General features: G+C 67.3%; 82 protein-coding genes and 17 pseudogenes (1 of these 99 only partly in view). 50 read left to right on the top strand and 49 right to left on the bottom strand.

What is annotated here, in order from left to right:
- Nucleotides 1–188 (top strand): annotated as a pseudogene (locus tag ABZ478_RS20260) (hypothetical protein); the annotation flags it as partial.
- A gap of 24 nt (nt 189–212) precedes the next feature.
- On the opposite strand, the pseudogene ABZ478_RS20255 reads toward ABZ478_RS20260, so the two are convergent.
- Nucleotides 213–356: pseudogene (locus ABZ478_RS20255) on the bottom strand (IS5/IS1182 family transposase); the annotation flags it as partial.
- Nucleotides 357–1,615: 1,259 nt separating this feature from the next.
- Nucleotides 1,616–1,795 (bottom strand): annotated as a pseudogene (locus ABZ478_RS20250) (transposase); the annotation flags it as partial.
- Nucleotides 1,796–1,994: 199 nt separating this feature from the next.
- Here ABZ478_RS20250 and ABZ478_RS20245 point away from each other — a divergent pair.
- Nucleotides 1,995–2,453: a hypothetical protein gene (locus tag ABZ478_RS20245; protein ID WP_359551242.1), complete on the top strand. Its 459-nt coding sequence runs from the start codon at nt 1,995–1,997 to the stop codon at nt 2,451–2,453.
- Nucleotides 2,454–2,598: 145 nt separating this feature from the next.
- Here the strand turns inward: ABZ478_RS20245 and ABZ478_RS20240 are convergent, their stop codons facing one another.
- Both ABZ478_RS20240 and ABZ478_RS20235 read right to left on the bottom strand, forming a co-directional pair.
- On the bottom strand, nt 2,599–3,834 hold the full coding sequence (locus tag ABZ478_RS20240) for a ParB/RepB/Spo0J family partition protein (protein WP_359551240.1): 1,236 nt from the start codon (nt 3,832–3,834) through the stop codon (nt 2,599–2,601).
- On the bottom strand, nt 3,831–5,093 hold the full coding sequence (locus ABZ478_RS20235) for an AAA family ATPase (RefSeq protein ID WP_359551238.1): 1,263 nt from the start codon (nt 5,091–5,093) through the stop codon (nt 3,831–3,833). Before ABZ478_RS20235 ends, ABZ478_RS20240 begins: the two co-directional genes overlap by 4 nt.
- A gap of 369 nt (nt 5,094–5,462) precedes the next feature.
- Here ABZ478_RS20235 and ABZ478_RS20230 point away from each other — a divergent pair, with 369 nt between their 5' ends.
- Both ABZ478_RS20230 and ABZ478_RS20225 read left to right on the top strand, forming a co-directional pair.
- The gene (locus ABZ478_RS20230) at nt 5,463–5,597 is read left to right on the top strand and encodes a hypothetical protein (RefSeq protein ID WP_359551236.1); all 135 of its coding nucleotides are present in this window, start codon (nt 5,463–5,465) and stop codon (nt 5,595–5,597) included.
- A 313-nt stretch (nt 5,598–5,910) separates the two neighbouring features.
- On the top strand, nt 5,911–6,318 hold the full coding sequence (locus tag ABZ478_RS20225; protein WP_359551234.1) for a WhiB family transcriptional regulator: 408 nt from the start codon (nt 5,911–5,913) through the stop codon (nt 6,316–6,318).
- A 91-nt stretch (nt 6,319–6,409) separates the two neighbouring features.
- Here ABZ478_RS20225 and ABZ478_RS20220 read toward each other — a convergent pair whose 3' ends face one another.
- Both ABZ478_RS20220 and ABZ478_RS20215 read right to left on the bottom strand, forming a co-directional pair.
- A complete protein-coding gene (locus ABZ478_RS20220; protein ID WP_359551232.1) occupies nt 6,410–7,081 on the bottom strand; it encodes a nucleotidyl transferase AbiEii/AbiGii toxin family protein in 672 nt (223 codons plus the stop codon).
- Nucleotides 7,078–7,443: a hypothetical protein gene (locus tag ABZ478_RS20215; RefSeq protein ID WP_359551229.1), complete on the bottom strand. Its 366-nt coding sequence runs from the start codon at nt 7,441–7,443 to the stop codon at nt 7,078–7,080. The genes ABZ478_RS20220 and ABZ478_RS20215 overlap by 4 nt, the downstream gene beginning before the upstream one ends.
- 404 nt (nt 7,444–7,847) lie before the next feature.
- On the opposite strand from ABZ478_RS20215, the gene ABZ478_RS20210 reads away from it, so the two are divergent.
- The 5 genes from ABZ478_RS20210 to ABZ478_RS20190 are packed head-to-tail and all read left to right on the top strand — an operon-like array spanning nt 7,848 to nt 13,303.
- Nucleotides 7,848–8,864, top strand: a complete 1,017-nt coding sequence (locus ABZ478_RS20210; protein WP_359551226.1) for a GlxA family transcriptional regulator — start codon at nt 7,848–7,850, stop codon at nt 8,862–8,864.
- On the top strand, nt 8,861–10,639 hold the full coding sequence (locus ABZ478_RS20205) for a thiamine pyrophosphate-binding protein (protein WP_359551223.1): 1,779 nt from the start codon (nt 8,861–8,863) through the stop codon (nt 10,637–10,639). The genes ABZ478_RS20210 and ABZ478_RS20205 overlap by 4 nt, the downstream gene beginning before the upstream one ends.
- A complete protein-coding gene (locus ABZ478_RS20200; RefSeq protein WP_359551220.1) occupies nt 10,611–11,264 on the top strand; it encodes an SRPBCC family protein in 654 nt (217 codons plus the stop codon). The genes ABZ478_RS20205 and ABZ478_RS20200 overlap by 29 nt, the downstream gene beginning before the upstream one ends.
- A complete protein-coding gene (locus ABZ478_RS20195; RefSeq protein WP_359551218.1) occupies nt 11,261–12,280 on the top strand; it encodes a ketoacyl-ACP synthase III family protein in 1,020 nt (339 codons plus the stop codon). The genes ABZ478_RS20200 and ABZ478_RS20195 overlap by 4 nt, the downstream gene beginning before the upstream one ends.
- A 3-nt stretch (nt 12,281–12,283) precedes the next feature.
- The gene (locus ABZ478_RS20190; RefSeq protein WP_359551215.1) at nt 12,284–13,303 is read left to right on the top strand and encodes a histidinol-phosphate transaminase; all 1,020 of its coding nucleotides are present in this window, start codon (nt 12,284–12,286) and stop codon (nt 13,301–13,303) included.
- Between the two features lie 56 nt (nt 13,304–13,359).
- On the opposite strand, the gene ABZ478_RS20185 is transcribed toward ABZ478_RS20190, so the two are convergent.
- On the bottom strand, nt 13,360–13,602 hold the full coding sequence (locus ABZ478_RS20185; RefSeq protein ID WP_359551263.1) for a hypothetical protein: 243 nt from the start codon (nt 13,600–13,602) through the stop codon (nt 13,360–13,362).
- A 14-nt stretch (nt 13,603–13,616) separates the two neighbouring features.
- Here ABZ478_RS20185 and ABZ478_RS20180 point away from each other — a divergent pair.
- Nucleotides 13,617–13,712: pseudogene (locus ABZ478_RS20180) on the top strand (IS5/IS1182 family transposase); the annotation flags it as partial.
- 15 nt (nt 13,713–13,727) lie between these two features.
- Here the strand turns inward: ABZ478_RS20180 and ABZ478_RS20175 are convergent.
- Nucleotides 13,728–14,084, bottom strand: a complete 357-nt coding sequence (locus tag ABZ478_RS20175; protein WP_359551213.1) for a DUF6233 domain-containing protein — start codon at nt 14,082–14,084, stop codon at nt 13,728–13,730.
- Between the two features lie 78 nt (nt 14,085–14,162).
- On the opposite strand from ABZ478_RS20175, the gene ABZ478_RS20170 reads away from it, so the two are divergent.
- Complete coding sequence (locus ABZ478_RS20170; protein WP_359551211.1) at nt 14,163–14,381, top strand: hypothetical protein; 219 nt, start codon at nt 14,163–14,165, stop codon at nt 14,379–14,381.
- A gap of 197 nt (nt 14,382–14,578) precedes the next feature.
- On the opposite strand, the gene ABZ478_RS20165 is transcribed toward ABZ478_RS20170, so the two are convergent.
- Nucleotides 14,579–14,821, bottom strand: a complete 243-nt coding sequence (locus tag ABZ478_RS20165; protein WP_359551209.1) for a hypothetical protein — start codon at nt 14,819–14,821, stop codon at nt 14,579–14,581.
- A gap of 150 nt (nt 14,822–14,971) precedes the next feature.
- On the opposite strand from ABZ478_RS20165, the gene ABZ478_RS20160 reads away from it, so the two are divergent.
- Nucleotides 14,972–15,640 carry an HNH endonuclease family protein gene (locus tag ABZ478_RS20160; RefSeq protein ID WP_359551261.1) on the top strand — a complete coding sequence of 223 codons (669 nt, stop codon included), beginning with the start codon at nt 14,972–14,974 and terminating at the stop codon, nt 15,638–15,640.
- Nucleotides 15,641–15,792: 152 nt separating this feature from the next.
- On the opposite strand, the gene ABZ478_RS20155 is transcribed toward ABZ478_RS20160, so the two are convergent.
- From ABZ478_RS20155 to ABZ478_RS20145, 3 genes are all read right to left on the bottom strand, one after another.
- Nucleotides 15,793–16,296 (bottom strand): hypothetical protein, encoded by a 504-nt coding sequence (locus tag ABZ478_RS20155; protein ID WP_359551206.1) that lies wholly within the window; start codon nt 16,294–16,296, stop codon nt 15,793–15,795.
- 113 nt (nt 16,297–16,409) lie between these two features.
- Nucleotides 16,410–17,045 carry a hypothetical protein gene (locus ABZ478_RS20150; RefSeq protein ID WP_359551204.1) on the bottom strand — a complete coding sequence of 212 codons (636 nt, stop codon included), beginning with the start codon at nt 17,043–17,045 and terminating at the stop codon, nt 16,410–16,412.
- Nucleotides 17,015–17,500, bottom strand: coding sequence for a hypothetical protein (locus ABZ478_RS20145; protein WP_359551201.1), 486 nt, complete (start codon nt 17,498–17,500; stop codon nt 17,015–17,017). The genes ABZ478_RS20150 and ABZ478_RS20145 overlap by 31 nt, the downstream gene beginning before the upstream one ends.
- A gap of 311 nt (nt 17,501–17,811) precedes the next feature.
- On the opposite strand from ABZ478_RS20145, the pseudogene ABZ478_RS20140 reads away from it, so the two are divergent.
- Both ABZ478_RS20140 and ABZ478_RS20135 read left to right on the top strand, forming a co-directional pair.
- Nucleotides 17,812–17,911: pseudogene (locus ABZ478_RS20140) on the top strand.
- 429 nt (nt 17,912–18,340) lie between these two features.
- Nucleotides 18,341–18,799: a lamin tail domain-containing protein gene (locus ABZ478_RS20135; protein ID WP_359551198.1), complete on the top strand. Its 459-nt coding sequence runs from the start codon at nt 18,341–18,343 to the stop codon at nt 18,797–18,799.
- 129 nt (nt 18,800–18,928) lie between these two features.
- Here the strand turns inward: ABZ478_RS20135 and ABZ478_RS20130 are convergent, their stop codons facing one another.
- Nucleotides 18,929–19,246, bottom strand: coding sequence for a hypothetical protein (locus tag ABZ478_RS20130; RefSeq protein WP_359551197.1), 318 nt, complete (start codon nt 19,244–19,246; stop codon nt 18,929–18,931).
- Between the two features lie 75 nt (nt 19,247–19,321).
- Nucleotides 19,322–19,603, bottom strand: a complete 282-nt coding sequence (locus tag ABZ478_RS20125; protein WP_359551195.1) for an ANTAR domain-containing protein — start codon at nt 19,601–19,603, stop codon at nt 19,322–19,324.
- A 59-nt stretch (nt 19,604–19,662) separates the two neighbouring features.
- On the opposite strand from ABZ478_RS20125, the gene ABZ478_RS20120 reads away from it, so the two are divergent.
- On the top strand, nt 19,663–20,064 hold the full coding sequence (locus tag ABZ478_RS20120; RefSeq protein ID WP_359551193.1) for an ATP-binding protein: 402 nt from the start codon (nt 19,663–19,665) through the stop codon (nt 20,062–20,064).
- Nucleotides 20,065–20,354: 290 nt separating this feature from the next.
- Here ABZ478_RS20120 and ABZ478_RS20115 read toward each other — a convergent pair.
- Nucleotides 20,355–21,016: pseudogene (locus ABZ478_RS20115) on the bottom strand (GAP family protein).
- 479 nt (nt 21,017–21,495) lie between these two features.
- On the opposite strand from ABZ478_RS20115, the gene ABZ478_RS20110 reads away from it, so the two are divergent.
- The 3 genes from ABZ478_RS20110 (at nt 21,496) to ABZ478_RS20100 (ending at nt 23,239) form a co-directional block, all read left to right on the top strand.
- Nucleotides 21,496–21,708 carry a hypothetical protein gene (locus tag ABZ478_RS20110; protein WP_359551190.1) on the top strand — a complete coding sequence of 71 codons (213 nt, stop codon included), beginning with the start codon at nt 21,496–21,498 and terminating at the stop codon, nt 21,706–21,708.
- Between the two features lie 251 nt (nt 21,709–21,959).
- A complete protein-coding gene (locus ABZ478_RS20105) occupies nt 21,960–22,163 on the top strand; it encodes a cold-shock protein (protein WP_093471257.1) in 204 nt (67 codons plus the stop codon).
- A gap of 140 nt (nt 22,164–22,303) precedes the next feature.
- The gene (locus tag ABZ478_RS20100; RefSeq protein WP_359551259.1) at nt 22,304–23,239 is read left to right on the top strand and encodes an aldo/keto reductase; all 936 of its coding nucleotides are present in this window, start codon (nt 22,304–22,306) and stop codon (nt 23,237–23,239) included.
- 203 nt (nt 23,240–23,442) lie between these two features.
- On the opposite strand, the pseudogene ABZ478_RS20095 reads toward ABZ478_RS20100, so the two are convergent.
- The 4 genes and pseudogenes from ABZ478_RS20095 to ABZ478_RS20080 form a co-directional block, all read right to left on the bottom strand.
- Nucleotides 23,443–23,628: pseudogene (locus ABZ478_RS20095) on the bottom strand (hypothetical protein); the annotation flags it as partial.
- Nucleotides 23,629–24,182: 554 nt separating this feature from the next.
- Nucleotides 24,183–24,434, bottom strand: coding sequence for a hypothetical protein (locus ABZ478_RS20090; protein ID WP_359551187.1), 252 nt, complete (start codon nt 24,432–24,434; stop codon nt 24,183–24,185).
- 89 nt (nt 24,435–24,523) lie between these two features.
- Nucleotides 24,524–24,742, bottom strand: a pseudogene (locus ABZ478_RS20085) (2-phosphosulfolactate phosphatase); the annotation flags it as partial.
- Between the two features lie 537 nt (nt 24,743–25,279).
- The gene (locus tag ABZ478_RS20080; RefSeq protein ID WP_359551185.1) at nt 25,280–25,726 is read right to left on the bottom strand and encodes a peptidase inhibitor family I36 protein; all 447 of its coding nucleotides are present in this window, start codon (nt 25,724–25,726) and stop codon (nt 25,280–25,282) included.
- A gap of 1,206 nt (nt 25,727–26,932) precedes the next feature.
- Between ABZ478_RS20080 and ABZ478_RS20075 the strand changes: the two genes are divergently transcribed.
- Both ABZ478_RS20075 and ABZ478_RS20070 read left to right on the top strand, forming a co-directional pair.
- Nucleotides 26,933–27,175, top strand: coding sequence for a hypothetical protein (locus ABZ478_RS20075; RefSeq protein WP_359551182.1), 243 nt, complete (start codon nt 26,933–26,935; stop codon nt 27,173–27,175).
- 249 nt (nt 27,176–27,424) lie between these two features.
- Complete coding sequence (locus tag ABZ478_RS20070; RefSeq protein ID WP_359551180.1) at nt 27,425–27,583, top strand: hypothetical protein; 159 nt, start codon at nt 27,425–27,427, stop codon at nt 27,581–27,583.
- A gap of 1,177 nt (nt 27,584–28,760) precedes the next feature.
- On the opposite strand, the gene ABZ478_RS20065 is transcribed toward ABZ478_RS20070, so the two are convergent.
- On the bottom strand, nt 28,761–29,363 hold the full coding sequence (locus ABZ478_RS20065) for a hypothetical protein (RefSeq protein WP_359551178.1): 603 nt from the start codon (nt 29,361–29,363) through the stop codon (nt 28,761–28,763).
- A gap of 1,553 nt (nt 29,364–30,916) precedes the next feature.
- On the opposite strand from ABZ478_RS20065, the pseudogene ABZ478_RS20060 reads away from it, so the two are divergent.
- Nucleotides 30,917–31,508: pseudogene (locus ABZ478_RS20060) on the top strand (IS3 family transposase); the annotation flags it as partial.
- A gap of 537 nt (nt 31,509–32,045) precedes the next feature.
- On the opposite strand, the gene ABZ478_RS20055 reads toward ABZ478_RS20060, so the two are convergent.
- Nucleotides 32,046–34,769 carry a helix-turn-helix transcriptional regulator gene (locus ABZ478_RS20055; protein ID WP_359551175.1) on the bottom strand — a complete coding sequence of 908 codons (2,724 nt, stop codon included), beginning with the start codon at nt 34,767–34,769 and terminating at the stop codon, nt 32,046–32,048.
- Nucleotides 34,770–37,038: 2,269 nt separating this feature from the next.
- Here ABZ478_RS20055 and ABZ478_RS20050 point away from each other — a divergent pair.
- The 3 genes from ABZ478_RS20050 to ABZ478_RS20040 are packed head-to-tail and all read left to right on the top strand — an operon-like array spanning nt 37,039 to nt 40,069.
- Complete coding sequence (locus ABZ478_RS20050) at nt 37,039–38,151, top strand: bifunctional DNA primase/polymerase (RefSeq protein WP_359551172.1); 1,113 nt, start codon at nt 37,039–37,041, stop codon at nt 38,149–38,151.
- Nucleotides 38,148–39,671, top strand: coding sequence for a phage/plasmid primase, P4 family (locus ABZ478_RS20045; RefSeq protein WP_359551169.1), 1,524 nt, complete (start codon nt 38,148–38,150; stop codon nt 39,669–39,671). Before ABZ478_RS20050 ends, ABZ478_RS20045 begins: the two co-directional genes overlap by 4 nt.
- Complete coding sequence (locus tag ABZ478_RS20040) at nt 39,668–40,069, top strand: DUF6009 family protein (RefSeq protein ID WP_359551166.1); 402 nt, start codon at nt 39,668–39,670, stop codon at nt 40,067–40,069. The genes ABZ478_RS20045 and ABZ478_RS20040 overlap by 4 nt, the downstream gene beginning before the upstream one ends.
- 243 nt (nt 40,070–40,312) lie before the next feature.
- Here ABZ478_RS20040 and ABZ478_RS20035 read toward each other — a convergent pair whose 3' ends face one another.
- Nucleotides 40,313–40,657: a hypothetical protein gene (locus tag ABZ478_RS20035; protein WP_359551163.1), complete on the bottom strand. Its 345-nt coding sequence runs from the start codon at nt 40,655–40,657 to the stop codon at nt 40,313–40,315.
- A gap of 214 nt (nt 40,658–40,871) precedes the next feature.
- Here ABZ478_RS20035 and ABZ478_RS20030 point away from each other — a divergent pair.
- A pseudogene (locus tag ABZ478_RS20030) lies at nt 40,872–41,374 on the top strand (IS701 family transposase); the annotation flags it as partial.
- A gap of 716 nt (nt 41,375–42,090) precedes the next feature.
- Nucleotides 42,091–42,345: a hypothetical protein gene (locus ABZ478_RS20025; RefSeq protein ID WP_359551257.1), complete on the top strand. Its 255-nt coding sequence runs from the start codon at nt 42,091–42,093 to the stop codon at nt 42,343–42,345.
- On the opposite strand, the gene ABZ478_RS20020 is transcribed toward ABZ478_RS20025, so the two are convergent.
- The 4 genes from ABZ478_RS20020 to ABZ478_RS20005 form a co-directional block, all read right to left on the bottom strand.
- The gene (locus ABZ478_RS20020) at nt 42,325–43,293 is read right to left on the bottom strand and encodes a hypothetical protein (protein ID WP_359551160.1); all 969 of its coding nucleotides are present in this window, start codon (nt 43,291–43,293) and stop codon (nt 42,325–42,327) included. The two genes, ABZ478_RS20025 and ABZ478_RS20020, sit on opposite strands and share 21 nt — an antisense overlap.
- Nucleotides 43,294–43,773: 480 nt before the next feature.
- Complete coding sequence (locus tag ABZ478_RS20015) at nt 43,774–44,325, bottom strand: IS110 family transposase (RefSeq protein WP_359551158.1); 552 nt, start codon at nt 44,323–44,325, stop codon at nt 43,774–43,776.
- A 57-nt stretch (nt 44,326–44,382) separates the two neighbouring features.
- A complete protein-coding gene (locus tag ABZ478_RS20010) occupies nt 44,383–44,697 on the bottom strand; it encodes a hypothetical protein (RefSeq protein ID WP_359551155.1) in 315 nt (104 codons plus the stop codon).
- Between the two features lie 230 nt (nt 44,698–44,927).
- Nucleotides 44,928–45,602, bottom strand: coding sequence for a BlaI/MecI/CopY family transcriptional regulator (locus ABZ478_RS20005; RefSeq protein WP_359551153.1), 675 nt, complete (start codon nt 45,600–45,602; stop codon nt 44,928–44,930).
- 228 nt (nt 45,603–45,830) lie between these two features.
- Between ABZ478_RS20005 and ABZ478_RS20000 the strand changes: the two are divergent.
- Nucleotides 45,831–46,098, top strand: a pseudogene (locus ABZ478_RS20000) (WhiB family transcriptional regulator).
- Nucleotides 46,099–46,493: 395 nt separating this feature from the next.
- On the opposite strand, the gene ABZ478_RS19995 reads toward ABZ478_RS20000, so the two are convergent.
- Both ABZ478_RS19995 and ABZ478_RS19990 read right to left on the bottom strand, forming a co-directional pair.
- The gene (locus tag ABZ478_RS19995) at nt 46,494–46,850 is read right to left on the bottom strand and encodes a transposase (protein ID WP_359551151.1); all 357 of its coding nucleotides are present in this window, start codon (nt 46,848–46,850) and stop codon (nt 46,494–46,496) included.
- On the bottom strand, nt 46,802–47,287 hold the full coding sequence (locus ABZ478_RS19990; protein ID WP_359551148.1) for a transposase family protein: 486 nt from the start codon (nt 47,285–47,287) through the stop codon (nt 46,802–46,804). Before ABZ478_RS19990 ends, ABZ478_RS19995 begins: the two co-directional genes overlap by 49 nt.
- A 3-nt stretch (nt 47,288–47,290) precedes the next feature.
- Here ABZ478_RS19990 and ABZ478_RS19985 point away from each other — a divergent pair.
- The 6 genes and pseudogenes from ABZ478_RS19985 to ABZ478_RS19960 form a co-directional block, all read left to right on the top strand.
- Nucleotides 47,291–47,625 (top strand): annotated as a pseudogene (locus tag ABZ478_RS19985) (transposase); the annotation flags it as partial.
- A gap of 855 nt (nt 47,626–48,480) precedes the next feature.
- Nucleotides 48,481–49,809: a HAMP domain-containing sensor histidine kinase gene (locus tag ABZ478_RS19980; RefSeq protein ID WP_359551146.1), complete on the top strand. Its 1,329-nt coding sequence runs from the start codon at nt 48,481–48,483 to the stop codon at nt 49,807–49,809.
- Nucleotides 49,742–50,281: a roadblock/LC7 domain-containing protein gene (locus ABZ478_RS19975; protein ID WP_359551143.1), complete on the top strand. Its 540-nt coding sequence runs from the start codon at nt 49,742–49,744 to the stop codon at nt 50,279–50,281. The genes ABZ478_RS19980 and ABZ478_RS19975 overlap by 68 nt, the downstream gene beginning before the upstream one ends.
- A gap of 25 nt (nt 50,282–50,306) precedes the next feature.
- Entirely contained in the window at nt 50,307–50,654 is a 348-nt protein-coding gene (locus tag ABZ478_RS19970; protein WP_359551141.1) for a DUF742 domain-containing protein, read from the top strand.
- Nucleotides 50,629–51,219: an ATP/GTP-binding protein gene (locus ABZ478_RS19965; RefSeq protein ID WP_359551139.1), complete on the top strand. Its 591-nt coding sequence runs from the start codon at nt 50,629–50,631 to the stop codon at nt 51,217–51,219. The genes ABZ478_RS19970 and ABZ478_RS19965 overlap by 26 nt, the downstream gene beginning before the upstream one ends.
- A 25-nt stretch (nt 51,220–51,244) precedes the next feature.
- Nucleotides 51,245–51,799: a GAF domain-containing protein gene (locus tag ABZ478_RS19960; protein ID WP_359551137.1), complete on the top strand. Its 555-nt coding sequence runs from the start codon at nt 51,245–51,247 to the stop codon at nt 51,797–51,799.
- Here the strand turns inward: ABZ478_RS19960 and ABZ478_RS19955 are convergent.
- From ABZ478_RS19955 to ABZ478_RS19945, 3 genes and pseudogenes are all read right to left on the bottom strand, one after another.
- Nucleotides 51,769–53,010, bottom strand: coding sequence for an acyl-CoA dehydrogenase family protein (locus ABZ478_RS19955; RefSeq protein ID WP_359551135.1), 1,242 nt, complete (start codon nt 53,008–53,010; stop codon nt 51,769–51,771). The two genes, ABZ478_RS19960 and ABZ478_RS19955, sit on opposite strands and share 31 nt — an antisense overlap.
- A 929-nt stretch (nt 53,011–53,939) precedes the next feature.
- Nucleotides 53,940–54,805 (bottom strand): annotated as a pseudogene (locus ABZ478_RS19950) (IS481 family transposase).
- Nucleotides 54,806–54,964: 159 nt separating this feature from the next.
- Nucleotides 54,965–56,341 carry a hypothetical protein gene (locus ABZ478_RS19945; protein ID WP_359551134.1) on the bottom strand — a complete coding sequence of 459 codons (1,377 nt, stop codon included), beginning with the start codon at nt 56,339–56,341 and terminating at the stop codon, nt 54,965–54,967.
- A 482-nt stretch (nt 56,342–56,823) separates the two neighbouring features.
- Between ABZ478_RS19945 and ABZ478_RS19940 the strand changes: the two genes are divergently transcribed.
- On the top strand, nt 56,824–58,332 hold the full coding sequence (locus ABZ478_RS19940; protein ID WP_359551132.1) for a right-handed parallel beta-helix repeat-containing protein: 1,509 nt from the start codon (nt 56,824–56,826) through the stop codon (nt 58,330–58,332).
- A 204-nt stretch (nt 58,333–58,536) separates the two neighbouring features.
- On the top strand, nt 58,537–59,610 hold the full coding sequence (locus tag ABZ478_RS19935; RefSeq protein WP_359551129.1) for a substrate-binding domain-containing protein: 1,074 nt from the start codon (nt 58,537–58,539) through the stop codon (nt 59,608–59,610).
- Nucleotides 59,611–60,140: 530 nt separating this feature from the next.
- Here the strand turns inward: ABZ478_RS19935 and ABZ478_RS19930 are convergent.
- From ABZ478_RS19930 to ABZ478_RS19905, 6 genes and pseudogenes are all read right to left on the bottom strand, one after another.
- On the bottom strand, nt 60,141–61,292 hold the full coding sequence (locus ABZ478_RS19930; protein WP_359551128.1) for an RICIN domain-containing protein: 1,152 nt from the start codon (nt 61,290–61,292) through the stop codon (nt 60,141–60,143).
- A 697-nt stretch (nt 61,293–61,989) separates the two neighbouring features.
- Nucleotides 61,990–62,452: pseudogene (locus ABZ478_RS19925) on the bottom strand (ISAzo13 family transposase); the annotation flags it as partial.
- A gap of 79 nt (nt 62,453–62,531) precedes the next feature.
- Nucleotides 62,532–64,025 carry a hypothetical protein gene (locus ABZ478_RS19920; protein ID WP_359551126.1) on the bottom strand — a complete coding sequence of 498 codons (1,494 nt, stop codon included), beginning with the start codon at nt 64,023–64,025 and terminating at the stop codon, nt 62,532–62,534.
- A 340-nt stretch (nt 64,026–64,365) separates the two neighbouring features.
- Nucleotides 64,366–65,175 carry a DUF2264 domain-containing protein gene (locus ABZ478_RS19915; RefSeq protein WP_359551123.1) on the bottom strand — a complete coding sequence of 270 codons (810 nt, stop codon included), beginning with the start codon at nt 65,173–65,175 and terminating at the stop codon, nt 64,366–64,368.
- On the bottom strand, nt 65,160–65,351 hold the full coding sequence (locus ABZ478_RS19910) for a hypothetical protein (protein ID WP_359551121.1): 192 nt from the start codon (nt 65,349–65,351) through the stop codon (nt 65,160–65,162). The genes ABZ478_RS19915 and ABZ478_RS19910 overlap by 16 nt, the downstream gene beginning before the upstream one ends.
- Before the next feature lie 1,667 nt (nt 65,352–67,018).
- Nucleotides 67,019–67,168: a hypothetical protein gene (locus ABZ478_RS19905; RefSeq protein WP_359551120.1), complete on the bottom strand. Its 150-nt coding sequence runs from the start codon at nt 67,166–67,168 to the stop codon at nt 67,019–67,021.
- Between the two features lie 121 nt (nt 67,169–67,289).
- Between ABZ478_RS19905 and ABZ478_RS19900 the strand changes: the two genes are divergently transcribed.
- The 3 genes from ABZ478_RS19900 to ABZ478_RS19890 are packed head-to-tail and all read left to right on the top strand — an operon-like array spanning nt 67,290 to nt 70,425.
- On the top strand, nt 67,290–68,441 hold the full coding sequence (locus ABZ478_RS19900) for a Gfo/Idh/MocA family oxidoreductase (RefSeq protein ID WP_359551118.1): 1,152 nt from the start codon (nt 67,290–67,292) through the stop codon (nt 68,439–68,441).
- Nucleotides 68,438–69,592: a dihydrodipicolinate synthase family protein gene (locus ABZ478_RS19895; RefSeq protein ID WP_359551116.1), complete on the top strand. Its 1,155-nt coding sequence runs from the start codon at nt 68,438–68,440 to the stop codon at nt 69,590–69,592. The genes ABZ478_RS19900 and ABZ478_RS19895 overlap by 4 nt, the downstream gene beginning before the upstream one ends.
- 32 nt (nt 69,593–69,624) lie before the next feature.
- On the top strand, nt 69,625–70,425 hold the full coding sequence (locus ABZ478_RS19890; protein WP_359551255.1) for a sugar phosphate isomerase/epimerase family protein: 801 nt from the start codon (nt 69,625–69,627) through the stop codon (nt 70,423–70,425).
- Nucleotides 70,426–70,515: 90 nt separating this feature from the next.
- On the opposite strand, the gene ABZ478_RS19885 is transcribed toward ABZ478_RS19890, so the two are convergent.
- The 4 genes and pseudogenes from ABZ478_RS19885 to ABZ478_RS19870 all read right to left on the bottom strand — a co-directional run bounded on the left by ABZ478_RS19885 (nt 70,516) and on the right by ABZ478_RS19870 (nt 73,128).
- Nucleotides 70,516–70,692: a hypothetical protein gene (locus ABZ478_RS19885; RefSeq protein WP_359551115.1), complete on the bottom strand. Its 177-nt coding sequence runs from the start codon at nt 70,690–70,692 to the stop codon at nt 70,516–70,518.
- A gap of 128 nt (nt 70,693–70,820) precedes the next feature.
- Complete coding sequence (locus ABZ478_RS19880; protein ID WP_359551112.1) at nt 70,821–71,273, bottom strand: winged helix-turn-helix domain-containing protein; 453 nt, start codon at nt 71,271–71,273, stop codon at nt 70,821–70,823.
- A gap of 124 nt (nt 71,274–71,397) precedes the next feature.
- Nucleotides 71,398–71,610: pseudogene (locus ABZ478_RS19875) on the bottom strand (transposase family protein); the annotation flags it as partial.
- 693 nt (nt 71,611–72,303) lie between these two features.
- Nucleotides 72,304–73,128 (bottom strand): M12 family metallo-peptidase, encoded by an 825-nt coding sequence (locus ABZ478_RS19870; RefSeq protein ID WP_359551109.1) that lies wholly within the window; start codon nt 73,126–73,128, stop codon nt 72,304–72,306.
- Between the two features lie 594 nt (nt 73,129–73,722).
- Here ABZ478_RS19870 and ABZ478_RS19865 point away from each other — a divergent pair.
- Nucleotides 73,723–74,791 (top strand): annotated as a pseudogene (locus tag ABZ478_RS19865) (transposase); the annotation flags it as partial.
- A gap of 192 nt (nt 74,792–74,983) precedes the next feature.
- On the opposite strand, the gene ABZ478_RS19860 reads toward ABZ478_RS19865, so the two are convergent.
- Nucleotides 74,984–76,300: an aspartate aminotransferase family protein gene (locus tag ABZ478_RS19860; protein ID WP_359551108.1), complete on the bottom strand. Its 1,317-nt coding sequence runs from the start codon at nt 76,298–76,300 to the stop codon at nt 74,984–74,986.
- Nucleotides 76,301–76,406: 106 nt separating this feature from the next.
- Between ABZ478_RS19860 and ABZ478_RS19855 the strand changes: the two genes are divergently transcribed.
- A complete protein-coding gene (locus ABZ478_RS19855; protein WP_359551106.1) occupies nt 76,407–77,153 on the top strand; it encodes an SDR family oxidoreductase in 747 nt (248 codons plus the stop codon).
- Between the two features lie 49 nt (nt 77,154–77,202).
- Here the strand turns inward: ABZ478_RS19855 and ABZ478_RS19850 are convergent, their stop codons facing one another.
- Complete coding sequence (locus ABZ478_RS19850; RefSeq protein ID WP_359551103.1) at nt 77,203–78,048, bottom strand: phytanoyl-CoA dioxygenase family protein; 846 nt, start codon at nt 78,046–78,048, stop codon at nt 77,203–77,205.
- Nucleotides 78,049–78,427: 379 nt separating this feature from the next.
- Between ABZ478_RS19850 and ABZ478_RS19845 the strand changes: the two genes are divergently transcribed.
- The 4 genes from ABZ478_RS19845 to ABZ478_RS19830 are packed head-to-tail and all read left to right on the top strand — an operon-like array spanning nt 78,428 to nt 82,085.
- Nucleotides 78,428–79,378 carry a sugar isomerase gene (locus ABZ478_RS19845; RefSeq protein WP_359551101.1) on the top strand — a complete coding sequence of 317 codons (951 nt, stop codon included), beginning with the start codon at nt 78,428–78,430 and terminating at the stop codon, nt 79,376–79,378.
- Complete coding sequence (locus ABZ478_RS19840) at nt 79,371–80,336, top strand: ROK family protein (protein ID WP_359551098.1); 966 nt, start codon at nt 79,371–79,373, stop codon at nt 80,334–80,336. Before ABZ478_RS19845 ends, ABZ478_RS19840 begins: the two co-directional genes overlap by 8 nt.
- The gene (locus tag ABZ478_RS19835; RefSeq protein WP_359551095.1) at nt 80,333–81,265 is read left to right on the top strand and encodes a 1-phosphofructokinase family hexose kinase; all 933 of its coding nucleotides are present in this window, start codon (nt 80,333–80,335) and stop codon (nt 81,263–81,265) included. Before ABZ478_RS19840 ends, ABZ478_RS19835 begins: the two co-directional genes overlap by 4 nt.
- Complete coding sequence (locus ABZ478_RS19830; protein ID WP_359551093.1) at nt 81,246–82,085, top strand: class II fructose-bisphosphate aldolase; 840 nt, start codon at nt 81,246–81,248, stop codon at nt 82,083–82,085. The genes ABZ478_RS19835 and ABZ478_RS19830 overlap by 20 nt, the downstream gene beginning before the upstream one ends.
- A gap of 154 nt (nt 82,086–82,239) precedes the next feature.
- On the opposite strand, the gene ABZ478_RS19825 is transcribed toward ABZ478_RS19830, so the two are convergent.
- From ABZ478_RS19825 to ABZ478_RS19815, 3 genes are all read right to left on the bottom strand, one after another.
- Complete coding sequence (locus tag ABZ478_RS19825; protein WP_359551090.1) at nt 82,240–83,013, bottom strand: DeoR/GlpR family DNA-binding transcription regulator; 774 nt, start codon at nt 83,011–83,013, stop codon at nt 82,240–82,242.
- 226 nt (nt 83,014–83,239) lie between these two features.
- Nucleotides 83,240–84,427: a Gfo/Idh/MocA family oxidoreductase gene (locus tag ABZ478_RS19820; protein ID WP_359551088.1), complete on the bottom strand. Its 1,188-nt coding sequence runs from the start codon at nt 84,425–84,427 to the stop codon at nt 83,240–83,242.
- Between the two features lie 116 nt (nt 84,428–84,543).
- Nucleotides 84,544–84,714 (bottom strand): hypothetical protein, encoded by a 171-nt coding sequence (locus ABZ478_RS19815; protein ID WP_359551086.1) that lies wholly within the window; start codon nt 84,712–84,714, stop codon nt 84,544–84,546.
- A 440-nt stretch (nt 84,715–85,154) separates the two neighbouring features.
- On the opposite strand from ABZ478_RS19815, the gene ABZ478_RS19810 reads away from it, so the two are divergent.
- Nucleotides 85,155–85,355, top strand: a complete 201-nt coding sequence (locus tag ABZ478_RS19810; protein ID WP_359551083.1) for a DUF1737 domain-containing protein — start codon at nt 85,155–85,157, stop codon at nt 85,353–85,355.
- 319 nt (nt 85,356–85,674) lie between these two features.
- On the opposite strand, the gene ABZ478_RS19805 is transcribed toward ABZ478_RS19810, so the two are convergent.
- Entirely contained in the window at nt 85,675–85,902 is a 228-nt protein-coding gene (locus ABZ478_RS19805; protein ID WP_359551081.1) for a hypothetical protein, read from the bottom strand.
- 453 nt (nt 85,903–86,355) lie between these two features.
- On the opposite strand from ABZ478_RS19805, the gene ABZ478_RS19800 reads away from it, so the two are divergent.
- From ABZ478_RS19800 to ABZ478_RS19785, 4 genes are read left to right on the top strand one after another with little or no spacing between them, the layout of a single operon-like run.
- Entirely contained in the window at nt 86,356–87,552 is a 1,197-nt protein-coding gene (locus tag ABZ478_RS19800) for a Gfo/Idh/MocA family oxidoreductase (protein WP_359551078.1), read from the top strand.
- 17 nt (nt 87,553–87,569) lie between these two features.
- The gene (locus tag ABZ478_RS19795; protein WP_359551076.1) at nt 87,570–88,376 is read left to right on the top strand and encodes a glucose 1-dehydrogenase; all 807 of its coding nucleotides are present in this window, start codon (nt 87,570–87,572) and stop codon (nt 88,374–88,376) included.
- Nucleotides 88,377–88,422: 46 nt separating this feature from the next.
- Nucleotides 88,423–89,502, top strand: coding sequence for a glycosyltransferase family 4 protein (locus tag ABZ478_RS19790; RefSeq protein WP_359551074.1), 1,080 nt, complete (start codon nt 88,423–88,425; stop codon nt 89,500–89,502).
- On the top strand, nt 89,486–90,493 hold the full coding sequence (locus tag ABZ478_RS19785; RefSeq protein WP_359551072.1) for a DMT family transporter: 1,008 nt from the start codon (nt 89,486–89,488) through the stop codon (nt 90,491–90,493). The genes ABZ478_RS19790 and ABZ478_RS19785 overlap by 17 nt, the downstream gene beginning before the upstream one ends.
- A gap of 142 nt (nt 90,494–90,635) precedes the next feature.
- Here the strand turns inward: ABZ478_RS19785 and ABZ478_RS19780 are convergent.
- Nucleotides 90,636–90,994: pseudogene (locus ABZ478_RS19780) on the bottom strand (transposase); the annotation flags it as partial.
- A gap of 416 nt (nt 90,995–91,410) precedes the next feature.
- On the opposite strand from ABZ478_RS19780, the gene ABZ478_RS19775 reads away from it, so the two are divergent.
- Nucleotides 91,411–92,466, top strand: a complete 1,056-nt coding sequence (locus ABZ478_RS19775) for a substrate-binding domain-containing protein (RefSeq protein WP_359551069.1) — start codon at nt 91,411–91,413, stop codon at nt 92,464–92,466.
- Between the two features lie 88 nt (nt 92,467–92,554).
- Here ABZ478_RS19775 and ABZ478_RS19770 read toward each other — a convergent pair whose 3' ends face one another.
- Nucleotides 92,555–93,593: the 3' portion of a DUF2264 domain-containing protein gene (locus ABZ478_RS19770; RefSeq protein WP_359551067.1), read on the bottom strand. It continues 893 nt past the right edge of the window; the window shows 1,039 of its 1,932 coding nt (coding positions 894–1,932); its start codon lies off the right edge, out of view; the stop codon is at nt 92,555–92,557.

The following is a 93,593-nucleotide window of genomic DNA, read 5'->3' as shown; positions in this document are numbered from 1 at the left end:
CGACTCACCGGCGAGAACACCATCTCCTGGCGCGACCCGACATCAACAAACCAAGCCCGCATCACGGGATGAAACAACGGGCGAAAACGACCTCTAAGAGCATTGACGAGATGCGCGAGGTGCTTGTGAAAGTGCTGACCTTCGGACGAAGGAATGCTCGACCTCGGCTCACGGGCTTCTCGGCCTGACCTGCCGAGCGAGTCGGCGGCCGATCAGCCGCCGCGAGTGACGAAGCCGAGGAAGTGCTCGGCCTTGCGCCCGTAGCGGCGATTGAGGCGCCGGCAGTCGGCTAACCAGGACACGGTTCTCTCCACGATCCATCGGTGGCGGCAAAGCCTTTGTCAGGACTCGACGCCAGTCGGTCGACATCCCCAGAGATGGGCTCGCACCGTTGGCATCGTCATCGGTGCTGAGACTGTATGCAGTCGGCCCCTCATCGGCTCGCATGATTTTCAACCTAAGGGGCTCCCTCGCGGCACACCGAAGTGCCCAGAACCGGGTACATGCGCACTCAGGCGGGCGACGGCACCGCGGTCGTGCTCTCCAGCCTCCGGTCATGTGACGGCGCCCTGCATTGGGCACCCGTGGACACAAGCACTGGCCCCCCGTTCAACACCCTCACAGGCGAGGAGAACGGGGCCAGCGCTTGCCTCAGTCACTCCGGGGTCCTGTTGGAGCATGCCTCGAGGCTCCCCGATGAGCAGCTCCAGTTTTCGGGGGCGCGGGATGCCAGCGCTGATGTCAGGCTCGTGGCAGGATGCTGATTTTGATGGTTTCGGCTTCGCCTTGGCTGGCTAGTGCGTCACGGATGCGTTCTGCCGAGACTGACCACAGTCGCTCGTGGGACGCTGCTCGCCGTAACCGACTCCCTCGGACCCTATTACGGCGTAATGGCTTAGAGCCTCGCCGATTCGTCCCGGTGTGCTGGGGAGGGCTGCTTGGCTATCCCCTTCCGCGCGCTCTGGCGCTTCATCGCTTCCAGGGCCGTCTCCTGCTGTCTTGCAGCCCGTTGACCGCCGCCTGCGGATGCGTGATCGGCGCCATACCGATCAGAGCCTGAACTCGCGGTGTCGTCTACTGAGGCTGACTGTTGTCACTTACGGGTGACCGACTGCCGGCCGCCGTCTCACTCGATCCATTACCGCGTAATAGCGGTAGGTACCGAAGGACGCCCACTCCTGCCAAGTCGACCAACGATGACTGGCGGGTTGGGCGCCGAGGTGGATCTCGGGCGCGACCAGAGCTGCTCGAGCAACACCGCTTCATCGTCAGCGAAGACGCTGAGGTTGCTGTATCGAGCGAGAGGCCGACGAGCGGAGCTATTACCGCGTAAAACCTCACCGGGCTGAGGCCCGCGTTGGTCGTGACTACCGCAAGCACTCCACGTGGCGGCCCACTTCTCTAGGGGCGGCCTCAACGGCTTTACCGCCTTCTGTGTCTCCGAGAGCTGGAACACTCGGCGACAGTGCGAGAAGCCAGGAACGCGCGGTTTGCATGTCAGAGATCGAAGAGGCCAGACGAACGTGCCCGGCTGCTCTTCGGTACGTCCCCTCAGCCTGGTCTTCAGCCTCCCGTACTGATGACTCTCAGCACGAGCCTCTATCCCCGAGACCGCCTTCCACGATCCGTACCGCTCTGGCAGATCAGGCCACTGCGCGCCCCTGCGTATCCCGTGACGCCCGCCGTATATGACTTGGCGGGTATCCCGCCACCGGCCGCAACGCCCGTTGCTCACCGGTAGAAGCGGCTTCAGCCGCTCCCACTGGGCATCCGTCAAGTCACCCCCGTCTCCCACACTCCTAGGGCCTGTTGCGAGAGTGGACTTCTGCAAGAATCACCCCTCCTTGCGTGAACGCGGTTCTGGGCGGCGGCCGGCGCCGCCACGCAGCGACTTTCGGACATGGAGCAATCAGATGGGGTACGGGGGCTCCCTTGTTGTCGTCCACCATCGGCACCCGCTGGGTGAGGTGGCGGGCTTCACTGGCGGGGTGCACATGGAGCTGCTCCAGGAGCGCGCTGATGACTGGCGGCTCTGGTCGGTGGAAGGGCAGAGCTCACTCGATGAGGAGAGTCTCATCCCACTGGTTGACGTCACTGGGCACCCGGTCCTTGCCGGATTCGTCATGGACAGCGACTGCCTTGTCCTGGAAGGCCGGACCAGGGACCAGGAAACCTGGCGCGCATGTCTCGATCGGGCAGCTGCGTCCGCCTACATGGCGGAGGACGGCCAGTCCGTCGACGACTGCGTCTTGGGGCCGGAAGAGGCCGCGGAGCGTGCTGTGGCCTGGGCACGGGCGGCTGGCCTGAATCCCGTTCCCAAGGCGATCGCCGATGTCCTGTCGAAGCGGTCCGGCCCGTTCGTGGAGGATCTGTTCCAGGAGTTCCTGGACGGCTTGGGCATGGAGCTTTCCCGCGTCCAACCGAACCAGAACCAGGATGACGTGCGTACTTGAGTGGAGCGACGGCACCGCTGTCTTGCTCTCCAGCCTCATCCGGTCGTGTGACTGCGCCGTGTTACGGGCACCCCGTGGAGACAAGCAGACGGCCCCGTTCTCCCACCACTACGGGTGAGGAGAACGGGGCCAGTGCTTGCCTCAGTTACTGCGAGGTCTTGCTAGCGGATGCCTCGAGGTGTTCTCGGAGGAGCAGTTCCAGTTCCTCCGGGCAGCGCTTGGCTGCCTCCTTGAGCATGCTGCCCAGCAGCTCCAGCGCCTTCCCTGGCCCCGCCTTGTCCCAGCACCGAGTGGTCATTTGCCGCGTCGCCCGGATGAAGTGCTCGACCTCCATCTTGGTGCCCAGGTGCATGGCGATGTACGTGGGATCGTCATAGGGAAGAGTGCGGGGCTTTCGCCGCATCGCGACGTCCGCCGGCTCCTCCTGCTCCCGAGGCTCAGGGATACCAGCGCTGGCGTCAGGCTCGTCGCCGGATGCGGATTCCGACGGTTCCAGCTTCACCTTGGCCGGTTGCTGCATCACGGATGATGTGTTTTGCCGAGGCTCACCGTCAGCACGCGTGGGATGCTGCTCACCGTCACTGACTCCCCCGGGCTCTATTACGGCGTAATGGCTTTGGACCTCGCCGACCGTGCCCGGCGCAGTGGGGGAGGGCTGCTTGGCTGATCTTTTCCGCGTGCTCTGTCGCTTCAACTCTTCCAGAGCCGCTTCCTGCTGCTCCGGCGGCTTGTTGCCCACCGCTCGTAGAAGCGTGATGGGCTCCGTACCGATCAGAGCCTGCAGTTCCGGTTTCAAGTTCAGAAGCGCGAGACGCTGGGAGACCCAGCCTTGCGACTTGTGCAGGCGCTTCGCCAGAGCGGCCTGCGACCCGTGAATGGCCATCAGGCGCTCAAGAGCGCGAGCCTCGTCGAGTTCAGCGAGGTCGTGGCGGTGGATGTTCGCAACCAGAGCCGATTCCAGCAGCGATTCGGAGTCCTGGCCCTGCTCATCGTCGACCCAGACGCTCAGATGCGTCAGGCCGGCTTCACGAGCGGCGGCCAGGCGGCTGCTGCCGTCGATGACCACGTGGGTGGCGTGAGGATCCAGGTCCTTGTCGCGAGCCGGGTTGGCCCTCACGTAGGCGTCCCGGTTCATGACCGTAATGGCCTGCTTCTGTCCGTGCTCCACGAGGCTGCCCGCCAGCTCGGCGAGGTCGCCGAGGCTGGAGCGGGGGTTATCGGGGTTGGGGCTGATCCGCTCCACAGGCAGCTTGGTGGGTGGTGCGACGCCTTCGGTGGGCACCCCGGTGGCCGCGGCGACTGCCTGGCGGCGCGCGCTGACGGGGGCTGCGGTGCGGCTGCCGAACCGGCCGGCTCCCAGAGCGCTGGCCTTGTTGGTCATGAGATCTCCCGTGCGAGTGCGCGCATGCCGACCGACTGCTGGCAGCGGGGCGCATAGGAGAGCAGAGGCCGCTTCACGCGGACGGCTTCCTTCTGCTCTTTCAAGTCTCCGATGAGGCCGACGACCCGGGGGTCCTTTATGTCGACCCAGCCCTGGAGAGAGGAAGTGGCGATGAATCCGCGGCGGCCGTCGTAGAGGTTGACGACAATGCCGAGATAGTCGAGGACCAGGCCGAGGTCGTTGCTGAGGTCCTCGATCTGAGTGGTCAGGAGGTCGTAGGCGTCGGCGCTGCTGTCTTCGGCTTGGACGACGATGAGGGCGCCTGACTTTCCGGCCTCCTCTCCGTCGCGGCGTCGCCCGTAGTAGGCGGCGGCGTCCATGCTGAGGCCGAGGCTGGGCGGGCAGTCGACGATGATGACGTCGTAATCACCCTCGAGTGGAGCCAGAGCCCGTTCGAGGGCCGCTTCCCGGGCGCGGACGCTGGAGAGGCGGACGTCCAAGAGGAAGGCGTCGTTACAGGCGGGCAGCAGATGCAGCCGGTCGTCGAACGTCTCGGGTTCGACCGTGATGATGAGGTCCCTCAACTCGCCCTTGGGCGTGCCTCCCATGTGGTTGGTGAGGGAGTCGCCGTCCATGGGTAGCGGGGTGCCGCCGAGCTGGTTGGTGAGGTGGCACTGCGGGTCGAAGTCGACCAGCAGAACCCGCATTCCGGGTCCAGGCAGGTTCTCAACATCCAACGGGCCGTCAGCCGGGATGGCCTCCTGGCCGTCGTCGGCCGCGCGCAGAGCGTCAAGGAGCTGCTTGGCAACACGGACAGGGTGAAGCTTGTCGGAATCCTCCGCGAGAGCCTCACCCAGGCCGGCGGTGATGGCGGTCTTACCCACACCGCCCTTCTGGTTACAGACAACGATGCGCCGCGTGATGGCGGGCCGTTCGACGCCGGGGGAGGGGTTGTTGTCCAGCCACAGCTGCACGGACTGGGCCAGACCCTGGATGAGCGAAACGTTGCGGTCGTTGGCGACGCTGCGGAACTCGTCCCACTGCCCTGGAGGAAGAAGGGTGGAGAAGGAGTCGGCGCCGGCGGTGTCGATGCTTCCGGGCGTGGACGCGAGCCGACACCAGTCGACGATGCCCTGCTCGACGGCCTGCTGAATCTCAAGACCGTGCTGCGCGGCCCTGACTTTGAGGTTCTGCCGGAGCCATCCCGGCAGCTTGGACACGACCTTCTCGCGGTCGCTCGAGGTGGCTGGAGAACTCATGCGAGATACCTTACTAACGCGCAAGATCGAATCAAGCACCGGCGCGCTAGATAGGGAAAGTTGAGCCCTAGGAACGCGACTATTCCGCCGTAATGCCTCACAGAGCAGCCCAACCAGCGCCTTCCGCCATCGAACGGCCATGCTCCGCCCCGACCTGGTGAGAGCTCCCGGCGTGACGCCTCAACAGGCGGACAGAAGCCGCCCGTCCATTACCCCGTAATAGCCACAGCCCGGCTCGCCTCAACCGGCCCCAACACACCGAGGGCTGCCCCAGCACCGCGCGACAGGTGCAACGTCCCAGCACAGCCCAGTGGGTGCCTGACAGCTCCTCCTGACCCCTGCCTCCAAGAGCGTCACGGCAGGGAGCCGGTGGCTACGCACCCGGTCGGGAACACGGTGCAGGGCCGCGCCAACGAGGCCAAGCTGGGGGAGCGGTGGCTGAACCTGGAGCCCGACCACGACCGGGACACCGGCCGGGCTGTGCTGAGCAACTTCAGGCGCTGACCAACACGCTTCACGGCCTCTCGGTAGCGCTACCAGGACATCGTGGCCCAAGGCTTGGTGGACAGCCTCTCGACCAGTTGCCCGTCCAGGGCACTGGGCGGCCCGCCAGCGCTCGAGCCACGGCACGTTCATCTCGACCACCGAGTCCGACATGGCGCGACCATTTGCTGACTAATCGGCGACGTCACCAGTGAAAGCTCAGGCCACCCACGATCGAGAGCCGGACCCCTGCATCAGGATCACGGTGGTCGACTCCTCGCAGCCGCCAAGACCGCCTTCACTCACAGGGGTTACTGCAGATACACGACGTTCCATGCAAGGAGCACTTGTCCTAGCGTCTCCGACTCAGTGCCGGCCCTGGTGGGAGCGCAGCAGGCCGGAACAGAAGAGGACGGCATCAGTGAGCGCAGAGGAGCAAGCGTGGGAAGCACGTAGAGCTTGCCGAACTACTGACCCTGATGAGTTGTTCGTCGACAGCGCGGCCCAGAACCGAGCGAGGTCGTCTGCACGGCTCTCCGGTGCGCACAGAGTGCCTTACCTACGCATCGACCGGCGTACCCCATACGGCGTCTGGGGCGGTATGACAGACCGCGAACGACGCGCCCTGCTGCGACGCAGACCCACCGTGACGTCTTGGCGAAGTCTGCTGGAGACCGCCCGTGCGGAGCATGACCAGCGAGCGAGCCGGGGGAGTGGTGAGCGTTGGAACGACGCTGGCTGAGTCACAGCGGCACTGCCCTCCTGGGCGCCGCACTCGGGCTGGTCGTTAGCGGGTGGCCCCACTGCGCCTCGGACCCGAAGATGCTCTTGCATCAGAAATCGTCGGGGCTTCCCTCTACTTGTAGCCTTGCGGCGATGTCGGTGGCCCAGCCGAGAGCCCACGTCCGCAGGGCGTCGATCTGATGGGGCTGGAGTCCGTAGTCGACGTAGTCCTGGTCATCCCACCACTCCGCGCCGGCGAGACGGTCGTGCAGGTCCTCCAGGCTGAACTCGTATCGGGCGTGACGGCGACCGAGGGTCTCGAGCTCGGCTTTGGACCGGTGCTGGGAGGCCGCGTGGACGTCGATCAGATCGCGTACCGCGCCTCTGTCGGCCAGGGCCCGTACCTTCGTTCCGATCACGTCGTCGAGCGACAGCACGGGGCCGTATTCGCTGGCCGCGGGAGGGTGCCAGAGCACCTCTTTGAGTACGTCGACCTCGCACTGCTCGCCTGTACCGGGGTCTGTGGCGAGAAGCCGGCCGGACAACGCTGCGATCTCGATCTGCTCGACCTGCCAGCCACGCTCAGTGAGCCCCTGACTCACTGAGCGGACGATCTCGCTCATCGGGGCCGGATTCTCGGTAGCGACGTCGACATCCTGAGACAGACGGTCTACCAGGCCGTGCGCTTGAACTGCGTATCCGCCGGTGAGCACCAGGGGATACGGATTCCCGATGTCGAGGATGTCGGTCAGGAGGCGGCGATGCAGGTCGGAGAGGCTCACGCGGCAGTAGCGGCCTTGTCCGTGGGCAACTCCGGGAAGCGGTTCTCCCACGCGTCGCGAAGGGGACGGCTGATCAGCGTCCGCAGAATCGGCCACTGGGTGATGAGCAGGCCGCGGTCGAGGAAGGCAATCAGATCCTGCTGCTGCCCCTCCGCCAGTACGGTGCGGTAGAGGCTCATCCGTGAACGAGGCTGGCTGAGCCCGTACGAGCGACGACCGGACCAGACGACGTGCAACGGTAGATCCACCGTGCCGGCCGTTGGCCCGGCAAGCTCCTCCAAGGACGTGGGAAGCCGCAAGGCGTACTGCTCGCGCAGCGTCTCGTAGGCGCTTGGCGTCGAGGAGGTGGTGGATACGGACATGCCTCCTAGTATCGCCCCTCGAGGCTCACCATGGCCACGCAACCGGACGCCCTCAGGTCAGCGAGCGGCGGCGCGTACGCGAATCTGACCCTCGTGAACAGGCAGGATGAGGCCGCGCGTGCCCCACTCGGAACCGCCCGCCCACTCGAAGCGCGGACCGCCGCCCCTGGCATGGGGCCGTCGACCCGAAGTTGTACGAGACGGGCACTGGCGGCATCCATTCCTGACCGGGCCGACAGGCCACCGCACCGCCGCACACTGTGAGCTGCCTCACCCGACGCAGCCCACTCTGCGCGCGAAGTGCCTCGCCAGCGCGTTGTCCGCGTGTGCGGCGGAGCTTGGTGGCCGGATACGTCAGTAATCTGTCATTGCAGCCAGTGCGGCGGCCAATACAGGCTGTGACCGTGTTGGAGCGACGTGTTGTTGTGGTGGTGTACGCGGGTGCGATGGCCCTGGACGTCACCGGACCGATCGAAGTGTTCGATACGGCGAACCGGCTTATGGGCCCCACGGGCACCCCCTACCGGACCGACTTCGTCTCCGCCGACGCACCGCTGGTGCGCATGAGTTCAGGGGTGGTGGTGCACGCCTCGCCGCTGGCGGCGGGTGAGGGCCCGGTCGACACGCTTCTGGTGCCGGGGGGCTGGAGTCTCGACAAAGCGCTCCGCGACCGGGAACTCGTCTCCTGGATCGGCCGTGCCGCGGCCCGGTCGCGCAGAGTCGCCTCCGTGTGCGGCGGATCATTTCTGCTGGCCCAGGCGGGCCTTCTCGACGACAGACGCGCCACCACGCACTGGGCATACAGCGAGGCGATGGCGCGCCGCTATCCGCAGGTGACGGTGGACGCGGAGCCGATCTTCGTCTGGGACGGCCCCTTCGTGACGTCAGCGGGCGTGTCGACGGGGATCGACATGGCGCTTGCCCTGGTGGAGGCCGACCACGGGTCGGCGCTGGCACTGGAGACGGCGCGGTTCCTGGTGCTGTTCCTCAAGCGGCACGGAGGACAGTCCCAGTACAGCGCCGTCCTCGACGCCCAGTTGGCCGACCATCCGCCGATCCGGGCGGCACAGGAGTGGATCCAGCACAACCTGGACGGCCCGCTGCCCGTGGCCGAGATCGCGCGGCGGGCCAACATGAGCCAGCGCAACTTCGCGCGGGTCTTCCGGCGCGAAGTCGGCATGACACCCGGCCAGTACGTCGAGCGCACGCGTATCGCCCGGGCCCGTGAACTGCTGGAGAGCACGGACCTGACGATCGGCCAGATAGCCGGCCGCTGCGGATTCCCCGCCACCGAGACGTTCTTCCGCTCCTTCGGACGAACCCTGGGGCTCACCCCCAAGGAGTACCGGCTGCGCTTCCAGGTCATCTCGCCGTCCGGCCTCATCGACCGGCACCACGAAACGGAGGGAAGCCCCTTATGACCACCACGGCTTCAGGACCGCGCGAAGGAGCGGAATCGGTACGCCTAGTCGACTTTCTCGCCAGGGAACTCGCCAGGGCCAGCGTCACCCACCTGTTCGGGGTCGGCGGCGCGAACATCGAGGACCTGTACGACGCGGTGCACCGCGCCGGCACCGTCCGCGGCGTCGTCGCCAAACACGAGTTCTCCGCCGTCACCATGGCCGACGGGTACGCGCGCACCACCGGGCGCCTCGGCGTGGTCGCCGCTACCTCGGGCGGTGGGGCGATGAACCTGGTACCGGGGCTGGCGGAGGCCCATGCCTCCCGGGTGCCCGTGCTGGCCCTGGTGGGGCAGCCGCCGACCGGCCAGGAAGGGCAGGGGGCGTTCCAGGATTCCAGCGGCAAGGCGGGCTCCTTCGACGCGCGGGACGTCTTCGCCCCTGTGTCGCGGTTCTGCGCCCGCGTCGACGACCCGGATTCGTTCGCGGAGTTACTGCCCAGGGCACTCGCTGCGGCACAGTCCACTCCCCGCGGTCCGGCCGTGCTGCTGCTGCCCAAAGACGTGCAGCAGGCCCGGATCCCGGTACCGGCCCACGGTGAGGCGCAGATGCCGGACGACCTCGCGGCGGCATCCGCGGCACCGCCCGGCGCGGCCGCCGTCGCCGCCGTGTCGGACGCCCTCCGCAAGGCCAGCCGCGTCCTCGTCGTCGCCGGTGAGGAGGTGGCCGCCACCGGCGCGCGTGAGGATCTCGCGGCACTGGCCCGGCGCCTGGGGGCCTGGGTGGCGGTCACCCCGGACGCCAAGGACGTCTTCGACAACCGTGATCCGCGATTCGCGGGCGTGGCCGGGGTGATGGGCCACGCCAACGTCGAGGACTGCTTACGGCGGGCAGACCTGTGCCTGCTCGTCGGTACCCGGTTGCCGCTCCTGGCACGTGGCGGCCTTGACCGGGCCCTGACCGCCACCGACATCGTCTGCCTCGGCTCCGAGCCACCGTTCGTGGCAGGCAGCACGCTCGGCGGGAACCTGCGGGACGCGCTGCGCGCGGTGGCCGCCCGGCTGCCGTCCGACCCACGCCCCTGCCCACCCCACGCCGGCCCGGTGCCCGCACCGGTGCCCTCTCGCCGGGCACGGGAGGGAATCGTCCCCCTCACCCGGGCGGTCGCCGCGGTGGAGGCGGCCCTCCCTCAGGACGCGCACGTCTTCGTGGACGCCGGCAACGCGGGTGCGTGCGCGATCCATCTCCTCCCGGCACCGCGCCACGGCCGCTTCGTGGTGGCGGTCGGCATGGGCGGCATGGGCTACACCTTCGGCGCCGGCATCGGCGCCGCGCTCGCCACCGGCCGGCGCACCTACGTCCTCGCCGGCGACGGGTCCTTCTTCATGCACGGCATGGAGGTGCACACCGCCGTGGAGTACGGCGCACCCGTGACGTTCGTGATCCTCAACAACAACGCGCACGCCATGTGCGCGCTACGGGAGCGGTTCCTCCAGGGCCGGGCCCGCGACGACGACCTGTTCGCACCCACCGACCTCGCCGCCGGAGCGGCCGCCGCCTTCCCGTCGCTGCCGGCCACGGAGGCCACCGACGCGGCGCAGCTGCGCGGGGCACTGCTGCACGGCAACGCGGGCGACGGCCCGGCGCTGGTCTCGGTGGCCTGCGACCCGCTGGAGATCCCCCCGTTCCTTCCCTTCCGGTCCTTCGCCGCCGAAGGCACCCGAACCACCGAAACCGCCGAAGCCACCAAGAGCAAGGAGGGTTCAGATGAGCGAAAAGCCGTCCACGTTGGCTGACATCCCCGGTCTGGTCCGCATCGAGAACGCCGGAAAGGAGGAACTGACCGCCCACTGCATGGAGCTGACCCACGCGGTGTACCCGCACCACCAGGTCCACGGTCAGTACTGCACCATCCACGAGTACGTCGACTGCCCGCCGGAGCAGGCGTACGACTACCTGCGCCAGGGACACCACCTGGAGGAGTGGACCTGCAGCCTGCGGGACTTCGCTCCCACCGGCACGCCGGGGCTGTGGGCCGGCAGGGACCGGCTGGAGGACGACACCACGATCTACTGCAGGGTGCTCGCCAACCGTGAGGTCATGACCGTGGACTACCACTGCTCCTGGGACCAGGGCGACAAGCTGTGGATGATCTACCTGATGCGTGTCGTACCGGCCCGGCTGGTACTCGACAGGCCGGGCTCGGTGATCACGTGGACCAACTGCCGGCACCCCTACTACGACGACAACCCGCACCCCGAGCTGGCACCCGGCCCAGAGCGGCCCTGGGTGGGCGACTACTGGGACCTCTTCTACGCGGGGCACACCCTGGAGATGCGCAACCTCAAGGCCATCCTGGAGCACCGCCACCGCAACGGTCTGCCGGTCGGTTCGGCGCCGGCGAGGGCGGTGGCGCGGTGACCACGGTCAGCCTCACCGACGTCGCGAGCTATCTACCCGGCGAGCCAGTCCCGGCGGAGTTCTACACGGAGTACCCCGGAGCGGAGGACAAGCTCCGCCACCACCCCATGTTCCGGGTCCCGCCGGCACGGCACCACGTGGCCCGGGACGAGACCAACGCGGAGATGGTGGAGCGGGCCGTACAGCCGCTGATCGAACGGCACGGCCGCGCCGAGATTCGGAACGTCGACGTGCTGCTGGTGCACAGCCAGTTGCCCGACCTGCCGTTCGTGGGTGCCGGAACCGAGGTGGCGCGCCGACTCGGCCTGAACCCCGAGTGGCTCGTCGACGTGGCCAACGCAGGCTGCGCGTCCTTCGTGTACATGCTGAAGCTGTCGCGGCAGATCCTCGGCACCACCGACGCGAAGACGGCGCTGATCTGCAACGCGCAGAGCGCCGCCGGGCAGTGGTTCACCCAGTCCGAGGTGCGCAGGCTCGCCCAGGCGGCGATCCCAGGCGACGGGTGCGGTGTGGGGTACGTGACGACGTCGGCCGGGTCACCGGTCCTCGACGTGGAGACGCGGCACATCGGCGAGTACGCCGGTGACATGACGGTGGCGGTCGACGACGGCCGCAAGTACTGGGAGCCGGGAGAGTCCCAGCTGCGGATCGGATTCTCCGACGCAAGCGTGGCCAAGGTCCTGGCGCGGGGCAACCGCCTCGTGCCCGAGGTGGTCACGGACCTGTGCCGACGGCTCGGCGTAGCCAGCACCGACATCGACGTGCTCATCACCAACCAGCCCAACCGCACCTTCCTGCGGAACTGGCGCGAGGCGCTGCTGCTGCCGGCCGAACGGCACCTTCACACCTTCGACGAGTGCGGGAACCTGTTCGGAGCGGCGATCCCGGTCACCCTGGACCGGGCGATCGGCTCCGGGCAGGTGGCAAACGGCGATCTGGTGGTGCTCGGGGGCTTCGCCCACGCGGGCGACTTCGCCGGTGCCGTCGCCGTTCGCTGGCACGGCGGAGGGAACTGAGCCGTGGACGTCCCCGTGCTGCACCGGCTCGCCCTGAACGAGAGTCCGTATCCTCCGCTGCCCTCGGTGCGCGAGGCGATGCGGCGGGCCGTGGCGCAGGCCCACCGCTATCCGCAGTTCCACCCCGACGACCTCACCGAGCGGATCGCCGCGTGGTGCCGGGTGCCTCCCGACCGGGTTGCCGTGGGCAGCGGATCGGTCGGCGTGGCGCTGCAGTTGTTCCGGGCGGTGGTGCGGCCCGGCGACACGGTGGCCCACGCCTGGCGCACGTTCGACGCGTATCCCCAGCTGGCCGCCATGGCCGGCGCTCGGTCCGTCCCCGTACCGCTGTCACCGGACGGACACCAGGATCTGGGCGCCCTGCTCGCGGCGCTCGACCACCGCACGCGGGTCGTGGTGCTGTGCAATCCCCACAACCCCACCGGCAGCCTCATCGGCGCCGAGGCCCTGTCGGCATTCCTGCGCCGGGTTCCCCGGCACGTCACCGTGCTCCTCGACGAGGCGTACGTGGAGTTCGCCCGCGGCGCCGACCTACCAGACTCGCCGGCACTCGTGGGCGCGTACACCAACCTGCTGGTCCTGCGCACCTTCTCCAAGGCGTACGGTCTCGCGGCGCTGCGGGTCGGCTACGGGCTGGGCGCCCCCGGCCTGGTAGAGCGGATCCGCGGGCAGCAGCTGCCCTTTGGGATTAACGCGGTGGCAGCGGCCGCGGTGAAGGCCTCGCTGCCGGCCGAGAGCGAGCTGCGCCAGCGCGTGGACACGGTCGTCGCCGAACGCGAGCGGCTCCGCGGCGAGCTCGTGTCTCTCGGCTGGCGGGTCCGGGCCGGCCACGCCAACTCCGTCTGGCTCGCGGCGCCCGATCCGGTCGGCGAGGGCGCCGCGGCGCTCGCCGGCGCCGGTGTCCAGGTGCGCCACTACCCCGGCGAGGGCCTGCGGCTCACCGTAGGCGACCGAAAGGCTAGCGACGCCGTGCTGACCGCGCTGGCCGGACTGCGCGGACAGCGGCGCGCGTCGCACGCGTGAAGCACCCGCCGGTACGGTCCGGGGCCTCCGGCCGCCGCCGGCGGCCCCGGACCGGTTCATGCCGTCGGCAGGAGGGGCCGGAGCCCCCTGGCTTGACGGGGCCGGCGTCTTCCTCCGAACCGAGTCGCATCGAGGCCGGGGCGCTGAAGGTTTGACTCGACGATCTCGTAGCCGCCTTCGGCCAGGACGGCCACTGAGCCGAACCACACGTGGTCGTCCTCGTCGGGCTGGACGACCACGAAAGTGCTGTCGGAGTTGTTGAGGTCGCTGATCATCATGAACAGCGCGTCCTTGTCCACCAGGGCGGCGATAGCAGTGGCGCGGCCTGGCCACACGAACCGACAAGCTCGCCCTTGCCTACCAGGCCGCGCTACACCTCGTCGGCATCCTCATCTGGACCCGACGCTGACCAAAGAGACAGAACCTAGTCCAGAACACCGAGGGCCGAATCGGGCCGGCAGTGGACGCACGGCGGCACCTGCCGACGCAGTGCCTCGAGTGCCTGCTCGCGTGTCGCCGGACGGCAACGCCCGCTCTTGGCGGCTGCCCAGCAGTCACCGGCGTGCACGGCGTCGACATTCCCGCGGTTCAGCCCGTACTGGATCAGCCAGTCTGGCGGGGCCGGCCGCATCTCCTTGCCCCGGCACTGCTCCGCCTCGCGCCGCTCCTCGGCCTTGATCCAGCCGTCGAGCTGCGCGAGTGCTGCCGCCGCCTGCTGGGCGACGACGCGGCGGGCGAAGCGCAGCGCCTCGAGGCGCGAGATCGGCCGCTCACCACTCACTGCTCCGTTCCTCTCCCGCGCTACGTCGGCTCGAGTGCCGTTTGGCCACTAATTCGAACACGCGCTCTAATTAGAATTATGCATCGCGTTGACCACCTCACCGACACCCAGGAACGGATCCTGCGCTTGATCCGCGAGCACATCGCCACCCACGGCGAAGCTCCGACGATCACGCAGATCGGGGCGGCCGCGGGCCTGCGGAGCCGAGCTCCGGTGCACTACCAGCTGGGCGAGCTTGAGACGAAGCACGCGATCGTCCGGGAGCCTGGACAGCGCAGAGGGATCCGTCTGGCATGACCAGCCCCGACCGCTACTACCTGCTGCTCGCCTGTGACGGGCGCCTGGTTCTGCGCGGCTAGTGGGGAACGGAGGCGGTCGCCCGGAGGAAGTTCCGTAACTAAGTCGGCGAATACGGCAGCCTGCCCGGTGCCCGGATCACCCTCACTGACGAGGAGACCGCTGCCATGCTGGCGAGCTGGCCCGGCCAGCAGGAGTTATTCGACTGTTGGGTCCTCTTGGGTGTGCCGGACGGCCTTTTTCACGGCCTGCTCGACCTCGTATCGGTTTGCTCCCACCGCTTCCGTGTGTGCCGTGATGGCCGCCTGCACGGACTCGGCTGCATCGCGCCAGCGCCGCAACTGGACGTCGAAGTCGTCACCGGTGAGGCCGGCGAGTCTCGCGCGCTCCTGCTCGGCGGATCGTTCCAGCTCGATCAGCTCATCGGGGACTTCTGCCACAGCACCGGAGCCTAGGCGGCGAGCAGGCAGCGTCGACGATCTCACTTAACGCCCGATCGGGTAGAGCCACAGCTCGTTGCCGGGCGCGTCGCCCGCGGTAGCCGCTACGAAGATCACGAACCGCCCGTGACCTTCGAGAGGACCCGCCTCGTGCGCTTGGCCCGCTTCGCCGCCGCGACCGCCGTGCTCGCCGCCCTTTTGATCCCGACGACCGCCGATGCCGCCTCCGCCGCCGAGCCTGGGGACACTGTCACGCTGCCTGTGCGGGATGCGCTCGCTCAGCTCCCGGTCCGAGTCGAAGACCGCACCGGATACGAACGCAGTAAGTTCCGGCACTGGATCGACGCAGACAAGGACGGGTGCAACACCCGGGCCGAGGTCCTCAAGGCCGAGGCCGTCATCGCGCCGACGCAGGGCGCGAGCTGCATGTTGAGCGGAGGCGAGTGGTACTCGCCTTACGACGACCGCTACATCGACGGTCCAAGGGGCCTGGACATCGACCACCTAGTCCCGCTTGCGGAGGCGTGGGATTCCGGCGCATACGCGTGGACGGCGAAAGAGCGCGAGGACTACGCCAACGATCTCGGCGACGACCGGGCGCTGATCGCAGTGTCCGCGGCCAGTAACCGCAGTAAGGCCGACCAGGACCCCAGCACATGGCTGCCGCCGGCGCAGGGCTACCGCTGTCAGTACGTCACCGACTGGATCGCGGACAAAACGCGATGGGGCCTGAGCATCGACGCCACCGAAGAGGCCGCGCTCACCGAAGAACTGAGCCGATGCCCCAACGCCCCGATCACTGTCATGACAGCCCGCTAGGCCTCCCCACACCGTGCACGACGTGCGAGCGGCACCTGGTCCGGCCCGCTGTTACTTGCTCGCATTGGGCGCTCTGGCAGTCGTCTCGTGCCGATGCCCGGGCACGGTCGCTGAGGACAGGTGCCCGGGCATCGGTGAACTTGTTCCAGCGGTCAGCCCGTTCGGACGGAGGCCCCGTAGCTGTCCGTCTGGCGCAGCATTCTGGCGTCGTGCGGGGGTGCCGGCCATGCCTGGATGAGGTACCACTCGGTGACCTCATCGGGGGCGAGGTCGATGGCGGTGTCGCGGCCGCGGGCATGGATGCGAAGCCGATAGATGCCGGGTCCGTCGAAGGACAGGACCGGCAGCTCCTCGTCCAGGTCGTCCATCAGGCCGCGCACCATCAGCTCCCCGGAAACCGATTGCAGGGACACCTCGACGATCTCGTCCCACTCGGCGCCTCCGGGCTCGGGGGCGCCGATGTGCAGGGTGACGGTGACGTCGACGTCCCCGGTGTGGATGCCGGTGTGGACGGTGGCGATGCCGTCCTGGACCTCGATCAGTCCGTTGTGGGTGCGGGGCAGGTCGGGGCCGGCAGGCCCGTCCTCGTCGTTGATCTGGAACTGGTGGTACTGCACGGGCACGAGCCCGCGCCCGTACTCGGCCTGATCGCTCATGGCGTGTTCCCGGGAGATCGGCGGCTGGTTACGGCTTGATCCAGACGAGGAATCTATCCTTCTCCAGGACCCGGTTGTAGAGGTAGAAGCGGCCCAGCGCCTTGCCGCCCTCCTCATTCTGCGTGGCGTTGATCATGCGCCAGCTGAAGTGACCCTCCGCCCGTGGAGGCACCCTGCCAGGTGGAGGCGAACGGGTACTCGTCGCACTGCTTGCCCGCAGGCCGGTGCCGGCTCGAGGGGCAGGCCTTGTTCCGGTTCTTCTTGATCTTTTCCTTGTCGGTGAGGCGGGTGAGGTACTTCGTCGTGCCGTACTTGCCCGGCAGGTGTTTGGTGTTCTGCGCGTACTGGATGTGCTTGGCCAACTCCGGGTACGGGCCGCTCTTGGCGTAGACCAGCACCGGAATGTACGGCATGACACAGCCGATCTTCGAGGTGCCGGGCAGCGCGTTGTCACACCTGACCGTGGGCAGGCTCAGCGTGATCTCGTTCGACGGTCCGGCCCACTTGGGGTTGGTGAAGTTCCAACGGGCCGTCCCCTGCCCCTCCCCCTTGGCGCCCTTGGGCCGGGCCTGGATGGTGGTGTCGAAGAAGAACTGTCCGACAGCCTCCTTGTTCCTGCTCACCGCCTGGGAGGGGAACTTGCTCTCGGTCACCTTGCACTTCCCCGCACACGTGCCCTTCCCGTTCGCGCTGCTGCCCACCGCGTCGCCCGAGGCACTCACCTCCACCAGCTCCACCTGGACGCCCATGCCTTGATGTCACGCTTGCTGTACGCGTAACCCACGGCGAGGTAGTGCATCGTGCCGGTGACCCGGCCGGTGCGGGTGTCGTGCACCGTCAGGTCGGCGGAGAAGACGCCGCAGGCCTTGAACCGGGTGACGTACCAGTTGTTGTCGGCGCCGTGGTCGTCACACCAGTTCGGTGTCGGCCACGCGGTGATAGCCGGCTGGCGGTCGCCGGCGGGAGGCTTCGTTCCCCAGGTGAGGCAGGCCACCGGCTTGGTGCTGCCAGCGTCGCGAGCGGCCTTCAGCCGGGCATCGCAGGCTGCCTTTGCCTCAGCAGTAGTGGTCTTGGATGTGATGGCCACCTGGGCCAACGAAACCGGCGAAGTTCTCGGGGTGGCTTGCGCGGTGGTCAAGGAACCGCTCAGCAGACCCAGTGTGACGGCACTGGCAGAGAGCAGCTTTCTGTATCTGAGACGCACGAAATCTCTCCCCGTGATGGTCGTGGTCGAGTGACATCTGTGACGGGACTGTCACTCGTGGTGATCACATCACGGGAGGGGCTGGGGGGCGGGTAGCTCCGAGACGAACTAGGGTTCTATATGCGCCAGTTCGGAATGCAAGTCCATCCGCATTCATCTACCCGAAGAGCCACGCCGCAGAGAGGACCACACGGCGCCTACCCGACTAGGGCTGAGCCCCGGTCTCGGTCAGTAGGGCGTCAGGATGCCGTCAGCGGCTCCCGGCATCGTTGTTCCTGTGACCGGCGCGAAAGTCCAAAAGCTGGGAACAGGGAGAGGTGCCCGGAGTGGTTGATCGGGGACCAGCGAGCTCGCCTCACGGTCGGGCCCCTTCAGGGGTCCACGCAGGTTCGAATCCTGCCCTCTCCGCCATAACCCCTCCGATCCCTCTCGGGCACCGAATGGCCTGGGCGGTGCATCAGCCCTCGAGCCAGCGGCGGCCGCCCGTGTCTGTTACTCACTTTCGGGTGAACGTGATCACGGCGGCGGGGCTGCGGCCTCCGTCGGATGGTTGCCTCAGGCCCGTAATCTCGGGGCGGCCACGCCTGATAGCCCGTCAAGCCGGTGCGTTCTGCGCATAGATGGTCGTTACATGCGAGTGTCACAGAGATTTGGCGAATTCGTCATCTCATTCGCATTACTCCCGCAATGTGACGATCGGGGCTGCAGGGTGCTGGTGTGCGGCCGACCGGCCGCACACCAGCACAAGCACCCTGCTGGTCTGCGGTTTCGACATGTCGTGGCCGGGATCGGGGTGTGCGCACGAAGGGGAATCCTGTGTCCGTTTCTTCCTCTGTCCGTATGACCGCCGTCGCCGCTGTCGCGGCCGCCGCCGTGGGCGCGGTGGCACTGCCGGCTGCGGCGTCGCCTGCCGATCACCACTACCCGGGCCGCGCGCACGCCGCGGTGTACATCTCGAGCGTGCGGTACGACTCCCCGGGCCGGGATGACCGCTCGAACTGGTCGCTGAACCAGGAGTGGGTGGACATCACCAACTCCACCCGCCGGGCGGTCAACCTGGACGGCTGGACCCTTCGGGACGAGGACGGCCACACCTTCACCTTCCGCCACGTCCGCCTGGACGGCCGCTCCACCGTCCGCGTCCACACCGGCGTCGGCCGCGACACCCGCACCGACCTGTTCCAGGACCGGCGGGCGTACGTGTGGAACAACGACTACGACACCGCGACCCTGCGCAACGACCGCGGCCGGTTCGTCGACGACGTCTCCTGGGGCCGCCACCGCGGACACCGCCACTGACCCACTCGAGGGGCGGTAGGTGACGTCGGCCGGTGAGTCGGCGCCAACGGTGGGCCTCTCGACAGTGTGGGGAGGCCCACCTGCTGTGCCGGACCATGTGTCCCATGGGCGGCGCGTGGGCGTACTCGGTCAGTGCGCCGCTTCGACGTTCGTATAGAGGGCCTGGGCGAGTCCTGCTCGGCGGCCAGTCGGGCGTTGAGGGTGGCGAGGGCGAGCGCTGCTGCGGCGATGACCATTCCTGCGGCGGCGGTCAGGACCCTGCGCATCCGGCGACCAGGGCCTCGCCGGTTTCCAGGCAAGCGTTTTGCGGGCGTGCGGCGACAGCCAAGGCGATCCGGCCTTGTCGAGGTCGACGCGGTAGACGGCGGCCTGGGTGAGCGAGAGAAAGCCGAGCCCGGCTTCAAGCGCGAGGGCGAACATCGAGGGCGCCAGGTGCAGCCAGAACACCCCTCGTCTGCGGGCGTTGGACTACGGCGACCTTGTCCTGCGGCATGACCTGCGGTGGCCACGGGCCCCTGCGGGTCACGTAGCAGGCCGTGTGCCGAAAGCGCGGCGGGCTACCGCTGCGCGCAGTTCCACCAGGAGCTCATCGGCAAGCGGTGCGCCCTGGGCGTACGTGAGGATTCGTTCCGCGACGGTGGTCAGTTTGGTGTTGGTGTGCTGGGAGACCTCCCGCAGCTCGGCGAAGCCGTCGTGCGGTGGTAACTGGCCGACGACCGTCAGGACGCCGATGGCCTGGTCGATCACGGCGTGCGGGGCGAGGGCCTGGTGCAACTGCCTATTTTCTATGCGCAGCCGCTCCACCTGCGTCCTCAGATGCAGGGTCGCGTCGGGGCGCGGGCAAGAGGTCGTGATCTCATTCCATGTCCTGCAGCGGAACGCATGCCCAGGCCCTGGCAGTCGACTTCCTTACCCGCGTGCAGGCCGAACACGGGATCCCCGTCTCGCAGCGCGCCATGGATCTGACCCGGCTGGTGGTCAGCGAGCTGGTCACCAACGCCCGCAAGTACGCCCCAGGGCCGGTGCTGCTGGATGTGCGGATCGTCGGGGACACGGTCGAGGTCGTGGTGGGGGACTCCGACCCGGTGCTGCCGATCGCCTGGGCCGCGGACGCCGGCCGGGTCGGGCAGCACGGCCTGGAGATCGTCATGGCCGTCTGCCGGCGTTTCGAAGCCCAGCGGGAACCGGTCGGCAAACGCATCACCGCCTGCCTCGCCCTGCTGGATGACCCGGGCGGCGCGGTCGCCGGTAACCGCCCCATGTAACGACAGAGCGAGCAAGCCCACGGCCCTTTCAAGGAGCGGGTTCGGTAGCCGCCCGCGACCCTGTCGTCCTCCCCACCGTGTCGGGGCAGACAGTCGGATACGCGCTCATCACCGCAGCCGTAGCAATCAGAGTCGGCCCCCTCGTTCTGGCTCCAGCCTGTCTGCGCCCCGCGGCCTGCCCTAAGGAGGCGACGGAAGCGCTTGGCGATCTTGCCCGCACGGGACACGACGAGGCGCGGTCGGAGGGGAGGCGGTCCCAGGTGTACTCCTCGGGCTTGTTGGAGGGCGGTCTATCGGCCGAGTCCGGCGAGCCCGTCGCCGAGGATGTTGGCACCCAGGAGGACGAGGACGACCGCGGTGATCACGACACTGTTGGTGATCATGAACTGTCGGACGCTGTCCAGGAACGACGCCGCGCGCCGGCCCCCGAAGAGGTGAGCGGCGACAGCTCCCAAGACGGTGCAGGAGCCGAGGAGCACGAACAGGGCGACGGCCACGGTGAGGTCGCTGCCGTGAGCACCTGTTTCGACAGCCGCCGTGGCGGCCGCTGCCGTCAGCACCAGATTCTGAGGGTTGGCGCCCGACAGCAGGGCGCCGAGGAGCAGGGCCCGCCCGGCCGTCCGTCGCCGAGGGACTCCATCCAGCGCGGTGTCTCGGCCGTCTCACCGGCAGGCGGCCGCTTCCACCACTTGCGTACACCCCAGACGACAAGGGCTGCTCCGGCCAGCACACGTTCCCAGTTGGCAATCGCCGACGATGTGCTGTCGGGGTCGTCGGCTCGACCGAAGACCAGTACGACGACGGTTGCCGCGACTGCGAGGCCGGCAACCCACCCGGCAGCGAACAGCAGACCGTTGCGATGGCCATGTCCGCCGGCCAGGATCAACACGATGCCGACCACGGGGAACGGGCTGAGCGCGACGGCCAGGGCCGCCGGCAGCAGCGATCCCATCGTCTGCAGCAGCACAAATGACCTTCCCGAGCCGTGAACCTGCCGCTTCGAGCAGCCTTGGACGAGACGCTATCCAGAACCTTTCCTCGCCTCCCCCCGGCTTGGCCGTTCAAATGGGTCATGGCGCGGCAGCGCCACACCGACCCCGACGCAGCCCCATCGGTCGTCACCTCAGGCGAACGCAGCTGCGGGCGACGAGCGATGGGGCTTTACCCCACTGCGACTGGCCGTCTGCTCGCAGTGCCTCGACCGTTGCTGACCCCGGCCGCTGCTGCCACTGGCGCCGCCCCACCGGTGGGTGCGGTCAGCCCTTCGCGCTCCCAGCCGAGCGGTCTATGCGATCGCCGCTTCCTCGCCGCCAGCAGCGCCCGTCTGCCGGTTGGAGCACCGACTGCCCGTCTAAGCGGTCAGTGACTGCGTCGAAGAGGCCCGGGAGCCGGCCGCAGGGGTGGCGGAACAAGGCGTGGGAGACCAACCACATGCAGGTCCCGGTGCTGGTCGAGGTCGACAGCCGGGCCCGCAGTCCGTGGATCACGTGGTTCACCGACTGCGCCACCAACGCCATCACTGGTGTCGATCACGCCCGGGCATCCGTCGCGGGAGTCGGTGTTGACCTAGCGTTGCTCGACCAGTCGGAGCTCACCACCCAGGTAGGGCATAACCGCATGAGGGATGCGGTTGCCAGTCACTGACCTGGGCCTTCGTGAGACGTTGGCACGTATGCGGCACGTCGGGGCAACACGCCACGATGACCGGAACCGCGTGGGCGAGCCTCATCAGTCGGTGTAGCGTCGTGGCCAGCAGTCGTGGTTCCGAAGTCCCGTTCGCCCGTGATCGCAATCGCGGGCGTTTTTGCTGTTCGGCGCCTCTCCGGACCAGGGCGATCACCTCCGGGTCCCGCACGGTGCGAGACCCGATACGAGTCCTTTCGAAGGAGACAGGCATGGCCAAGGGCACTGTGAAGTGGTTCAACGCGGAAAAGGGCTTCGGCTTCATCGAGCAGGAGGGTGGCGGACCCGACGTCTTCGCCCACTACTCGAACATCGCCACCCAGGGCTTCCGAGAGCTTCAGGAGGGCCAGAAGGTCGAGTTCGACGTTACGCAGGGCCAGAAGGGCCCGCAGGCGGAGAACATCCGCCCCCTGTAACGAGGGAACAAGGAAGAGGCCCCAGCCGGAACGCACCACCGGCTGGGGCCTCTTCGCTCTTACTCGCCCCGCCGGAGGTTTCCAATCCTCCGACGGGGCGGGCGCACGAGAGGCGGCCGGCCAAGGGGTCAGCCGCCGTACTGCTGTTAGGGCTTTCGATCCGGATCATCCACCGCGCCCTCGACGCGGGCATCAACTTCGTGGACACCGCGGACGTGTACTCCGCCGGCGTCTCGGAGGAGATCGTCGGCAAGGCGCTGAAGGCCCGCCGCGAGGACGTCTTCCTGGCCACCAAGTTCTTCATGCCCATGGACCAGAACGACCCCAACCAGCGCGGCGGTTCGCGCCGCTGGATCATCCGCGCGGTCGAGAACTCCCTGCGGCGGCTCGGCACCGACCACATCGACCTCTACCAGGTCCACCGCCCCAGCCCCGACACAGACGTCTCCGAGACCCTCGGCGCCCCCACCGACCTCGTCCGCCAGGGCAAGGTCCGTTACATCGGCTCCTCGTCATACTCCGGCTCGCAGATCGTCGAAGCCCAGTGGACCTCGCGCCAGCGGAACATGGAGCGCTTCGTCACCGAGCAGCCGCCCTACTCGATCCTCGTCCGCGGCATCGAAGAGGACGTGCTGCCCACCGTGCGGCGCCACGGCATGGGCACCCTCACCTACAGCCCGCTCTCCGGCGGCTGGCTCTCGGGCCGCTACCGCAAAAATGCCACCGAGGGACCCGCCTCCGCCGCCCGCCCCCAGGCCCGCTTCGACATGAACACCCCCGCTAACCAGCGCAAGCTCGACGCCGTCGAACAACTCGCCGTCCTGGCGGAGAAGGCCGGCATCTCCCTCATCGAACTCGCCGTCGCCTTCGTCATCAACCACCCCGGCGTCACCTCAGCGATCACCGGACCGCGCACCACGGAGCAGCTGGAGGCGTTCCTGTCCGCCGCCGACATCACCCTGTCCTACGACGTCCTCGACGCCATCGCCGAGATCGTCGCCCCGGGCGTCACGGTCAACCCGGTCGACAACAGCTACGGAGACTTCGAGCTGCGGGCCGACCAGCGGCGCCGCTGACATCAGCCGGCTCGGCCGGCCACCGTGGGCAGAGCCGGAGCACCAACCCGGCCCACCGGTGAACAACCGCCCCGGGCGCCGCGCCGGAGCAGGACCACCGGCTTTCCATACGAGTGCCAACCCCCTCAGTGCTGCAAGCGCAGCACTGAGGGATGGCGCTTCTTGCACAACTCGGCTGTCGGCCCGGCTGCCCGGCGTGCCACTCACACTTCTCGCATTGAACATCTTGGTCCGCAGAATCCATGAGACACCGCCTGTCCGAGACAGGTCTTCAGGTCACACAACTCCATCCAGGGCTGACTGGTCCGGCAGCTGCGGGTGCCCACCACGACCTCCGGGAACGCCGGGCCCATCTGGGTGCCGCGGCGCGAGCGCAGCATGACGGTGTCCGCGTCGAGGCAGACGGCCGAGCGGAAGCCGTCCCACTTCGGCTCCGCCGCCCATCTCGCGTGCTGCGCCGGGCATCGGCGTCACGCGAACGCTGAGAGTTCGAGGAGGGCGGCCTGGGCCGATGGCAAGCCGGCAATCGCCGAGGCTCGTGCACGGGGCTGGTGCTGACGCCGTGACTTATGCCGCCTGCATGCTGGTCAGTCGGTTGGTGAGGCCAGGCACTCGACTCTGCCCGGCTGCAGGTCGGGTCGCAGAGCTGGTACCAGGTACGTATTCGAAACCGGAGCTATTCCTCGGCGTTCAGGCGGTAGGGCGTGGCCGATGTCCCGGTGTACGCCGAGGGCGTCGGGTGACGCCCTCGGCGGTGAATGGCTGGGTCCATGCTGAGTAGGAACGCCGCGAAACCTAAGCCAGCACGCGATCCCCGGTGCAGCGCAGCGCCATAAGAACTCGTAACACGATCTCCGTGCCCAGACCGGCCTGCATCGAGCCCGCTGGGCGGTGGTTGGCGACCACCGTGACCGTGAGGTATTCCGAGGGCAGGGGGCGGCGTTCAGGCGGAAGCGAGCCGGTTGATGTCGGGGTTGCGCAGCACCGTGGGGCGTGTGCCGTTCTGCTGGGTGATGGCGAGCATGGCGCGTCCGACGGCGTCGGTGTTGGTGACATACCGGGGCAAGGCGCGTCGCAGGACGGGGTACAGAATCCCGGTGGCGCGGTACAGAGTGCGGTAGAGAGGGGCGCGCGAGGTGGCGCCGTCGACGGACTGGATGTAGCCGGGGCGGAACATGTACGCGGTCATCGGCATGGCGAGCAGGAATGGTCGGGCACGGCGCACTGCGTGCCAGCCTCCGCGACGACACCGTCACCCAAGTCCTCGCCGTCGTCCGCAGCCGTGTCGAAGCCCGTTGCCGGGGCACCGTCCTTCAGGACCAGCCAACCCGGACGACTCTCCTTCAGAGCCAGTGCCTCAGCGTCGGACGGGGCCAGGACGATCTTCTCGGCACCACGCGAGAACGCCCAGGCAGCCACGGTGAAGGCCCGCATCACGTCGACAACGACCGCGACGCGCGGAACATCAGCCAGCTCCGGAATACCGACGAAACGATGATCAATATCGTCATTCTTGTCGAGGCCACATCGCTCACGCCGTTGGGCTATCCGGCGACCTTCCACAAGTCGTGGGACAGGGTGGTGCCGTCATTTGGCATTGACATCCGCTCCTCTGCTGATCACCAACTGCCTCCGGAACCAGTCGACAAACGCTGTTCCTAGAGATCAACGAAGCCAGGCCTCAGCCTCGCTAGGGATCCCCCGGTTCAGTCAAGGTGCCAGGGGACCCCTCTGAGTCGTACCGCGCTGGTTGTAAGTCGGGGTTGCGCGCCTGGTGTCGCCCCCGAACCAGCGACAGCGGCTCGGTCGGGGGAGTGTGACTGCCTGGGGGAGGTGAAGAGCTGGTCTGGGTTGTAGACGAGCTTGACCTGTTGCATTCACGGGTAGTTGTCGCCGTGGTCTGAGGCAAGCACTCGGCCGGAGCTGGGGACTTCGCGCACAGGCCCCTTCCTCCTGCCTGTGTCCGATCCGACACAAACAGGCAGGAGGGCGGCAGATCGTTGGTCGCTCGCCCGGGTGTCAGCCCCCCCCCCCGGTCGCTCAGGCGCCGCAGGGGGTGTCGTTGTTGCGCAGGCTGTGGGTGGTGTCGTTGAGCTGGTAGGAGCGCAGGTCGCTGATGGTGCCGCCTTCGCGGGCGACGCAGACGTGCCGGCCGAAGTAGTTGTCCTTCTGGTAGATGCGGGCGGTGCGGCTGCTGTTGTTGATGACGGAGCTGCCGTTGCCGCGGATGTAGTCCGGCAGGTGCCGCACGGAGCCGTCGACGGCGCGTTTGACGTAGGGCTGGCCGTTGAAGTTGATGTCGGGGTAGATGCACACGAAGCCGCGCGGGCATGCGATCTGGTCCCGGGCTGTGGCGGGCGCGCCCGCAGGAGTCGTGGCGTGGGCGGGCGCGAGGCCGGTCAGTGATGCGGCCAGGATGGTTGGCACGGCGGCGGCACGCAGCGCGGCCGCTTTCATGTGGGGGAGCGGTACACGCAGAAGTCTCATGACATCCGCCTGTCCTGGCGGAACGGTTCGCCATTCCCCCACCCACCGACATTCATCCAGAAGAGCGGCCACCCCAACGCCGGCCGCCGAAAGAATTGCCCTGCGGTCGGGCCCCATCCCGTGCCCCTAAACCAGCACTTATTCGCGGCACCGACGAAGCTCCAGCGGCCCTCTCTGTGCCCGTGAGCAGCGGTTTCACGCCGCGACACGGAGTGCTAGCCCCAGGCCTGACGGCACAGGCTCACGATGTCCAGGGCGGCCACCTGCTCGGCGCTGCGGCACAGTTGGCGCATCCGCTGCGAGGTCGCCCGGATTCTGGCCAGCGGGAGAGCCGGGGGCACCCGCGGGGCGGGCTGCCATGTCCTCGGGCTCGGGAGAGGGACAGGCCGACGGCGCGGCGCGGGATGCGCTCGAAGAGCAGCCCGGTGGGGCTGCTGCGCCAAAGTCACTGTCGGCTGCCTCCGGTGGCGCCGCGCGCGCTGGGCGTTCGCCGTGTGCCGCGCTGGGACTGGCCCGGTGCGCACCAGGGCGGAGCGCGCCGAGGGCAGCGATCCCCGCGTCGGTGCGGTGGGCGTCCCGTACGGCGCGAGAGGAGCCCGTAGGCCCAGCGGGCGACCGTCGTCCGGCGAGAGGCGGGGCGTCACGGTGGTGCAGCTCGTGACGCTCAGCAGCACCAGGAGGATGAAGGCCAACGACGACCGGCGAGGGAGCACCGACTCACTGTGCTGCACCGGGGACGTCCGCGGAGTGGCACCACGCGGACGGTCACCGCCAGGAGGGATGCCCCGGCAGGTGGCTGACGCAGCAACGGCGCCGCGCCCTGGATCGCCTACCCGACGCTCTTATGCCCATGCCCATGCCCTTGCCCGGCCGACCCGTCCGGCCGTCCTGCCCCGGCACACCTGACGGGTACGGTGCGCCGCTGGGTCCGCTGTGGTGGCGCCATAGCGGCTCTGGCGCTCGGCTCGCGATACGGTCACCTGACCCCTGAGGAAGACCAGCCGACTTCGGAATATGGGTCGCTTCGGTAGCTGCAACCTCCTGCCTGCCCTGCCCTGCCCAGCCCTGCCCGCCTCCGTCCGGCCCAGCACCAGTTGCGCGGCTTACCCGCACCTCGCACAAGGTCCTATCCGTCGCCCCGCTCATCAGGGCCGCACTCGCCCAGCACACTGCCCGGCGACGTCTTCGCCTCAGGAAGGACCCGTATTGTTCACCACCCAAGACGCCTTCCATCAGGCACTCACCGCCACCGGCACCCTGAACGGCCTCTACACCGCGCTCATGGCCTCCACACCCTCGCTGTCTGAACGCAGCCACGAAGACCAGACCACCGGCCTGGTGTTCTTCGAACAGAACCCCAGCATCCGGCTGCCCGCCCCAGGCGACCGGCTCAACCGGCCTGATATCGACCAATGGCAGATGACGAAAGCCATGACCTCTCGGCGCTGACGAGCTCACAACGCCCCTTGATCGCTGACCGACTCGAATGAAACCCCGGTGCTTGTCTTGCTCATGACAGCTCCATGCTGGGATGGCGACGCGCGACCACCCCACAACCTTCCAGTTGGGGTCGCAGGGCGCCACCCGTCGCACCCCTCAGTGCGGCACAGCAATGCGCACTGGAGGGTCGGACATGAGCCGTGCACCTCCCGATCCGGCTGCACTGACAGCGGATCCATGCTGCCCCAGGACGGTCCGATGACGGGGACCGCCGTTGCCTCGACATCCGCCCTGGTACACCCGGTCGCCTCCCGTCGCCTGCTGAGCGGCGTCTTCGCGCTGCTCGGCGTGGTCACGGCCGTGTGGGGTGCACGCATGCCAGCAGTTCAGGGCGCCGCCCACCTCAGCTCGGGCTGATTCGCCCTCGTTCTCCTAGCGGCAGCGGCAGGGCATGGTCCTCGGCCTACAGTTGGGCGGCCGGCTCGCCCATCGGTACGGCCCTGCTCGCAGCTCCAGCCAACATCTTCAGGATCTCTCTTGCTCCACTGGAGACTTGCCGAAGGCTGACCTCCCTGTCGCTGGTTGCCGCCTTCTTCGGCATCGGCCACGGCCTCCTGGACGTAGGGGCGAACTCCGCGGCAGTCAACCTCGAGCACGCCTACCAGCGCAGGATCATGCAGAGCCTTCACTGCATGTACAGTGCGGAGGCGCTCGCGGGAGCCGGCCTGGCGGCGATCACCGCATGGGCGCCCTACCAGGTCCTGTTCGCCACGCTCGGAATCCTGACGGCGACGGCCGCCGCCGCTGCCATCCCCCTGATTCGAACAGCAGGCCACCTGGACACACCTGTCCACCAGAATGCGGCAGCGCGAGATGCCAACCCCCAGCTTCCGCTTCGCGCGGTGTGGTTGCTCTGCTTCCTTGCCGCAGCCAGCCTCTGCGCGCATGCTCCCATGGAGGCCACGCGGCTCCGAGGCCGCCGTCGCCGGGTACGCCGGTCCCGCGCGCGGAACGAAGTGCGCCCCGGCCGGCGCTCGCGGAACGCCCCCGCGGTGGTCCGGCCCCGCCAGCCGGGGCACGGCGGGCGGGGCCCAAGCCTCGACGGGGCAGGCCGGGGGTAGGGAGGTTAGCCGGTGCCCTTCCAGTGGCCATGGCTGCTGATCATTTGGTAGCTGCGCCTCGGGCAGTAGAACGCGCTGCTGGGCGAGTCGTTGCTCGCCCACGCCTTCCTCGCCGCGATGGCCGCTGCGGCTACCGAAAGGGGGACCGAAGAAGCGATCACTGCAGCCGCGCCCCTCGCCGTGGCAGAAGTCAGGAAGTTCCTGGCTACTTGCTACCCGCGCAACGCCCCAACAACAAGGGCGGTTCACGTACCGGGATGGTCGAGATGGCGACGCGACCACCAAGCCGTCGGCCGCCGTTGCCATTACCGGAGCCGAAACCCAGACGCCACACGGATCCACCGATCCCGCACCAGGCGGAACACCACCCCCGCTACACACACAATCAGGCACCTGACCAGCAGGAACAGCGAAGCGCTGCTGGAGTACTAGGGTGCTAGACACGGCATAGCAGCCCCGGGGGACATTGCGGCTCAGGGGTTGCTAACGCGCCACGCGGAGTTGGGTGAAGTGACGGAGGCCTGCAGGTTGGTGCAGCCGAAGATGGCGCCGCCGGTGGCGGGGGCGTCGATGTAGGAGTCGCTGCTGCTCAGGAGCTTCCAGGTGCCGCCCTCCTGCTGCTGTACGCCGGTGGCGGTAAACGTCCGGCCTACGGTGTCAGCGCAGATGTTGAGGCGGCCGGTGGAGGGATCGGTCGCGGAGTAGACCTCAAAAGCGTCCCAGCCGTCGACGTTGGTGCCGGTGGGGTGGTTGGGGTTGGAACCGGAGGATGTGTAGTACGTGTCCCACTGAGACGTTGCGTAGTTGTAGAGCCGCATCTGCCAGGTGTTTTTGGTGGCGTCGGTCTTGGCGATCCAGACCTGGTAGGCGCGGTTGCGCACGTACGTCGACTGGAAGGAGGAGTCCATGTACGTGTACTTGCCGACCCTCTGGCGGTTGCACCAGTCCCAGGCCCAGATCTCGGCCTTGTCGTGGAAGTAGGCGGTGGTGTTCTCGATGCAGGAGTTGCCCGCGGGGTAGAGAGTGGGCGCGTAGATGACGTCGCCGGCGTGTGAGGTGCGGAAGTCGGGGGACACCGAGTGGACGGCGTAGGCCCCGGTGGGAGCGCTCGCCCCGGTGGGGTTGGTGGCCCAGAACTTATGGCCGTCCTCGGTAGCCGTGGCCGAAGGGGCTAGCTGGGCAGCGCCGTAGTGCTTGGCACGGTGATCGGCGAGTTGAGCGGGCGTCAGGTGCCGTTCGGCGGCGCGCCCGGTAGTGCCCGGGACGGAGTGGCCAGAGAGCGCGGTGGCGTGGGCGGGGCCGGCTGCAGCAGGCCGCGGGGCGGGGGTTGCGCTTGCAGGGGCAACCGTGCCGGAGAGAGCGAGGGCCGCGACCGCGATTGCGGCAGCCGATACCCACAGCTTCGAGCTGCTGAGATGTCCAAAGGGCTTCAATGCTGGCTCCTCTAGAGCAGAAACGAACAGGGGAGATGGCGTGATCACCAAGATCCCGACGCACAGCACGAGTCTGGAAGTGGACCTACAGTGCGGTCCCGCTGCCGTGAGGGAGAGACGAGCTGTCATGCGAAAGGGACCTTCGCCTGACCAGGGACAGTAGGCCCGACTAGCTGGTTTCTCTATCAGTAGAACCGTTCTACGGATACCTAAATAGCCGCTGTACAGGGGCGAGGAGCCCTCCTCTGAAACTACCCAGAGTGCCCAAACGCGTGGCAGGGTGAGGCTGGAGGGACCCGTCGTGGCCCAGCTGCGTCAGCCGGCAGATGCGTCTGCGGGTCTGACGGACTTGTGGATCCGGTTGATGAAGGGGGTCGGCACCGAGGTCCTGGTAGGGGGTGTCCTGGTTGAGGTTGTGTCAGACGAACACGAGGGCATACTTCTTGCCCCGATGACTGATCAGCCGTCGGAATTGTGCGGACAGGTAGGGGTTCTTCGATCGGGCGGCCTGCCGCCGGTAGGGCTGTAGGCGACGGCCCATCTCATCGGTGATTAGTTGATGGTGGCTGTCGCCGCGCCGACGCGTGGGAGCATGGCGCGGGCGAGTGAGGCGTGATGGCCGCTGAAGAAGCCGGTCATCGCCTGGACCATCTGAGCTTTTGCGGGTCGCGTTCGTCGGCGATCAGGGCTTCGACCATGGCCCGCGCCGACTTGCCGCCAAAAAGTCGGTGACGACAACCGACAGCTTGATCCCCGATCTTCCAGCAGCTTCTCCAGCGCTGGATCTCCCGGGTCCGTTGACGTGTGACCTCCGTCCGGTACCGGGTGAGGTCGCGCAGCTGTCGTATCGGTTTGGGCGGGACCAACGACGAGCGAATCACTGACCTGTGCGGCTTGATGTGGTTTGGGGCTGACGATGTGTGATCGTCGCGGTATGCCTGTTGTGTGAGATATCCTCAGGGTGGTGGGCTGACGCTTGAACGGCAGGCGTTTCGCAAGCGGATCCGGCTGGAGGCGCGGAGCGATTCGCTGCGGGTGTCGCCAACGCCGAGGTCGCCAAGGACTTACGGGTGAGTGTGCGCTCGGTGCAGCGCTGGCGCCGGGCCTGGCACGACGGCGGCCCGGAGTTCGGTTCCCGCTTCCTGGCCGACGAAGCACGAATCACCGGAGCTGGCATGGCGGACCGGACCGCGTGGCGGAACTGCTGGGACAACGGTTGGTGGAGTGTGTTCGGCAAGAAGCGCGGCCAGAGCAAGAAGGCCGGGCCGCCGGTGCACGACGACCTCGTCCGCCCGCGACTTCGCCGCAGACGGTCCGAACAGGCTGTGGCTCACCGACACCACCGAACATCCCACGGCGGAAGGGAAGCTGTATCTCTGCGCGGTCAAGGACGTCTTCAGTAGGAGTATCGTGCGCTACTCGATCGACGCGCGGATGAAGTCCCGCCTGGCCGCCCCCGCCCTGAACAACGCTGAGGCCCGGCGTGACAGTGTCGCCGGGTGTGTCCTGCACAGCGATCGCGGGCTGCGGTTCCGGTTCCGGAAGTTCGTCCGCGCACGCGACAGTCACCAGATCGTCGGCTCGATAGGGTGGGTCGGAGCGGCCGGTGACAACGCGGCCATGGAGTCCTTCTTCAGCCTGTTGCAGAAGAACGTCGTCGACCGCCGCACGTGGGCCACCCGCCAGGAACTGCGGATCGCCATCGTGACCTGGATCGAGAAGACCTATAACCGGCGCAGTCGACAAGCCGTACTCGGCCGACTGGCCCCCGGCGAATTCGAAACCGTCATGACCACAACTGTCCTCCTGGCCACGGGACTGAACTGTCACCTAACCCTGCACCACACCCCAACACTTAGAGCAGTCCCTGCTGGGTTGAACAACGCGTAGGCGGCGTCGGGGGATTCTTCACACGCAGATCACATCCCCCACGCCCACCAACAGCCTCGAGCCCAGCGAACCACCTGGTCGCTGAATCACGGATGGCGAATACTGATCGGTGACTCGTCAGCGGCGCAGCGGCCCAGGTTCGACGACGGCCCGTAGCAGAAGGTCGACCTCCCACACCCGCTGAAGCTGCAACCATCAGACATCGGGTCGGACAATCTGCAGACGGTGGCCTGGTTCCGCCGGCGACTCACGGTGCCGGGCAACACTCGCGGCAAAAGCTTGCTACTGCGGTTCGAGGGCGCCATTTCTCAGTCTCGCTGCCGCGGCAGCAGGGCGGCTACTGCGCCAGATCGCGCTCATGCGGTCCCTGAACGACAGCATCACCGCCACCTTGCGGTCTCGACGCGGCGTCTATCTCCGCGCGCGGTCGGTGCTCTACTCTCCGGCGGCTGCCAGATGGCCGGAGACCAATTGGCGACGGGAGTGGACTCCGGATTTCTGCAGGGCCCGTGCAACGTGCTGCTCCACGGTGCGGGGGGACAGGTGGAGTGTGGTGGCGATCTCTCGGTTGGTCATGCCGGCGCCGGCAAGCGCGGCGACCTCCGCCTCGCGCGGGGAGAGCTCACTGCCGTTTCCGGGGGGGCCGGGGGCGCATCGCTCGGCGGCGGGGCGGTAGTCGCGCAGCTCGGCCCGGGTGCGGGCGGCGTCCCAGGCGGCGCCCAGCGCGTCGAACCGCTCCGCACACTCACTCAGCGTGGCGACGGCATGCGCTGAATCCCGGTCCAGGGCGAGCAAGCAGCGGGCGGCGCGCACCGTCGCGAGTGCCGCGTGGTAGGGGCGGGGAAGGGCGGCGTAGGCGGCGGCTGCGGCCTCGTAGTCTTGCGCGGCCGCGGCTGGGTCGCCGACGTATTCGGTGAGCACGCCGCGGGTCCAGCGCAAGGCGGCATGCGCGGAGGGGGCGTCGCGGCCTTCCAGCCCGGCAGCCAGCTCCGCCACCATCTCGCGGGCGACCGACAGTGCCCCGCACGCCGCGGAGGCCTCGACAGCCCAGGGGGCGACTTCGCCTCCCAGGGCCCAGACGCCCTTGGTGCGCAGCCGTTGCCAGGCGCGTTCAGCCTCAGCGGCCGCGGGGCCGGTTTCCTTGCGGGCTAGGGCCAGCCGGATCAGGGCACCGGAGGTGGTGGCGGACAGCGGGACAGGTCCGTCGTCGAGGTCGAGGGCGTCCGTGCCGGTCAGAAACGCGGCGGTGTCGGCCCACTCGCCGCGTGCCAGGGCCAGCAGGCCAAGGACCATACGGGCGTCGGAGGCAATGTACGGCATGTCGCCGGTCTCCTCGTGCATGGCGCGGGCCCGATCGGCAAGTCCGGCCCAGCGGCCGGTGGCCCAGTCCAAGAGGATCTCTGTGCCGCGGCCGGTCTGCTCGGTGTAGACGGCGCCGTTGCGGACGGCGAGCGCCGTGCCTTCCCGCAGCAGGGCCCGGGAGCGCTCGTAGTGTCCGAGCCAGACCGCGGCGTCCGCAGCGTTACACAGGCCCCGGGCGGCCTGCTGGCGGCAGCCGAGCAGGCCGCTATCGCGCGGAAGTCGGTCGATGAGCGCCCAGGCCGCGTGGTCCCCAGTGTTCAGTAGCACGCTGACCTGATCGGCAGCGACCGCGGCCTGCACCACCTGATCACCGGACTCCGCGGCGACGACCACGGCCTTCTTGATCCAGGCGATGTTCTCCGACAGCGGGGTGCTGGGCCACCAACACACCGGGGCCAGAGCGGACATCGCACGGGCCAGCGGCACCGGCTGGCCGGACAGGTCCTCGACGGCGCGCTTGAGCTCGGCCTGGCCTTCAACGAACAGGCCCATCTGGTTGCACAGGAGCAGGCCCAGGTTGAGGCGGATCTCGCCGCGGATGGCCGGGGCGAGCCCGGCGTCGGCCAGGATGTTCCGCAGTACGACCATCGTCTGGTCCGAGCGCAAGCCCATGACGGCACTGCGGGCCAGCGCGGCGGCGAGCCGGGACCTGGCCGGCTCCGGCACGGTGCCAGAGCCCAATACGGACTCCAGTAGGCGCACGGCGCTCTGCAGTTCACCGGCACCCGCGTGCTGCTGTGCGGCGCGTTCGACGGCTCGCAGCCATCCCTTCTGGTCCCCGCAGGCGCGACGGTGTGCGGCCAGTCGCTCCCAGGGCACGGGCTGGCGGCGGGCCAGCACCGCGGCGGCCCGCCGGTGCAGCGATTGCTTGACGGGGCCGGGCAGGTGGTCGCGCACGGCAGCAGCCGCTAGCGGCGCGAAAAAGCCGTAGAGCCCGTCGCCGGCCTCGTGCAGGGCGGCAGTGCGTAGCGACGCGAGCAGGGCGGACTGACCGTCGCGTTCCTCCAGGTCGGCAACGACGGTCAGTTCGCCCGCGGTGGCGGGCTCGTCCAGCACGGCGGCGGCGAAGACGATCGCGCGGTGCGGTTCGGGAACGGCGGCGACACGGCGCAGCGTGAGCGCGGCGAGTCGGGGCGGAACACCAAGGCGTTCGACATCGGTCTCACGCGGCTGGTCAACGGGCAGGACGCTCAACAGACCGATCAGGTCGGCGACAATCTGGGCGTTCCCGCCGGAGGCGCGGTGTAGCCCGGCCGCTAGGCCCGGGCCGCAGCGCTCCACACCGAGCGCGGCGGTGGCAGCACGCTCGACGGCCGCGAGATCCCACGGGCCCAGCCGTCGCTGAATAACGGTGAGCGCGGGCGGGAACTCGAAGTCCGAGCCGAGGACCAAACCCGGTTCGGGCAGTTCCTCGGGGCGATAGGTCAGGACACAGGCGAGCCGCATCGGAGGGTCGGCAAGCAGCGCGCGAAGAGCCGCGAGCTCCTCCGCGCTGGCCTGGTGGACCGCTTCCACCGCCAGCACGAGCGGGCTGCTGGGTAGAGTTTTTTCTCTAGGGCCCTCGCTGGTTTGCGCGCTCAACTCCCGGCTTTCCGCCTCGGCGGCGTTTTGGGCGGTAGCTTCAAGGGCGGACGTACGGGCGGGCACGGGCAGGGCGGCCAGCAGCCTGGATAGCAATCGGCTTTTGCCGGTGCCTGCCGTGCCTTCGAGCAGCACCAGGACCGGAGCCCCATCCTCGACGAGCGCGTGGCCCAACAGCTTCCGGATTGCGGGCTCACTCACTGCTTCCGCATTCATAACCTTGTGATCCGTTCCGACGGGACCGATTTGGGCGGAATACCCTTGCGGAGTTGACTACAGTGTGATCATATTGCGATCAATTGATCCAGTCAACCCTGAGGTCATTTGATCGGTTTGGTAATCACTTGCAGTAGGAGCGATCTCCCGCAGGCCACAAGCACAAGACCCCTGGCTTGACTCTGTCCGGCCAAGCCTCAACACACCCCAAAGCCTCACGCGTTGAATGCGCCCAGCACTTCGTCGCCCTCTGACCGGCGAGCGAGGATTCGAGGAGACCATGCAGACCCAGCGAGAGACCAGCGCGGAAGCCGAGGCCCGCGCTCACCGCAGCACAGCCGAGCAGACCATCCCTGAGATCGCCCGCTTCCTGCAGGACACATTCAGCCAGCGGGTCGCCGCCTTCATCGCAGGCGTGGAAGACCCCAAGCAAGTTGGCCGCTGGGAGCAGTCATCAACCCACCATCGGTCCCTTCATCGCCCGCCGCCGGTCATTCCGGCCCAGCAAGGAGTCCCGCGAACCCACCGCGCAGGAACGGCAGGACTTCCTGCCCCACTTCGAGCCGCGGAAGCACGCCCTCGGCGTCTGCGCACGCTACTTCGGCCCGCCCTGCGTCCATCAACACGCCTACATCCGCTGTCCCGTCCCGCAGCGCGATCCGGAGCAGATGCCCCGATTGGAAGAAACCCAGCAAACCTGCTCGACCGGCTCCAGGAGGCTAAGGAACAGGGATGGCTCGACGAGGTCGCCGCGATCGGGGTCAGCCTCGCCGCCGCCGCGCAGAAATCGCCATGCGCGACCTCGCGACCAGGCACACCACCGTTCACCTCGGCATGCCCGACGTCCGCAGCAGTGCCGGACGTCTTGATGCCGAGCAGTGACAGCGGTGCCGCCTCGCATCAGTACCGTCGGTCTAAAGCCTCAACCAGGCTGCGGAGTTCGCGTGCCCGGCGACGAAACATCGCCCGCCACCGCTTCGAGGAACTTGCGGGGCCGCCACGGATCACCGCAACAGGCCCACTCCGTGCAGCCACCGCTTTCGCACCCCCACCACCGTCGATTCGGCTGGTGGACAAAGCTCCGCCAGCGCACCAACTTCTTCTGTCGTTCGATCCGTCGAACCTCGGCGAGTGCGGCCGAGGAGAGGCCACGGATGGCCGTAATGTCGTCATGCTTCCGGCGCCGGAGCGGCAACTCGGCCCGGACGCGCCCAGGCTGCCTACGAAGCTGGCTGGCTCGAGGAAACCAGAGAGTCGGCCACAGCAGTTACTACCGGCTCGAACCCAAGGGCCGGGCCGGTACTTTGTCATTTTCCTTCACCGCACCGCATGACGTCCTGCAGATCGCACCTCATTGACGTGACGTACATGAGGTGCGGCCTGCGGGACTCGCCTCCTAGCCGTACTGCCTGAATGAAGGGTCCTGCTGGCCCCGACCAGCCGAGCGCTCGACTACACCCGGGCCACAAGCGCACGGAAGAACGGAAGGGTAACACCCGCTGTCCCATCTCATCGGACGTCTACGCAGCCGACGGCTTCCCGCTCGCCAGCCGCCGGCCCACGTCTACACGCGGTGTCGCGTGGACCATCGCCTGACCTGCTCTCTCTCCGCCCACAGCGCCTCGTTGATAACCGTCGCAGCCCACCGTCTCCTACTGCCCTCATGCCGTGCACGTCCCGCTGCTGCGACGAGTCAACGGACCCACAAGTCATGCCTCGCGGCCTCAATGGGGTTCGGCGTACTCTCAGATGTTGGATGCTCAGTCGCTTGGGTCGCTTGGGTGGCTAGGGTCAGAGCAGCCCATCACCAGGCTGCGTCAAAGAGCAGTCAGGTCCGCCTGGGGCCATGAGGCGCTGCCCAGCGACCGAAGGCAAGCGACTCAAGCCCATTTGGTCGCTCCTTTCGGCTGAGACAAAAAACCTGGTCAGATCCATGACAGACGATAGGCAGCGACTGAAGCGACTCAAGGTTGTCATATATAAAGCTGTCTGAATGTGTGAGTGTGCGTCATATATAGAATGCTTCAATCGCTTCAGTCGCTGATCGCATCCTGGTAGCGCCGCTGACCTGCTCTTTTCAGTTCAATGCAGAGCAGCGACTCAACCCAGCCGGGTCGCTGTGCCGAGCGCTTCGGTCGCTTCGGCCCCCGCGAGGAGCAGTATCGACACGGCGTAGGGGTTGTTTAATCCCTGCTCCAAGACGTCATCAGCGAGGTTCACTAATCTGTGCCAATCATTGAGTCGCTTCAGTCGCTGGTAGGGGGCGCAAATGTCCGCTGAGCTGCAGTTGTCTCGCAGGGACCCAACGCCGTCAGCCCCAACTGCTTCAGTCGCTGAGCTGTCACTGGCCACTGCCAGCTGGTGTGCCCGACGAGGTTGGCCTGTCCACCCCCTTGCCCGTGGGCGTAAGATCCCAGCTGCCAACTGCCGTGACTGCCATTCCACCCCCCACCCACCGGAGACTTGTCCCTGCCCCCCAGCAGGCCGGTGGTGTCACGGCTTCCACGCGGCCACACTCGACCAGCGTCGTATTGCCCAATGGTGGGGCCGCCACCCAGAATTCGGTGTCGGTGTCGCATGCGGGCCGGCCGGCCTGGTGGTCATCGACGTCGACGCCCACGCCGCCCATCCGCCCAGCCGAGACAGGATCCTGCCCGGCATTCCCATCAGCGACCAAGTCGACCTGACGGGGCTGGCCAACGGTTTCCACACCCTCGCTGTGCTAGCCGCGCTGCGCGGCCAACACAGCCCCGCCGACGACAGCACCACCCTGCGGGTGCGCACCCCATCGGGGGGCCTGCACGTCTGGTACCGCACCACGGACCGGCGGCGCTGGCTGTGCTCATCTGGCTCCAGCCCTGGCCGCGCCCTGGCCTGGCAAGTTGATGTGCGTGCCCACGGCGGCTACATCGTGGCCCCCAACACAACAATCAGTCAGGGCACATACACGGCAATCGGCGGCGCCCGTGAACCGGCACCTCTGCCCGCCTGGCTGGCCAAGGAACTCGAACGCACCGGGCATCTGCCGACACCGAACATGCCGGTACCGCGCCCAGTCCCTCCTCGAGCGCAGCAGGCTGTCCTGGCCGCAGGCGGCAGCCGCAGCAGAGAATGCCTTCTTGCCTCCATCCTGGCGCCCGTCGAGGCGTGCGGCGAGGTCCCGGAAGGGGCGGCGTTCTCTGACACCCTCAATCGAGCCGCGTACACCTTGGGCGGTCTCATTGCTGCTGGCCGTCTCACACAGGAAGCTGCCGAGCGTTCCTTGAACGCGACCGCTCTGGCCGCCCGTCCGGGCCAAAGCCGTCGTATCGAGCAGATCATCCGCAGCGGACTGACCGCCGGGCAAAAACGGCCCCTGCACACCAGCGGAGGCCACTGGTGACCTCTCCTGGTAACGAGACCTTGTTCGACTTCGACCCGAAGGCGGTGGCCGCTCAAATCCACGCCCAGAATATCGCTGCGCCAGTGCCCGCCCAGACGAGTGCTGAACCGTCCGTGCACGGGCAGGCAACCCCGAACGGACTGCTCCCGGACACTTTGTCCGATCGCGGCAACGCAAAGCTGTTTGTCAGGCTGTACGCCCATGACTACCGGCATGTACCGGGCATCGGCTGGTTCCGCTGGGGCACCACCCGCTGGCAAATCGACGAAGATGACACCGTGTTGTGGGCTGCTGGCGACCTTGCGGAGCACCTCGCCACTCACGACACGCGGGGGCTGTTCACCACTTCCGCCCTGCACAAACACCGTCGACGCGCCCTGTCCACCACCGGCATCAACGCCATGCTCATGCAGGCCAAATCAGCTCCCGGCATGGTCCTCAACGCCGCCAAACTCGACGCCGATCCGTATGCTTTGTGCACACCAGACGGGGTCGTCGACCTCCGCACCGGATTCGTTAAAACACCCGATCCGAACAAGGACTTCCACTCTCGGTCCACCGCTCTCGGCCCTCAGCAGATGCCGACCCCCCGCTGGGAGAGGTTCCTGACCGACACCTTCGGAGACGACGTCGAGGGCCGGGAGATGATCGCCTACCTGCAACTGCTGCTCGGTTACTCAGTCACTGGCGACGTCGGCGGCCAGATCCTGCCCTTCCTCTTCGGCTCCGGCAAGAACGGCAAATCCGTCCTGCTGGATGTCTTGATGAAGTTGCTCGGCGACTACGCCGACGCCGCCCCGCCCGGCTTTCTCATGGCTCGACCCTACGAAGGACACCCCACCGACCTAGCCGAACTACACGGCCGGCGCGTCATCGTCTGCAGTGAAGTCAAGCACGGCGATAAGTTCGACGAAGCCCGCGTGAAGCTGCTCACCGGCGGCGACCGCATTAAGGCCCGCCGCATGCGGCAGGACTTTTTCAGCTTCGAACCCACGCACAAACTCTGGCTCCTCGGCAACCACCGCCCTGAGGTCGGCACCGGCGGCTTCGCCTTCTGGCGCCGCATGCGGCTGATCCCCTTTGAACGCGTCGTCCCCGATAGTCGGAAGATCGACAACCTCGCCGACATTCTCGTCACCGAGGAAGGCCCTGGCATCCTGTCCTGGCTAATCGACGGCGCCCGCCGCTACCTCGCCGGCGACCGCAATCTCACCGGACCCGAGCGGGTACGCATTGCGACCACCGCCTACGCCGAAACCGAAGACCACACGGGCCGCTTCTATGAGGAGTGCTGCCGTCTGGCCCCCGAACTCCGGGCTGAGCAGACCGCGCTTTACGCCGCCTACAAGACGTGGTGTCAGAATGAAGGAGCCCCCGCAGCCTCCTCACGCGCGTTCGCTTCCCGCACTCGCGAACTCGTGGGACTCGCCTCGCCCAAGGAGATGATCCTGTCTAACCAGCGCAAGCACTACCCGGGCATCGGACTGCTCACCGACGAGGAAAGGGAAGCCGTCACATGAGCTCCCTGATCACCGAGGACGAGATCAGCCACGAGACCGAGCTCGTGTGGCTGGAGGACATCGACCAACTGGACTACGTCCGACAAAGCCTGGACCGACTACCCACCCGCAAGGGACGCCCCGCCTACCACCGCGACGGACGCATGGTTGGCTACGCCCTCTTGGGCCCCACCGCCAAACCCTCGCGTGCCTCGGGCACATTCCGTCGACGGGTCTTCTGGCTGCTGCCTCACGACCGCGACAGCCAGCCCGACGGCCTGTACGCCAAGAGCGCGCCGGCCGAGGCCGTCGATCCCCGAACCCTCAGGCCCTGCGTCAAGGGCTATAAAACGGAGCGTTCCGAGGGTGGCCCACCGTCCTCCGCCATGCAGGAATTGGGCATAACGCTTCCGCTGTAACGCTGTCTCACGCACTGAACTTGACCCGTCCTTCGTGACGCTCAGCCCCTGGCTGGGTCGAAGCGAGCTTGTGCACGCCCATCTGTCCGCGCTGGCCGCCCGGGACACGGAGAGCTCCTACTGCCTGTACCCGTTCAGCAACCACCAGACCTTCTGCCCCTACCTCGTCGGAAGCTACGAGGAGGTAGGGCGCGAACTGGGAACGTACCTCGTCCTTGGGTTCCGCACCCTGTGCCTCGACGCTCAGAGGAGACCGAGCACAACGCCGTGGCCTTCGAACGAGCCGGAGCCGCGTTCGTGGGCCGGAGGTGATCCACCGACGGCTGCGGGGCCCCGCTCCTCTCGCGGACGGCCCGCAGCCGCGCGGTCCCCCCCCGGCTCCCAGCGCGCCTTTAGGGTGACCTGGATGTACGCGCGCCGGTGTTTGTCGGCCAGGTAGAAGTCGGAACGGACTGGTGGATAGAGGGGAGCGTTGTCGGCATCGGTGTACGTGGGGCTGCACGTGATGGCCGCATCGGGCGCCGGGTGGTAGAAGAAGGTGATCGAATAGCGGGCCTTGTGGGCATTCTCGCGGGGAGGATTCACCACCCGGTGTACCGTGCTACCCAACGATCGTTGGTCCGACGGGCCATCAGATCACCGATGTTGAGCAATTGGGGTGATGTCCGCTCCCTCCAGCGAACCTGAAGGGAGCGGTAGCTGCTGTCAAGGATGACCAAGGCGCGGAGATGCACTCCGAACGGGAGAGCGGCGCGAAGCCGGGGCGCGGCCCGGAGGAGGGCGATGTGCCCGAAGAACGCTGCTCACCAGGGCGATGGTCCGCCAGGCGGTTGACGACAGGATCCCGTTCCGATGGGTGACCGCGGACGCCGGCTACGGCTACAGCGAGGGCTGGCGCTACGAGCTCGAGCAGGCCGACATCTTCCACGTCGTGGCCACCACCAGCCACTACACCGCCGTCACATGGCAGGCCATTGGACCACCGGCTCCACGACCTGGTGGTCGGCCTGGCACGGCAGAAGTGGAAGCGCCGCTCCTGTGGCGACGGCGCCCACGGCCTTAGGATCTATGACTGAGCCAGAGCCGAGCTCCGGCCCTGGCACCGCCCGGACCGGCGTCACTGGGTGCTCGCCCGCCGCAGCATCACCGACCCCACAAAGATCGCCTACAGTGCGGCTTGGACGACTACCAGGTACGGCTTCACCAGGGCTGGTACCGGCACATCACGCTCGCCATGACCGCGCACGCTACCTGACCGTTCTGCGGGCTCAGGAGCTCGAAAGGGGCCGGCCCTGCTCCCACTGACGGTCCCCGAGATCCGCAGGCTGATCGCCCAGCTCACCCGGCCAACGCGCCGTGGCATCGCTCACGCCCTGCACTGGTATCGCTGGCACCGCCGACGCGAATACCAGGCCCGGACCAGCCACTACAAGAGACGAGGCCACAGCCCAAGAGCTGAAGCCTCGTCACGGTAAGCACCGTTGCGGTACTAGGGCCCGGCGCGGCCGCTGGCCACCGGCGGAGACCGCAAAGACCGACGCCACGGACGCTCTACTTGCCCAGTCCGCCACGCCCTTGCGGCCCGTGGTGCCGAAAGATCAGACCACGATGCTGAGGCCGCGAACCGAACGGCATAGCGACGTCGTCCCCGAACGCATCCGCGTCCTCAACCGGCTTCACGCCGTGCTGCGCGGCCTCCTGCCAGCGGCGTCCCCATTGGGCCGCTGGCGCGCTCTGCCGGCCGCCATGGCTGCCACCGCTATGAAGCATGCGGCCCCTGGGTGCCGCCGACGCCTGCTGCCGGGGCATAGCCCGCGACCTGCTGAACGACCTGCGCCGCCTGAACCGATAGGTCAGGGACATGAGACCGAGATGCGCGGCAACCCTCGCCGTCACCCGCACTACGCTCACCGCTTTGCCGAGCCTGGCACGGTCCTGGCCGTGAGGGTCATCGGCCACGCCGACGACAGCAGCCGCTTTCCCACCATCACCACTTCGCTAGCCACACCGGCAGCGCACCCCTGGACGCCTCCAGCGGCAACAACGTCGGTCATCGGCCCAACACCGACGGCAATCGCTCGCTGAACTCCGTGCTCCACATCATTGCTGTCTGCCAGATCCGTGACGGCGGGCGCGGACAGGGCTACTACCTGCGCAAGATCACGGATGGAAATAGACACCTGCGGAGGCTCATGAGCCGAACAAAGGCCGGTGCCACACGCTGGTATACGGGCTGCGGGCCAACCACCGGACCCTCAACGGCGGACGACTGTTGAGGGATTCTGAGAAAGCGCTCGGGCACGCCAGTAGGCGAAGCGCTGTAGCGGATCTCCGTCTATGAGCCAGGGCCAGGGGGTGACCACCGAACCTATCGCCTGGAAAACTTCCGCTGCGTCAGGGAGGCGTCTCGCGTGAACCAGGGCATAGGCGAGAACATTGAGGTCGGCGAGAGCAGCGGCATGACGCAGGAAACCTGGATCAGGCCAAAGTGCGACGGCCTTGTCTAAAAGACCAGCATGAGAGGGCTGCTGCCACCATCGATGGGCCAGGAGTGCTTCGAGGTTGCTGCGTGAGGTGCTCGCATGATGGCGCTTGACGGCGGCAATCAGTGGCAATCCTGCCGCAGGTGCGTCGGGAGGCATCATCGCACACCGCTGGTCGACGAAATCCAGCACCATGGCGTGTGAGCCACACTCGGCTGGCGAAAGATAGCCCAGCATCTGCAGATGCCCTTCCCGGTTCCAAGGGTCAAGGCTGACTAGCCGGTTCCAAACAGGTACTACCTCATGGTGGCTGCTCCGCAAGTCGCGCAGGATTGCGAGCAGCACGATCCAAGGCGCAGGGTCCTCTGGCTGCATTTCAGCTGCTTGGTAGCAGTTCTCAATTGCTGAATCCCTTTTTATGCTGCTCTCTTTGCAGCGCCCAGCAATGAGATTGGCCCAAGAATGGAGCAGCAAGGCGTCGGCGCAGTGGGGCTGAGCTTGCAACCACACCTCCGCTAGCTTTGAATCGGCGCTCGCAGCGGCCAGCGCCGAGAGGCGACGGGTGCGACGGTCCCAATTGTCGCCAGCGATGCGGATTACTCTCTCTACTGCAGGCACCTGAATTCTCGCAAGTTTCCGGAAGAATGGACTCTTCAGTTGCTTGCAGACTTTTGCGAGGGCGTTGTCATCGAGTTCCGGATGAAGGCGTAGTGCGACTCGACGCATGGTGAAGAGTGGCATGTCTAAGCAGGACGATCCTTTTGAAGGTACTCATGGCTTGGGGTGTTGCCACGTGACTTCCATCCGTAAGCAGCAATAGAGTTACGTCGCAATATTTCCCTGATCGCGTCGGTCGCCGTGACGAAATCTTGCAGCGAGATTGTGCTCCGAGAGAGCGGCAATTTCTCGTCAGAGGCTAGGAGTTACGCGGTATCGGTGGGCGTGTAGTGGCCCGTCGCCGCCCCTCCCGTGTCTCACGTGAACCGCAGCCTGGAGAGGTGCGCCTGCCGGAGTCCTGGCTCAGCGATCGACTGTCCGTCAATCAGGTGGCAAGGATGATCATGCCTTTGCGGCTTCGCTGTGTCAAACATTCCGAGGTCGTTGAACTCGCCCACTAGTCGATTTAGGCAGTTTCCGCTGGCGAGGGTTCACGGCATATGCAAAAGGCATAATGTCGGCTCGGAGCCGGCTCAGGGGGTCGGCGTACGGTGCTGCCCCCTTTCAGCTGCCCGGCTTGTGAGCGGTGGCATCTGGTTCGCCGCCGGGCGTTGTATCGGTCGGGCCGAGGATTTTGGGAAGATCGTCCATCCAGGCGGGCACTGCCTCTTTGCCCGGCCCACGGGGTTCGTATCTGTGCGGTTGCTCTAAGGCTGCTATATCGCGTCCAGCCGCTTGGGCGAGATTCTCGGAGTTCATGCCAGCGTCTCGGTCGGAACGCTCGAGGATCTTGGCAGATTGCTGGCTTGAGCCAGCGTTGTGCGTCGCGAGAGGTCTTCCCTCGGCGACTCTGCGGGCGACGTACGCCTTCGTGGTAGGGCCGAGTCGCATGCGGATCAGCGAGGTGGTGTGCAGAGCCCCGTTGAGCTGCCGGTCGCCGCTGCGGCTGAGCCGGTGCCGGTTAGTCAGCCCGGGGGATGCAGGTATCGACGAGACGCCACCAAAGGATGCGAAGGCCGCCTGGGACCGGAACCGGCCGGGATGGGACCAGCTGACCAGGATCTGGGTAGCGGTGATCGGCCCGACGCCGAGCAGGTCCAGGAGTTCGGGCGCCACCTCTCGGACGAGGACGAGCAGCTCGTCCTCAAGCTCCCTGGCCTCGGCCTACAGGGCCTAGATCCGCGTGGCGGTGGACCGCAGGGCCCGTACGGTCATGCGGTGCTCGACGTCCTGCATCGGGCCCTCCCGCAGTAGGGCGCAACGGGCAAGCGGAGCCGGGCGCTTGAGTTTCCGCAGCTCGGCGCGGAGCTCATCCGGCGCGGACACGCTCAGCGACACGAGCTGATTGATCGCGGCGGTGGAAGCGAAGACGGCCCCATGACGGGCGGTGAGCAGGACACGCAGGGCTTCGCGCTCGCCCCGAAGACGGGGCTGGATCAAGTGCGCGGTGACTAGAGCTTCCTTGGTCGCGTGGATCGCATTGATCATGTCGGTCTTGCGAGCGCCACGAACAGCAGGTCGCTTGGGTCGGCAGACTTCCACGACGTGCTCACCGGCCTGGTTGAGGAAGGCGGCCAGGCCGGCGCCTCACGATCATCACCTTCCGGCGGACCCGGATTACGGCTGCCGCCAGAGCTCAACCCGGCCCCGCCCTCTGGATCCTGATCACACGCAACGGCGCAGCGGGTTGCGCGCGCTCTGTCCCCGCGCCGGCACCGCTATGCCTGTGCTTTGTCGCTTTCCTGGTCGGCGGGTGTGTCGTCCACCGTGCTGGCTGGGTTGGTGGGTCTAGTGTTGTGCGCGAGGGTGTACAGCACGGTGCGACCTTGCCGGGTTCGTTCGACCATGCCCACCGCGACAAGGCGCTCCAAGGTGCTGCGCACGACAGGCGTGTTGCGGGCTCTCTTGGGGTGTTGCTGTTCCAGTTCGTCGCAGACCTCACCAGCCGTGCGCGGTTCGCCCTGGTGGCCGCTCAGGATTCCGGCCAGGAGCTCACCCAGTGTGGGAGGGGCGGCGTCCGTCTTCGTGGTCTTCTTCTTGGTGTTCTCGCCCTTAACCGGTTCCGGTGTGTCGTTCCTGGCTGCCGCCCGCAGTTGCGGGACTGCCGTCTCCTCCACGGCCGGGGCGCCCGGTGCCGGCAACTGGTCGCCAGCGGATGCTGCCTGTTCCGCATCGGTGGGCGCTTCAGTGTCCTGGTTGGGCTGACCACTGGGCAGGGAAGCCCGGATGCCGATCAGCCATCTCTCCTCCGCCTGCAGCTGGGCCAGGCGTGCCTGTACTTCTTCTACCTGCCGGGTGAGGTTTTGCTGCTGGGCACGGTTGTGCTCGAGGTCGGCCGCGAACTGCTGTGCGTAGCGGTCCTGGATCGGGGCGGTGGTGGCTTCGTCGGCCACGGGTCACCCTCCTCATCGTTGTGGGATGTTGCCTCGGGATGTTACTCACAAGTTCGCGCATCGACCTGCCGATCACGCGGGCACCATCGGAAGGTGAGTCCGCGCTGGGCCTCGAAACCCGGCACTGCGCAGGTTGCACTCCATTCACGGCAGGGCTGTTGTGCCTGGCTGCGGGCGTAGCATCGACTTGCGGTGGACCGATGGGGGAGGGGAATGTGACGGACAGGCATTGGGCCGAGAACGCCGTGCCGGAGCACGGGTTCGGACGCACTGTTCGTCCAGCAGGCCGGGCAGAATCGCAGCCGTCTGCAACGGCTGCGTGGTGCGTGCAGAGTGTCTGGCTGAGGCGCTCAACTAGGGTAGTGAGTTCGGAGTATGGGGTGCGATGACCGAACGAGAGCGCAGATCCCTGCTGCGCCGCAATCCTCACGTCACCTCCTGGCGGACGGTTCTGGAACAGGCCCGCGCCGCCGGCGAGCGGCCACACGCCAGCTGACCGCTCCCGAGCCGGGGCGCCGCCTCGTGGTGGTGGGAGTGGACGCACGAAAGTTGACGAGCCGCAGGCGGGTAAGCGCATCTGCGGGACTTCTGGCACCCGTCCACGCCTTGCTCGCAAGACCGTGCGGTTGAGCGTGAGTAGGGCCCGAAGCGGGGCGGGGTTCGGGCCCTACTACGTCGCGTATCCGCGGGGGACGGATGTGCGCGATGCCCATCCCACGACGCCTGGCGCCCGAAGTTACTGCGCGCTGTTCCGGCTATTCCATCGGTCACGGATTGACGACTGTGACGACTGGATGGCCGGCGCGATCAGGGGCGCTCGCCGCCTTCGACTTCCCTTGCACCCACAATTCTGGTCGGCGGCATGCTGCTCCCGCAGCCGGGTCACGATCTTCAGCTCCCGCGGTGGCTGGACCACCTCGGGCTCCGCCTCTGGTGCGCCGGGGGTTGCCGGGAAGCGGCTCGGCCATGCGGGAGCGATGGGCGTTGACCTCTCAACGGCCTGGCCGGGGTTGGCCCTACGTGATAGCGTTCGGCGACCTGCTCGGCCTGGGGCGCCCCGATGCGTGCACCCTCGCCGTAGCCACTCGAGCGGTCCCGGCAGATGACCTTCACCTCGGGGTGGTCACGCAGCCAGGCGGCCAGGTCCTCGCCCTCACGGCCGTCGAAGAGATGAAGCGGACGGTGGGTGGCCATGTTGATCAGGACCGTGCCGTAATGGCGTCCCTTGCGGAAGGCGAAGTCGTCCACACCCAGCACTTCCACGTGGCGGGCATCGGACTCGGGCAAGGATCTAACCAGCCGCAGCAGCACGTCCCTGCCCACGGAGATGCCGACCGCTGCCGCCTGGCGGGATCCTGCCCGGCCGACCAGGACCAGGCCGATCCCGTCAACACCCCACGCAACAGCGGGGTATGGCAGCTGTGTGGGGTGGTCAACCCCTCGCTCTGCTCGGCGAACGTCACCTCCGAGCAAGCGGGATTCTCACAGCGGAAGCGACGAATGCATAACTCGATCACGACTCCGAGCCCGCCCACGGCGACGTCACGCAGCCGACGTACATACTGACCGTGCACCCGCGCCGAGCCTTCGCCGCACCGGCATGCCACGGTCGTCGTTCGCGCCCGCGCCCTCAGAACCACCTTGTCCAGTCGCCGCTCGACCTCCTCGATCAGCAATGCGGACATGTGCGGAAAGAGATCCTCGGGCTGTGGGCCGGAGACGGCGGCGAGGGCGCCTAGCACTGGCTGCTGCACATCCTCACCGAAATCAAGAACCGCGGCGGCGGCGATGTCCTGCTGCTGGTCCGCGAAAGGTCTGGCCCGTCGACACCGCCCCGACCCAGGAGGCCGCCCCGGAGCGGTTCGCTGAGTTCGCCGACGCCTGGGACGGCAACTATCCGGCGGTCGTGAAGTTGTGGGAAAACGTCTGGGAGAAGTTCACTCCGTTCCTTTGCCTTGACACCGAGCTCCGCCGCATCGTCTGCACGACCAATGCGATCGAGTCGGTGAACGCGCGGATCCGGGATAGGTCGCAGGGCCGCCGATGGGTCAGCAACTACGCCTAGCGGGTGGACGCGTGTGCCGTCGGGGAGACTGCGAGCATCCTTGGCAGGGTTCGAACACGATCATGGAGGATCCGCCCTCGTGGCTCAGGACCGGCGCGCAGCCCTCTACTCGATGCGGAGGGAGCGGGGCGCGGGGCACACGGAGGTCGCGTGTTGGGTCGGCTGCCAAGGAATTCGCTGCTCAACGGTGCCGCAGCCGTGCGGTCGGTGCACCGGAGGCGGATGGGTCGTTCGCCTGTCACTTCGGCGCGGCACGGGGGAGTATCCCTTTCATGGCGGCGGTTGCGCACGTTGGCGAAGGTCAAACGACCGCGGAACGACCCTAGCGCCGGTGGCAGCGACTACGGGCCGGGACGCAGGATAGGTGGTGTTCCTGACAAGGCCGAACTGCGCTGTCGCTCCGTTTCCATCCCCCCACGGACCGGCGGGCGCGTGGCCGCGGGAGCTCGGCTGGCGGCCGGGCATCACCGGTCGGACGGCGCCCGTGAGAGTGCGCTGTCCGGCTTCCCGGCCGCCAGCGCCATTCCGCCTCTCGACGGCCGGTCGCCGGTGCACCGGCCAAGGGGCTCCCCCCTACCCGCGAGGACCTCGATGCCTGATCATTCCCCACAATCCGCGAAGGGACGCCGTCTTACTGCTCGGCACGGCAGAGCCGTGGTCCGAAGTCGGCAGCCAGCTTCGGACCACGAGCAAGCGACCGGCGCCATGCTCTGGGCGACGCCCACGGCTGCCGTGTCCGCAGTTGTGGCGATGACGGCGGCTGGCCTCGCCGCCGCCCGAGCGCGGATGAACTCACTCCCGCCGGAGTGGCTGATGCTGACGGTGGCTGTTGCCGGATGCGCGGTGGCCGTACTCATGGCCAGAAGACAGGCCCAGGCACTGCGGCGGCGTAACGCCGCCCGTGAAGCCACAGTCCATGACCGCCTCAGGTCCCTGCACGCCTTGGTGTCAGATGCCGATGCGGCGCTTCGCACGGCGACGCAGGACCGCGGAGCACTGGCCCCGCCTGGCACCCGCGCCGCCCAGCCGATAGACGCACTGGAGCAGGATTTGCGGCGCGTGCTCGACGCCGCGCTGTCCGCCGCCTCCCGCCAGCAGGTGCACGTGCTGGTGACCATCGCCCGCCGACTGCAGTTCCTGGTCACCAGGTCCCTGACACAGCTGGACGAGCTGGAGCGGGATGTCGAGGACCCCGAGCTCATGGACCGGCTCTTCCGCGTCGATCACCTGACCACCCGTACCCGCCGAGCGGTAGAGAGCTTGGCTGTCCTGGGTGGTGCCTTCCCGCGTCGGATCCGCACGCCGGTCCCGCTCGCGACCGTGCTGCGGCAGGCGGTGGCCGAGACCGAAAACTACCAGCGTGTTCGCGTGCTGCCGGCTCCTGACGCCTCAGTGCTCGGGCATGCTGCCGTCGACCTGGTCCACCTCCTGGCCGAGCTTGTGGAGAACGCGACCAAGTGGGCACCACCGGAGAGCGAGGTGCAGGTGCGCGCTGGTCGGGTGGGGGTCGGCCTGGCCGTGGAGATCGACGACCGAGGTCTGCCGATCCCGCCGGACCAGCGAGCCCGCCTCAACCAGCTCATCGCAAGCCCGGAGCACATTGACGTCGGCCTCCAACTGCAAGACGGGCGGATCGGCTTGGTTGTGGTCGCCCAGCTTGCCCGTCGGCACTCGATCGTCGTCCAGTTGGACGACAACATCTTCGGCGGCACCCGCGCGGTCGTAGTCGTACCGGACGCACTGTTGTTCCAACCGCAGGAGGAGCAAGACCCCCCAGACCTCGCCTCGCAAACCTCGGTCACCGATCGGGCCCCCCGGCATCCCGGCGCCTCCGCCGAACCCGCGATTGACGCCCGAGCCCTGCAGCCTTTCGCCGGCCATAACATGGGCCCTGGAGGGTCTGCTCCGCCCGGTTCGCCGCAGTCTGTAGCGGCAGCAGCGGCCGACGAGCCGCAGGCCGGTTCGGGACGTCCCCGCCTGCCTCGGCGCACTGGCTCGTATCTGCCCTCCGAGCTGTTGGAGGGCGCTCCGCGTAAGGAACCCGCGCCAGCGAACCCGAGTCTGATGGCCAGCTATGCACGCGGCGTGGAGAGGGCCCGGACTGACACCAGCTTCGCCTCGCCCGGCGCGGACCACAAGTGACGACAACAGCCACTCACCTCTTCGAGGAGCTTCGATGCCCCACTCCGACATGACCCCCCTCTCCGGTAGGCCGCTGGACTGGCTGCTCGAGAATTTGGTCGGCCGAGTGCCAGGCGCCCGCAGTGCGGTTCTGGCCTCCAGCGATGGTGTGCGCAAGTTCTGCCATGGTCTCGGCAACGACGACGCGGACCGGCTGGCCGCGCTCGCGACGGGACTGTTCTCCCTAGGCCGCATCGTCGGAGAGCTCTCCCATAGCCAGGGAGGTGTGCAGCAGGTGGTAGTCGAACACGAAGCGGGTCTGCTCTTCGTGTCCGCGGCCGGCTCAGGGGCGGTCCTAGGCGTGCTGGCCTCCCCCCAGGCTGACCCTGGGGCAGTGGGTTTTGCTATGACACAGTTGGTACGGGAGGTTCCCTCCCACCTGGCGACTCCGGCGCGTCCGGGCGTGTCCGCGACCCGCACCCCGACCCCCTGAGGCCGCATTGGACCACACCCCCTGGTTGGACGACGAGCGGCAGCACCTGCGCCCTTACGCCCTGACCGGCGGTCGCACTCGGCCGTCACACACCCTGGAACGGCACTGGCTGATCAAGGCGCGCAACACAGTCCCTCGGACAGTGCTGAGCCCTGAGGGCGACCTGGTACTCAAGCTGTGCCGCAGCGAACCTCTGTCGGTCGCCGAGGTCGCCGCGCGGCTGTGCCAGCCTCTTCAGGTCGCCAAGGTCATGCTAGGCGACCTGATCGACGACGGTGTTCTGATCACCGCCATGTCCGTCGACACCTCCGCCGATGCCAGCGACCCCGAATTGCTGAGGAAACTTCTTGCCGGACTACGTGCCCTCATATGACAACACCACGCTCACGCCCTTGAAGATCCTCGTCGCGGGTGGCTTCGGCACGGGGAAGACCACCCTTGTTGGCGCGGTGAGTGAGATCACGCCGCTGACCACCGAGGAGGAGCTCACTCTGGCGAGCGACCCGACCGACTCACTCGCCGGAGTTGAGTCCAAGATCACCACGACCGTCGCCATGGACTTCGGCCGTATTACGTTGCGCGACCAGAGACTCGTGTTGCTGCTGTTCGGCGCCCCCGGACAGCAACGCTTCTGGTTCATGTGGGACGACCTCGCAGAGGGGGCGGTCGGCGCGGTTGTCCTCGCCGACACGCGCCGCCTGGCCGACTCGTTCGCCGCAGTCGAATACTTCGACAGACGCCACCTTCCTTTCGTCGTCGCGGTCAACGAGTTCCAGGACGACGCCTATCGCTACACGCCCGAGGAAGTGTGCGAGGCGATGGACCTGCCCCATGGAGTTCCGGTCCTGCTGTGCGACGCCCGGGACACCACCTCAGCCACCGGCGTGCTGATTTCCCTCGTCGAGCACGCGCTGGCCTGCTCCAGCCAAGGCACGTGACCGACCTACGCGATTGGAGAATGCCATGTCGTTCGATCCTGAGGCGGGCCTGCGCCTGCAAGGCCCCGACGCCGACCTGCCCCGTCGGCTGGCCGCCCTGCGCGCGCTCGGACTGGGCGCCGAACCGGATCCTCAGTTTGACCGCTTCGCCGCCGCCCTAGCACAGGACGCTGACGCTCCCTACGCCATGGTGAACTTCATCACCGATCGGCAGTTTTTCGCCGGCCTGTTCGCATCGGCGGACCAGGTGGCGACCAGTTCCGCGGTGGGGCGCTTCATGGAACGCGACCACGGCTTCTGCCCCGAGGTACTGGACCGCCGCAAGTCCCTGGTCCTGCCGGACGTCTTTGCGGCTCCCCGATTCGCCTCCAACCCGGTCGTCGACCAGATCGGTATCCGCACTTATGCAGGAGCCCCGCTGATCGACGAGCACAGCGGGATCGCACTCGGCACCGTCTGCGTCGTGGGCACTGAGCCCCGACCTCTGGCGACCGGCCGCGACACCTTGCACCTGATCAAGTCCCGGCGAGATGAGCTGATGCAGCTCATCTACGAGCGCGCCGCCGACTTGCCCCGGTAGGCAGCCGCCGCTTCGCCGCCCCAGGCGGAGGCCGCCGGGGCGGCGAAGCGCTCGGACCACTGCGGGCCCGGCGCGGTGCCCAGCGCTACCTGCGCCAGACGCAGCACCTGCACATCCGACGTACCCGCTGGGGCGTACAAGTGCTGCAAGTCTCGCAGGTACCTCTCGACCGGCAAATCGCCCATCAACCCGGACGCAGCGTGGATCTCCATCGCCGCGCGAGCCGAATCCAGTGCCAGCTCCACGCTGACCAGCTTGGCGTTCATCAACTCGCCGTCACAGGGCAGCCCACGGTCTAGTCTCTGCGCGGCGTCTTCGACGGCGAGCCGCGCGGTCATCAGCCGTGACTGCATCCGCCCCAGCTTGTCCATGACTGTCGGCAGTGAGCTGAGTGCTTGACCGTAGCGCTGCCGGCCGGTGGCGAATGCCACGGTGTCCTCCACGACGGCCCGGTGGATGCCTAGCGCCACCGCCGCGAGGTTCAACCGGCCATAGAGAACACTCGAGCTGTACGCCACATCCAGGCCCTGCCCTTCGTCACCGAGCCGGTTTTCCACCGGTACCCGACAGTCGTCGAGGACGATCTCGCCAAAGGAGAAGCCGTGCAGGCCCAGCGCCGGTCGCCAGGCCCCCAGCGAGACGCCCGGGCGGTCAGCCTCCACCAGGAACGCGGAGAGCCCTCGGGACCCCGGTCCGGTACGCACGACCACTTTGTGCACATCGCCCACGTGGCTATTGCCCACGAACACCTTCCGGCCGGTGAGCACGTACTCGTCCCCGTAGCGAACCGCGCGCGTCTCCATACCCAGTACATGCCCGCCCGACCCTGGCTCAGTGACCGCGATCGTCGGCAGACACGCGCCGGTAGCCACCGCGGGAAGCCAGCGTCTCTTCTGCTTCTCGGATCCGAAGTGCAGGATCCCGGCGACTCCCAATTGCGACGCCTGCACGATAGCCCCTGACGCACCACTGACTCGGGCGAGCCCTTCGATGATCACCGTCTTTGCCAGGTGGCCCAAGCCCATGCCGCCGAACTTGGTCGGCACCGTAATCCCGATCCACCCCTGCTGCGCGATCAGCCGGGCCATCGCAGGATCCACGGCCCGGGATGCTTCCATCCCCGCTATCCGCGGCCGCACCTCGCTCTCCGCGAATGCGGCGACATCTTCCCTCAACCGGCGGCACGCGATCTCGATGTTTTGCTGCCTCATGTGATCCCCCTCCTGGGACGTCACCTACCGCGAGGGTCTGGCCAGGCCCGACACGGCGTCGAAGGTCCGCCCCAGGCGTATTCGCACACCAGGGCGGTGCGACGACTACGGTGCCGATCCAGTACCGGTCGCCGCACCGCCGGGCAGGGGTCGTTTCACGATCGCTTCACCTACCGTGCTCTTCCGAGTGCGAACGCCTCCGGCTGGCATGAGGCCCACAGACGGCGGGAGCAGTCACCAAACGAGCGCTCAACGACCCAGCAGACGATTGGGGTGAGGCACGTGCCCAGATTGGAAATCCTCCCGTCACCTCGGTCGGAGCCGAGAAGTGGTGAACGGTGCGGCCAGGGATGTAGAGGTTGCTGATCGTTGTCAGCCAGCAATGTGCGAGTCAAGAACTTATGTAGCGGACAGCGCGAGAAGGTGCTGGCCAGTTGTACCGAAGACAGACCTCGGAGTGCCAGCATGTGCAGCGGGTCCCGGTACGCAAGAAGCAGACCCGAGCCGGCCGTCCTGGCCGTCCGTGCGGCACGCGGCCCACCCGCTGCAGATCGGGAAAGGCGGGGTGTCGGCAACGGCTCACTTTCTTGTGCTGGGCTGCCGCCCGGTTACCGAACGCAATGATCATGGGGCAGGGCTGTGTGCGCACCCCGTTGATGAAGGGGCGGATGCCCCGTGAGGCTTGGTGACGGTTCGCCCGGGCGGATACGGAGGCAGGCACGGGCTCCTGTGATCATGAGGCGTCGAGTCCCTGATCACCACAACGGAAGACCCTGCCTGCCTGCTCATCATCGCCCATCCCGCCCGGCGTGAGACGGTTGGACTGCTTGCCCCCTGTCCGCCGCGTCCGACCCGCGCCGAGGCTCCTGGCCGCAAGGGCTCGCATTGGGTTGCCAGCATTGGGCGCGGAGATTTCGGCCCGGGCGGTCCTAGGTGTGCTGTTCGGAGAGGTTGGTGACGCGGGTGGCTGGTGCTTGGCCGTCGATCTGGTAGTTGTACCAGTCCAGCCAGTCGGGAAACGCTGCTGCCGTTGGGCGTCTGAGGTGTAGGCCCATTCGGCGAGCAGGGTGCGGTGGAAGCGTTGGACCTTGCCGTTGGTCTGGGGCCGCCAGGGCCTGGTCCAGTGGGGGCTAATGCCCAGGTCGCGGCAGGTGTCGCGCCAGGTGTTTTGGTGTAGGCCCAGGCGTTGTCGGTCAGGACCCGCTCGACGGTGACGCCCTGGGTGGCGAACCAGGCAGTTGCCCGTCGTAGGAAGGCCGCGCAGGTGGCGGCCTTCTCGTCGGGCAGGTGCTCGGTGTGGCCAGGCGGGAGTGGTCGTCCAGGGCGGTGTGCAGGTAGGCGTGTCCGGCGCCGTCAGGGATGCGGCCGAGTATCTTGACGTCGATGTGCACCAGTTCGCCGGGCCGGGTGCGTTCGTAGCGGCCGATCGGCTCTCCGGTGGCCCGGTCGGTGGCTGCCAGAGCGGGCAGGCCGTGCCGGACGAGGGCGGTGGAGGCGGCGACACCGGCGCGGGGCGGCCAGTCGCACCGGCCCGATCCGGTGCTCCCGCCGCAGCTGGACGACCTGGGCCTCGACGGCGGCCGGGATGCGCAATGGTTGGCGGTGCGGGCGGCTGGAGCGGTCCTGCATCCCGGCCGGACCCAGTTGGCGGTAGCGGGCTCGCCCAGCGGGCGGCGGTGGGGTGGCTGACCTGGAAGCGTTCCGCGGCCCTGCGCAGTGGCCAGCCGTCGTACATGACACAGCGGGCGAGACGCAGCCTGCCGGTCGGCGTCGGTGGGGCATTACGGTGGGACACGAGGGCCTCCCGCGATCGGGCGTAGATGTCGCACTCCGCACCCAACCCAGAAGGCCCTCACCTGTGCAAGCACCCAGCACGCCCGTCACCAACGTCCCGGGACAGCACACCTAGCTGCACCTAGCTGTTGTGTATTGCGTCCGCCCGGGCCGAATGCGGTCAGTGCTTGCGGGTGCGGCGCCTGCCCAGGAGGACAGTGGCAGTGGCTCCGGCAGTCACGAGGACAACGCCGATCACAGCGGGGCCGAGCGCGGACGCGCCGGTGGCCGCAAGGGAGCTGCCGGCCCGGGTCGAGGGTTGGGCGGGTGGGGAGGTGATGGCGGACCCAATGTCTGCGGGGTTATCGGCGTGCTGGGTGCTCTTGGCCGGGGCCGACTTGGCGGGGACCGGGGCAGGGGGCGTGGCGGCAGGCCGGGGGCCGGTGCCGGAGCCGAGCTGGATGTGGACATCTGCGCCGGCGGCGGTGGCCTGTGAGACACGGATGGAGACATGAGCGGAGGTGTCGGCGAGCGAAGTGTCCGCGACCAATGAGCCGGCAGCCGACTTGTCGTCCCGCTTGACATTGCTGATCATGACGGCGTCGCTGTAGCGGCCCCCGGAGATGCGATAGACGTTCACACCTTGGGCGATGTCGATGTCCGGCGTGGCGGAGTCGGGCGTGCGGTACTCCACGACGATGCGGTCGCCGCCGGACCCCAGCGGGAGGTCGATCGCGCGCACGCCGGAGGTCCCGGTGGCGTGCAGCGGAGTGAGACGGACGGTGGTGGTCGCGGTTGGTGTGGTGACCTGCTGGGCGGTCAGCCATTTGAGGGACTGCAGCTCGGGCGCAGTCAATCCCTTCTTCGCGCCACCTCCGCCCATGGGGGTGCGGTTGCTGTAACCGTCATCGGTGCAGGCGGTGAAATTGTCGGCCGTGCAGATCTGGCGTTCCTGGTGGTCGAGGCCGAGGTTGTGCCCGATTTCGTGGACGAGAGCGGCCTTGTCGGCGACGGCAGCTTCGTGGAACCAACTCACGTCCCCGGGCATGTTGGCTAGGCCCCACCAGTCGCTGCAGTAGTTCGAGCGCAGGACAATCGAGATGTGGTTGTAGTCCACGTCAGGAACCGCCTTGCGGGCCAGTTCGGCGATTTTGTCCGTATCACACGCGGCGGTGTCGTCCATGTCGAGGGTGATAGGTCCGAAGACGCCGTCGCCCTCGGCAGGCACCACACTCATCCGGCCGTGGGAATTCTCCGCATAGTAAGAGGCAAGGGAGTCAGTTGGGCCGAAGAAGTTGCGCACGGCTTGGTCGTGGGTCTGCTGGGGATCGGCCAGGGTGCGGTTGCGGAAGTCGACGAGGACGACAGCCTGCCGGTCGACCTCCGACAGGGTGGTCTCGGCCGCCGCCGCGGGGATGGCAGCGATGGTGGCAAACAGTGCGAGGGCTCCACCTGCAGCGAGCAATGGAGCCACTTTGCCGGACTTCGTGCGCAACGTTCGGGCAGATCCCGCCGGCGATGCCGTGCGGGCATGCGGTATGGAAGTGTAGGGCTTCAATGGGGTCTCCTCGATGGTACGGGCCAACATCAGAAGCGATGGTTGGCCGTCGTGGTGAGGGGCTGGCCGGCACCTGGGTGACGAGCCGAAGGTGGACACGGTTGGAGCGGCACGGCGCCAAATGCCGTGGGTTACCCGTCCGGGCCTAGTAGGCCGGTCTCATGTGCGGCCGCCGGGGTCAGGCTGCCTTCTGAAGCAATGCCGACAGGCAGGGCTGACACCGGCGGCAGCAGGAGGAACATGTGACCGGCAGATTTGACCTCGGCTCGCCGCCGAACGCCCGGTGCCCGGATGCGCCGCCATATGGGGGAGGTCAGGGCTCCGGACCTGATCATATACAGCAGCCCGTGCTCGCAGCGCACTTCTCGAGCATCTGCCAGGATTTTGATCGGACATCGATCGATCGATCCAAAAGTATTGACTCGATCTTTCGGCGTCCCTAGCTTCTGGCGACAAGCAACTGTCAGAGAGGTGTACGCGCCATGAGGATCAGAGCAGCACGGCGGCAGCAGGTGATGGGTCGCGGACTCGTCGCCGGCGTCCTCGCCGCCGTCTTTGCCGGCACGGCAGCCCTGTCTGGGCCGTCGGCCCAGGCCGCAGGAACAACCATCTACGTCGACTGCTCGAGCTCGACGGCGGGCAGCGGAAGTCAGACGTCGCCGTACAACAGCATCAGCCAGGCGAACGCCCGCACGTACGCCCCTGGTGAAACCCTGGCCTTCGCCTCGGGCACCAGCTGCACAGGCACCCTTACTCCCAAGGGGAGCGGCACGGAGTCCGCTCCGATCACGATCACGAGCTACGGCAGCGGCGCCCTGCCCGTGATCAACGGAAACGGTGCCGCCAGCGCGATCACCCTGACCGATCAGGACCATTGGACGCTCAGCAACCTTAAACTGACGAATCCCGCTTCGTCCCTCGCCCGCCGCACCGGCCTGCGGATCTCAGCCACGGACGGCACGGCCCACACCGGCTTCGACATCGGCAACCTCGTGATCGACCGGGTCGCGGGGCAGACGAACAAGGCGACGGCGTCAGAGGATTTCGTCCAGTCCGCGGGCATCGTCACGGGTGCCACGAACACGAACTCGACGCTCAACGACGTTTACGTGCACGACAACCAGATCAGCAACACCGGCGGCGGCGGCATCAAGATCCGGGTCGGATCGATGGCGACCAAGGGCTCTAGCGTCCTGATCGAGCGCAACACCGTCGCGGACGTGGGCGGTGACGGCATCATCGCCAGCTTCGCGAACTCCCCCATGATCCAGTATAACACCGCCTCCGGGGTGGGAAACGGCGTATACCCCTTCTCCGGCGGGAACTTCGCTGGCATCTGGGTGCTCGGCGACTACAACCCGACGATTCAGAAGAACGCCGTGTACGGCATCACCAAGTCCACCAACGACAGCATGGCGTTCGACTGCGACTGGGGCAACACCGGCAACTGCACCATCCAGTACAACTTCAGCCGCGACAACATCGGCGGCTTCTACCTCGACTGTGACAGCTGCGGGACCATCGGCGGGGCCCAGCAGATCATCCGCTACAACATCTCAGAGAACGACTGCCGGATGAACAGCAATGCCTCCGGCAAATCGGCCCTGCACATGTACAACAACGTCATCTACTGCACGGACAAGCCGTTCAACATCACACTTCCCGCGAAGAGTGTCGTGGAGAACAACATCTGGGTGGGTACCAGCGACTCCCGTCTGCCCACCGGCTCCGGCATCACCTGGAGCTGGAACGTCTTCCAGGGTGTCCCGAGGCCCACGAACAACGGCATCGCAGGCGACCCCCACTTCGTCGCCCCGGGCACGGGCGGCAACACGATCTACTCCGTCGACGGCTACAAGCTCAAGGCCACTTCTCCGGCGCTGGGCAACGGCTCGGTGGTGAGCGACAACGGCGGCCGTGACTACTGGGCGAATCCCGTGTCGGCCACGGTCAAGCCGAACCGCGGCGCGTACAACGGTCCCGGCCTGTAAGAAGTCGGGAGGTACGTTCGGCCGGGGGTCCTCACGGATCTCCGGCCGGCGCCGTTCAGCAAGCATGGCGCACGCCCGATGAGCGAACAGATCAGATGACCTAGAGCTGATCAGGTATCTTCTGAGTGCCCGGCCTCCCGGTCATGAGGCGGACAGGTGCCGCACCGCCGGGGCAGGCAGGAATCAGGACAGGAGGGGAACCCGATGACCACTTCGGCTCAGGAACGCCGCACGCGCATCCTCGATTTCTTGCGCGGGGTCAGCTCGATCCGGGTCGTGGAGCTCGCGGCCCAGCTCGGCATTCCGGCGGTCACCGTACGGCGGGACGTGGCCGCACTGGCCGACGAGGGGAAGCTGGAGCGAACCCACGGAGCGGTGTCCCTGCCCGTCGAAGGCACGGATACCGTAGCGGGTGGCGGCTCCCAGCGGCTGATTGGCATGCTGGTCCCGACCGTCGGCAAGTACTTCGACGAGGTCGTCGCCGGCGCCAGCGCGGCAGCCACGGCCGCCGGGGCCCGCGTGATCCTGGGGATCGCGCCGTACGGTGCGGACAGCGACCGTGCCCAGATTGAGCGGCTCGTGGAGTCGGACGTCGACGGCCTGCTGCTCGCGCCCAACTGGAAGCCGGGCCCGGGGCTCGTCGGAGCGGACTGGCTGGCCGAGCTGCCTGTTCCCACCGTGCTGGTGGAGCGTCGGGCCGAGCCCGACGGCCCCGCCGCCGAGCTCGACGCGGTCTTCTCGAACCATCGCCACGGGGCCCTGCTGGCCCTGCGCCGCCTGTCGGATCTGGGTCACCGTTCCGTGCTGCTCGCCGCACGTCGCGACACCTGGACCGCGCATGAGGTGCGGGCCGGTTACGCGGAGGCGGTGCGGTACCTCGCACTCGACGAGCTGCCGGTGATCGATGTGCCGAACACTACCGACCCTGGCTCGGCCGTCGACCTGGGGGAGGTGGCCGCGCAGATCGCCGGGGCCGTCGCCTCGGGGGTGCGGGCTGTGCTCGTCCACAACGACCAGGACGCCATCCAACTGCCCGGACTGTTGCGCAGCCATGGCTTGAGCGTCCCGCACGACTTGGCGCTGCTGTCGTACGACGACGTGTACGCGGCCCTGTCCGACCCCCCGCTGACGGCGGTGGCCCCGCCGAAGCGGGCGGTCGGTGCCGGCGCTCTGGAGCTGCTGCTGCGGCGTCTGCACACCGGGAACACCCTGCCGGTGCACCAGATTGGGCTACTGCCGACGCTTCAGATCCGAGCGTCCTGCCGCGGTTCCGTCTAGAGGCCGTGTATCCAAGTGGATCCTGAGCGGTGAATCGGTTCATGGGGCGGGGCGACCTCACAGGCGAGCCGTGGGTGGTGTTGGAGCCGTTGTTGCCGAAGGGGGCGAAGACGGACGGCCGCCCGTCTGGCCTCGGCGGCAGTCGATCGGCGGGACTTGCTCCGTCGATGGCAGCGGGATGGCACCTGGCACTGGGTTCTCACCCGGCTACAGTCCCTGACTGACGTGAACGTGCGATCACGTGGGACGTGAGCGTCGACTCCACGGTATGCCGAGCCCATCAAGCATGCGGCTGGGGCTCGTAAGCAGGCTGACCTGCAGAAGAAACCGCCGGGTGGCGCGGTCACCGAGCCCGGCGACCACGAACTGGTTCCGCTAACAGTTTGCGGTACGTGTTCAGCCCCGCGCTGCCGCGAGCGAAGCTGTTGGTGCTGATGCGCAGGGTGGAGCTGCGGACCATCTGGAGCGGCCTGTCCGTTCTCACTTGGGTGCCCATGAGGTCCTCGGGCACCCGAGCCGTTGGGGCGGGGTCAGCCGATGGTCCACTGCTGGTTGCTCTGGCCGCCGCACGCGGACTGGACGACCTTGGTGCCATTAGCGGTCGCGGTGCCCTGCATTGCCAAGCACAGCCCCGTCTGAACCGATCGGATGGTGCCGTCGCTCTGGACGTTCCACTGCTGGGTCGCACCGCCGTGGCAGTCCCAGACGACCGCATTGGAGCCGGACGCGGAGCTGTTGCCGGTGTCCAGGCACTTGTTCAGGGCGGTGAGCGTCTTGGCGGAGCTGGTGGCCCACGCCTGGTTGGGCCCGCCATGGCAGTCCCAGATGTCGAGTTCGGTGCCGTTGGCGGTGTTGCTCGCCGGGATGTCGAGACATCGGCCCGCGGCCGTGTTGCGGACGGACTTGCCGGCGGTGCCGCCCCAGCCCCGGGTGATGTTGACGCCGGAACCGGTCATGGCCGACTGGTAGTTGGCCTGGCCGGTGCATTCCCCGTACTCGTACTGCGCTCGGGTGGTGCCGCCGGTGGAAGTGCCGGTGGACGTGGGGCCGTCGAAGGTGACATTGACCCGCGGAAGCTGGGAGCAACCTCCCGGGGTGTCGTAGTACTCGACGAAGCCGCCTTGGCTGGGCTTGATGTTGCCGTTGCTCGCGGGGAGGGTCCAGCTGCCGATGTGGGTGCTCTGGTTGGTGGTGGTGTCGACGGCGGCGCCGGTCCAGGTGGTGCCGGAGGTGCGCTGGAGCACCATGTTGTAGGTGCGGCCGTAGACGGCGTCGAACTCGTAGCCACAGCTGACGCCGGGGCCGCCGTCGGCGCCCTGGTAGCAGTTGGGGTCGTTGGTGGTGGAACCGCTCTGGAAGGTGGAAAAGACGCCCCGCAGGCGTTCGCGGCCGTTGATGCTGGGGCGGGGCTGCAGGCCGGTGTAGGCGCCCTGGTTGCCGTTGAGGAAGTCGAACTGCTGGGCGAAGTAGGTGCCGGCGGTATGGCTGGTCTCCGGGTGGACGGTGATAGGGAAGGAGATGTTGGTCAGGCCCGCGGCGGGGGCGTTGGGTATTGACCAGCTGACGGCCACGTTGCCGCCGAACGTCTGGGCCGAGGTCGGGGTGATGGCACCGAGGAAGACCGCGGCGGTCACCAGCAGGGTTCCGGCAGCTGCCGTCAGGCGCCGTGCTTTTCGAGACATCGACATGTGTCTAACACCATTCTTGGGTTCTCCCCGGAGGAAGAGACGGGTCGGGGAGTCTCCGACGGCACGGCGGGCGCCGCCAGAGGGAGTTGGCGGTTGGTTCGGTTGGTTTAGTTCAGTCGTCAGCGTTGGGTCGCCGGACCGGTGTCGGCGGCCTGGATCAGGCCTGCGCCGCCGGACGACGAGACGGGGGCCGCCGTGCTGGGCGTGGAGCTGGTAGCCGTCGCTGAGCAGCCACCGGCGCTGACGGAAGGTGGCGATACCACCGCCGCTCCGACGAGGGCCACCATGGCCACCGCCAACTGGAAGAAGTTGTCCTATCGAGAGCATCCACATGAGAGGATTCAATCTGCGCAAAACATAGAGCCCTGGCCCAACTAGGTGCAAGGTGTGAACGCAAACGAATCAAGTAGATGGCGACCCTTGAAGCGCCGTCAGTGAAGCCTTCGCGACGTCGCGTCCGCGCGTCACATGCGAGTCCCGTCGGTGGCACGGGGCGACCGCTACGTAAATGTCGGTACGCCGCGGTCCCGGAGAGGCCGGACGAAGCCGAGGTCCTTGGGCTGTCGACGGGCTGATGCGGGCGCCTCGACGAGCAACTTGCCAACGCGAAATAGTCTGACGTAGCTAATCCCGCGTCTGCGGTGATGTAGCAGAACATGCGGTGCTCGATCTTGTGCCACTTCGAGGGTCAGGGCGGGGAAGTGGTTGCCTTCGGCCTTGGCAGTGATGAGCATTCGGGTCGCGGCTGGCCCGACCGCGATGCGGTCACCAGCGGCGGATGGACTCCATCGCGAACTCTGAGGTTCCGTGGACGTTTACCGCCGTTACCCAGCCGGTGCTGGTTTTGCCAGGCCATAGATCTCATGAGGATTGGCGACCGACTGGTCTCCGGTGAAGAAGGAGTGGAAGTCCACCTTGAACGGGCCCTTGCTGGGACGCCAGGTAGTCCGGGCCGGTCGCGGTTGCTGATCCATTTCTTGGCCTTGGTGTCGACGCTGATCACCGGTTGGTTGTCGTCGAGGAAGGCGGCGGCGTTGATGTGCGCAACTGAGCATATGGTCCAGGTGATGGGCGTTTTCCGTGGTCCTGGCGGCGCCCTGCAGGCTGTAGCCCAGGGCGTGCAGGAGATGCCCGACGGTCGTGGCGCTGACCGGGGTGGCCCAAGTCCCTTCCGAGGTCCCATGGAGGCAGGCCTCCCGGGCACCGACCAGTAGCTGCTACCGGATGGCGCGATCAGCCGCGGCCCTGCCCCCCGATGAACCGCAGGACACTGTCCAACTCGTCTACGGCCACCAGCGGACTTCGCGGCCCCAGCAGTCCCGAGGTGCCGCAGCCGCCCACCTCGCGGCACCTCGACTGGAGCCAGTCCCAGTCCAGCCCGAGATAGTCCGCGAGTGCCCGCAGGCGCAGCGTAGGAGTCGGACCGTCCACGACGCTGTCCGCCCGAGCGTGTCCGATCGCCTCCGCATATGTGCGGGCCACCGCCCGGTCCTCAATTGTCTCCACCCGCCAGACGGCCTCGGCCCGCAGCCAGTCGGCCACGACCGCGCGCTGCCCGCAGAGGGCGACTCCGTCGACCTTGCCGTAGGCCGGATCGGAGCAAACCCACACGGTGATGCCGTGCATCTCCATGAGGGCGACAGTCAGCAGCAGGAGGATGCGTTCGTAGGGTTCGCTGATCTTCACCGACTCCTCGGGCACACAGAGCGCTCGTCCGGGTGCCCCGGTTGTGGAGAACGCCCCCGAGCCGGCCATCACTCGGAGCAGGGCATGCTGATGTCGGAAAAACAGCCACACTGCGGCCTCCTCCCCGTGCTGCTCCCGGCCCCACGACAAAAGCGGCTCAGTGGCGGCGGACAGCTCGCGGGTCATGAGCGAGGCACAGACGAAAGAGCCCAGCCACATCTCCCCGACCCGGGATAGGCCCGGCACCGCTGCCCTGGCGATGGCCGACCGGTCGCGGGCGAGGTGGCTCGTCAGTGCCTCCTGTTCGACATGTAGGACGTGACCATCCTCCAGCAGGCTGCCGTCGATGTTGGCCATCGCCCAAACGAGGCCGTAGGTGAGGTCGTCGACCCGGTACTCGGTGGGAATCGCCAAAGTCCCCATTCCCAATGACAGCAGGCGCCGGGCCCGTGCGCTGTCCAGCGCGAACACCCCTCGATCACCGCTGAAGGCTCCTGAAGCCCCCAGCAGCAGCGCCCGACGCCGTGCCCCAGTGAAGGCCTGCACATGGGGATGGTCTTGCGCGTAGACGACCGCGAGGTCCCCTTGCGGACAAACGTCGTAGACCTGGACGGGCACAAGGGCGCCGTCATAAAGCCGGAGCCCGTCCAAATACCAGACGCCGCCAGCTCCCGGCCCTGGGTCGGAGGGGCACAGAGAGGAGGTGTCGTAGGCACTGTCGAGCGCGCCGACTGCGGCGAGTGATGCATCATGTGGCCGGCGCGGTAGGACGACGTCCCGCACCGGGGCCGGTTGCAGCAGAGCCTCGACGCTCACGCCCAGCATGAACTCCAGAACCGTCGCGGCGTCCCCCCGCGGCATCTGCTCACCTGACAACCAACGCTTGAACGTGACTTGGGAAGCGGTCACCGAGGCCAACCGTACGTTGCCCAGTTCACGCGCGGCTCGCTCCGCAGCACGAGAGAACTGGACGTCAAAAGCCGAGAAGCGCAGACACTCTCGTCTGCCCAGGAGAATCCGTAGCAGCGTCGGCGCCTTCATGAGCCCGCCCCCTGCCGCGATTTGGGCAGGGCCTGGGTGGCCCCAATAACACCCCGTGCGGCACGGCCCACCGGTCGACACATCCGGCCGCCGTCGTGCCGGCGCCCCCCACACGATCGCATGGCGGGCCGCGACAGGGCCGACGCGTAGGTCGCACCGGGTCGCCGCGCTTGCGGTGCGGCTCCCGGGATTGCGGGCCTGGCAGACGGGGCACCGAGACGTGCCATCAGGGCTACCGTCAGAGGCTCGAGCATCGGACAAGGACTCCAGGTCGGTGGCCGGCTTGCGGCCCGTTGAAGAGGATGCGGTGCGGAAGCACGGACGAGCATTGCCTGCGGGATCATGGCACGATCACTGGGCAGTCACTGGGCCACTGCTCGGGCCGGTGGATCACTTCGCCGAGCGCTCGGCGGAGTAGGAGGGGGTTGACTCTGCCTTCAGGATGCGCTGGCAGATAGGCCCAAAGACAATCACCGTGCGAGGGCGCTGTGTGGTCGCGCGGGGGTAAGCGGAGCCATGCGCCGCGTCCCAGGGCGATTGCATGCGGTACCGCCCCGGTCGCACTCACATACGCGACTGGTCCCGGCTGCTCGGGGCCTTGATTATGTAACCAGTCGAGCCCCCAGGCGGTGCGCTCACCGCGGATCTTGATCAACAGATGAGGCCTATAGGGAAGTACCGCATGCCTTCCACCGGACCGGGCAGCCACCAGCGCAGATCCATGAGAGGCCCACCAACCAGAGCGGCCCGGGCGGCAAGCAGCCAACGCTGTCTCGATGCCCGCCTCGGCGAGAAAGCCGCCGACGGTCAGGGGCAGCAGCCACCAGTTGTTGTCGCACGGCTCGTGTCGCAGTGCGCTGGCAAGCCATCGTCCTGCTCCTTCGCGCACGCCGTCGTCGAGCCGGTCCCAGAGCCACGGGTGGGTGAGCCGCAGGCTCAGGCCGATGGTCGAAGACCCCACCATGGCCTGACCTCGGTCGGTGATCACACCCCAAGAGGTGCTGTCGTCGTCCGAGAGGTCCCGTTCAGTGGTGGGTGTGCGGGGTCCGGCGTCCAGGCCGGCCGCGTAGCTCTCGAGCAGCCCGTCCGGTTCCCTGCCGTCGGCGACCCGCAGGGCGGCGAGCTGGAACGTCCCTACGTCCCCCTCCAAACCGTCGGAGCGCCGCCCGGACCAGCTGGCCGGGAGCCGGGCAGCTTGATGAGGGCAAGGCTGTGGCCGGCGTACGGCTGCACCGCGGAGAGCAGGCCGTTGGCGGCCGCCTCCCAGTGTGCCTTGGACCAGCCGATGTACGGACTGAGGACGCGATCCTCCGAGGGGAGCTGCATGGCGGTGATCCTTCATCGGACGGCTCCTTGGTCGTTCGACCGAGCCGTCGGTACATATCTGTACATATCCGCGCTGGAGTACAAGGGACAGAGACAGGCCAGCAAAAAGAGTCGATCAAGTAATCAATCGATCAAAGGTACCAGCCCTAGGGTCTGATTCGAAAGTCCGCATGCTACACGGCCTTTCGAGGCTACGGCCAGGGTGGGAGGAGGTCGGGACCAGCGCAACTGTGTCGATTGATTTGGATTGGAGCAGACCAGTTGATCGTAGGGCTTGGCTCTGATCGGAATCCGGCTCAGGTTGGCGGCAATTCAGCGGGACTTTGCCCGTTTTGGGGCTGGCCAAGGGCACGCAGGAGGTTGTCGGTGCCTTGAACGCCTCCAGCAGGGCGTCAGGGTGAAGTGCCAGGAAGATTCCTGGCGGTGCCGCCACCAGGCATGCGCCCAACGCTGTCATTACATGCTGTGCGGGCGCCCGTTCGTGGGGCGACCGGTCCAAGACCGTCCGGCCCATGCTGAACCCTGGCTAACATCCAGCGCCAGTCGCTGACCAGGGCAAAAACGGAAGTCCGGCTGGTGCTAGGACGTGACCAATGAATCATCTGATGAGTGACTCGGCTCGGGTGGGGGCGTGTGTGATCGAGGTGGTTGACTGAGTGCGATGCGTCGCGTGCCTTCTGCGGGTCGGACAGTCGGCATGGCAACGAGCTTGGCGTCGTACAGCATGGGGCCGCCGTTCCCGCGGAGGTCGAGCGCCTGACCTTCCCCAGGAAGCTGGGTTTCAGCGACACCGTATTGAGTTCTCCTAGGCCTGGTAGCCGGGGTGCTTCGGCCGCCGCGCGTGAAAGCCGTAGTACCTGCTCCGCCTCCGCGGCTCCCAGGCCAGGGCGGGTGGCGTACTGATCATCGGTCGTAGTGCTGCGGCCGGAGACCGGCTCACATGTGTGAATGGATTGATTTGCTGCCACTGGCCGAGCGCGTCGAGCAGACCGAGCGCAAGGCGCTACTTTTCCCGGGCAGACGCGGTGTTTGTGGCGGCATGAACACTGACAGCAACCTGGCAGTTTGCCCCGCTTCCCCACGGTCCGCAGTACCGCCGGGCCACCCGACCGACGCCGTGCCGCACTTGGGGAACGACACGTCGTCGACCCCCACACTTCAGGCGTGATCACTTCGGCCAGCCGCTCGGTGATCCGCCGCCTGACCGGCAGCGGATCCACGGCGACTGGTTCACGCACTGCTGTAGGGCCTGCGTGGTGCCGTCCGGCAGCCGCTCGGCCATCGGCTGGATCGACTTGCGCCGGCCGTCCACTCGCCCCACCGCCGCTGATCCCGCCGCGGCACCGACCCGAAGACGTCGGTCGGCAGTAGGCGGTGACTTCGTCCATGATTTCGTCTGCCTGGTTTCGTCCAGGCGAACGGTCTGGGTTGTTCGTTCCAGTCGGTGAGCCAGGCCCGGATGTCGCGTTCGAGGGCTTGGACGGAGCGGTGGACGCCGCGCTTGCGCTTCTTCTGGGTTAGTTCGGCGAACCAACGCTCGACCAGGTTCAGCCAGGATGCGCTGGTCGGCGTGAAGTGCAGGTGGAACCGCGGGTGGGCCAGCAGCCACCCTTTGATGTCAGGCGTCTTCTGGGTGTAGTTGTTCAGTGATCGGGTGAACCTGCGGTTCAGACCGGAACGTTATTGTCCAGGTCAGCGAGGAACTTCTTGAACTCTGCCGCCCGGTCGTGGCGGTGCGGGGAGCGGATGACCTTGCCGGTGGCGACCTCGAGGGCGGCGAAGGCGGCCCACCGTTGGGCGACGCGGTTCGGCATCACCTCGCCCTGGTAGGCCCAGGCCGCAAGCGTTTACTACCACTCTCTGATTGGTTGCACCAGCGGGCGAGCGTAGCTAGTCTCTCTCCTCCAGTAAGCGCTTTCTATCTAGGGGGTCAGACTAATGACACGCAGGACAGTGCGGATCGCCATGAACGGCGTCACAGGGCGGATGGGCTACCGCCAGCACCTAGTGCGCTCCATCCTGGCGATCCGTGAGCAGGGCGGTCTCGACCTCGGCGGCGGCGAAGTTCTCTGGCCGGAGCCCGTGCTCGTCGGCCGTCGCGAGCACGCACTGCGCGAGATCGCGGACGGGCACCAGATCACCGAGGTCTCGACTGACCTCGACGCCGTCCTCGCAGACGAAAGCATCGACATCTACTTCGACGCCCAGGTCACCTCGGCCCGTGTCGGCGCCTTGAAGAAGGCGATCGCGGCCGGTAAGCACCTGTACACCGAGAAGCCGACCGCCACGGACCTGGCTGGCGCGCTGGAACTCGCCCGCCTCGCACAGGACAAAGGCATCAAGCACGGCGTCGTCCAGGACAAGATCTTCCTGCCGGGGCTGCTGAAGCTGAAGCGCCTGATCGACGGCGGCTTCTTCGGGCAGATCCTGTCCGTGCGCGGCGAGTTCGGCTACTGGGTCTTCGAGGGCGACTGGCAGGAGGCCCAGCGCCCCAGCTGGAACTACCGCAGCGAGGACGGCGGCGGCATCGTCGTCGACATGTTCCCGCACTGGGAGTACGTGCTGCACGAGCTGTTCGGTCGCGTCACCTCCGTCAGCGCCCAGGTCGCCACCCACGTCCCGCAGCGCTGGGACGAGCAGGGAAAGCCCTACGCGGCGACCGCCGACGACGCGGCATACGGCACCTTCCAGCTCGAGGGCGGCGCGATCGCCCAGATCAACTCCTCCTGGACGGTACGGCTCAACCGCGACGAACTCGTCGAGTTTCAGGTCGACGGCACCCACGGCTCGGCGGTCGCGGGGCTGCGCAACTGCCGGGCACAGCACCGCTCCGCCACCCCCAAGCCGGTGTGGAACCCTGACTTGCCTGTCACCGAGTCGTTCCGCGACCAGTGGCAGGAGATCCCGGACAACACCGCCTTCGAGAACGGCTTCAAGGCCCAGTGGGAGCTGTTCCTGCGCCACGTGGTCCTCGACGAGCCGTACCACTGGGACCTGATGGCCGGCGCGCGCGGCGTGCAGCTTGCTGAGCTCGGACTGCAGTCGTCGGCGGAGGGCCGGCGGCTCGAGGTGCCGGAGCTGTCGCTGTGACGATCCGACTCCCGCGGGCCGACGGCTCCTTGAACGCGTACGAGCCGCGCACCGAGCCGCTGCGCTTCACGACCTCGGCCGCGTTCACATCCCGTACGGTCTTCTCCGCCGCCCATGTCGTCGCCAACCCCTACGCCGACATCAGCCCCGACTCTCCCGCCGCCGTCGACTGGGACGCCACGCTCGCCTTCCGCCATCACCTGTGGTCGCACGGGCTGGGCGTGGCGGAGGCCATGGACACCGCTCAGCGGGGGATGGGCCTCGACTGGGCCGGCGCGGCGGAGCTGATCCAGCGCTCGGCAGCCGAGGCGAAGGCCGTCGGCGGCATGATCGCCTGCGGTGTCGGCACCGACCAGCTGACCGGGCCGGCGTCGCTTGCGTCGGTACGCTCCGCCTACGAGGAACAGCTCGCCCGCGTCGAGTCCACCGGCGCGCAGGCGATCCTGATGGCCTCCCGGGCGCTGGCCGCCGCGGCGGCGTCCGCCGAGGACTACCTGGACGTCTACGGCCATCTGCTGCGCCAGGCCTCGGAGCCGGTGATCCTCCACTGGCTCGGCCCGATGTTCGACCCGGCGCTGGAGGGCTACTGGGGCTCGCCCGACCTGGACGCGGCCACGGAGACCTTCCTCGAGGTCATCGCGGCCCATCCCGACAAGGTTGACGGCATCAAGGTCTCGCTGCTGGACGCGCGGCGGGAGGTGGAGCTGCGCCAGCGCCTGCCACGGGGCGTGCGCTGCTACACGGGTGACGACTTCCACTACCCCGAGCTGATCGCGGGCGACGACCAGGGCTTCAGCCACGCCCTGCTCGGCGTCTTCGACCCCCTGGGACCGCTGGCGGCTGAAGCCGTCCGGGTGCTGGACACGGGGGATACGGCGGGCTTCCGCGCCCTGCTCGACCCCACGGTTCCCCTCGCCCGCCACCTGTTCCAGCCCCCGACCCGGTTCTACAAGACGGGAGTCGTCCTGCTGGCCTGGCTCGCGGGCCACCAGGACCACTTCACGATGGTCGGCGGCCTGCAGTCGGCCCGCTCCCTGCCGCATCTGGCCCGCGCCTACGAACTCGCCGACGGACTCGGCCTGTTCCCCGACCCGAAGCTGGCCGAGGAACGGATGAGGAACCTGCTGTCGCTGTACGGAGTGGCCAAGTGAACACGGACATCGCGCGTCTCTCCGTCAACCAGATGACGGTCCGGCAGCTCAGCCTGCCCGAACTTACCGACGCCTGCGCCCGCTCGGGCGTGCCGGGGGTCGGCCTGTGGCGCGAGCCGGTCCGGTCGTACGGCGTCGGGGCGACCGCCAAGCTGGTCCGCGACGCGGGCCTGACGGTGACCACGCTGTGCCGGGGCGGCTTCCTCACGGCGGCCGACGCCGGGCCCCGGGCGGCCGCACTGGCCGACAACCGGCGTGCCATCGAGGAGGCGGCGGCCCTGGGCACACAGGTCCTGGTCTTGGTCTCGGGCGGCCTCCCGCCCGGTTCCCGGGACCTGCGGGCGGCCCGCGAGCGCATCGCCGACGCGCTCGCCGAACTGGGGCCCTACGCCCGGGAACACGGCGTGCGCCTGGCCGTCGAGCCGCTGCACCCCATGTACGCGTCCGACCGCTGCGTGGTCTCCACCCTCGCCCAGGCCCTCGACCTCGCCGAACGATTCCCCGCCGACCAGGTCGGCGTGGTCGTCGACACCTATCACGTCTGGTGGGACGACCGGGCCCCGGAGCAGATCGTCCGCGCGGGTGCCGCGGGCCGCCTCCACGCCTTCCAGCTCGCCGACTGGACCACCCCGCTGCCCGAGGGCGTCCTCAACGGCCGCGGACAGCTCGGCGACGGCGCGATCGACCTGCGCGCGTGGAAACGGCACGTGGACGCGGCCGGTTACACGGGCCCGATCGAGGTCGAACTGTTCAACGAGCGACTGTGGGCGCGGGACGGGCGGGAGGTGCTGGCGGAGACGGTGGAACGGTTCTGGACCTACGTCATCGGGTGACGCCGGGTGCACCGCACCGGCACCGTAGGCGGGTAATCGTTCCAGGGTGAGCCGGTCCTGTTCGGTGACCTGGGCCCGCATCGCCCGGCTCTAGTGGGCGGACAGGGCGTCCCAGACCAGGGCCACTCGCTCGCTGCGGTAGAACACCTTCATCTGCTCCAGGACCTCGATGAGTCCGGCGGTGTCGTAGCTGCCGGGCTTGAGGTGGAAGCACAGGCGGGCCCCGCGATCGGGGTCGGTGGAGTGGTGGCCCAAGGTCCCGGCCATCGGCGCACGCTTCCGGTTCAGGCGGTGCCGCAGGAGCGGAGTCCGCCCTCGGGACGAGTAGCTACGGCGGATCTGAGGGAGCAGGGAGACGCCTGATTCGTCGAGGAAGACGATCCAGGCACGTGTGTTCACGGCCCCTTTTTGATGCGCGGCCACTCGTGCGCGATCCAGCGGGCGATCTCCGATTCGTCCCGCTCGACCGCCCGCCGCTCGGGCCGTTGCAGGCTCCATCCGAGCCGGCCGGTCAGCAGCCGCCACACCGACGCCCTCGACAACACCACCCCCGTTGTCCGGGTGACGACCGCGCCGACCCGTTCCAGGGTCCACAGGTCAGCCTCGAAACCATCAGCCTGGGCACCTTGCTCCAACGCGGCCCGGACCATCTCGACCTGGGTGTCGTCCAGCTTGGGTGGGCGCCCGGTGGCTGCCCGCCGCCGCAGCGCCGAAGCACCGCCTTGCTCCCACACCCGCCGCCAACGCCGCACACTCTCGGCACACACCCCCACCGCCCTCGCGATCTGGGCATTCGAGACGCCGTCCTCGAACTCCTCGACTGCCCGAACACGACGCGCCTCCGTCAACTGAGGCCGCGACAAAGGAGGAAGGGAGGAGCCGACGACCGAAGGGGAAGGTTGTAAGCCACGCCGACAGCCTCCCACCCACACGGCCACCACACCCACCGAACTCATAGCGTGTGGCGACGGCGCGGAAGCCCTTGAGTCGGTTAATGGCACGTTCGACAATGTCGCGCTTCTTGTAATGCTCGCGGTCGAATTGGTGGGCCGGCCGCCTTGGGATCCTCGGTTCTGCCGGTGTCTTTGCTGGTCGAGACGCTCGGGGATGGTGTGACGTGTAAGCCTTGTCGGCCAGGACACGGTCGGGCCGGGTGCGAGGCCGTGCGACTCCTGGCCGGGGCAGGGAGATCTGCTCCAGCAGTAGACGCGGCGGCTGGTGGGCGAGGTGATCGCGAAGCTGTACCGGGTGCGGCTGAGTGAACCCGGGGTGGCTGCACTTCCTGCCGCCCTACGCGCCCGAGCTAAACTCCGACGAGCTGGTCAACGCCGACTAAGCACAACTTGCCCACGCAGAAGCATCGGGTCCGGCATCAGGGCGAACTCGCCGCCACAACCCGCCAGTTCTTCGGCAGGCGCCAGCAACAACCGCACGTCCGGGCTACTTCGGCGGTCCCACCGTCCGTTACGTCTTGGACGAGAACCCCCATGACTTTCTGATAAATATCAGCTGATCGGACGATTGATCTTCTTGTGCTGTACACCGCTGGCGCGGGGTCCGACCAGGGTAGTTCAGCTGGCATTGCCGCGGCGATCAGGGCCAGTGCCCTGGCTATGACTCGATGCCGTCGGTCTTCGAACGACAACCCGTTCGAGACTGCTCCGGCCCAGACGTACGTCACTGTCCAAGCGTTCGCCTGGACAGTGACCTAACCTCGGACTTGAAAATGCGTTGGAGGGAACGCGGTCGGCGAAACACTGCCCGCGCATTGATCCCTGCCTCCCATCGCATCTCCTCGCATCGGCGCTGATGTCACCTACTCAATCCGCCACCACGGTATGGCGGTGGACGATCCGGTGAAGCACCCGCGAACCGACGCTACCGGTACGTCGCGACGATGGGGATCGTCTCGTTGAACAGACGGGCCAAGTCGGAAGGACGCTTGCCGTCGATGCTACCGAACTTCTCCCCCTCCACCGTGATGTTCGGGTTCGAGTAGTAAGGCACCCGTCGGCAGTTCGGTTTGCAGCTGGAGGCGGTGTTGTACGCCATGATGTCGACCAAGCCGTTGGGAGTGACGTGTCCGTGGTCGTACGGGTAGGCCTTGTTTCGCTTCGGGCTGGTGTCCCAGTCGTGATCAGCACCGAGGTTGTGGCCCAGCTCGTGGGCGAATACGCCCGCTTCTCCCGTACCCGCTTCCGGCACCAACCACTGCCCTCCGACGACGCTGAAGGCCAGGTCCTGCGTGGCTGTGCCGAAGTTATTGCTCGGCTTGTAGGCAACACCAGCCACACCGGGCACCACAAGCGAAACCAGATCTGCATGGTACTGGTTACGCAGTGACGCTACGGCAGGGTCGCCGGACAGCCAGTGTAGGTCTGTACCCTGATCGCCGCTTTCGACGTAGTCGACTTGCTCGGTGTGGACCACATTGACAGCACCATCGATCCCACTTCGGGCCAAGGCGTCGTTCATGGACTGAGCACTGGCCCTGGCCGCCTGGTCGATGCCGGCGGTACCGCCCTGTTCGGCCGCGGCGTCAGCGGTGTACACCACCAGCAGATCAATCGTTCGACCTGCCGAAACTGCCTGAGCCACCTGGTCAGCAGAAGCTGCCTGAGCGGATCCCACAGTGATGGATGGCGCCCCAATGGCTACGCTGGCACCTAGTGCAAGAGCTGCGCCCCACTTGCGTATGCTCATGATCAGAACCCTCTCTTTTTGGGGTGTAAGTCGAATGGCTAAGACGCGAGTTGCATGTTTCGCGTAGCCCCCAGCGGCACCTCCTTTCGGTTCGTGCGGTACTCAATCAATGCGGTTCCGCCCCGTCCGTGCCGCTGCAGACGAAGAAGCAGTTGGGGGGAATAAGCCCTCTGCGGACGTCAACCTCGTGACGTAGCCCGTCGAAGCCACGCCGGAATGGCGAGCGCCAGGAAGGCGAGGGAGCCAAGTGCGGTGGCGCCGTGCAGGCAAAGGTGACGCCCTGAAGCCCGGCACGTGAGCCACGACAGTTGCACTGAATGACGCATATGCACTCTTCCAGGTTGGCGATTGCCATGGCGCGCGCATGCCAACGCTCCGAAGCCGAGGCTCCCTAGCGGGGCGACCTTGTTGCCTGTCGTAGTTGAGCGCCTTAGAGCGCACGATGTCAATAGATGTTTCAAGAAGCGTCGAACAGAGCAGAACCACTCACGATACAGTCACTCGCGTGAACCGGCCGTGCTCGCCGTTGCCTCGAACGTCACATCGTCGACCGCTGGTTCGACGTTGCGGCGCAGGCGAGAACGAATGTTTACTGGCTACAAGATCCTGTTGGACCTGCTCGCCGAGTACCGCGACACCCACGAACACCCGATCCCGGTGGCGATCGAGACCTCCCAAGGTCTGCTGGTCGCCGTGCTACGGCAGGGCAAGCGGAAGGTCTTCGCGATCAACCCAATGGCCGCCGCCCGCTACCGCGACCGGCGCAGCGTCTCCCGCAAGAAGTCCGACCCGGGCGGCGCCCTGGCGCTTGCGAACATCTTGCGCACCCCACCGGGTGTCGCCCGATGACAGCGACCTGGCCCGCGCCATCGCTGTTCTCGCCGGCGCGCCCAGCAGGACGCCACCTGGAACCGCCAGCAGATTTCCAACCAGCTCGACTCCCTGCTCCGCGAGTACTACCCAGCCGCCCTAGCGGCGTTCGAATCCTGGAAGAACGGCCTCTGGCGCTTTGAGGCCCACGAAGTCCTCAAGCTGGCTCCAACTCCCACGCGAGCCGCTCGACTGACTCACCCCCAACTCCAAGCCGCCCTCAAACGGGCTGGTCGCCGACGCGGTATCGAAGCCGAGGCTGAACGGCTCCGCGAGGTCTTCCACGACGACTACGCCCACCAACCCGCCCTTGTCGAGGACGCGCTCACCAGGCAGATGGTCGCCCCCCTGGTCCAACTTCAGGCCGCCTGCACCGCCCCCGACGACCTCGTCCAAGCGGTGGAGGAAGCTTTCCCTCAACATCCGGACGCTGAGATCATCCTCAGCTTTCCCGGCCTCGGCGTCCAGCTCGGCGCCGGGGTGCTCGCCGAGCTCGGGGACGACCGCGGCCGTGTCGCCGACGCTCGCGGCCTGAACCCAGCATCACCCGCCGCCGGGTCAAGAACGACCACCTCAACCACGCCAGCTACCTCTGGGCCTTCTCCGCCCTCCGGGCCTCGCTCGGAGCCATGGCCCACTACGTCGCCGCCGCGACGAGCACGGGGACTGGCACGCTGCCGCCCAGCGCAATCTCTTCAACCGCATGCTCGGACAGAGGTTCCCCTGCCTCGGCCGGCGCGAACTGTTCGATGAAAGCACCGCATTCCCAACTGCCTTGGCCGCTGCGGCTTGACGGCTTGGGGTCTCTTCCTCGGACTCGCTGCGTCGCAGCACCTCGGACCCCGCCTGGGAGGCGGGGTCCGCAATGGTGGTGGCTGGATGCCGTGGTAACCGCAAACGCGTCGAACGGCTCATGCGCCACTCCTCTCTGGACTCAAGATCCAATCACGATCAAGGTGGAGGGCCCCATCACAGGGCTGCGGCCTCAGGAACAGAGCGCGGCGATGGCCTCGTCAACTGCCGCACATGTGCGTTCGGTGTCGTCGTCGTCGAGCGCGGCGGAGACGAACCAGCAGGCAAGGCCATAGGAGTTGATGTGGATGCCGCGCAGCAGCAGTTCATGCCGGAACCGCTCGTAGCGGGCAAGGTCGGCCGAGAACAGGTCTCGATAATTGCGGGTGGGGGAGCCTTCGGGGCGGAAGACGACTTGGAACATCGCACCGACGCCCTGCACGATGCAGGGAATCCTGTTGTCTCGGGAAGCTTTGAGGATCGCCTCCATGATCCTTTGGCCGGCTTCGTCGATCCGCCTGCAGACTGTGGGGTCGGCGAGGTGGTTCAGGGTCACTAGGGCGGCGGTGGAGCATAGAGGGGAGCCGTTGTAGGTACCGCCGTGCTTGATCTGGTTGTCGCCCACCTGTTCCATGATCTCCTGGCGGCCGGCGAAGGCGGAGATTGGAAGCCCGCCACCCAGCGCTTTCGAGTAGACTGCCAGGTCGGGAACGACGCCGAAGAGGGTCTGTGCACCGCCCACTCCGGTGCGGAAGCCCGTGCAGACCTCATCGAAGATCAGAACGATGCCTCGTTCGGTGCATTCCCGGCGGAGCGTGTCCAGGTAGCCGGGGAGGGGCATGGTGCAGGCGTTGTTGGCGACGATGGGCTCACAGATCACGGCTGCGACCCTGCCACGGTTGGTGTCGAGGATGGAGCGAAGCACCTCGGCATCGTTCCAGGGGCAGACCACGACGTCATCGAGGACGCCTTGGGGAATGCCAGCAGAGTGAGGCAGGGCGGTGGGTGCGTGATACGGGCCTACCTCGGCTTCGGTCGATTTGGCGGAGACGGCGAGCGTGTCTGTCCAACCGTGGTAGTGACCTTCGAATTTGACCACGACGGAGCGGCCGGTGAAACCCCGCGCGGCGCGTACCGCACCCTGGACGGCCTCAGAGCCGGAATTGGCATAGCGCACCAGATCGGCACACGGCACCGACTGACAGATCCTCTCCGCCAGTTCCACTTCTGGGACGTTGCAAGTTCCGAACATCGTCCCGCTCGAGAGCACGCTGGACAGGGCATCGGTCAGCAGTGGGCTCGCGTGCCCTAGCACGGCGCTTCCGTAGGAGATCAGGAAGTCCACATAGGTGTTGCCGTCGACGTCCCGGATGTGCGCCCCCGAGCCGCTTTCCATGTACAGCGGGTGGGGTTGTGTGCCCGTCTTGAGGATGCGGGAGGAGGAGCTGGTCCCGCCGGCGAGTGAGAGCCGAGCCCGTTCGAAGAGCTCACGACTCCTTTTATATTCCATCAAGTGCTCCCAGTTAAAGCGGAGTTAGACGTATTGACACCAGTAGAAGCGGAAGTGATGCTGTTTGCCCGGAAGATGCACAATTACCGAGAGGGAGTAATCGAGCATGGTTGAGAAGGTGGCTGTCGTTACTGGCGCCGGCAGCGGAATCGGGCGCGCCTGCGCCCTTGGCCTCCTGTCCGAAGGCTGGTCGGTGGCATTGGTGGGTCGCCGGATCTCAGCGCTGCAGGAGACGGCACGGCAAGCGACCGGGCATGCGGGCCGGGCTGCCGTCTTCCCCTTGGACATCGCCAACGCCGAGGCAGTCTCACGCGTGTTCGCCGACCTCGGCGCACAGTTCGGCCGCCTTGATCTGCTCTTCAACAATGCCGCCGACACCATGCCCTACACCCCTACAGAAGACGTAGCCGCCGAAGACTGGCACCGGGTGATGGACTCAATCGCGACAGGCACCTTCCTGTGCTCACAGGCCGCCTTCCGCATGATGAAGAACCAGACGCCGCGCGGCGGCCGGATCATCAACAACGGCGCCCCTTCGGCCCATGTGCCGCGCCCCGACTCAATCGCCTTCACCGCCGCCAAGCACGCCGTGGCCGGCATGACCCGTTCCCTGTCCCTCGACGGCCGCAAGTACGGCATCTCCTGCGGTCAGATCGACATCGGGAACGTGACCCCGGTCGACGGGCTCCAGCCCGCCGTCCTGCAGGCCGACGGTAGCCGACGAGTGGAGCCGACCATGGACATCCGCCACGTGGTGGACATGGTCGTCGCGATGGCGACTCTCCCTGTGGGCGTGAATGTCCAGGCCGTTACCGTGATGCCGAGCGCCATGCCCTACGTGGGCCGCGGGTAATCCGGCAGGGCCCGTGCCGGCAGAGACGAGCACAAGGGGGCCGTTGGTCTCAGGGCCCGTCCGGTCGATGCCCACGCGAGCTCCTCTGCGCAGACGGACTCTCGTATGGGGAGAAATGACGCTCGGCGAAGAGCTCAGGCCACTGATCGCCTCCGAGGCCGAGCTCCCGAGCCTTCGAGAGCATATGTCGCCAGTAGGGCTTGACCGGCCGCCAGCGAATGCCCACCTGCCCGTAGGAGCAGTCCACCATGTACCGCTCGCGGCTCTCCCCGTGCGGAGCCGGGCGGCGAGCGTGGAACAGCGCCGAGTGGATCAACACGGTGGAGCCTGGCGGTAGTTGGCTGATGAGTACCTCACCAGGAAGCGCCACGGTCCCCAGATGCGCGCGTGCTGTCTTCTCGGCGACCTCGCGGTGCGAGCCAGGAAGGAGGGAGAGCCCACCTACGGATGCGTCCAGCCCACCAAGATAGTGCAGGGCGTGAACCATGGCGTACGTACGCTCCGGTTGCGGGTGAACCTCGTAGTCGTGGTGCCAGCTCTTACCCTCAGAGCCCGGCGGGCGCCGGTCGCTGTGAAGGTGATGGAAGACGAAGTCCGGGCCCAGCAACTGGGAGAGACGAAACAGCAGCGACGGGTGCTCGAGGAGCTCGCCGTGCGCTGGCATCTCCAGCTCCAGGAGCGGGGGGACGCCGAACTCCTCCGGGAAGAGGGCCGAGGCTATCGATCTTTCCCGCAGCCCGGAGTCCACCCAGTGATCGACCTCGGCCTTCACACGTTGCGTGAGCCCAGCGGGCAGGAAGCCCGGCAGAACGAGATAGCCCTCCTCCCTAAATCGTTTGATGGCACCGGCGCTGAGAGCGACGGCAGTGCCCACATCCACTTCTGCGTCGGGCATGTCCGTAGGTCCTCCCGTGAATCGCGGAGCAAGCCTCACCCAGCTGATGCCGGTGCTCTGACGGGGCAGTCGTCACCTCCACACCAGCCGGTTCACCCTAGTCATAAATGCGTGAAGCTGTACAGAAGAGGGGCTCATCAATCATTATGATGCAGTTGGCTGGGCTACCGCCAGGGTCGCGCCGACCGCGAGGCGGGCTCAATCATGAAAATCCTGCACTCATCAAGGAAGGGTGGCGTTCGCCATGTGAGAGGACTCGTTCGAAAGTGCGCTACGTAGCGGTCTAAGTGGCAAAAACTGAGCATTATCCAACGGCGCCACACCTCCACGCCCCGTCGATCCTCGTCGAGCCGATCTGCTCGACTCTCAGGAGTCCCGAATGTCCGATCCCTACACATCCCTCACCGCAGCGGAGATAGCCTCCCAGCCCAAATGCTGGCGGCAGGCAAGCGAGACACTCGCCCTGCACGCGACTGACCTGCCCCGCCGCGGCGAGCGCGTCGCGGTCGTCGGTTGTGGCACTTCCTGGTTCATGGCTCAGGCATACGCAGCGTTGCGCGAGAGCGGCGGCCATGGGGAGACGGATGCCTTCGCCGCTTCGGAATTTCACCTTGGGCGCAGTTACGACCGGCTCCTTGCGATCTCTCGTTCCGGCACGACGACCGAGGTACTGGACCTGCTCAGCCGCGTCCGTGGGGCAGTGCCCTCCGTCGCGCTCACCGCAGATGCCGCTACCCCGGTGATGACGGCGGCCGATTCCGTGGTGGTTTTGGACTTCGCCGACGAGGAGTCGGTGGTGCAGACCCGCTTCGCCACCACCGTGCTGGCGCTGCTGCGCGCGCATCTCGAAACGGAGAACGCCCTGCCAGTGGGCGTGCGTACTCTTGCCCAGGCGGTCCGGGACGCGGAGTGGGCCTCGATCGCGCCGCTGGACGGGGAGTTGACCAGCGCCGAGCAGTTCACCTTCCTGGGCAGCGGTTGGACCTACGGGCTGGCGCTGGAGGCGGCGCTAAAGTTGCGCGAGGCCGCCGGAGCGTGGACCGAGGGTTACCCGGCCATGGAGTACCGGCACGGCCCGATCAGTATCACCGGACCGGGCCGCGTGGCATGGATGTTCGGCTCGCTGCCGCAGGGGTTGGCTGACGACGTCGCTCGAGTCGGCGGCACACTGATCGCCAGTTCTCAGGATGTGCCCGGAGGACTGGACCCCTTGGCCGACCTGATCCGCGCCCAGCGCCTGGCAGTCGCGCTCGCAGCGGCGCGCGGCCACGACCCCGACCGGCCCCGGAACCTCAGCCGGTCCGTAGTCCTGGACAACAGGGATGCCTGACCGTGACGGCGCATGCGTGATCGCCCTGGATGTGGGAGGCACTGGGATGAAGGGCGCGCTCCTGAACCGCCAGCTTCATTCCCTGTACTCGCTGCGCAGTCCGACACACAGAGACGCCGGCCCCGAAACGGTGGTCGCACATATCGCGTCCGCGCTGGAGACGCTCGCCAAGCAGGCTGCCGCCATGGGCTTCAGTGTCCTGCGGGCGTGCGTCGTCGTTCCCGGCATCGTGGACGAAGACCGTGCCCGCGCCGTCTACTCGGGCAACATCGGCTGGCGTGACCTGCCGCTCGGCGACATCCTTGAACAGCGCATGGGGATTCCCGTGACACTCGGGCACGACGTACGGGCCGGCGGGAACGCCGAGCGAGTCCTCGGTGCCGCTCGCGGTGCTCGCGATGTGCTCTTCGTCCCGATCGGGACTGGCGTCTCGGCTGCTGTCATCAGCGACGGTCGGCCCGTACGAGGCGGGGGTTTCGTCGGGGAACTCGGGCACATCGTCGTCGATCCCGACGGCGCCGCCTGCGTCTGCGGCGGCCGCGGATGCGTGGAAACGGTAGCGACCGCAGCGGCGATAGCGGCAGCGTTCACTGTCCGATCCGGCCGCTCCGTTGAGGGCGCCGACGAGGTCGCGGCCCTCGTGGCGCAGGGTGACTCCCACGCGCTTACGGTCTGGGCCCGGGCGGTCGAGGCCTTGGTGACGGCCTTTACGATCGCGTCTACGCTGCTCGCCCCGGAGCTGATCGTGGTGGGTGGTGGCCTCGCCGCAGCGGGTGACCTCCTGCTGGACCCGATCCGTGCCCGTCTGGCGGGATGCCTGACGTTCCAGCGGCGCCCACGCCTCGTGCGCGCGAAACTGGGCGACCAGGCCGGATGCCTGGGAGCCGGCCTGCTCGCGTGGGAGGCAGAGATTGGAGAGACCGGCATCCCCTATGGAGCAGAGGAGCCGCTTTCGTGATACTCACCGTCACACTCAACGCCGCCGTCGACGTCACGTGCTTCGTCGACAGACTGGATCCTCACACGTCGCACCGCGTCGACGGCGTGCACGAGCGCGCAGGTGGCAAGGGCATCAACGTCGCCCGCGTGCTCACAACCCTGGGACACCCCACTTTGGTGACCGGACTCTGTGGCGGCCCCACCGGTCGGCTCCTGCGCAGTGAGCTCAAGTCTGCTGGCCTGCCGGAAGAGCTCGTTCCCATCGCGGGCGACTCGCGGCGCACGCTGAGCGTCGTCTCCCGCGACGACGGCGACGCGACCGTCTTTAACCAGGCTGGACCGCACGTACAACCTTCGGAGTGGAAGGAGTTCGCCGAGCGCTACCGCCAACTCGTACGTAAGGCTGCTGTGGTCGTGCTTTCGGGCAGCCTTCCCCCAGGCCTGCCCTCCGATGCCTATGCGAAGCTCATCTCCCACGCCGAGCGAGCCGGGGCCCGCACCATCCTGGACACGTCCGGCCCGGCCTTGAGTAGCGCGCTGAGTGCGGGGCCTGACGTAGTCAAACCCAACGCTGTCGAACTGGCCACCGTTACCGGCTGCTCCAACATCGCGACGGCGGCCGACGATCTGCGCTCCCTCGGTGCCTCCTCGGTCGTGGCCTCCTGCGGTCCGGAGGGTTTGTATGCGGCCACCCAGGACGGTATATGGCAGGCGGCACCCCCCGAGCAACTGTCAGGTAACCCGACCGGCGCGGGGGACGCATGCGTCGCAGCGCTGGCCGCCGGGCTTGCAGCCGGCGAGCCGTGGCCCGAAATGCTGCGCGAGGCTGTGGCCCTGTCAGCCGCTGCGGTTCGCGCCCAAGTGGCCGGCGACTTCGCCTTCGACATCTATCGCCGATTCCGGACGGCCGTACCCGTGAAGGAAGTCCATGCCTCTGACACCCACTGATGAAATCGCCCGCGACGCCCGCGAGAAGACGATCGGAGTCGGTGCGTTCAACGTCGTACAGATCGAGCACGCCCATGCCATCGTGAGCGGGGCCGAAGCGGCCGGACAGCCCGTGATCCTCCAGATCAGCGAGAACACCGCCCGATACCACGGCTCCCTCGAACCGATCGGACTCGCCTCACTCGCAATCGCGCGGACGGCAAGCGTCCCGGTCGCCGTCCATCTCGACCATGCCGAATCGGCCGTCCTCGTGCACGAGGCCGTGGCCCTCGGGTTCACCTCCGTCATGTTCGACGCGTCAAAGCTCCCCTATGATGAGAATGTCGCAGCCACTCGAGAGATCACGGAGTACTGCCACAGCCGGAGCGTGTGGGTGGAAGCCGAGCTCGGTGAGGTCGGCGGCAAGGAGGGCGCCCATGCCCCAGGCGTACACACCGACCCGGACGAGGCGCGCGCATTCGTCGCCGTCACCGGCGTCGATGCCCTCGCAGTAGCGGTGGGTACCTCCCACGCGATGCTCACCCGTGACGCCGTCCTCGACTTCGCCCTCATTTCCCGGCTGCGCGACGCCGTGAACGTTCCTCTCGTGCTGCATGGCTCGTCCGGCGTCGGTGATGCGGACCTCGCCAGGGCCATCAACGCAGGCATGACGAAAGTGAACGTCTCCACCCATCTGAACAAGGCATTCACCCAGGCGGTCCGTACCTGCCTAGAAGCCCATCCACAGGTGGCCGACCCCCGCACATACCTCGGCCCCGCCCGCGGCGCGGTCGCAACCGAGGTGGCCCGCCTGTTGCGGGTCCTGGTGAGGTCGAATTAGGCTGGCTCCCCCTTTCGAGTGCCGTCCCTGCGATGGGGTTCGGTGCACCAGCACGTGACTGAATCCCGATCGCCGGTAGGGCGAGGACCAGACGGTTCCTGCCCGACCGGCGATCGTTGCTCATCGACCACGCCGAGTAGTGCCGCCCGGCGGGTTACACGCGCAGCACGTCGATTCCTCGGCTCGAGATCTCCTCGACGATCTCCTCGGGGGCGCCCTTGTCCGTCACCAGAACCGACACGGCGCTCATCTCGCACACGAGGGCGAAGGCCCGACGCCCCAGTTTGGATGAGTCGGCCACGACGATCACCGTGCTCGCGCATTCGGCAAGGGCGCGGTTGGCGCCAGCCTCCGACTCGTCATGAGTGGCTGCTCCCAAGCGCGGGTGAACGGCATCCACACCGAGGATGGTGTAGTCGAGAGCCAGGTTGTGGAGGACGGAATTCACCAGCGGGCCGACGAGCTCGTAGGAGTTCGGCCGGGCCACTCCGCCGGTTACGACGATCTTTACATGGGGGCGGACTGCCAGTTCATTGGCGATGTTGATCGCGTTGGTCACAACCGTCAGTGTGGTGCTGGCGGGGTCTGCCCGTACGGCCAATTCCCGGGCCACCTCGGACGTCGTCGTACCCCCGTTGATGCCGACGCTGGAGCCCGACGGGATCAGTGCGGCGGCGGCCTTCGCGATGCGCTGCTTCTCATCCGCCTTGCGAGCCACCTTGTAACGCAGCGGCAGGTCATAGGCGACAGCACTCACCACTGCACCGCCTCGGGTGCGGGTCAGCAGGTTCTGCCGGGCCAGCTCGTCCAAGTCTCGCCTGATCGTGGCAGCGGAGCAGCCCAAACGCTCTGCGGCGTCCAGCACGTCGACATGCCCCTCTTCGCTGAGGATCTCCAGCAGTCGAGTCCACCGTGAATGTGCCGCCACTTGTTCTCCCTCGCTCGTACCGGGAGTCTATCGCGCAAGGATATGCGCGTAGAACCCGCACATGAGGCTGCTCTCTGCTGCGCATGGGCAGGAGCCGATGCGGGGCGCGATGGATCCGTCCCAGCGAGTCGAGTCGTCGAATGGGGATGCGCGTGTGAGGGCCCGGACGGACAGGTCCGGGCCCTCACACGCGCAACGGCGGCCGCCGCGGCCTTCGGCGGCGTCCCTAGGCCCCTGCGCGCCCCGTGCGCTGGCCCGCGGCGAAGTACGCCACGAGTTCGGGGTCCAGGGGCGGCACCTCGTAGGGAGTACCGCCCTCACGGAGGGAGCGGGTCGCCATCACGCCAGCGGCCACGCTCATGCGTGCGGCGACTGGTGACGTGTCGGTGATCCCGCCCTCGCGGACGAAGCGGCAGAACTCCTCGACGATCAAGTTATCGGCGCCGCCGTGCGAGCCCTGCGCCTTCGGGATCCGGTGGACGACGTCGGCGTCGGCCCGGTAGTCGGTCGGGCCGGTGTTCCATACCCGTACTTCGTCGCCGGGACCATCACCGAAGTTCTCCAGCCGTCCTTCGGTGCCGATGACCGTGTAGTTGCGGAAGTAGTCGGGGCTGAAGTGACACTGCTGGTAGGCGGCGATCACGCCGTTGTCCAGCTGCATGTTCATCACCGAGACGTCTTCGACATCAACGACGTGATGGAGGTCTCGGCGATGGGTGGGCGGCCAGTCGAAGTCGCGCAACCAGCCCTCTGAGCGCGGGGTGTCCGGCGCGCGGCGGGGAAGGTCGCCGTAGACCATTAGATTGCCCATGGCGTTGACGCGCCTGGTGTAGCCTCCGGCCAGCCAGTGAACGACGTCGATGTCGTGTGCACCCTTCTGCAGCAGCAGCCCGGTGGTGCGGCGCCGGTCGGCGTGCCAGTCCTTGAAGTAATAGTCGCCGCCGTACGAGACGAAATGCCGTACCCAGACGGTCTTCGGCTCACCGATGTCACCGCGGGCGATGATGTCGCGCATGAGCTGGACGACACCCATGTGCCGCATGTTGTGGCCGACGTAAAGACGGGTGCCGGTCTCGTAGGCGGTGCGCAGGATGGTGTCGCACTGCTCGACGGTGATACCGAGCGGCTTCTCGACATAGACCGCCTTGCCGGCCTTGAGCGCGTCGCAGGCGATGGCCTTGTGCGTGTCGTCGGGGGTGGCGACGATCACGGCGTCGAGCGAGTCGTCGTCCAGGAGCCGACGGTGATCGTCGACCGCCGTCGCTCCCTCGATCAGCTCGGGCACCCGGGCGCGTACCGAGGGGTCGATGTCGGCGACCACCGCCACGACTGAGCCCTTTCCGGGCCGATGCGCGGTGACCGCCAGGTTACGTCGCAGACCGAGCCCGATGACTCCGATGCGTAGATCTTCCACGTGCGGAATTCCTTTTCTGCGTTTAGGGGCGAGGTGAGCTGCGGACTACTTCTTGCGCGCGGCGATGGCCTGCTCGACGGCGACTCCGCAGCTCTTCCCGTTGATGACGGCTGTCTTCAGGCGAAGTCCGGGATGTTCGCCGGGTGGGGGTACTTCTTGACCGCGTCACCCGACAGGTACGGGGTGAGGTCATCGTTGACGGTGACTGGGGCGTGTCCACCGCCACCGGGCTGATGAAGGGTGTCATCGGCTTCGTCCTGATCGTCCTCGCCAACAAGCTCGCCCACCGCCTCGGAGTACTACAGGAGTCGGGCACACACAGAAGCAGCAGCACGCCGTCCCGCAGGAGCCGTACCCGCAGCGGCCGTCGGCCTGATGACCTTCGCATCCGGCTCCGCCCTCCGGCCTTGCCGCCCGACGGGCAGGTGGGGTCCTGCCGGCTGTCGGGCGGGCGGGAACGGTAGGTGTGTCCTGGCGGGGCGAGTTAGACGCAGTAGCCGACACATCCACCTCCTGCGTCGAATGGCGAACGGATGGGGTTTCACTTCGTGGCCCGGAGATGAGGGCAGGGCCCACAGCTGGGGTGGCCCCGCAGGATCAGCAGCGAGCTGACAGGGCCCCCAATTTTGGGCCGACCGGCGCAGTCGTGACAAGACATGCTCAGCAACTATTTCCTTTGCGCAGATACGCGCATGACTGATCGCGGAACTGACGACCTTGGGAGCGATTGAGGCCGGGCCATGTTGGCTCACCGGATCGGTTCGCGGGTGAGTCTGAGATCCTTCTCCTCATCAGCACACCACCAGACGGCTTGCCTATCTACCGAGTCTGGACCGGCTCAGACGATGCCGCGTTCTGCCAACGTGTGAGCGAAGCGATTGGTCTTGGCTACGAATTGCCCGCAGGCCCCCGCGGTCTGCAAGGGTGAGAACGTCATGGTCGCTCAGGCGCTGGTCTGGCCGACGCTGCCGTAGCGACCGTGAGAGAGGCGGTGGTCGTGATCGGCCCGTGACGTGAGAGAGGCCGCACGGGTTGGGTGCGTATCCTGGCCCGGCACCGAACGGGTGCTCGTCCGGCACTCTGCCTGCTGATCAACCCCGCCGGTCGGGTTCCACGCGCAGCGCCGTGGTCACCACCCCTTAAGGCAGAGTCCACGGGCGGGATCAGGCCATCGTGGCGTGCCTACGTCGTGCTGATCGGTGCTGGGGCAGTCCACCGTTGCCCACCATCGCCGGCTTCTGCGAGCCTCACACCGTCACCGGCCTCAGTGAGATAGCGCCCGGTCCCCTGGTTCCCGGATCGGTGACCGTACCGCTGGTGGCGATGTCGCCGACGCAGTCGAGGGTCTGCAGGGAATTCTTGCCATCCGCTACCAGGCACAAGTCCGAAGGCAGTCGGACCGTGCCGTCGGCCGCCAGCACCCAGGACCGGTCGAACCCGCCGGGGCCGTCACTGGTGCACCTCTTGAGTGTCACGGCCGCGCCGTCCTTGGGACGGTTCCTGGGAGCCAAGCACCTGTTGTCGCGCCCCAGGCAAGAGGCTGGCCCTTGGCGAGGCCCTGGCCCTGCTGCGGCGATCCGCTGCACACCTCGGCCCGGGGGCAGGGGGAGATGACGGGGGGACGCGGCCAAGAAAGTATCGGTCACAAGCGAGGCTTGGGTTGACGTAGCGCGCCTCAAGGAAAACAGAACCAGCTCGCCCACTCTCCCCCGTCAGCCCACGTGTGACGGCACGTCCACTCGGGGTGTGCACCATTGCTCGATCTTGCTCTAATGCTTGTCCATCAAATCATTATTGCGCATGATGAGCCCGTCATCGGCGACGTATTGCGAGATCGCAGGTCTGGCTATCGATCCACCAGCAGCACCTGCAGACGTCGTTGAGGCGCGTCCGCCGGCCCACGACACATCTTGGGAGTGCGCAGAGCTATGGGTGATCTTCGAATCGGCGCCATCGGGCTGGGACTTCGGCGCAGCCTGGCCGAGACCGCACACCGTCGGCCCGGCGACGGGTCCCGTGTCACCGCGGTGGCTGATCTGGACGAGGCCACGGCGCGGAAGGTGGCCGAATTGTTCGGCAACGTCACTGTCGATACCGACTACCGGCAGATGCTGAAGCGGGAAGATGTAGACGCGGTCCTGGTCGCGACGCCAGATCACACTCACGCCGAGGTCACCATCGATGCCCTGCGTGCGGGCAAGGCCGCCTACCTCGAGAAGCCGATGGCCGTCTCGCTCGCTGAGTGCGACGCCATCCTCCGGGCCGCCCATGACACCGGTTCACGGTTGTACGTGGGACACAACATGCGCCATATGCAGGTCGTCCGCCTGATGAAGGAGATTGTGGAACGGGGTGACATCGGGCGGCCGCGCAGCGTGTGGGTGCGTCACTTCGTCGGCCACGGCGGAGATTTCTTTTTCAAGGACTGGCACGCCGACCGCTCCAAGGTCGGGAGTCTGCTGATCCAAAAGGCCGCTCACGACCTCGACGCACTGCACTGGATCGTCGGCGGCTACGCCGAAACGGTGCAGGCGCTGGGCGACCTGACCGTCTACGGCGACCTTCCGCGGCGTGCCGCCGGAGAGCCGAAGGCCGACGACTGGCTGTCCCGTGACAATTGGCCTCCGAAGTCGCAGCGCGACCTCAACCCGACCATAGATGTCGAGGACCTGTCCGTGGTCAACATACGCCTGGACAACGGCGTGCTGGCCGCCTATCAGCAGTGCCACTACACCCCCGACTACTGGCGCAGCTTCACGGTCATCGGCGACGAAGGGCGGATGGAGAACTTCGGCGACGAGGCCGGAGGAGCGATCAGGGTGTGGAACAAGGGGCGACGCCAATACGACGAGCGCGGAGATGCCGAGTACCGGATCCCGGGCAGCACCGGAGGGCACGACGACGCCGACGTGAAGGCGATCGAGGAGTTCGTCGACTTTGTCCGCGAGGGGGCCCCCACCAGCACCTCCCCGGTTGCGGCCCGGATGGCGGTCGCGGCCGGCGAACTGGCGACCCGGTCCCTTCGAGACGGGGGAACTCCACTCGCGGTACCGGAGCTGGACCCGGTGCTGCGCGACTACTTCGACAACGGCCAGTCTCGGGCGAACAGCCCGGCGGCCCATTGAGACAAGAGGTTCTCACCATGACGACTGCGGACCGCTTCGACCTGACTGGGAAGGTCGCACTGATTACCGGAGCTGCCGGAGGCATCGGGCGCGTTACAGCCGCGCGGCTGGCCCGCGAGGGTGCCTCGGTGGTAGTGACCGACATCGATGAACGGGGATGCAAGGATCTCGCCGACGAACTGACTGCGCTAGGGCACCGCGCCCTCGGTATCGCTTTGGACGTCACCGAGCGCGACAGCGTCGGCGCGGCGATCGCGACCGCAGAGAGCGTCTTAGGACCGGTCGATCTTCTGGTGAACAACGCGATCGTAGCCTGCCCGATCCCGCCGAAACTGCACGAGGCTCCGACCAACCTCTGGGACACGGACCTCGACGTCATAGTCAAGGGTGGGGTGCACTGCTGCCAGGCGGTCCTCCCCTCGATGATGGAACGGCGCACCGGGGTTATCGTCAATATCGTCTCGGTCAATGCCTTCGCCTTCTACGGACATCCGTCCTACAGCGCGGCCAAGGCGGCGCTGGTGTCGTTCACGCGCAGCTTGGCCGTCGAGTACGGCCCTTACGGGATCCGCGCCAATGCGGTCAACCCGGGCACAATTCGCACAGCCGCATGGGCCGAGCAGGAGGCCAAGAATTCGACGGTCTTCGACGCGCTGACCCAGTGGTACCCCCTCGGAAGGGTCGGCGATCCCAACGACGTCGCGGCCGCCGTCTGTTTCCTCGCCTCCGGTAGCGCCGCTTGGATCACCGGCTCGGTGCTGACGGTCGACGGCGGACTGACCGCGGGGAACTCCGTGATGGCACGTTCCGTCGAGGGCAGCTGACCGCGGGCGCCAGCAGGCTCACTCCCCTATGCAAGGACTCCGAAACATGCGCGTCATCCATCTTGTCCAATGCGGGCCGACCACCGGAGGTACGGTCAGCCATGTCGCCACCCAAGTCGCCCACCAAGTTCACCGGGGGCTGACGGTGAAAGTTGTCGCCGGGAGCGACGGTGTCCTGACCGAACGGTGCAGGGAGGCCGGCGCCGATGTCTGCGTCGACCGGACGCTCCTGCCGAACGGAGCCGACCCCGCCGAGCCGAACAACTCCCGTACGCTGCACGAGCAGGGCGCGCAGTGGGGTCCCGATATCGTCCACGCGCACTTGATGCACGCCGGTTTTCGGGGCCTCGAGCTGTCCACGGCGCTGGGGGTCCCGCTGGTGTACACCCAGCACATGTACAACCCCGTCGATGCGTTCCTGCGCGTAGCCTCCGCCGCGAACGCACAGCTCACGGTCATCACCGTCACCAAGTTCGCTGGCCTTTGCAAGTTTTTCGGCGACGGGGACCAGGTGCGTCATGTACCCAACGGCGTGGACGTCCCCGCACCGTCGGAATTCTGTCTGAACGACTCACCGGGTCCCAACTTCTTGTACTACGGGCGGCTGTCGCCGGAGAAGGGCGCCGACACCGCCGTCCTGGCATTCGACCTGATCCGCCGCTCCATACCGGATGCTCAGCTCCACCTCGTGGGCACCGGACCCGATGAACCGCTGGTCCGCAGAATGGTCTCGGCGCTCGGCCTATGCGGCAACGTGCACTTCTACGGAAGCGTCTCGGGCGCGCTGACCGGGCAGATCGGGGCCGATGTGCTGCTGGTGCCCTCGCGGGCCGACGCGGCCAACCTGGTCGTGCTCGAAGCGATGGCTTCGCATATCCCCATCGTGGCAACAGAGGTCGGCGGCATCCCGGAGATGATTCGAAAGGACGTCGACGGGCTGCTCGTCGCCCCGGAGGATTGCGAAGGCCTGGCCAAGGCCGCCTTGGAGGTTCTCTCTCACCCGGACCGCACTGGACTACGTACGGCCAGCGCGCACGATCGGTATCGGGGGCTGTACACCGCTGACCTGATGGTGCAGCGCACCTGTGCCGTATACGAGGAAGTGGTCTGTGAAGTGGGTGCGTGACGGCAAGCCGGATCCGGCCGATCAGTCCGAGGGGCCCGGCGACGGCGCGTCCGGACAGGCTCGCAAGGCGCGGTTGGCCTGGCAGTCGGCTGCTCTGGTCGTCCTGCTGGCTTCGACCTGGCTGATCGTGCAGGCGTCGCTCCGCGGGGCCAGTACCGCCACGGTATCGGCAGGCCGTACTGGATTTACCGTCCTGGGACTGCTCGCCCTCACCTGGTGGTCGGCGTCCCGAACTGCACCGGCTGGGAAGGAGCACTCTGTTGCGGCCCCCCGGCCCCGCTATCGTTGGTGGCAGGTGGCCATCCTTGCGCTGACCGGCGTGACCGCCTATACGCTTCTGTCGACGCTCGCCATCAGCCTCGCTGGGCCCGCACTGCCCGCCCTAGGCATGTCGCTCACGCCGGCTGTGGTACTTCTCGCCGAAGGCGTTACGGCCCGCAAGTGCCCACCGGTACGGACGATCGTCGGAACGGTCATTGCGGTCGCCGGAGCTGTGCTCTACGCAGTACCGCGACTTGCCGGGAACCTCGGACAACAGGTCGCCCTGGGCTCGCTCGTAGCCGTGGCTGCTCTATTCTCTATGGCGTTCTACGGGATCTACTTCGAGCGGGTCAACCGTGGATACCGGGGAGCGATGGCCCCGAGGATTTTGCCGATCTTCGCGGTCGGCACGATCCCCCTCGCGCTTTGGGCCCTCGTCGCCGGGGGTGAGGCCGGATGGGCGGCGCTGGGCATGCTGGCTCTGCTCGGGATCGTGGTTTATGTGCCCGCCTACCTGCTGCAACACCGCATTCTGCTGGTGGGTGGCCCATCTTACTCGGCGCTCCTCGGGCTCGCGGTGTCTCCACTGGTCGGTGCAGGCTCCGCGATGCTCCACCTGGCCGGCGCCCCCACACCCATGCAAATCGCCGCCATGGCGGTCACTATTGCCGGCATGGCTGTTGTCATGCGCAGCAAGCTCGCGACCTCCGAAGCCGACGCCACCCGGTAGAGGGGATCAGGCACGTAGTCGGCGAAGCCCGGCCACGGATGCGCGTCCTCAACGCGGACCCGACCGCGGGCGGCCATCCGTCGGAACGTTTTCACCGCCAGCCAGGGCTGAGGCAGAGGCCGTCGTGTCGGTACTGGAGCTAGCGCAGGCCGCGCCGGACGGCCGTGATCAGTCGGGGTCGGCAAACGCGCGGTTGGCTGTGGTGGTGCGCCGTAGCACGGACCAGATGCTCTCGACCGGGTTGAGGTCGGGTGCGTAGGGCGATCGTTGGAAGACAGTGACCCAGTCGCGGTCGGCGATGTAGTGGCGCATGCCGGCGGTGACGAGCGTGCTGAGATTGTCCCAGACCAGCACGACCGGTCCGCCGAGCTGCTGGTGGGCGGTCTGGAACAGGTCGCGGTAGTCCTTCCAGGAGAAGCTTTTGCGCCCGTCGGGCCGGGCGTGGGGGCAGGGCCGCCGGTAGATCAGCCGGGAGAAATCGCCGGCCGTGTAGCAGACCAGGGCAGCGACCGCTAACGACGAATCTCTAACTCAGGTCATTAGTGCGAGACAGGACTGCCGTGGCACGGGAGATGCTGGCGCAGCAGTCCGCGCCCGGGTCGGCGCCGAGCGGAGGATTCGCTGGAACCTCGCAGTCGACTCTATGCGTGCCCACTGGCACAACCGGACGCGACTCCGCCCGCTGTCTCTCTGCTCATCAGGGCGTGGCGGAAGATCCGGACGACGTCAAGCACGGTTGGTCACAGGAGAAGCTGTGCGCGACAGGGGCTGCCGCCCCGGGCGCTACCAGTTTGACGTACGGCATTGATCAGGTGACCATTATGTGATCGAGTGCGTCTGGACGCCACGGGTGCCAGCTCGGTCGGCCCCGCGACTGGCATCTTGCACTCGATACCCCGTAATGAAGAGGAGATCCGATGGCCGTGTCGGCGCACGAACGACGGACGCGCATCCTCGACGTCGTCCGCAACGCTGGGTCGATCCGGGTCGTGGAACTGGCCGAGCGCCTCGGAATCCCGGCGGTCACTGTCCGGCGCGACATCGCGGCGCTCGCCGGCGAGGGCAGGCTGGAGCGCGCGCACGGCACGGTGTCGGTACGCGCCAGCGAAGCCCGAGGCTGGCGAAGTGGGCCCGGGCGAGTGATCGGCATGCTCGTGCCAGCCGTCGGCGCGTACTTCGACGACGTCGTAGCCGGTGCGAGTGCTGCTGCCGCTGCGGCCGGGGCCAGGGTGATCCTCGGCATCGCGCCGTACGGGGCCGATCGTGATCGCGCGCAGATCGAAAGGCTGTTGGACTCGGACGTCGATGGCCTGCTGCTGACGCCCGGCTGGACACCTGAAGAAGGGCTCAGAGGCAGCGACTGGCTGGCCGACCTTCCAGTACCTGCTGTGCTGGTGGAACGTCGAGCCGCCCCCGCGACTCCGGCGGCGCAGTTGGACGCGGTGTGTTCGAACCACCGGCACGGGGTGCTCCTTGCCCTGCGCCGCCTCTCGGAGCTCGGCCACAAGTCGGTCCTCCTCGCTGCCCGCTTCGACACCCGCACGGCACACGAGGTCCGCGCCGGGTACACGGCCGCGGCACACCAGCTCGGGCTGGCCGAATTGCCGGTGATCGACGTGTCCAGTTCGCCTGGGGGCGAGCAGGAACTGGCAGCGCTGATCGCCGAAGCCGCCCGCTCGGGTGCGCGGGCCGTACTCGTACACAACGATCAGGACGCCATACAGCTGCCGCCGCTTCTGCGCACGCACGGCATCACCGTGCCCCAAGACCTTGCGCTCCTCGCCTACGACGACGTATATGCCTCGCTCTCCGACCCGCCGCTGACGGCCGTGGCCCCGCCGAGAAGCGCGGTCGGCGCCGAAGCCCTCGACCTACTACTGAGGCGGCTCAAGGCAGGCGACTCTCTGCCGGTGCACCAGCTCGAGCTGCTACCAACGCTCAAGATCCGTAAATCCTGCGGCGAACCGGTCTGAACTCGCTGCTATCCACAGTGGCCGCCGTCCGTGAGGACGGCGGCCACTGTGCTGCGGGGTGCCGGGGTCAGGAGCCCGGCACCCGGTATCAGGCGGGCGTCCGGCAGATGTCCGCGGAGACCGCGCGCATCGTCGCCCGGTGCATATTGCCGTCCGGCCAGGTGGCGGTGATCGACCAGCTGCTGTCGGGGAGCGTCGCGACGGTGACCTCTACCGGTGCTGCTGCCCCTCGGGCCCCGGACCCGTCGAGGCGGAACGCGCCCACGAACAGGCAGGCTCCCTCGGTCGTTGCGCCCCGGAGTATCGAGACCGCCGCCGCCGGGCCGAACGCCGTGCCGTCCTTTGATCGCACCACGACAGCCGTGTCCAGGCCATATATACAACGGGCCTCGGCCCGGACTCCCCTCTCGTTGATGACTCGCCCGGCCAGCCCGGACTCCATCAAGACTTTCGACTCGACCCGTTCGCCTGTCACCGCCCAGCCGCCGTGCACAACCGCAGTGCCTGGTGGGGCGCCGGCCACGACGTGGCAGCGGACCTCGTCCGCTCCGTGCGCGATCGTGAGCGAGGTGATGGTGGCTCCTGGCAGCGGCCGGCCACCGATGCTCGGCCGGTGGGCAGAGGCGGCCCAGCCGGCGCCGGCGCCCAGGGGCTCGATCCGGCCGCGTTCGCTGATGACGCCGTCGATCTCCAGGCCGAAGTGGTTGTCCGGCAGGTCGGTCGTCGGACCGGTCACGGTGGAGTGGGCGAGGGCGGAGTAGAGCGGGTCGTCGGGAGCGACCTCGTCGCGGGGCTGGTCGTCGCTGCCGTGGTTGTGGAGACGTACGACACCGTCCGCTGCGGTGGACTGGATCAGCCAGCCCGGCGCGGGCAGGCCCTGTATCCGGTCCGAGCGTTCGGCTGGGGCAGGCTCCTCCGTCGCCGTCCATACAGGGTGGTCGGCTCGCAGCAGAAGGCCGAGGAAGCCGCAGGTAGCCCAATAGGGGGAGGCGGGGCCCGAGTAGGGCTGCACCAGCGGCGAGTAGGGGCCGTGCCAGCCGAGGGTGAGCAGTCCGCGGTCATCCAGCGCGCCCCGGTCGAGGAAGTAGCGCAGCGCCCCTGAGGTGATCCGGCGTGTGCTTCCGGGG

The organism is Streptomyces sp. NPDC005706 (genome assembly GCF_040631045.1).
In the GTDB taxonomy this organism is placed as follows: Bacteria; Actinomycetota; Actinomycetes; order Streptomycetales; family Streptomycetaceae; genus Streptomyces.
The sequence above is the reverse complement of the archived record's forward strand: the minus strand, read 5'-3'. Positions and strand labels throughout refer to the sequence as shown.

Coding starts and splice junctions, on each gene's coding strand:
- ABZ478_RS19955 (WP_359551135.1), bottom strand. CDS start 53,010: ATGAGGCAGCAAAACATCGAGATCGCGTGCCGCCGGTTGAGGGAAGAT.
- ABZ478_RS19930 (WP_359551128.1), bottom strand. CDS start 61,292: ATGTCTCGAAAAGCACGGCGCCTGACGGCAGCTGCCGGAACCCTGCTG.
- ABZ478_RS19850 (WP_359551103.1), bottom strand. CDS start 78,048: ATGCCCGACGCAGAAGTGGATGTGGGCACTGCCGTCGCTCTCAGCGCC.
- ABZ478_RS19800 (WP_359551078.1), top strand. CDS start 86,356: ATGGGTGATCTTCGAATCGGCGCCATCGGGCTGGGACTTCGGCGCAGC.
- ABZ478_RS19795 (WP_359551076.1), top strand. CDS start 87,570: ATGACGACTGCGGACCGCTTCGACCTGACTGGGAAGGTCGCACTGATT.
- ABZ478_RS20215 (WP_359551229.1), bottom strand. CDS start 7,443: ATGTCCGTATCCACCACCTCCTCGACGCCAAGCGCCTACGAGACGCTG.
- ABZ478_RS19975 (WP_359551143.1), top strand. CDS start 49,742: ATGCACGCGGCGTGGAGAGGGCCCGGACTGACACCAGCTTCGCCTCGC.
- ABZ478_RS20090 (WP_359551187.1), bottom strand. CDS start 24,434: ATGCCGATGACCGCGTACATGTTCCGCCCCGGCTACATCCAGTCCGTC.
- ABZ478_RS20040 (WP_359551166.1), top strand. CDS start 39,668: ATGAGCTCCCTGATCACCGAGGACGAGATCAGCCACGAGACCGAGCTC.
- ABZ478_RS20155 (WP_359551206.1), bottom strand. CDS start 16,296: ATGAGCGATCAGGCCGAGTACGGGCGCGGGCTCGTGCCCGTGCAGTAC.
- ABZ478_RS20110 (WP_359551190.1), top strand. CDS start 21,496: ATGCAGGTCCCGGTGCTGGTCGAGGTCGACAGCCGGGCCCGCAGTCCG.
- ABZ478_RS19910 (WP_359551121.1), bottom strand. CDS start 65,351: ATGCAGCTCCCCTCGGAGGATCGCGTCCTCAGTCCGTACATCGGCTGG.
- ABZ478_RS19870 (WP_359551109.1), bottom strand. CDS start 73,128: ATGAGCATACGCAAGTGGGGCGCAGCTCTTGCACTAGGTGCCAGCGTA.
- ABZ478_RS20070 (WP_359551180.1), top strand. CDS start 27,425: ATGACGGGGACCGCCGTTGCCTCGACATCCGCCCTGGTACACCCGGTC.
- ABZ478_RS20170 (WP_359551211.1), top strand. CDS start 14,163: ATGCATCGCGTTGACCACCTCACCGACACCCAGGAACGGATCCTGCGC.
- ABZ478_RS19840 (WP_359551098.1), top strand. CDS start 79,371: ATGCCTGACCGTGACGGCGCATGCGTGATCGCCCTGGATGTGGGAGGC.
- ABZ478_RS20200 (WP_359551220.1), top strand. CDS start 10,611: ATGAGCGAAAAGCCGTCCACGTTGGCTGACATCCCCGGTCTGGTCCGC.
- ABZ478_RS19885 (WP_359551115.1), bottom strand. CDS start 70,692: ATGGCCGGGACCTTGGGCCACCACTCCACCGACCCCGATCGCGGGGCC.
- ABZ478_RS19990 (WP_359551148.1), bottom strand. CDS start 47,287: ATGTCCGCATTGCTGATCGAGGAGGTCGAGCGGCGACTGGACAAGGTG.
- ABZ478_RS19900 (WP_359551118.1), top strand. CDS start 67,290: ATGACACGCAGGACAGTGCGGATCGCCATGAACGGCGTCACAGGGCGG.
- ABZ478_RS19790 (WP_359551074.1), top strand. CDS start 88,423: ATGCGCGTCATCCATCTTGTCCAATGCGGGCCGACCACCGGAGGTACG.
- ABZ478_RS20240 (WP_359551240.1), bottom strand. CDS start 3,834: ATGACCAACAAGGCCAGCGCTCTGGGAGCCGGCCGGTTCGGCAGCCGC.
- ABZ478_RS20150 (WP_359551204.1), bottom strand. CDS start 17,045: ATGGGCGTCCAGGTGGAGCTGGTGGAGGTGAGTGCCTCGGGCGACGCG.
- ABZ478_RS19935 (WP_359551129.1), top strand. CDS start 58,537: ATGACCACTTCGGCTCAGGAACGCCGCACGCGCATCCTCGATTTCTTG.
- ABZ478_RS20020 (WP_359551160.1), bottom strand. CDS start 43,293: ATGCCACTCTTCACCATGCGTCGAGTCGCACTACGCCTTCATCCGGAA.
- ABZ478_RS19860 (WP_359551108.1), bottom strand. CDS start 76,300: ATGGAATATAAAAGGAGTCGTGAGCTCTTCGAACGGGCTCGGCTCTCA.
- ABZ478_RS20010 (WP_359551155.1), bottom strand. CDS start 44,697: ATGATCAATGCGATCCACGCGACCAAGGAAGCTCTAGTCACCGCGCAC.
- ABZ478_RS20135 (WP_359551198.1), top strand. CDS start 18,341: ATGACCGCCGTCGCCGCTGTCGCGGCCGCCGCCGTGGGCGCGGTGGCA.
- ABZ478_RS20050 (WP_359551172.1), top strand. CDS start 37,039: ATGTCCGCTGAGCTGCAGTTGTCTCGCAGGGACCCAACGCCGTCAGCC.
- ABZ478_RS20055 (WP_359551175.1), bottom strand. CDS start 34,769: ATGAATGCGGAAGCAGTGAGTGAGCCCGCAATCCGGAAGCTGTTGGGC.
- ABZ478_RS19830 (WP_359551093.1), top strand. CDS start 81,246: ATGCCTCTGACACCCACTGATGAAATCGCCCGCGACGCCCGCGAGAAG.
- ABZ478_RS19940 (WP_359551132.1), top strand. CDS start 56,824: ATGAGGATCAGAGCAGCACGGCGGCAGCAGGTGATGGGTCGCGGACTC.
- ABZ478_RS20245 (WP_359551242.1), top strand. CDS start 1,995: ATGGAGCTGCTCCAGGAGCGCGCTGATGACTGGCGGCTCTGGTCGGTG.
- ABZ478_RS19775 (WP_359551069.1), top strand. CDS start 91,411: ATGGCCGTGTCGGCGCACGAACGACGGACGCGCATCCTCGACGTCGTC.
- ABZ478_RS20225 (WP_359551234.1), top strand. CDS start 5,911: ATGCAAGGAGCACTTGTCCTAGCGTCTCCGACTCAGTGCCGGCCCTGG.
- ABZ478_RS20205 (WP_359551223.1), top strand. CDS start 8,861: ATGACCACCACGGCTTCAGGACCGCGCGAAGGAGCGGAATCGGTACGC.
- ABZ478_RS20235 (WP_359551238.1), bottom strand. CDS start 5,093: ATGAGTTCTCCAGCCACCTCGAGCGACCGCGAGAAGGTCGTGTCCAAG.
- ABZ478_RS19855 (WP_359551106.1), top strand. CDS start 76,407: ATGGTTGAGAAGGTGGCTGTCGTTACTGGCGCCGGCAGCGGAATCGGG.
- ABZ478_RS19960 (WP_359551137.1), top strand. CDS start 51,245: ATGTCGTTCGATCCTGAGGCGGGCCTGCGCCTGCAAGGCCCCGACGCC.
- ABZ478_RS20080 (WP_359551185.1), bottom strand. CDS start 25,726: ATGAGACTTCTGCGTGTACCGCTCCCCCACATGAAAGCGGCCGCGCTG.
- ABZ478_RS19845 (WP_359551101.1), top strand. CDS start 78,428: ATGTCCGATCCCTACACATCCCTCACCGCAGCGGAGATAGCCTCCCAG.
- ABZ478_RS20105 (WP_093471257.1), top strand. CDS start 21,960: ATGGCCAAGGGCACTGTGAAGTGGTTCAACGCGGAAAAGGGCTTCGGC.
- ABZ478_RS19920 (WP_359551126.1), bottom strand. CDS start 64,025: ATGAAGGCGCCGACGCTGCTACGGATTCTCCTGGGCAGACGAGAGTGT.
- ABZ478_RS19890 (WP_359551255.1), top strand. CDS start 69,625: ATGACGGTCCGGCAGCTCAGCCTGCCCGAACTTACCGACGCCTGCGCC.
- ABZ478_RS20120 (WP_359551193.1), top strand. CDS start 19,663: ATGTCCTGCAGCGGAACGCATGCCCAGGCCCTGGCAGTCGACTTCCTT.
- ABZ478_RS19980 (WP_359551146.1), top strand. CDS start 48,481: ATGCTGACGGTGGCTGTTGCCGGATGCGCGGTGGCCGTACTCATGGCC.